General features: G+C 52.9%; 116 protein-coding genes, 3 tRNA genes and 1 pseudogene (3 of these 120 running past the window's edge). 77 read left to right on the forward strand and 43 right to left on the reverse strand.

Going from position 1 to position 112,876, the window contains the following annotated elements; genetic code table 11:
- Positions 1-775, reverse strand: partial view of an aspartate ammonia-lyase gene (gene aspA, locus ACLJRS_RS14695; RefSeq protein WP_000069440.1) — the 5' portion only. It extends 662 nt beyond the left edge of the window; the window shows 775 of its 1,437 coding nt (coding positions 1-775); it begins with the start codon at positions 773-775; the stop codon falls past the left edge of the window.
- Positions 776-1,115: 340 nt separating this feature from the next.
- On the opposite strand from aspA, the gene ACLJRS_RS14700 reads away from it, so the two are divergent.
- Positions 1,116-1,592 (forward strand): FxsA family protein, encoded by a 477-nt coding sequence (locus ACLJRS_RS14700; protein ID WP_001267291.1) that lies wholly within the window; start codon positions 1,116-1,118, stop codon positions 1,590-1,592.
- Positions 1,593-1,650: 58 nt separating this feature from the next.
- Here ACLJRS_RS14700 and yjeH read toward each other — a convergent pair whose 3' ends face one another.
- A complete protein-coding gene (gene yjeH / locus ACLJRS_RS14705; protein WP_001670701.1) occupies positions 1,651-2,892 on the reverse strand; it encodes an L-methionine/branched-chain amino acid transporter in 1,242 nt (413 codons plus the stop codon).
- Between the two features lie 275 nt (positions 2,893-3,167).
- On the opposite strand from yjeH, the gene ACLJRS_RS14710 reads away from it, so the two are divergent.
- The 3 genes from ACLJRS_RS14710 to ACLJRS_RS14720 all read left to right on the forward strand — a co-directional run bounded on the left by ACLJRS_RS14710 (position 3,168) and on the right by ACLJRS_RS14720 (position 5,755).
- Positions 3,168-3,461: a co-chaperone GroES gene (locus ACLJRS_RS14710; RefSeq protein ID WP_000027827.1), complete on the forward strand. Its 294-nt coding sequence runs from the start codon at positions 3,168-3,170 to the stop codon at positions 3,459-3,461.
- A gap of 43 nt (positions 3,462-3,504) precedes the next feature.
- Positions 3,505-5,151: a chaperonin GroEL gene (gene groL / locus ACLJRS_RS14715; RefSeq protein WP_000729126.1), complete on the forward strand. Its 1,647-nt coding sequence runs from the start codon at positions 3,505-3,507 to the stop codon at positions 5,149-5,151.
- Between the two features lie 250 nt (positions 5,152-5,401).
- Positions 5,402-5,755: a DUF4156 domain-containing protein gene (locus ACLJRS_RS14720; protein ID WP_000558210.1), complete on the forward strand. Its 354-nt coding sequence runs from the start codon at positions 5,402-5,404 to the stop codon at positions 5,753-5,755.
- 47 nt (positions 5,756-5,802) lie between these two features.
- Here the strand turns inward: ACLJRS_RS14720 and ACLJRS_RS14725 are convergent, their stop codons facing one another.
- Both ACLJRS_RS14725 and epmB read right to left on the reverse strand, forming a co-directional pair.
- Positions 5,803-6,660 (reverse strand): YjeJ family protein, encoded by an 858-nt coding sequence (locus tag ACLJRS_RS14725; protein ID WP_001229224.1) that lies wholly within the window; start codon positions 6,658-6,660, stop codon positions 5,803-5,805.
- 281 nt (positions 6,661-6,941) lie between these two features.
- Positions 6,942-7,970: an EF-P beta-lysylation protein EpmB gene (gene epmB / locus ACLJRS_RS14730; protein WP_000940482.1), complete on the reverse strand. Its 1,029-nt coding sequence runs from the start codon at positions 7,968-7,970 to the stop codon at positions 6,942-6,944.
- Positions 7,971-8,010: 40 nt separating this feature from the next.
- Here epmB and efp point away from each other — a divergent pair, with 40 nt between their 5' ends.
- From efp to ecnB, 3 genes are all read left to right on the forward strand, one after another.
- Positions 8,011-8,577 (forward strand): elongation factor P, encoded by a 567-nt coding sequence (efp, locus tag ACLJRS_RS14735; RefSeq protein ID WP_000257282.1) that lies wholly within the window; start codon positions 8,011-8,013, stop codon positions 8,575-8,577.
- A gap of 60 nt (positions 8,578-8,637) precedes the next feature.
- A complete protein-coding gene (locus tag ACLJRS_RS14740) occupies positions 8,638-8,772 on the forward strand; it encodes an entericidin A/B family lipoprotein (protein WP_001670700.1) in 135 nt (44 codons plus the stop codon).
- 107 nt (positions 8,773-8,879) lie between these two features.
- Complete coding sequence (ecnB, locus tag ACLJRS_RS14745) at positions 8,880-9,026, forward strand: lipoprotein toxin entericidin B (protein ID WP_000239598.1); 147 nt, start codon at positions 8,880-8,882, stop codon at positions 9,024-9,026.
- A 30-nt stretch (positions 9,027-9,056) separates the two neighbouring features.
- On the opposite strand, the gene ACLJRS_RS14750 is transcribed toward ecnB, so the two are convergent.
- The gene (locus ACLJRS_RS14750) at positions 9,057-9,644 is read right to left on the reverse strand and encodes a helix-turn-helix transcriptional regulator (protein ID WP_000912959.1); all 588 of its coding nucleotides are present in this window, start codon (positions 9,642-9,644) and stop codon (positions 9,057-9,059) included.
- Positions 9,645-9,900: 256 nt separating this feature from the next.
- Here ACLJRS_RS14750 and sugE point away from each other — a divergent pair, with 256 nt between their 5' ends.
- Complete coding sequence (gene sugE / locus ACLJRS_RS14755; RefSeq protein WP_000118469.1) at positions 9,901-10,218, forward strand: quaternary ammonium compound efflux SMR transporter SugE; 318 nt, start codon at positions 9,901-9,903, stop codon at positions 10,216-10,218.
- Positions 10,219-10,234: 16 nt separating this feature from the next.
- Here sugE and ACLJRS_RS14760 read toward each other — a convergent pair whose 3' ends face one another.
- The 5 genes from ACLJRS_RS14760 to frdA all read right to left on the reverse strand — a co-directional run bounded on the left by ACLJRS_RS14760 (position 10,235) and on the right by frdA (position 14,173).
- On the reverse strand, positions 10,235-10,768 hold the full coding sequence (locus ACLJRS_RS14760; protein ID WP_001238396.1) for a lipocalin family protein: 534 nt from the start codon (positions 10,766-10,768) through the stop codon (positions 10,235-10,237).
- Positions 10,769-10,879: 111 nt separating this feature from the next.
- Positions 10,880-11,239 (reverse strand): fumarate reductase subunit FrdD, encoded by a 360-nt coding sequence (gene frdD, locus ACLJRS_RS14765; protein WP_000609650.1) that lies wholly within the window; start codon positions 11,237-11,239, stop codon positions 10,880-10,882.
- A gap of 10 nt (positions 11,240-11,249) precedes the next feature.
- A complete protein-coding gene (frdC, locus tag ACLJRS_RS14770) occupies positions 11,250-11,645 on the reverse strand; it encodes a fumarate reductase subunit FrdC (RefSeq protein ID WP_000208749.1) in 396 nt (131 codons plus the stop codon).
- A 10-nt stretch (positions 11,646-11,655) separates the two neighbouring features.
- Complete coding sequence (gene frdB, locus ACLJRS_RS14775) at positions 11,656-12,390, reverse strand: fumarate reductase iron-sulfur protein (protein ID WP_000829509.1); 735 nt, start codon at positions 12,388-12,390, stop codon at positions 11,656-11,658.
- On the reverse strand, positions 12,383-14,173 hold the full coding sequence (gene frdA, locus ACLJRS_RS14780) for a fumarate reductase (quinol) flavoprotein subunit (RefSeq protein WP_001192958.1): 1,791 nt from the start codon (positions 14,171-14,173) through the stop codon (positions 12,383-12,385). The genes frdB and frdA overlap by 8 nt, the downstream gene beginning before the upstream one ends.
- A gap of 322 nt (positions 14,174-14,495) precedes the next feature.
- Between frdA and epmA the strand changes: the two genes are divergently transcribed.
- The 3 genes from epmA (at position 14,496) to ACLJRS_RS14795 (ending at position 17,567) form a co-directional block, all read left to right on the forward strand.
- Positions 14,496-15,473: an elongation factor P--(R)-beta-lysine ligase gene (gene epmA, locus ACLJRS_RS14785; protein ID WP_000004797.1), complete on the forward strand. Its 978-nt coding sequence runs from the start codon at positions 14,496-14,498 to the stop codon at positions 15,471-15,473.
- Positions 15,474-15,698: 225 nt separating this feature from the next.
- Positions 15,699-17,201 (forward strand): glutamate/gamma-aminobutyrate family transporter YjeM, encoded by a 1,503-nt coding sequence (yjeM, locus tag ACLJRS_RS14790; protein WP_000149876.1) that lies wholly within the window; start codon positions 15,699-15,701, stop codon positions 17,199-17,201.
- A gap of 51 nt (positions 17,202-17,252) precedes the next feature.
- Positions 17,253-17,567: a YjeO family protein gene (locus tag ACLJRS_RS14795; RefSeq protein ID WP_000074655.1), complete on the forward strand. Its 315-nt coding sequence runs from the start codon at positions 17,253-17,255 to the stop codon at positions 17,565-17,567.
- Between the two features lie 66 nt (positions 17,568-17,633).
- Here the strand turns inward: ACLJRS_RS14795 and mscM are convergent, their stop codons facing one another.
- From mscM to rsgA, 3 genes are all read right to left on the reverse strand, one after another.
- The gene (mscM, locus tag ACLJRS_RS14800; RefSeq protein WP_001236755.1) at positions 17,634-20,960 is read right to left on the reverse strand and encodes a miniconductance mechanosensitive channel MscM; all 3,327 of its coding nucleotides are present in this window, start codon (positions 20,958-20,960) and stop codon (positions 17,634-17,636) included.
- A gap of 18 nt (positions 20,961-20,978) precedes the next feature.
- A complete protein-coding gene (asd, locus tag ACLJRS_RS14805) occupies positions 20,979-21,947 on the reverse strand; it encodes an archaetidylserine decarboxylase (RefSeq protein ID WP_000934949.1) in 969 nt (322 codons plus the stop codon).
- 91 nt (positions 21,948-22,038) lie between these two features.
- The gene (rsgA, locus tag ACLJRS_RS14810) at positions 22,039-23,091 is read right to left on the reverse strand and encodes a small ribosomal subunit biogenesis GTPase RsgA (RefSeq protein WP_000041945.1); all 1,053 of its coding nucleotides are present in this window, start codon (positions 23,089-23,091) and stop codon (positions 22,039-22,041) included.
- A gap of 106 nt (positions 23,092-23,197) precedes the next feature.
- On the opposite strand from rsgA, the gene orn reads away from it, so the two are divergent.
- Complete coding sequence (gene orn / locus ACLJRS_RS14815) at positions 23,198-23,743, forward strand: oligoribonuclease (protein WP_001271546.1); 546 nt, start codon at positions 23,198-23,200, stop codon at positions 23,741-23,743.
- A 61-nt stretch (positions 23,744-23,804) separates the two neighbouring features.
- Here the strand turns inward: orn and ACLJRS_RS14820 are convergent, their stop codons facing one another.
- Entirely contained in the window at positions 23,805-24,545 is a 741-nt protein-coding gene (locus ACLJRS_RS14820; protein ID WP_000727897.1) for an arginine ABC transporter substrate-binding protein, read from the reverse strand.
- A gap of 275 nt (positions 24,546-24,820) precedes the next feature.
- Between ACLJRS_RS14820 and ACLJRS_RS14825 the strand changes: the two genes are divergently transcribed.
- The 3 genes from ACLJRS_RS14825 (at position 24,821) to ACLJRS_RS14835 (ending at position 25,360) form a co-directional block, all read left to right on the forward strand.
- Positions 24,821-24,896 (forward strand) — tRNA-Gly (locus ACLJRS_RS14825).
- A gap of 156 nt (positions 24,897-25,052) precedes the next feature.
- Positions 25,053-25,128, forward strand: a tRNA-Gly gene (locus ACLJRS_RS14830).
- Positions 25,129-25,284: 156 nt separating this feature from the next.
- Positions 25,285-25,360: transfer RNA gene (locus ACLJRS_RS14835), tRNA-Gly, on the forward strand.
- Between the two features lie 269 nt (positions 25,361-25,629).
- Here ACLJRS_RS14835 and queG read toward each other — a convergent pair.
- The gene (gene queG / locus ACLJRS_RS14840) at positions 25,630-26,769 is read right to left on the reverse strand and encodes a tRNA epoxyqueuosine(34) reductase QueG (RefSeq protein ID WP_001670426.1); all 1,140 of its coding nucleotides are present in this window, start codon (positions 26,767-26,769) and stop codon (positions 25,630-25,632) included.
- Here queG and nnr point away from each other — a divergent pair.
- The 22 genes from nnr to ACLJRS_RS14950 all read left to right on the forward strand — a co-directional run bounded on the left by nnr (position 26,768) and on the right by ACLJRS_RS14950 (position 49,640).
- On the forward strand, positions 26,768-28,315 hold the full coding sequence (gene nnr, locus ACLJRS_RS14845; protein ID WP_000968675.1) for a bifunctional ADP-dependent NAD(P)H-hydrate dehydratase/NAD(P)H-hydrate epimerase: 1,548 nt from the start codon (positions 26,768-26,770) through the stop codon (positions 28,313-28,315). The genes queG and nnr overlap by 2 nt on opposite strands.
- Positions 28,287-28,748, forward strand: a complete 462-nt coding sequence (gene tsaE, locus ACLJRS_RS14850; protein ID WP_000981984.1) for a tRNA (adenosine(37)-N6)-threonylcarbamoyltransferase complex ATPase subunit type 1 TsaE — start codon at positions 28,287-28,289, stop codon at positions 28,746-28,748. Before nnr ends, tsaE begins: the two co-directional genes overlap by 29 nt.
- 16 nt (positions 28,749-28,764) lie before the next feature.
- Positions 28,765-30,087, forward strand: coding sequence for an N-acetylmuramoyl-L-alanine amidase AmiB (gene amiB, locus ACLJRS_RS14855; protein WP_000640354.1), 1,323 nt, complete (start codon positions 28,765-28,767; stop codon positions 30,085-30,087).
- A gap of 9 nt (positions 30,088-30,096) precedes the next feature.
- Positions 30,097-31,953, forward strand: a complete 1,857-nt coding sequence (gene mutL / locus ACLJRS_RS14860; protein WP_001122554.1) for a DNA mismatch repair endonuclease MutL — start codon at positions 30,097-30,099, stop codon at positions 31,951-31,953.
- Positions 31,946-32,896 carry a tRNA (adenosine(37)-N6)-dimethylallyltransferase MiaA gene (gene miaA, locus ACLJRS_RS14865; protein WP_001000737.1) on the forward strand — a complete coding sequence of 317 codons (951 nt, stop codon included), beginning with the start codon at positions 31,946-31,948 and terminating at the stop codon, positions 32,894-32,896. The genes mutL and miaA overlap by 8 nt, the downstream gene beginning before the upstream one ends.
- A gap of 82 nt (positions 32,897-32,978) precedes the next feature.
- On the forward strand, positions 32,979-33,287 hold the full coding sequence (hfq, locus tag ACLJRS_RS14870) for an RNA chaperone Hfq (protein WP_001051875.1): 309 nt from the start codon (positions 32,979-32,981) through the stop codon (positions 33,285-33,287).
- 71 nt (positions 33,288-33,358) lie between these two features.
- Positions 33,359-34,639, forward strand: coding sequence for a ribosome rescue GTPase HflX (gene hflX, locus ACLJRS_RS14875; RefSeq protein WP_000460338.1), 1,281 nt, complete (start codon positions 33,359-33,361; stop codon positions 34,637-34,639).
- A gap of 214 nt (positions 34,640-34,853) precedes the next feature.
- Entirely contained in the window at positions 34,854-36,113 is a 1,260-nt protein-coding gene (gene hflK / locus ACLJRS_RS14880; protein WP_000312505.1) for an FtsH protease activity modulator HflK, read from the forward strand.
- A gap of 2 nt (positions 36,114-36,115) precedes the next feature.
- Positions 36,116-37,120, forward strand: a complete 1,005-nt coding sequence (hflC, locus tag ACLJRS_RS14885) for a protease modulator HflC (RefSeq protein WP_001232417.1) — start codon at positions 36,116-36,118, stop codon at positions 37,118-37,120.
- A gap of 78 nt (positions 37,121-37,198) precedes the next feature.
- Complete coding sequence (locus ACLJRS_RS14890) at positions 37,199-37,396, forward strand: DUF2065 domain-containing protein (protein ID WP_001089290.1); 198 nt, start codon at positions 37,199-37,201, stop codon at positions 37,394-37,396.
- A gap of 102 nt (positions 37,397-37,498) precedes the next feature.
- Positions 37,499-38,797 carry an adenylosuccinate synthase gene (gene purA, locus ACLJRS_RS14895; protein WP_000527960.1) on the forward strand — a complete coding sequence of 433 codons (1,299 nt, stop codon included), beginning with the start codon at positions 37,499-37,501 and terminating at the stop codon, positions 38,795-38,797.
- 206 nt (positions 38,798-39,003) lie between these two features.
- Positions 39,004-39,429: a nitric oxide-sensing transcriptional repressor NsrR gene (nsrR, locus tag ACLJRS_RS14900; RefSeq protein ID WP_001177632.1), complete on the forward strand. Its 426-nt coding sequence runs from the start codon at positions 39,004-39,006 to the stop codon at positions 39,427-39,429.
- A 37-nt stretch (positions 39,430-39,466) separates the two neighbouring features.
- Positions 39,467-41,905, forward strand: a complete 2,439-nt coding sequence (rnr, locus tag ACLJRS_RS14905) for a ribonuclease R (protein ID WP_000076358.1) — start codon at positions 39,467-39,469, stop codon at positions 41,903-41,905.
- 90 nt (positions 41,906-41,995) lie between these two features.
- Positions 41,996-42,727, forward strand: a complete 732-nt coding sequence (rlmB, locus tag ACLJRS_RS14910) for a 23S rRNA (guanosine(2251)-2'-O)-methyltransferase RlmB (RefSeq protein ID WP_001293274.1) — start codon at positions 41,996-41,998, stop codon at positions 42,725-42,727.
- Positions 42,728-42,859: 132 nt separating this feature from the next.
- Positions 42,860-43,264, forward strand: a complete 405-nt coding sequence (locus ACLJRS_RS14915) for a YjfI family protein (RefSeq protein ID WP_000312605.1) — start codon at positions 42,860-42,862, stop codon at positions 43,262-43,264.
- A gap of 14 nt (positions 43,265-43,278) precedes the next feature.
- Complete coding sequence (locus ACLJRS_RS14920) at positions 43,279-43,977, forward strand: PspA/IM30 family protein (protein ID WP_000511974.1); 699 nt, start codon at positions 43,279-43,281, stop codon at positions 43,975-43,977.
- Entirely contained in the window at positions 43,977-45,047 is a 1,071-nt protein-coding gene (locus tag ACLJRS_RS14925; protein ID WP_000899675.1) for a potassium channel family protein, read from the forward strand. The genes ACLJRS_RS14920 and ACLJRS_RS14925 overlap by 1 nt, the downstream gene beginning before the upstream one ends.
- Positions 45,020-45,703, forward strand: coding sequence for a YjfK family protein (locus tag ACLJRS_RS14930; RefSeq protein WP_000090290.1), 684 nt, complete (start codon positions 45,020-45,022; stop codon positions 45,701-45,703). The genes ACLJRS_RS14925 and ACLJRS_RS14930 overlap by 28 nt, the downstream gene beginning before the upstream one ends.
- Positions 45,704-45,720: 17 nt before the next feature.
- Complete coding sequence (locus ACLJRS_RS14935; protein ID WP_000547737.1) at positions 45,721-46,119, forward strand: DUF350 domain-containing protein; 399 nt, start codon at positions 45,721-45,723, stop codon at positions 46,117-46,119.
- Positions 46,120-46,128: 9 nt separating this feature from the next.
- Complete coding sequence (locus tag ACLJRS_RS14940; protein WP_001085593.1) at positions 46,129-46,767, forward strand: DUF1190 domain-containing protein; 639 nt, start codon at positions 46,129-46,131, stop codon at positions 46,765-46,767.
- Positions 46,768-46,769: 2 nt separating this feature from the next.
- Complete coding sequence (locus tag ACLJRS_RS14945; RefSeq protein WP_000943943.1) at positions 46,770-47,933, forward strand: glutathionylspermidine synthase family protein; 1,164 nt, start codon at positions 46,770-46,772, stop codon at positions 47,931-47,933.
- A gap of 84 nt (positions 47,934-48,017) precedes the next feature.
- Positions 48,018-49,640, forward strand: a complete 1,623-nt coding sequence (locus tag ACLJRS_RS14950; RefSeq protein ID WP_000118958.1) for an isovaleryl-CoA dehydrogenase — start codon at positions 48,018-48,020, stop codon at positions 49,638-49,640.
- Between the two features lie 44 nt (positions 49,641-49,684).
- On the opposite strand, the gene yjfN is transcribed toward ACLJRS_RS14950, so the two are convergent.
- Together yjfN and bsmA are read right to left on the reverse strand one after the other, a co-directional pair.
- Positions 49,685-49,960 (reverse strand): DUF1471 family protease activator YjfN, encoded by a 276-nt coding sequence (gene yjfN / locus ACLJRS_RS14955; RefSeq protein ID WP_001518964.1) that lies wholly within the window; start codon positions 49,958-49,960, stop codon positions 49,685-49,687.
- Between the two features lie 130 nt (positions 49,961-50,090).
- Complete coding sequence (gene bsmA, locus ACLJRS_RS14960; protein ID WP_000586834.1) at positions 50,091-50,420, reverse strand: biofilm peroxide resistance protein BsmA; 330 nt, start codon at positions 50,418-50,420, stop codon at positions 50,091-50,093.
- Between the two features lie 183 nt (positions 50,421-50,603).
- On the opposite strand from bsmA, the gene yjfP reads away from it, so the two are divergent.
- Positions 50,604-51,353 carry an esterase gene (gene yjfP, locus ACLJRS_RS14965; protein WP_000560306.1) on the forward strand — a complete coding sequence of 250 codons (750 nt, stop codon included), beginning with the start codon at positions 50,604-50,606 and terminating at the stop codon, positions 51,351-51,353.
- Here the strand turns inward: yjfP and ulaR are convergent.
- Both ulaR and ulaG read right to left on the reverse strand, forming a co-directional pair.
- Positions 51,350-52,105 (reverse strand): HTH-type transcriptional regulator UlaR, encoded by a 756-nt coding sequence (ulaR, locus tag ACLJRS_RS14970; protein WP_000133618.1) that lies wholly within the window; start codon positions 52,103-52,105, stop codon positions 51,350-51,352. The genes yjfP and ulaR overlap by 4 nt on opposite strands.
- A 104-nt stretch (positions 52,106-52,209) precedes the next feature.
- Complete coding sequence (ulaG, locus tag ACLJRS_RS14975) at positions 52,210-53,274, reverse strand: L-ascorbate 6-phosphate lactonase (protein ID WP_000049161.1); 1,065 nt, start codon at positions 53,272-53,274, stop codon at positions 52,210-52,212.
- A gap of 362 nt (positions 53,275-53,636) precedes the next feature.
- Between ulaG and ulaA the strand changes: the two genes are divergently transcribed.
- The 6 genes from ulaA to ACLJRS_RS15005 are packed head-to-tail and all read left to right on the forward strand — an operon-like array spanning position 53,637 to position 58,043.
- Positions 53,637-55,034, forward strand: coding sequence for a PTS ascorbate transporter subunit IIC (ulaA, locus tag ACLJRS_RS14980; protein ID WP_000404873.1), 1,398 nt, complete (start codon positions 53,637-53,639; stop codon positions 55,032-55,034).
- 15 nt (positions 55,035-55,049) lie between these two features.
- Entirely contained in the window at positions 55,050-55,355 is a 306-nt protein-coding gene (ulaB, locus tag ACLJRS_RS14985) for a PTS ascorbate transporter subunit IIB (RefSeq protein WP_000218358.1), read from the forward strand.
- A 9-nt stretch (positions 55,356-55,364) separates the two neighbouring features.
- A complete protein-coding gene (ulaC, locus tag ACLJRS_RS14990; protein ID WP_000776531.1) occupies positions 55,365-55,829 on the forward strand; it encodes a PTS ascorbate transporter subunit IIA in 465 nt (154 codons plus the stop codon).
- 13 nt (positions 55,830-55,842) lie between these two features.
- On the forward strand, positions 55,843-56,493 hold the full coding sequence (ulaD, locus tag ACLJRS_RS14995) for a 3-keto-L-gulonate-6-phosphate decarboxylase UlaD (RefSeq protein ID WP_000056761.1): 651 nt from the start codon (positions 55,843-55,845) through the stop codon (positions 56,491-56,493).
- A 9-nt stretch (positions 56,494-56,502) separates the two neighbouring features.
- Positions 56,503-57,357, forward strand: coding sequence for an L-ribulose-5-phosphate 3-epimerase (locus tag ACLJRS_RS15000; RefSeq protein WP_000949526.1), 855 nt, complete (start codon positions 56,503-56,505; stop codon positions 57,355-57,357).
- Positions 57,357-58,043, forward strand: a complete 687-nt coding sequence (locus tag ACLJRS_RS15005; RefSeq protein WP_001170761.1) for an L-ribulose-5-phosphate 4-epimerase — start codon at positions 57,357-57,359, stop codon at positions 58,041-58,043. Before ACLJRS_RS15000 ends, ACLJRS_RS15005 begins: the two co-directional genes overlap by 1 nt.
- A gap of 128 nt (positions 58,044-58,171) precedes the next feature.
- On the opposite strand, the gene yjfY is transcribed toward ACLJRS_RS15005, so the two are convergent.
- Entirely contained in the window at positions 58,172-58,447 is a 276-nt protein-coding gene (gene yjfY, locus ACLJRS_RS15010) for a DUF1471 family protein YjfY (RefSeq protein WP_001529484.1), read from the reverse strand.
- 193 nt (positions 58,448-58,640) lie between these two features.
- Between yjfY and ACLJRS_RS15015 the strand changes: the two genes are divergently transcribed.
- The 6 genes from ACLJRS_RS15015 to ACLJRS_RS15040 all read left to right on the forward strand — a co-directional run bounded on the left by ACLJRS_RS15015 (position 58,641) and on the right by ACLJRS_RS15040 (position 61,431).
- Positions 58,641-58,847: a hypothetical protein gene (locus ACLJRS_RS15015; RefSeq protein ID WP_001541376.1), complete on the forward strand. Its 207-nt coding sequence runs from the start codon at positions 58,641-58,643 to the stop codon at positions 58,845-58,847.
- A gap of 70 nt (positions 58,848-58,917) precedes the next feature.
- Positions 58,918-59,313 (forward strand): 30S ribosomal protein S6, encoded by a 396-nt coding sequence (gene rpsF, locus ACLJRS_RS15020; RefSeq protein ID WP_001216673.1) that lies wholly within the window; start codon positions 58,918-58,920, stop codon positions 59,311-59,313.
- Between the two features lie 6 nt (positions 59,314-59,319).
- On the forward strand, positions 59,320-59,634 hold the full coding sequence (gene priB, locus ACLJRS_RS15025) for a primosomal replication protein N (protein WP_001519453.1): 315 nt from the start codon (positions 59,320-59,322) through the stop codon (positions 59,632-59,634).
- Between the two features lie 4 nt (positions 59,635-59,638).
- A complete protein-coding gene (gene rpsR / locus ACLJRS_RS15030; RefSeq protein WP_000135199.1) occupies positions 59,639-59,866 on the forward strand; it encodes a 30S ribosomal protein S18 in 228 nt (75 codons plus the stop codon).
- Between the two features lie 41 nt (positions 59,867-59,907).
- On the forward strand, positions 59,908-60,357 hold the full coding sequence (gene rplI, locus ACLJRS_RS15035) for a 50S ribosomal protein L9 (RefSeq protein WP_001196059.1): 450 nt from the start codon (positions 59,908-59,910) through the stop codon (positions 60,355-60,357).
- Positions 60,358-60,504: 147 nt separating this feature from the next.
- Positions 60,505-61,431: a DMT family transporter gene (locus tag ACLJRS_RS15040; RefSeq protein WP_000381068.1), complete on the forward strand. Its 927-nt coding sequence runs from the start codon at positions 60,505-60,507 to the stop codon at positions 61,429-61,431.
- A 49-nt stretch (positions 61,432-61,480) separates the two neighbouring features.
- On the opposite strand, the gene ACLJRS_RS15045 is transcribed toward ACLJRS_RS15040, so the two are convergent.
- Positions 61,481-62,116 (reverse strand): OapA family protein, encoded by a 636-nt coding sequence (locus ACLJRS_RS15045; protein WP_001119448.1) that lies wholly within the window; start codon positions 62,114-62,116, stop codon positions 61,481-61,483.
- A 219-nt stretch (positions 62,117-62,335) separates the two neighbouring features.
- Between ACLJRS_RS15045 and fklB the strand changes: the two genes are divergently transcribed.
- The 4 genes from fklB (at position 62,336) to ACLJRS_RS15065 (ending at position 67,534) form a co-directional block, all read left to right on the forward strand.
- Positions 62,336-62,956, forward strand: coding sequence for an FKBP-type peptidyl-prolyl cis-trans isomerase (fklB, locus tag ACLJRS_RS15050; RefSeq protein ID WP_000235161.1), 621 nt, complete (start codon positions 62,336-62,338; stop codon positions 62,954-62,956).
- A gap of 294 nt (positions 62,957-63,250) precedes the next feature.
- The gene (gene cycA / locus ACLJRS_RS15055; RefSeq protein ID WP_000228321.1) at positions 63,251-64,654 is read left to right on the forward strand and encodes a D-serine/D-alanine/glycine transporter; all 1,404 of its coding nucleotides are present in this window, start codon (positions 63,251-63,253) and stop codon (positions 64,652-64,654) included.
- A gap of 337 nt (positions 64,655-64,991) precedes the next feature.
- Positions 64,992-66,131 (forward strand): DKNYY domain-containing protein, encoded by a 1,140-nt coding sequence (locus ACLJRS_RS15060; RefSeq protein WP_000155543.1) that lies wholly within the window; start codon positions 64,992-64,994, stop codon positions 66,129-66,131.
- 14 nt (positions 66,132-66,145) lie between these two features.
- Entirely contained in the window at positions 66,146-67,534 is a 1,389-nt protein-coding gene (locus ACLJRS_RS15065) for a hypothetical protein (RefSeq protein ID WP_000944337.1), read from the forward strand.
- A 66-nt stretch (positions 67,535-67,600) separates the two neighbouring features.
- Here ACLJRS_RS15065 and ytfE read toward each other — a convergent pair whose 3' ends face one another.
- The 3 genes from ytfE to ACLJRS_RS15080 form a co-directional block, all read right to left on the reverse strand.
- Positions 67,601-68,263, reverse strand: a complete 663-nt coding sequence (gene ytfE, locus ACLJRS_RS15070; protein WP_000331471.1) for an iron-sulfur cluster repair protein YtfE — start codon at positions 68,261-68,263, stop codon at positions 67,601-67,603.
- 102 nt (positions 68,264-68,365) lie between these two features.
- Complete coding sequence (locus ACLJRS_RS15075) at positions 68,366-69,331, reverse strand: DMT family transporter (RefSeq protein WP_000623290.1); 966 nt, start codon at positions 69,329-69,331, stop codon at positions 68,366-68,368.
- Positions 69,332-69,411: 80 nt separating this feature from the next.
- A complete protein-coding gene (locus ACLJRS_RS15080; protein ID WP_000560605.1) occupies positions 69,412-70,260 on the reverse strand; it encodes an SDR family oxidoreductase in 849 nt (282 codons plus the stop codon).
- An 87-nt stretch (positions 70,261-70,347) separates the two neighbouring features.
- Here ACLJRS_RS15080 and ACLJRS_RS15085 point away from each other — a divergent pair, with 87 nt between their 5' ends.
- Positions 70,348-70,734, forward strand: a complete 387-nt coding sequence (locus ACLJRS_RS15085; RefSeq protein ID WP_001201300.1) for a winged helix-turn-helix transcriptional regulator — start codon at positions 70,348-70,350, stop codon at positions 70,732-70,734.
- Positions 70,735-70,791: 57 nt separating this feature from the next.
- On the opposite strand, the gene ACLJRS_RS15090 is transcribed toward ACLJRS_RS15085, so the two are convergent.
- Positions 70,792-72,735: a bifunctional 2',3'-cyclic-nucleotide 2'-phosphodiesterase/3'-nucleotidase gene (locus tag ACLJRS_RS15090; protein WP_000589388.1), complete on the reverse strand. Its 1,944-nt coding sequence runs from the start codon at positions 72,733-72,735 to the stop codon at positions 70,792-70,794.
- Between the two features lie 267 nt (positions 72,736-73,002).
- Here ACLJRS_RS15090 and cysQ point away from each other — a divergent pair, with 267 nt between their 5' ends.
- Positions 73,003-73,743: a 3'(2'),5'-bisphosphate nucleotidase CysQ gene (cysQ, locus tag ACLJRS_RS15095; protein ID WP_000893399.1), complete on the forward strand. Its 741-nt coding sequence runs from the start codon at positions 73,003-73,005 to the stop codon at positions 73,741-73,743.
- Here cysQ and ACLJRS_RS15100 read toward each other — a convergent pair.
- Entirely contained in the window at positions 73,733-74,290 is a 558-nt protein-coding gene (locus ACLJRS_RS15100) for a YtfJ family protein (protein WP_000175301.1), read from the reverse strand. The genes cysQ and ACLJRS_RS15100 overlap by 11 nt on opposite strands.
- Before the next feature lie 326 nt (positions 74,291-74,616).
- Between ACLJRS_RS15100 and ACLJRS_RS15105 the strand changes: the two genes are divergently transcribed.
- The gene (locus tag ACLJRS_RS15105; RefSeq protein ID WP_000689229.1) at positions 74,617-74,823 is read left to right on the forward strand and encodes a DUF1107 domain-containing protein; all 207 of its coding nucleotides are present in this window, start codon (positions 74,617-74,619) and stop codon (positions 74,821-74,823) included.
- A gap of 83 nt (positions 74,824-74,906) precedes the next feature.
- Here ACLJRS_RS15105 and ACLJRS_RS15110 read toward each other — a convergent pair whose 3' ends face one another.
- A complete protein-coding gene (locus tag ACLJRS_RS15110; protein ID WP_000934974.1) occupies positions 74,907-76,250 on the reverse strand; it encodes a hemolysin family protein in 1,344 nt (447 codons plus the stop codon).
- 182 nt (positions 76,251-76,432) lie between these two features.
- Complete coding sequence (msrA, locus tag ACLJRS_RS15115; protein WP_000051472.1) at positions 76,433-77,071, reverse strand: peptide-methionine (S)-S-oxide reductase MsrA; 639 nt, start codon at positions 77,069-77,071, stop codon at positions 76,433-76,435.
- A 212-nt stretch (positions 77,072-77,283) separates the two neighbouring features.
- Here msrA and tamA point away from each other — a divergent pair, with 212 nt between their 5' ends.
- Genes tamA through ACLJRS_RS15130 form a run of 3 tightly spaced genes read left to right on the forward strand, consistent with a single transcriptional unit; the run spans position 77,284 to position 83,140 of the window.
- Entirely contained in the window at positions 77,284-79,017 is a 1,734-nt protein-coding gene (gene tamA / locus ACLJRS_RS15120; protein ID WP_001120230.1) for an autotransporter assembly complex protein TamA, read from the forward strand.
- Complete coding sequence (gene tamB, locus ACLJRS_RS15125; RefSeq protein ID WP_000060827.1) at positions 79,014-82,793, forward strand: autotransporter assembly complex protein TamB; 3,780 nt, start codon at positions 79,014-79,016, stop codon at positions 82,791-82,793. Before tamA ends, tamB begins: the two co-directional genes overlap by 4 nt.
- A 2-nt stretch (positions 82,794-82,795) precedes the next feature.
- A complete protein-coding gene (locus ACLJRS_RS15130) occupies positions 82,796-83,140 on the forward strand; it encodes a gamma-glutamylcyclotransferase (protein WP_001219167.1) in 345 nt (114 codons plus the stop codon).
- Between the two features lie 53 nt (positions 83,141-83,193).
- On the opposite strand, the gene ACLJRS_RS15135 is transcribed toward ACLJRS_RS15130, so the two are convergent.
- The 4 genes from ACLJRS_RS15135 to fbp all read right to left on the reverse strand — a co-directional run bounded on the left by ACLJRS_RS15135 (position 83,194) and on the right by fbp (position 87,727).
- Positions 83,194-84,402 (reverse strand): MFS transporter, encoded by a 1,209-nt coding sequence (locus tag ACLJRS_RS15135; protein WP_000203131.1) that lies wholly within the window; start codon positions 84,400-84,402, stop codon positions 83,194-83,196.
- Positions 84,399-85,562, reverse strand: a complete 1,164-nt coding sequence (locus tag ACLJRS_RS15140) for a metallo-dependent hydrolase (RefSeq protein WP_000977207.1) — start codon at positions 85,560-85,562, stop codon at positions 84,399-84,401. Before ACLJRS_RS15140 ends, ACLJRS_RS15135 begins: the two co-directional genes overlap by 4 nt.
- Positions 85,563-85,971: 409 nt before the next feature.
- Entirely contained in the window at positions 85,972-86,502 is a 531-nt protein-coding gene (ppa, locus tag ACLJRS_RS15145; RefSeq protein ID WP_000055079.1) for an inorganic diphosphatase, read from the reverse strand.
- Positions 86,503-86,728: 226 nt separating this feature from the next.
- Entirely contained in the window at positions 86,729-87,727 is a 999-nt protein-coding gene (fbp, locus tag ACLJRS_RS15150; protein WP_000853764.1) for a class 1 fructose-bisphosphatase, read from the reverse strand.
- Between the two features lie 174 nt (positions 87,728-87,901).
- Between fbp and mpl the strand changes: the two genes are divergently transcribed.
- A complete protein-coding gene (gene mpl / locus ACLJRS_RS15155; protein WP_001219830.1) occupies positions 87,902-89,275 on the forward strand; it encodes a UDP-N-acetylmuramate:L-alanyl-gamma-D-glutamyl-meso-diaminopimelate ligase in 1,374 nt (457 codons plus the stop codon).
- Positions 89,276-89,381: 106 nt separating this feature from the next.
- Here the strand turns inward: mpl and yjgA are convergent, their stop codons facing one another.
- The gene (gene yjgA, locus ACLJRS_RS15160; RefSeq protein WP_000166287.1) at positions 89,382-89,933 is read right to left on the reverse strand and encodes a ribosome biogenesis factor YjgA; all 552 of its coding nucleotides are present in this window, start codon (positions 89,931-89,933) and stop codon (positions 89,382-89,384) included.
- A 95-nt stretch (positions 89,934-90,028) separates the two neighbouring features.
- On the opposite strand from yjgA, the gene pmbA reads away from it, so the two are divergent.
- From pmbA to ACLJRS_RS15225, 13 genes are all read left to right on the forward strand, one after another.
- Positions 90,029-91,381, forward strand: coding sequence for a metalloprotease PmbA (pmbA, locus tag ACLJRS_RS15165; RefSeq protein WP_000852994.1), 1,353 nt, complete (start codon positions 90,029-90,031; stop codon positions 91,379-91,381).
- A 98-nt stretch (positions 91,382-91,479) separates the two neighbouring features.
- Positions 91,480-91,866, forward strand: a complete 387-nt coding sequence (gene cybC / locus ACLJRS_RS15170) for a cytochrome b562 (RefSeq protein ID WP_001232231.1) — start codon at positions 91,480-91,482, stop codon at positions 91,864-91,866.
- Positions 91,867-92,143: 277 nt separating this feature from the next.
- Positions 92,144-92,482 carry a glycine dehydrogenase gene (locus ACLJRS_RS15175; protein ID WP_001255103.1) on the forward strand — a complete coding sequence of 113 codons (339 nt, stop codon included), beginning with the start codon at positions 92,144-92,146 and terminating at the stop codon, positions 92,480-92,482.
- 10 nt (positions 92,483-92,492) lie between these two features.
- Positions 92,493-92,855, forward strand: coding sequence for an SFCGS family glycine-rich protein (locus ACLJRS_RS15180; protein ID WP_000435389.1), 363 nt, complete (start codon positions 92,493-92,495; stop codon positions 92,853-92,855).
- The gene (locus ACLJRS_RS15185; RefSeq protein WP_000975187.1) at positions 92,855-93,157 is read left to right on the forward strand and encodes a DUF4312 family protein; all 303 of its coding nucleotides are present in this window, start codon (positions 92,855-92,857) and stop codon (positions 93,155-93,157) included. The genes ACLJRS_RS15180 and ACLJRS_RS15185 overlap by 1 nt, the downstream gene beginning before the upstream one ends.
- Positions 93,158-93,179: 22 nt before the next feature.
- On the forward strand, positions 93,180-93,956 hold the full coding sequence (locus ACLJRS_RS15190) for a DUF4311 domain-containing protein (protein ID WP_000478578.1): 777 nt from the start codon (positions 93,180-93,182) through the stop codon (positions 93,954-93,956).
- An 11-nt stretch (positions 93,957-93,967) separates the two neighbouring features.
- Entirely contained in the window at positions 93,968-94,612 is a 645-nt protein-coding gene (locus tag ACLJRS_RS15195; protein WP_000392127.1) for a DUF4310 family protein, read from the forward strand.
- Positions 94,613-94,670: 58 nt separating this feature from the next.
- A complete protein-coding gene (locus tag ACLJRS_RS15200; protein WP_000459933.1) occupies positions 94,671-95,804 on the forward strand; it encodes an amidohydrolase/deacetylase family metallohydrolase in 1,134 nt (377 codons plus the stop codon).
- Entirely contained in the window at positions 95,788-96,906 is a 1,119-nt protein-coding gene (locus ACLJRS_RS15205; RefSeq protein WP_001139182.1) for a DgaE family pyridoxal phosphate-dependent ammonia lyase, read from the forward strand. Before ACLJRS_RS15200 ends, ACLJRS_RS15205 begins: the two co-directional genes overlap by 17 nt.
- The gene (dagF, locus tag ACLJRS_RS15210) at positions 96,903-97,643 is read left to right on the forward strand and encodes a 2-dehydro-3-deoxy-phosphogluconate aldolase (protein WP_000779247.1); all 741 of its coding nucleotides are present in this window, start codon (positions 96,903-96,905) and stop codon (positions 97,641-97,643) included. Before ACLJRS_RS15205 ends, dagF begins: the two co-directional genes overlap by 4 nt.
- 16 nt (positions 97,644-97,659) lie before the next feature.
- The gene (locus tag ACLJRS_RS15215; protein ID WP_001212131.1) at positions 97,660-99,573 is read left to right on the forward strand and encodes a BglG family transcription antiterminator; all 1,914 of its coding nucleotides are present in this window, start codon (positions 97,660-97,662) and stop codon (positions 99,571-99,573) included.
- A gap of 66 nt (positions 99,574-99,639) precedes the next feature.
- The gene (locus ACLJRS_RS15220; RefSeq protein WP_000212724.1) at positions 99,640-99,882 is read left to right on the forward strand and encodes a type II toxin-antitoxin system RelB/DinJ family antitoxin; all 243 of its coding nucleotides are present in this window, start codon (positions 99,640-99,642) and stop codon (positions 99,880-99,882) included.
- Positions 99,872-100,156, forward strand: coding sequence for a type II toxin-antitoxin system RelE family toxin (locus ACLJRS_RS15225; RefSeq protein WP_000220579.1), 285 nt, complete (start codon positions 99,872-99,874; stop codon positions 100,154-100,156). Before ACLJRS_RS15220 ends, ACLJRS_RS15225 begins: the two co-directional genes overlap by 11 nt.
- Before the next feature lie 3 nt (positions 100,157-100,159).
- Here ACLJRS_RS15225 and nrdG read toward each other — a convergent pair whose 3' ends face one another.
- The 5 genes from nrdG to treR all read right to left on the reverse strand — a co-directional run bounded on the left by nrdG (position 100,160) and on the right by treR (position 107,593).
- Complete coding sequence (gene nrdG / locus ACLJRS_RS15230; RefSeq protein WP_001009175.1) at positions 100,160-100,624, reverse strand: anaerobic ribonucleoside-triphosphate reductase-activating protein; 465 nt, start codon at positions 100,622-100,624, stop codon at positions 100,160-100,162.
- A gap of 216 nt (positions 100,625-100,840) precedes the next feature.
- Positions 100,841-102,979: an anaerobic ribonucleoside-triphosphate reductase gene (gene nrdD / locus ACLJRS_RS15235; RefSeq protein WP_000187821.1), complete on the reverse strand. Its 2,139-nt coding sequence runs from the start codon at positions 102,977-102,979 to the stop codon at positions 100,841-100,843.
- Between the two features lie 408 nt (positions 102,980-103,387).
- Entirely contained in the window at positions 103,388-105,040 is a 1,653-nt protein-coding gene (gene treC, locus ACLJRS_RS15240; RefSeq protein WP_410957838.1) for an alpha,alpha-phosphotrehalase, read from the reverse strand.
- Between the two features lie 49 nt (positions 105,041-105,089).
- Complete coding sequence (gene treB, locus ACLJRS_RS15245; protein ID WP_000048828.1) at positions 105,090-106,508, reverse strand: PTS trehalose transporter subunit IIBC; 1,419 nt, start codon at positions 106,506-106,508, stop codon at positions 105,090-105,092.
- Between the two features lie 137 nt (positions 106,509-106,645).
- Positions 106,646-107,593, reverse strand: a complete 948-nt coding sequence (gene treR / locus ACLJRS_RS15250) for a trehalose operon repressor TreR (RefSeq protein WP_001181297.1) — start codon at positions 107,591-107,593, stop codon at positions 106,646-106,648.
- A 189-nt stretch (positions 107,594-107,782) separates the two neighbouring features.
- Between treR and mgtL the strand changes: the two genes are divergently transcribed.
- Together mgtL and mgtA are read left to right on the forward strand one after the other, a co-directional pair.
- Positions 107,783-107,836: a mgtA regulatory leader peptide MgtL gene (gene mgtL / locus ACLJRS_RS15255; protein ID WP_099374030.1), complete on the forward strand. Its 54-nt coding sequence runs from the start codon at positions 107,783-107,785 to the stop codon at positions 107,834-107,836.
- Positions 107,837-107,976: 140 nt separating this feature from the next.
- Entirely contained in the window at positions 107,977-110,685 is a 2,709-nt protein-coding gene (mgtA, locus tag ACLJRS_RS15260; protein WP_000920863.1) for a magnesium-translocating P-type ATPase, read from the forward strand.
- Positions 110,686-110,773: 88 nt separating this feature from the next.
- Here the strand turns inward: mgtA and ridA are convergent, their stop codons facing one another.
- From ridA to pyrL, 4 genes are all read right to left on the reverse strand, one after another.
- Positions 110,774-111,160 carry a 2-iminobutanoate/2-iminopropanoate deaminase gene (gene ridA / locus ACLJRS_RS15265; RefSeq protein ID WP_000047544.1) on the reverse strand — a complete coding sequence of 129 codons (387 nt, stop codon included), beginning with the start codon at positions 111,158-111,160 and terminating at the stop codon, positions 110,774-110,776.
- Positions 111,161-111,236: 76 nt separating this feature from the next.
- Positions 111,237-111,698 (reverse strand): aspartate carbamoyltransferase regulatory subunit, encoded by a 462-nt coding sequence (gene pyrI, locus ACLJRS_RS15270; protein ID WP_000148570.1) that lies wholly within the window; start codon positions 111,696-111,698, stop codon positions 111,237-111,239.
- Between the two features lie 12 nt (positions 111,699-111,710).
- Positions 111,711-112,646: an aspartate carbamoyltransferase gene (gene pyrB, locus ACLJRS_RS15275; RefSeq protein ID WP_000013055.1), complete on the reverse strand. Its 936-nt coding sequence runs from the start codon at positions 112,644-112,646 to the stop codon at positions 111,711-111,713.
- A 35-nt stretch (positions 112,647-112,681) separates the two neighbouring features.
- Entirely contained in the window at positions 112,682-112,783 is a 102-nt protein-coding gene (gene pyrL, locus ACLJRS_RS15280) for a pyr operon leader peptide (protein WP_000249504.1), read from the reverse strand.
- Here pyrL and ACLJRS_RS15285 point away from each other — a divergent pair.
- A pseudogene (locus tag ACLJRS_RS15285) lies at positions 112,763-112,876 on the forward strand (hypothetical protein); it runs 28 nt beyond the window's last position. The gene pyrL and the pseudogene ACLJRS_RS15285 sit on opposite strands and share 21 nt — an antisense overlap.
- Positions 112,874-112,876 carry the final stretch of an arginine repressor gene (locus ACLJRS_RS15290; RefSeq protein WP_000666053.1) on the reverse strand. The gene runs 486 nt beyond the window's last position, so only the last 3 of its 489 coding nucleotides appear in the window; its start codon lies beyond the right edge, outside the window — the gene reads right to left on this strand; its stop codon occupies positions 112,874-112,876. The pseudogene ACLJRS_RS15285 and the gene ACLJRS_RS15290 overlap by 31 nt on opposite strands.

The following is a 112,876-nucleotide window of genomic DNA, read 5'->3' on the forward strand; positions in this document are numbered from 1 at the left end:
AACCAGTGACTTCAGCCAGTTTTTTCACCGCCAGCGGAGAGTATTCTTTCGGCGTGTTCAGACCAGTACCGATTGCCGTTGCGCCAAGGTTGACTTCCAGCAGCAGCTCAGCAGTACGCTCGATGCTTTTCACTTCTTCTTTCAGCAGGATGCTGAACGCACGGAATTCTTGACCAAGCGTCATCGGTACGGCGTCCTGCAACTGGGTACGACCCATTTTCAGGATGTCCTGGAATTCAACCGCTTTACGTTCGAAACCTTCACGCAACTGGTTGATGGCATCGATCAGTTTGACGATAGAGGCGTAAACCGCTACACGGAAGCCTGTCGGATAGGCATCGTTAGTGGATTGACATTTATTCACGTGGTCGTTCGGGTTCAGGTACTGATATTCACCTTTCTGATGACCCATCAGTTCCAGCCCGATGTTGGCCAGCACTTCGTTGGTATTCATGTTGACGGAAGTGCCCGCGCCGCCCTGATAGACATCTACCGGGAACTGGTCCATGCACTTACCGTTGTTAAGGACTTCATCACATGCGGCAATGATGGCGTTCGCCACACTCTTAGGAATGGTTTGCAGCTCTTTGTTGGCCAGCGCCGCCGCTTTTTTTACCATAACCATGCCACGCACAAATTCAGGGATGTCGCTGATTTTGTTATTGCTAATGTAGAAGTTTTCAATCGCTCTCAGAGTGTGAACACCATAGTAGGCTTCAGCTGGAACTTCCCTGGTACCCAACAGATCTTCTTCGATACGAATGTTGTTTGACATGTGAACCTTCTTTTTCAAGCTGCCAATGATTTTTACTTTAAAACACACAGGATATATGTGATTTCGAATGTTTTCTGACCGACGATTATCCCCTCCATCGGCCTGATAAACGAGATCATATGCTGGTTCAGAATTCCTACCGTAATCTGGATCACTTAAAGTGTGGGAATTTACCCCTTATTTATTATTTTGTGAAATAGGTCACCGCTTTAGTATTACTACCTAAAATAGGTGTACAAACCACTTGAAATTTTGCTACGCACCACCATATCGAATCGATGCGAATCGCAACCCCATTCAAATGGTCGTCGCAGACGGCCATGACTTACAGGAGAGTCCTTTGCGCTGGATACCCTTTTTAGCTGTCTTTCTCTATGTTTACATTGAGATTTCTATCTTTATCCAGGTCGCCCATGTGCTTGGCGTCCTGATGACGTTAATCCTGGTGATTTTTACGTCTGTTATCGGTATGTCGCTGGTACGTAACCAGGGTTTTAAAAACTTTTTGCTGATGCAACAAAAAATGGCGGCCGGTGAGAGCCCGGCGGCAGAAATGATTAAGAGTGTATCGCTGATCATCGCTGGCTTACTGCTCCTGTTGCCGGGATTTTTCACCGATTTTCTCGGCCTTCTCCTTTTGTTACCGCCAGTGCAAAAACATTTGACGCTGAAGTTGCTGCCGCATTTACGTTTTTCCCGGATGCCGGGCGGCGGGTTTAGCGCGGGTACTGGCGGTGGCGAAACATTTGACGGCGAGTATCAGCGTAAAGATGACGATCGCGATCGTATTGAACATAAAGACGATCGTCGGGATTAAAGGTAGAGATGCTGGCCGGATAAGTCGCGTGAGGCGTTATCCGGCCAACAGATACGTCTTACGCCATGCGTTTTCGCTTCGGTAAAAACAGCCATAATGCTGCCAGCATGATAATGGCATATAAGCTTTTCCACCCCAGCATTACCAGCAATAACAGGCACAGTAGACAACCCGTCACCGCCAGTGCATAGCAGCGCCCTTTCAATAGTCGACAGCCCGCCAGCATACAAAGCAGATAGAGCATAATAAAAATACCGTTAGCATAGACGATCAGCGCATTGAGGTTAATCTTCAGGGCGTAGACGACCAGGGAACTCACGCAACAACAGGCCAGAATAACGTTTAACGCGTGCAAGGGAAGGCGCCCGGGAGAGAGTTGAGCCAGATAGTGATCGGGCTGATATTGCATTTGCGTCCATATCAGACGCGCAAAACTCTGAGCATACACATTCAGGCTGGCAAAGCAGGTGAGATAACCAATAATGCAGGCTATCCACAACGCCTGGATACCGAAGAGATGAACAATAATAAGCGGTAGCGATGCTGTTGCCGCTATCTTGTCGCTATAGACGCCAAAATGCAGCACCACGGCGGTACAGGTCCAATAAATGGAGCCGGCCAGCATCAGGCCAATGATCAATGCGCGCGGAAAATCACGTTCAGGATTTTTAAATTCAGACGACAAATGCGTAAAAGCCTCAATTCCCACAAATCCCCAGAACATGATCGCCAGGGCGGTACACAGCCGGGAAAAGGTGATTTCGTTTGCGGCTGGGAAGGTGATATCTGCAGGTTTAATCGCGCCTTTCCACAGAATGGCGGCAATAAGCGCGATAATTAATCCAGCGATAATGGCTTGCAGGTTGGCGCTGGAGCTGGCGCCGCGCGATCCCATAAACCATAGTAAACCTAGAGTACCCAGCTCCCCAAATAAGAGCTGTTCGCTTTGCCAGCCAAACAGCGCCTGGCCGAAACCCACCGCAATATGCAAGGCTGCGGGAAAACTAACAGGAATGACTGATAAAAACAGCCAACTGATCACTCGTTGCAGACGCGGGCCAAATGCCATCCCGACAAAATGCGCTACGCCGCCAGCGTGTGGAAAGTGACGCCCCAGCACAGCAAAGACAATCGCAATAGGGAAAATCAAAATAATGAGCAGCGGCCATGCCCAAAGGCTGATGTCGCCTGCCGCCAGCGCAGCCAGCTCCGGAAGCGCAAAAACGCCAGTCCCTAATAATGATGTGGTTAACAAGATAACGCCCTGAACCAACCCAAGCTCTTTTTTTAGTTCATTCATCAGCTCATTATCCGGCGGCATTGTAACGTCAGGTGACGACAGACATTTTTAAGCGTATCACACACGCCTTTTCTTATAGCAGGATGTTCTAAACCTTGGGTAAACGTGAGATAAGTAGCGTTTTTACCGCTTTTTTCGCTCAGAAGAATTTTTTTTCATCTCCCCCCTTGAAGGGGCAAAACCCCATCCCCATCTCTCTGGTCACCAGCCGGGAAACCGTTTACGGGCCGGCGTCACCCATAACTGATAATGACTTTCTCAAAGGAGAGCTATCAATGAGTATTCGTCCGTTACATGATCGTGTGATCGTCAAACGTAAAGAAGTTGAGTCTAAATCTGCTGGCGGCATCGTACTGACCGGTTCCGCAGCGGGTAAATCAACTCGTGGCGAAATCATCGCTGTCGGTAAGGGTCGCATCCTGGACAACGGTACTGTACAGCCGCTGGACGTGAAAGTTGGCGACATCGTTATTTTTAACGATGGCTACGGTGTGAAATCTGAAAAGATCGACAATGAAGAAGTGTTGATCATGTCTGAAAGCGACATTCTGGCAATTGTTGAAGCGTAATCCGCGAACGACACTGAACATACGAATTTAAGGGAAAGAGAAAATGGCAGCTAAAGACGTAAAATTCGGTAACGACGCTCGTGTGAAAATGCTGCGCGGCGTAAACGTACTGGCAGATGCAGTGAAAGTAACCCTCGGTCCGAAAGGCCGTAACGTGGTTCTGGATAAATCTTTCGGTGCGCCGACTATCACTAAAGATGGTGTTTCCGTAGCGCGTGAAATCGAACTGGAAGACAAGTTTGAAAACATGGGCGCGCAGATGGTGAAAGAAGTTGCCTCTAAAGCGAACGACGCTGCAGGCGACGGCACCACCACCGCGACCGTACTGGCGCAGTCCATTATTACCGAAGGCCTGAAAGCCGTTGCTGCGGGCATGAACCCGATGGACCTGAAACGTGGTATCGACAAAGCGGTTGCTGCGGCGGTTGAAGAGCTGAAGGCGCTGTCCGTACCGTGCTCCGACTCTAAAGCGATTGCTCAGGTAGGTACTATCTCCGCTAACTCCGACGAAACCGTAGGTAAACTGATCGCGGAAGCGATGGATAAAGTCGGTAAAGAAGGCGTCATCACCGTTGAAGACGGTACCGGTCTGCAGGACGAACTGGACGTGGTTGAAGGTATGCAGTTTGACCGCGGCTACCTGTCTCCTTACTTCATCAACAAGCCGGAAACTGGCGCAGTAGAACTGGAAAGCCCGTTCATCCTGCTGGCTGATAAGAAAATCTCCAACATCCGCGAAATGCTGCCGGTTCTGGAAGCCGTTGCAAAAGCAGGCAAACCGCTGCTGATCATCGCTGAAGATGTTGAAGGCGAAGCGCTGGCTACCCTGGTGGTGAACACCATGCGTGGCATCGTGAAAGTGGCTGCGGTTAAGGCACCTGGCTTCGGCGATCGTCGTAAGGCGATGCTGCAGGATATCGCTACCCTGACCGGCGGTACCGTAATCTCTGAAGAGATCGGTATGGAGCTGGAAAAAGCAACCCTGGAAGACCTGGGTCAGGCGAAACGTGTTGTGATCAACAAAGACACCACCACCATCATCGATGGCGTGGGTGAAGAAGCTGCCATCCAGGGCCGTGTTGCTCAGATCCGTCAGCAGATTGAAGAAGCGACCTCCGACTACGATCGTGAAAAACTGCAGGAGCGCGTAGCGAAACTGGCAGGCGGCGTTGCGGTAATCAAAGTTGGCGCTGCGACCGAAGTTGAAATGAAAGAGAAGAAAGCCCGCGTTGAAGATGCCCTGCACGCGACCCGTGCTGCGGTAGAAGAAGGCGTGGTTGCTGGTGGTGGCGTTGCGCTGATCCGCGTTGCTTCTAAAATTGCTGACCTGAAAGGCCAGAACGAAGACCAGAACGTGGGTATCAAAGTTGCGCTGCGCGCAATGGAAGCTCCGCTGCGTCAGATCGTGCTGAACTGCGGCGAAGAGCCGTCTGTTGTCGCTAACACCGTTAAAGGCGGCGACGGTAACTACGGTTACAACGCAGCAACTGAAGAATACGGCAACATGATCGATATGGGTATCCTGGACCCAACCAAAGTTACCCGTTCTGCGCTGCAGTACGCTGCTTCTGTGGCTGGTCTGATGATCACTACCGAGTGCATGGTGACCGACCTGCCGAAAAGCGATGCTCCTGATTTAGGCGCTGCTGGCGGCATGGGTGGTATGGGTGGTATGGGCGGAATGATGTAATTGCCCACACCCTGCACCCTGCATCCTTCAGGCTGCAGATGCGTTGGCTAACCCCAGTCACTTACTTGAGTAAGTGACTGGGGATTAACAAACTGGCCGCCTTCCTGCAACCAGAATGATTTGGATGTTTATCTCCCAGAATTGAGAAACCCCCGGGCAGAAATGACCGGGGGTTTTTCTTTTAGTCATCTTTTTAGTATAAGATTCAGATACGGACAAAACGTCCAGCTCATTGATTATGGGGAATAACATGCACGTGAAATATTTAGCAGGGATCGTTGGCGCCGCGCTGCTGATGGCGGGTTGTAGCTCCAGCAACGAACTCACCGCTGCCGGCCAAAATGTACGCTTTGTCGAAGATAAGCCAGGCGCGGAATGCCAGCTTATTGGTACGGCAACTGGTAAACAGAGTAACTGGTTTTCAGGCCAGCACGGCGAAGAGGGTGGCTCAATGCGTGGCGCAGCGAACGATCTGCGTAATCAGGCGGCCGCGATGGGTGGAAACGTGCTGTATGGCGTAAGTAGTCCGTCACAGGGCATGTTGTCCAGTTTTGTCCCGACGGCCAGCGAGATGAACGGCCAGGTTTATAAATGTCCGAATTGATATGTCTGAATCGTAACGCCCTCTGAAAGATTCAGAGGGCGATATGGTTAGCGTTTTTCCTGCGATGACGCCATGCGTAGATTATGCAACGCGCGCATGCATTGATCTTGCGTCAGACGCGCTGCTTTACCGGTTCCAAGCGTTCTGACAAAAACCTTACACGGTTTTCCTTCCAGCTTTTTAAGACGCGGGCTGAAATTCAGCAAGCGGCGTGATATCGCTTCAGCTTCTTTAGAGCCTGACTGACTACGGGTCTTAATGATGGTGCCGCAATCATGCGATTGTCCTGCCTCATCCGTATAACGATAAACGAGCGCTAAATAATGCTTATACAGATTATGTTTCCAGTCAGGCTGGTTATAGGTATCGAATTCGATATTACCGTTTTCCAGGCAGTCAGCATCGTATAATGGTAAAAAGTCCAGCATTGAAGAAATACGCAATGCGAGCTCACGCATTTCGGCATTATTAATGGCGTGAATAATAGCCATCACCAGAACTTCAACCTGCCACTCACCGACCTGTAAATCAAGATGGCTACCATTGTGCAGCTTTAACGTAAAGGTTAATACTTTTTCTGTATTATCGCTCAACGCTAAAGATTCAACACGCTGATTAACATCGGCGTTTTCCAGCTCTTCACGGAGTATTGCCGGAATATTCTCATGCATTTTAAGCACATGACTGCTTTTAGCTTTCTGGCGTTTTTCCTGCTCTTGTTCCGGAAGCGAGTGTTGTAGATAAAGCCGGTGTTCAAGGCCGATCAACAAGTCTCGCAGCGCGAGCACAGGAAAGAAAAGCAGTGTTTCTTTATTTCTCAGTGACTTCACCTTAAGCGCCAGCGCGATAAACTTATCATTGTGACGAATAACGCCGGTATTTAGTCCCTTAATCGTTAAGGCCATGTCAATTCTCCACAAATATAAAATAATTAAATGTTTTACTGCAATGTATTTGATATATAAATTGTTTATGCCGTCCTATAAAAAGGAGAACCAGTATAATTCGAAAATGCAGTACACGCTAAGCGAGTCCTAAAACGGACTTTATTGAAAAGAGAGGACCGGAAAGGTGTATTTAACGAAGGTTAGTTTATCCTCGCCAGAGGGTGAGGAGAATCGCGGGGGAATCTCCTCGTAATATTGCGCGCTAATATTTTTCGTCGTCCCTGACGCGCCCGCGAGGATTAGCACTGCCGAAGCTGTAAATCCAGCGGTGTTTTGCTCGGTTCGCCGCCGATTTCACGCGCCAGTCTTGGCACCATATAGCCGGATACCAGCGTGAGCAGTTCGCGCATGATTTGCCGGGCTTCGTCATCGGTGACCATAAAATGCGCGGCGCCCTGCACTTTATCCAGCACATGCAGGTAATAGGGCATCACGCCAGCGTCAAATAGCGCGTTGCTCAGATTCGCCAGCGTTCGCGCGTTATCATTCACGCCACGCAGCAGGACGCTCTGGTTGAGAAGCGTGACGCCCACGTGGCGCAGTTTCTTCATCGCCAGGCAGAATGCCTCGTCCACTTCATTAGCGTGGTTGATATGGTTCACCAACAAAATTTGCAGACGTGACTGGTCAAAGCGGGCGACCAGTTCGTCAGTAATGCGTGCCGGGATGACGATAGGCAACCGACTGTGGATGCGTAGCCGCTTGACGTGCTTAATGGCTTCCAGTTGCGTGAGCAGCCAGTCCAGCTCATGATCTTTCGCCATCAGCGGATCGCCGCCGGAAAAGATGATCTCATCCAGTTCCGGGTGTGCGGCGATATACTCCAGCGCGACTGTCCAGTTGCGCTTATTGCCTTGATTCTCTGCATACGGGAAGTGACGACGGAAACAGTAGCGGCAATTTACCGCACATCCGCCTTTTACCAGCAATAGCGCCCGGTTTTGGTATTTATGCAATAATCCTGGCACCACGCTGTGTTGCTCTTCCAGCGGGTCGGTGGAGAAACCGGGGGCGACAATAAATTCATCCCGGGACGTCAGCACTTGACGTAAAAGAGGATCGTCAGGGTTGCCCTTCTCCATGCGCGCAATAAAAGCGCGCGGCACGCGGAGGGCAAACAAGCGCCTGGCGTCCTGTCCTGCCCGGAGGTTTTCATCAGCTTCAATCTGTAAAAGATGCAGCAGTTCGTCGGGATTGGTCACAACATCGGCAAGTTGCGCTAACCAATCTTCTCGCAATGGGGTATTTAGGGTTACAATATGCGCCATTTTGTGGCTTAGCTACCAGTTAACAATTTCAGAGGGCCTTATGGCGACTTACTATAGCAACGATTTTCGTTCCGGTCTTAAAATCATGTTGGATGGCGAACCTTATGCGGTTGAATCCAGTGAATTCGTGAAACCGGGTAAAGGCCAGGCGTTTGCCCGCGTTAAGCTGCGCCGTCTGCTGACCGGCACGCGCGTTGAGAAAACCTTCAAATCGACCGATTCCGCAGAAGGCGCGGACGTAGTCGATATGAACCTGACTTACCTGTACAACGACGGTGAGTTCTGGCATTTCATGAACAACGAAACCTTCGAACAGCTGTCTGCAGATGCCAAGGCTATCGGCGACAACGCAAAATGGCTGTTGGATCAGGCGGAATGCATCGTAACCCTGTGGAACGGTCAGCCTATCTCTGTCACTCCGCCGAACTTTGTTGAACTGGAAATTGTTGATACCGACCCAGGTCTGAAGGGCGATACCGCAGGTACTGGCGGCAAACCAGCCACGCTGTCGACTGGCGCAGTGGTTAAAGTTCCGCTGTTCGTGCAGATTGGCGAAGTGATCAAAGTCGATACCCGTTCCGGCGAATACGTATCCCGCGTAAAATAATTTACGTTATCGGGAAAAATGGTGCAGCGTATGCTGCGCCATCCTATTTTTCGCGCCTCAATGATGAAACGCTTTATCTGCCTTGTCGCACTGGTTCTTCTTACCGGCACATTATTAACGGCATGTAATACCGCCCGCGGCTTCGGCGAAGATATTCAGCATCTTGGCCACGCCATCTCCCGCGCAGCCAGCTAATCGCTTCTCGTCTTCCTAAAATTAGTCGATCGCCCGTCATTTTCTGGGATGTTGTCTATTATTAAGTTGCTATACACAAACAACATTGGCTAGAAAAGGAAGACATTATGGTTAAAAAGACAATTGCAGCGATCTTTTCTGTTTTGGTACTTTCCACTGTATTAACTGCTTGTAATACCACGCGCGGCGTGGGCGAGGACATCTCGGACGGTGGTAGTGCGATCTCTGGCGCTGCAACCAGAGCTCAGCAGTAATCATCAACGGTACGGCATGGCGTCGTACCGTTAATCGATTTTCTCCGGAAGCATAAGAAAGGGAGAATACCGATTATCCATATGAAGTTTCATACGGATATTACGCTTATAGGTGTAAACCGTTTTCCCGTGAATGCCAAGCGCATACGCAATCTCTTTATTGCTGGTGCCTTCCGTCCACATCGCGAGCACTTTTTCCTCCTGCGGAGAGAGCAATGGCGTGGCGCTTTCCGGCGCTTCCTGCAGTGGATGAGTATATAGCGCTCCTTTAATTCGTTGTGCAAGCTCATGTAAAGGCGTGTGTTTAGATAACACCGCATGACTGGCATATTGCGGTCTGTACGGCATATTCCCTGACTGTAATAATACTAACGGCGTCATCCTGCAGGCGGCAAAAAATGCATTGATAGGCTGCTCGGGTAAGGCATCGTTGAGAAAACCATATAAATCAGCGATAACCAGATGGGGCTTCCATTGCAGAATATGTTCTTTCGCCAGTATAAGGTTATTCATCCCGGATACCAGCAGTGAAGAACTGAGCACATCAGTGTGATTAAGCCAGGCCTCCATGCCCGTACGGGTAAAGTGGCATCGGTCTATCACTAAAATTTTCAACATAGTTTTTTGTACCCGGAAGTAGATAAAGCACTTTCTTTCCCAGAAGGCGTTCCATCATAGAGAACTCCTGTGGGCGCTAAATGCGAAAACTACGCGGCTTAAAAGGGCCAATTCCCGCCTTTAGACGGAAAAAAATAAAAAGGTTGAAATTCATTTTCTCTCAGGCAAGAATGGCTTTTCATCCGTATACGTTACAGGACGACCTGTAAACGCTATTCTCACCGGGGACGGCCCCATTAATTATCTGGAGCCTGCTATGTCCTGGATCATTCTATTAATCGCTGGTTTACTTGAAGTGGTATGGGCTGTCGGCCTGAAGTATACCCACGGTTTTTCTCGTCTGACCCCCAGTATTATCACCATTACGGCCATGGTTATCAGTATGGCGTTACTTTCCTGGGCAATGAAAACGCTGCCTGTTGGAACGGCGTACGCCATCTGGACCGGCATCGGCGCCGTTGGGGCGGCAATCACCGGTATCCTTCTGCTGGGCGAGTCTGCCTCACCGGCGCGTTTGCTCAGTCTTGGCTTGATCGTCGCGGGTATCATTGGGCTAAAACTCAGTGCGCATTAATTCGTCGCTGATATTGCTACGAACCTGATTGTTTTACCCAAATTAATTTATTGACGTCAAACCCCTCCCGGGTCGCGACGGCCAGCATTTGCTGTTTTATTTCCTCAGAAAGCGTTGGCGTGCGAGAGAGTATCCACAGATAGTCGCGATCCGGGCCGCACACCAGCGCATGACGGTATTCCCGGTCAAGCGCAATCACGTTATAGCCGCCGTAGAACGGGCCGAAAAAAGAGACCTTGAGCGCGGCGCGGTTTGGACTACCGGTAAAATACGCTTTGCCTTCTGTTTTTTGCCACATTTCCCGATCCGGGTTATAGCCTTTATTGATGACATTAATCCCGCCATCGTCACGCAGACTATAGGTGGCCGTGACTTGTTCCAGTCCACGTTCAAATCGATGATCGAGGCGTGCGATCTCATACCAGGTGCCGAGGTAACGTTTGGCATCAAAGTTATTTACCACGGTAACGCCTTTAGGCGGGGTAGGCGAACTACAGGCGACAACCAAAAATGCCGCAGTAACCGCAGCAACGACGGGCAGCAAGCGCATAGCGTTTTTCCTTCCAGTGTTTTTTCTAAGTGTAGAACCTGGCGGGAAAATGAGAGGCAGGAAAAGAAAAAACGCCCTCTTATCGGGTAGATAAGAGGGCGTCGTGGCAACTTAGAGAGTGATAACGCCAATCGCCGTCACAACGGTCAGGATTGCCGCCAGACCGTAGAAGACCCATTTGCCCGCAGGCACGTGGATTTTCAGGTCATGCATCGCGTGGTGCATACGGTGTAGGCCACACCATAGCGGCAGCACGATCATCAGGAACAGAAAAACGCGACCAATAAAGCTTTGGGCGAACGTCAGTACGCGCTCAAAACTCAGGGCATCGCCCGGAAATAGCCCCAGCGGCAGCATGATGCCAACCAGTAGCACGATCACCGGCGCGATGATCGCGCCCCACATACCGCCTGCGCCAAACAGTCCCCAGAATACGGGTTCATCAGAACGTTTTGGGTTTGGATTAATCATCCGGGACTCCTTACCAGAACAGGGCAACATACAGAATGACTACGGTGACTACCGCAGTGACCACCCAAAGCCCTTTGATGATTGGCTCTGGCCCCATTTTTTCGTCTTTTACAATGATATTGGCCGCCTTCGGCGCCAGTTCAAACCAGGTTTTGGTGTGCAGCAGCGCGGCCGCCAGGGTGATCAGGTTTAAGATCACTACCACCGGGTTTTGTAAAAAGCCGACGAATCCCATCCAGGATTCCGCGCCGTGTTTGAGCGCAAACAGACCGAAAATCAGTTCAATACTGAACCAGACTGCCGGCACCGCTGTGCCTTCGCGCAGCATATAAAAGCGATAAAACGGCAGTTTTTTCCACCAGGTGGACGTCATCGGCCGCACATAGGGTTTGCGTTTAGTCGTCATGTTGCACTCCTTAGCGTGGTTTCAGGGTGGCGATAAGAAAGTCTTTCGAGCTTTCCACTTTACCCTGCTGAATGGCCGCAGCCGGATCGACATGTTTTGGACAGACTTCGGAGCAGTAGCCCACGAAAGTACAGGTCCATACGCCGTTCGGACTGTTCAACTGCGCCATACGCTCCTTCTTACCGTGATCGCGGCTATCTTCGTTATAGCGATGCGCCAGCGTAATCGCAGCCGGTCCGATAAACTCAGGATTCAGACCGAACTGCGGGCACGCGGCGTAGCACAGACCACAGTTGATGCAACCGGAGAACTGGTGATACTTCGCCATTTGCGCCGGGGTTTGGACATTCGGCCCCTGATCTGGCGTGCGAGAGTTGCCAATAATGTACGGTTTAATCGCTTCCAGGCTTTCGATAAAGTGCGTCATATCGACAACCAGATCGCGCTCAATCGGGAAGTTCGCCAGCGCTTCCACCTTCATACCGTTGGTGTAATCGCGCAGGAAGGTTTTACACGCCAGTTTAGGGACGTTGTTGACCATCATGCCGCAAGAGCCGCAGATCGCCATACGGCAGGACCAGCGGTAGCTCAGGTCTGGCGACAGGTTATCTTTGATGTAGCCCAACGCGTCCAGTAGCGATGTTGTTTCATCATAAGGAACTTCATAGAAAGCACTGTGCGGCGCGGTATCGGTTTCCGGGTTATAGCGCACCACCTCAACTTTCAGGTTTTTCATCTCAGCCATTCGCCTTCTCCTTCTTATCGGCTGCTTCCGCTTCACCGCCGTAAACACGTTTGGCTGGCGGCAGGGTGGTGATTTTCACGTCGCTGTATTCCAGACGGGTCGTGCCATCAGCATCGCGGAAGGCGAGGGTGTGCTTGAGGAAGTTCACATCGTCGCGCTCGGTACAGCCTTCATCCAGACGCTGATGCGCGCCGCGGGACTCTTTACGCGCCAGCGCAGAGTGCGCCATACATTCCGCCACGTTCAGACCATGACCCAGTTCGATGGTATACAGCAGGTCAGTGTTGAACACGCTGGAGGTATCGGAGATACGTACGCGCTTGAAACGTTCCTGAAGCTCGGCCAGTTTATCAACGGTTTTCTGCATCAGTTCCGGGGTACGGTAAATACCGCAACCTTCTTCCATAGACAGACCCATCTCATCGCGGATCTTCGACCAGTTTTCGTTGCCTTCCTGGTTCACCAGATTTTTCAGACGTTGTTCAATATCGGCAACCTGGGCGTCGAGCGCGGCGCTATTTGCGGTGCCTGCCGTAGCAGCGCGTTCCATTGCTTGTTCGCCAGCCAGACGACCAAACACCACCAGTTCCGCCAGTGAGTTGGAACCGAGGCGGTTCGCGCCATGCAGGCCAACAGAGGAGCATTCGCCAACGGCAAACAGCCCTTTGACACGGCTTTCACAGTTCTGGTCGGTTTCAATGCCGCCCATGGTGTAGTGCGCGGTCGGACGTACTGGAATCGGTTCTTTAACCGGATCGACGCCGACATAGGCTTTCGCCAGTTCGCAAATGAACGGCAGACGTTCATGCAGTTTCTTCTCGCCGAGATGACGCAGGTCGAGGTGAACCACATCGCCGCGCGGCGTGGAGATGGTGTTGCCTTTACGCCATTCGTGCCAGAAAGCCTGGGATACTTTGTCGCGCGGCCCCAGTTCCATATATTTGTTTTTCGGCTCGCCCAGCGGCGTTTCGGGGCCCATGCCGTAGTCTTGCAGATAACGGTAGCCATTTTTATTGACCAGAATACCGCCTTCGCCGCGGCAACCTTCAGTCATCAGGATACCGGAACCTGGCAGGCCGGTCGGGTGATACTGAACGAATTCCATATCACGCAGCGGAACGCCATGGCTCAGCGCCATGCCCATCCCGTCGCCGGTGACGATGCCGCCGTTGGTGTTATAGCGGTATACGCGGCCTGCGCCGCCTGTCGCCATGACCACGGCGTTGGCACGGATTTGCACCAGCGTGCCTTCCATCATGTTCATTGCCACCAGGCCGCGCGCATGGTTGTCATCAACCAGAATATCCAGCACGAAATGTTCGTCAAAGCGCTGGATTTGTGGGAACTGCAGGGAAGTCTGGAACAGGGTATGCAGCATATGGAAGCCGGTTTTATCCGCGGCGAACCAGGTACGCTCGATTTTCATACCACCGAAGCGACGCACGTTAACGCTACCGTCCGGACGGCGGCTCCACGGGCAGCCCCATTGCTCCAGCTGCGTCATCTCAGTGGGACAATGGTGGACAAAGTAATCCACGACATCCTGCTCACACAGCCAGTCTCCGCCTGCTACCGTATCGTGAAAATGGTAGTCAAAGCTGTCATGATCCTGGGCGACAGCGGCTGAACCCCCTTCGGCAGCGACGGTGTGGCTGCGCATCGGGTACACTTTTGAGATCAGTGCGATTTTAGCATTGGGATTCGCCTGTGCGGCAGCAATTGCAGCACGTAATCCCGCGCCACCGGCGCCTATAATGGCAAGATCGGCTTGAAAGGTTTGCACGACATTCCTCCAGATTATTGTAATTTCACCCTCGCGCAGCCAGATAAAGCCTCTGGGTTCTGCGAAGTATGAATGCGTTTCCACTGCTCCTTTATGGGTACAACAGTATAGTCTCAGGGATGTGAGGGAAATTTGACGTGTTCGATTTTTTTAGCGTATCAGAGGGATGAATTATCATTGATTTTGATTAATTTAATTACTAAACCATCTGAAATCACTTTTTTTACCCTCCAGAAGGTGCCCGATACGCCTGCGCAAAATTTGTTTCGCCCGCGCGTTGCGAGTAGACTTCGTGACCTTGTCTTAAACTGGAGAAAGAATCATGAGCGAAACGGCAACCTGGCAGCCGAGCGCGTCCATCCCCAATTTATTAAAACGTGCGGCGATTATGGCGGAAATCCGTCGTTTCTTTGCCGATCGTGGAGTACTTGAGGTTGAGACGCCCTGCATGAGTCAGGCGACGGTCACAGACATTCATCTGTTCCCGTTCGAAACGCGTTTCGTCGGACCTGGCCATTCCCAGGGGATGAACCTCTATTTAATGACCAGTCCGGAATACCATATGAAACGCCTGCTGGCGGCAGGGTGCGGTCCGGTTTTCCAGCTATGCCGCAGTTTCCGTAATGAAGAGATGGGACGACATCATAATCCGGAATTCACCATGCTGGAGTGGTATCGCCCGCATTACGATATGTACCGCCTGATGAATGAAGTGGATGATTTGCTTCAGCAAGTGCTGGATTGTCAACCTGCGGAAAGTCTCTCCTATCAACAGGCGTTTCAGCGCCATCTGGAGATTGACCCGTTATCAGCAGATAAAACGCAACTGCGTGAGGCGGCGGCAAAGCTTGATTTAAGCAATATCGCCGATACGGAAGAAGACCGTGATACGTTGCTGCAACTGTTGTTCACGATGGGGGTTGAGCCGCATATAGGTAAAGAAAAGCCGACCTTTATTTATCACTTTCCGGCAAGTCAGGCATCGCTGGCACAAATCAGTACCGAGGATCATCGCGTCGCCGAGCGCTTTGAGGTGTACTACAAAGGTATTGAGCTGGCGAATGGTTTCCACGAACTGACGGACGCACGTGAGCAACAACAGCGCTTTGAACAGGACAATCGTAAGCGCGCCGCTCGCGGTCTGCCGCAGCAGCCGATTGACCAAAATCTGCTGGATGCTCTGGCCGCCGGTCTACCGGATTGTTCCGGCGTGGCGCTGGGTGTCGATCGTCTGGTGATGCTGGCACTGGGAGCAGAAAGCCTGGCGGACGTGATTGCTTTTACGGTCGATCGGGCGTAAATCTGAAATTCACTCTATCGCGAGATAAAATGGCGCAATAAGCGCCATTTTGTAGCATATTTTTTCAATTATCCTCTGTTTGCCACAACATAAGGCTGGAACTTTGATGCCATTTAGGTATCAATCCTGTGTTGATTTTTTTATCGCTGACCTTTGTAAAAAAGAAGGCGGCGTCAATCGGTGAGCGGCGTCTGGCAAACGCGCTCGAGAGTAAGGGATGGTTGAATGACCCACACGATAAAAAAGATGAGCCTTATTGGGCTTATCCTGATGATTTTTACTTCTGTTTTTGGTTTTGCGAATAGCCCGTCGGCGTTTTATTTAATGGGGTATAGCGCAATCCCATGGTATATATTTTCTGCCTTGCTGTTTTTTATTCCATTCGCCTTAATGATGGCTGAAATGGGTTCCGCTTATCGCAAAGAAGAGGGCGGGATCTATTCGTGGATGAATAATAGCGTGGGGCCACGTTACGCGTTTATTGGCACGTTTATGTGGTTTTCATCGTATGTCATATGGATGGTAAGTACGGCGGCAAAAATTTGGGTACCGTTTTCTACTTTTGTTTTTGGCGCCGATATGACGCAGCACTGGCGTATTGCGGGGCTTGAGCCTACGCAGGTTGTCGGGCTGCTCGCCGTTGGCTGGATGATTCTGGTGACGTGTGTCGCCGCCAGAGGGATCAATAAAATTGCGCGAATTACGGCGGTCGGAGGTATTGCCGTAATGTGTCTTAATTTAGTTTTATTGTTAGTGAGTGTCGCTATTTTGTTATTAAATGGTGGGCATTTTGCACAAGAAATTAATTTTACCTCGTCACCGAATCCGGGTTATCACTCCGGCCTGGCAATGTTGTCATTTGTGGTATTTGCTATTTTTGCTTACGGCGGTATTGAGGCTGTCGGCGGACTGGTGGATAAAACCGAAAAACCGGAAAAGAATTTTGCGAAAGGCATTGTCTTCGCGGCCATTGTGATTTCAATTGGTTATTCTTTGGCGATCTTTTTATGGGGCGTCAGTACTAACTGGCAACAGATATTAAGTAATAGCGCCGTTAACTTAGGGAATATCACCTACATTCTGATGTCGAGTTTAGGCACGACATTAGGTAACGCGTTAAACCTTTCTCCGGAAGCTGCGATGACGGTGGGCGTCTGGTTTGCGCGTATCACCGGCCTTTCTATGTTTCTGGCTTATACCGGCGCGTTTTTTACGTTGAGCTATTCACCGCTGAAAGCCATTATTCAGGGGACGCCAAAAGCGTTGTGGCCCGCGCCGATGACGACACTGAACGCTAACGGTATGCCGGCGACCGCTATGTGGCTACAGTGCGTGCTGGTGAGTCTGTTTATTTTGCTGGTCTCTTTTGGCGGTGACACCGCATCGGCGTTTTATAACAAACTCACTCTGATGGCGAACGTCTCAATGACCTTGCCATACCTGTTCCTTGCGCTGGCATTTCCCTTCTTTAAAGCGCGTCAGGATCTGGAGCGGCCATTTGTTCTCTTTAAAACCAAAGCCTCTACCCTGGTCGCGACGGGTGTTGTGGTGCTGGTGGTGACGTTTGCCAACGTCTTTACCATCATCCAGCCAGTGATTGAAGCTGGGGACTGGGACAGCGCCTTGTGGATGATCGGCGGCCCGATCTTCTTCTCGCTGCTGGCGATGGCGATTTATCAGAATTACAGCAGCCGCATGAGCGCCGATCCGGAGTGGGCGGCGGAGTAATCTTTGTCCGGATAGCGTTAGCTCATCGGCTTTATGAAAAGGATATTTATAATGAGTCCGAAAATGTTTGCATTGTGCGCTATCTGGATTTTACTGGCTATCCCACTCATCGCTGTATTTTCAGTCCTGGATAAAGAGTGGATGATTGGCGAGAGTGGGATAAACAACATTTGTGATGTGATGAGAACTGTCGAAAATGATGATTCCAGAGGTTTTGGCGCGATGATGACGCTGCCCCTGTTTTTCCCGTTTTTTTACGTTACTGTGTATAAGAAAATACGTAGTTGGTTTTTGTACTGTGTCGCGTTGGTGATATTTGCTTACTGGTCCTGGCAATTCTTCCTGCGCTATCAGTTTTGTGTGTGATCTATGCTAAAAGACCTGATAAGCCTATGTCATCGAGTCTTTTAGCGTCATCCGGCGCCATTGCGTTTACAAACTCCCCGCCGGGCGGCTGGTTTTACCCGCTGACGTTAACGTTCTCCCCGTTTGTTTACCGCCGAGGCTCTCCAGACGCATCTGGAACGGCGGGAACGGCATATCAATACCGTGTTCGCGGAAGCCAGCCAGAATCAATTGGTGGATCTCATGGCGTAATGGCATACGGTGTCCCATTTCCGCGGCATAGATACGCAGTTCGAAAATCTGAATACCCTGCTGGAGATCCACCAGAAAGATTTCAGGCGGCGGGTTATCAAGCACCAAAGAACAGCGCTGCGCCGCCGTCAGCAGAATTTGCGTCACCTCTTCGCTATTGGCATCCGCTGGCGCCGGGATGGTTAACACCACGCGCGTAACGGAGTCAGACAGCGACCAGTTGATAAACTGTTCGGTGATAAAGGCTTTATTCGGCACGATAATCTCTTTACGATCCCAGTCACTGATAGTGGTGGCGCGGGTATTGATTTTGGTCACGCTGCCGGTGAGATCGCGAATGGTCACCGTATCGCCGATACGAATCGGCTTTTCAAACAAAATAATCAGGCCGGAGATAAAGTTAGCGAAAATTTCTTGCAGGCCAAAACCAAGCCCAACGCCGAGCGCGGCCACCAGCCATTGTAGCTTCGACCACTCAATGCCGATCATCGAGAAACCGACCAGCCCGCCAATCAGCATTAACAGATATTTGGTGATGGTCGTGATGGCGTAACCGGTACCAGGCGTTAAATCGAGATGCTGTAATAACGCCAGTTCCAGCAGCGCAGGCAGATTACGCACCAACTGCGTGGTGATGATAAAGACCAGAATCGCAATGAGCACCGCCCCGAGGGTAATCGGCTCCAGACTTTCCACGCCTTGCACCGTAGAGGTGACATCCCACAGCGAAATATTCTCCAGGAAGCCGAATGCCGAGTGGATTTCCGACCACAGTACAATTACCGATAGTAGGGCGATAAGCATCAGAATTGAGCGAACCAGACGCAGCGACTGAGCGCTAATAGCGTCAAGATCGATTTCACTTTCATCGATGTCGACCGCGCCTTCCAGGCTGGAGGAGTGCGCCGGTTCTTCTTCGCCGCGCGCGCGCTGCGCCAGCATTTCCGCCCGACGATGTTTGGCGCGGTCAAAAGCCAGTCGGCGTCGTTGGATCAGCATCCAGCGGCGAATGACGTGATAGATGACCAGCAACAGGAACCAGATGGCGACCGAGGTTTCCAGTCTCGCCAGTAGCGCCTGCGCCGTGGCCAGATAACCCACCGCCGCCGCCAGAATCGCGATAAGCGGCGCGCCCATCAGCATATTCCACAGCAGGCTGTTGACCATGTTGTCGCCGTTGCCTTCTTTATCAAGATAGAGCGGGATGCCCGCTTTTTTCAGACTCAGCGTGACCAGCGCCAGCGCGCCGCATATCAGGATGAAGCAAAGGCGGCCCAACGAGCCGGAAAACTCCCGATCGTTAAGATTATCAAACATGATCACTGCCATGATGAGCGGCACGATCAGCCCAATGCTCATCAGGTAGTAGCGCATTGCTTTCGCTACCCGGTTTCGCGGCCAGCCGAAATGCGCCACAAACAGACCATTAGGGCGGGCAAACGCGGCGCAAATCATGACTACCCACAACAGCGGTACTGTCGCCGTCACGCCATCGCCGATGGCGACGGCCAGCGGATACGGCCAGGCTTCCTGTAGACCATAGCCGAGCGTCGCCCACAAGACCGGCAGCGGCGAGGCGACCAGAATCGACCAGAACACCGTTCGCAGCGTCAGCGAGAAGTGATCCTGAGTGACTTTCCCGACGCGCGAGGCCGAGCGCTCAAGGAACCGGTTGAAGTGTTGACGTGAATAGAGGCTAAACCCGACCAGCGCCAGCGCGCCGAATAACGGCAGTAGCGTCTCTTTGCTGGTCAGCATCATGATGCTGGCTTTACCTAACTGATTAAACGTATCTAATGAGATAAGCCGGCGTAAATCCTGAACCAAATCAACAGGCCAGGAGAGCGATAGCGGGCTAACGTCAGCGGTCCAGAACAGATAACGGTGGGTCGCTTCATTAACCTCTTTAAGCGCATCCTCCAGTTGGCTGTTGGAGACTTTCAGTTTGGTCAGCTCCAGGATCAGCGTATCGCCGCCCTGTAACAACGAGTTGAGCAGCTCGCGCTGAGTGCGAAGCTGGGCGTCAAGAATCTGGTTTTGCTCGGCGGTCAGCGGCTGTCCATTGGCCTGACGTATTTGCCGTAGCTGCGGCTGCTTATTGAGTAACTCTTCATAGCGCATTCGGTGAACGCGTAGCTGCGCCATTTCCGTATCAAGCTGCTGCGGCTTAGGCATCTCTGGCAGACGGGCGACCTGCGCGCGCAGCGCTTCGCCAAGCATGTTGGACACGCCAAGCCATTGCGACTGCTCCCGCAGCGTATTGAGCGCCTGACGCACCTGTAACGTTTGGCTGGTGGCCTGTCGCTGCTGCGAGGCGACCAGATCCATCCGCTGCGCTTGTTGATTGAGCGCCTGTGACAGCTCGCGGTTGACTTTAAATTGTTCGACGATGCCTTCCGGCAAACCGGCGCTGTTTTCCGCCAGCAGCTCAGTGCTTTCCAGCGCGCGTTCCGCTTCACGTTGGCGCAGGCTGTTGAGCTGATTGCGCAGCGCCTGAAGATACGCATCCAATTGCTGACTCTGTTTTTCCGCCAGCTCGGAACGCAGACGAGCCAGTTCCTGCCGGTTGTTGGCGGACAGTTGCGCCAACTCCAGTTCGTCGACTAACGCTTTTAGTTTGGCGGACTCCGCCTGCATACTGAGACTTTGCGCCTGGCTAAGCGCGGCACTTCCGCCTGCGGCGCCGAGCCGTCGCTCAATCTCATTAAGCTGGCGGCGGGCGTCGTTTTGCTGTTGGGGAAGCTGGCTGAGCGAGTCGGCGATCTCCCTGACGCGCTCCTGCTCCTGTTGCGCCTCGCGGGTTTTATCCAGTAGCTGGCTGCTAACCTGCAAGATCTCCTGATTTAACGCTTCGGTGGACATCTCTGGCGGTACGCTGCGAGGTTCATCGCGCAGATTATTCAACTGGGCGCGCAAGGTGGCGGATAGCTTAGGGAAATTATCAATAACGTGTTGATATTGTTTCGCGCGCTCAAGCGAGCCTTTTCGCTCTTCAAGCGCGTTTAACGCAGTCTGGAGCGCCTCAACGGCTTCCGGCTGAGCGGGCTTCGCCGCTTTTGCCTGCTCCAGTTCCTGCGTGATTTGTTTGGCGTCGGGGGCCGTTGCGGCGAAGGCCCCCGTGCTGAGGCACCAGGCCATCAGAAAAGCGATAATCAGGCGCACGTCAGCATTCTCTCTTGATTAGGTGTCGTCTTTTTTATTGTCAACCAGCGGGCTGGCGTCGTGTTCAGCTTTAATTTCTTCTGCCGGCAGCGGAGCAGGTTCCACCTCCGGCGCGACGAATGTTTCGGTCGACGTCGCCAGCGGTTGGCCAATTTTGGTAACGGACAGGCTTGCCAGCGACGCGATCAGATTCACTTTCCCCGGCGCAAATAAGTTGATAACCGTGGAACCCAGTTTAAAGCGCCCCATCTCCTGGCCTTTCAACAAGGCGACAGACCCTTCATGTTCGCCTTCTGGCCAGGTCCAGCGCTTGATGATGCCTTCGCGCGGCGGGGTAATGGTCCCCGCCCAGACGGTTTCGATACTGCCGACAATAGTTGCGCCGACCAGAATCTGCGCCATAGGGCCGAACTCGGTATCAAACAGACAGATAACGCGCTCGTTGCGGGCAAACAGGTTGGGGACGTTTTGCGCGGTCAGATGGTTAACGGAGAACAGATCGCCCGGTACGTAGATCATTTCACGCAGGATGCCGTTGCATGGCATATGCACGCGATGGTAGTCGCGAGGGGAGAGGTAAGTGGTCACAAACGTGCCGTTGCGGAACTTATCCGCCATCAGGTAGTTACCCGCCAGCAACGCTTCAAGGCTGTAATTATGGCCTTTGGCCTGCAAAATTTTATCTTCTTCGATACGACCCAACTGGCTTATCACGCCGTCGGCAGGCATCACCAGGATGTTAGGATCGGTATTGAGCGGACGCACGTCATCACGCAGCGGACGAACAAAGAAATCATTGAACGTACGATAGCTGGCGGTATCCGGTTTTTGCGCCTCGGTCATATCGACTTTGTAATACTTTACGAAGAGATCGATAACCAGTTTTGTCAGCCATCCTGCTCGTTTGCTTGCGCCCCAGCCCGCCAGGCGAGTGAGCCATAGTTTCGGCAGAATGTATTGTAGCGAAAGTTTAAATGAGTTTAACAAGGTAGCCTCCAGGCCATTGTTGTTCCTGAACCGGCAGTTATACCGGTATCCTGAAAAAAGGGGACGATTCTAACGACGCCTAGCGTATCTGTCAGTCGTCCGTATCAGAAAAGTTTTTACGCGTTTTTACCTGCGCCATACTTTCAAGAATTCGGTGATAATTTTCGAAACGGGTTTCCGCGATAGCGCCGTTCTCTACCGCTTCGCGAATGGCGCAGCCTGGATCGGCGTCATGCTTGCAGTCCCGGTATTTGCAATGTCCCAAATAGTCATGAAATTCGACAAAGCCCTGGGTGATTTGTTCCGGCTCCAGATGCCATAAGCCGAACTCGCGCACGCCGGGGGAATCAATGACATCGCCGCCATGCGGGAAATGATACAGACGAGCAGCGGTAGTGGTATGTTGACCCAGACCGGAGACATTCGACACATCGTTCGTCAGAATCTCGTTCTGTAAGCCGAGCAGAGCGTTTAGCAGACTGGATTTTCCGACGCCGGACTGCCCGGCAAAAATACTGATGCGACCGGTTAACGCCTCTTCCAGCGGTTTCAGACCATCCTGCGTATGACTGGAGACCATCAGTACGCGATAGCCGATATTGCGGTAGATATCCATCTGCTCATTAACGAAGTCCATACCTTCGTCGTCCAGCAGATCAATTTTGTTGAGTACGATAAGCGGCTCAACCTGTAGGGTTTCACAGCCGACCAGATAGCGATCGATGATATTCAGCGACAGCTCCGGCAAAATCGCGGAGACGATAACGATTTGGTCAATGTTGGCGGCAATAGGCTTCACGCCGTCGTAGAAGTCCGGGCGCGTCAATACCGAGGTGCGCTCATGCACCGCTTCAACGATGCCTTTTACGTTGACGCCCTCTGCGGCGGCTTTGCCCGGACGCCAGACGACGCGATCGCCCGTCACCAGCGAACGGATAGTGCGGCGGATATTGCAGCGGTGAACCTCGCCGTCAGCAGACTCCACATCGGCATGCATACCAAAACGGCTTATGACGATACCTTCTGCAGGCTCGCCAAACAGGTTGTCATCGTAGTCGGCTTTCTCCGCGGACGTTTTTAAACGACGCTGGTGATTGGCGTTCACACGGCGCTGCTGGCCTTTGGAGAGTTTATTTTTGCTCAATCGTACTGGCTCCTGGTCGCCCATAGTGGGCAAAACATCTATGATACACGCAATTGTAGATGAATATAGTCACAGTGAATGTGACCTCTGAAGGGTGGAAAATAGCATGAGTGCCGATGAAAACAACCTGATTTGGATCGATCTGGAGATGACAGGTCTGGACCCCGAGCGCGATCGCATTATTGAGATAGCCACGCTGGTAACGGATGCCAGCCTGAATATTCTGGCGGAAGGGCCGACGATTGCGGTACATCAATCCGATGCGCAACTGGCGTTAATGGATGACTGGAACGTGCGCACCCATACCGGCAGCGGCCTGGTAGATCGCGTTAAGGCAAGTACGATGGGCGAACGAGACGCTGAACTGGCGACGATTGAATTTCTGAAAACGTGGGTGCCTGCGGGTAAGTCGCCGATTTGCGGTAACAGCATCGGTCAGGATCGTCGTTTTCTGTTTAAATATATGCCGGAACTGGAGGCCTACTTCCACTATCGCTATCTGGATGTCAGTACGCTCAAGGAACTGGCGCGCCGCTGGAAGCCGGAGATTCTGGCCGGCTTTACCAAGCAGGGCACGCACCAGGCGATGGATGATATTCGCGAGTCGGTGGCGGAGCTGGCTTACTACCGCGAGCATTTCATTAAGCTGTGAGGCGTAACATGCCGGATGGCAACGCCAGAGCGTCTCATCCGGCAGCTCTCCCGCCACTGAATTACTGCGTAAACCATTTCTCCTGCATCTGCGCATATTCCGGCGACGCTTTCACCTTGTCGAGCGCGGCATTAATTTCTTGCAATAGCGCGTCGTTGCCTTTGCGTACCGCAATGCCTAACCCTTTTCCGTAGTAGTCAGGATCGCTGGCGCGTTCATCCATGATGGCGTAATCCGGATTGTTTTTTAGCCACTTACCAATCGCGGCGACATCGCCAAACACGCCCTCAAGACGGTTGTTTTTCAGATCGGTAAAGGCGTTTAGATAGCTGTCATAGGCGACAGGCGTGATAGCTTGTTGTTTATCCTGCAAATAGCGCTGATGCGTTGTACCGTTTTCCAGACCGACTTTTTTGCCTTTCAGATCGGCAAAAGTGTGATAAGCCCCTTTACGCGTGACGACTACCGCCGATAGACCTTCGTAATAGGGTTGGCTAAAGGAGACCTGCTGCTCACGTTTGGGCGTCATATCCATACCGGCGATCACCGCATCAAACTTTTTGAAGCGTAGGCTGGGGATCAGACTATCAAAGCTCTGGTTAGTGAATGAGCACTCCGCTTGCATCTCTTTGCAGACCGCGTTGGCGACATCAATATCGAAACCAACAATTTTATTATCGGCATCGACAAACTCATAGGGCGCATAGGTGGCGGAGGTGCCAAAATGTAATGTTCTGGCGGAAACGGAAGCGGCGTGAACGGAGAGGCTGGCTAACAGCATGACAATAAGTTTTTTTTTCATCTTGATCCCTGATATCAATTGGATGTTGTGGTCACCGTGCTATTCTTTTTTTGGCGCAGGGTGCTATTCTGATTCTGTGCCTTTAGGCGTGGCGTGAAAAGTTTTTTGTTGCATAGCGCACGCTTTGCTCGTTTTTTGTCTTGTTTGGTGATTTAATCAGCATTCAAACAAAAATCGCGAAAAAATGCGTTCAGGGGCTTGCAGCTAAATGGATTTCTCGTATAATGCGCCTCCCGTAACGACGCAGAAATGCGAATTACGACAGCAACAAATTTGCGGGAATAGCTCAGTTGGTAGAGCACGACCTTGCCAAGGTCGGGGTCGCGAGTTCGAGTCTCGTTTCCCGCTCCAAAATTTGAAAGTACTTGTTAAGTACAGACCACCAATCGCAGGATTTCGAATTGCGACAAGGCGGCAACTGAATGAGTCCTCAGGAGCTTACTGAAGTAAGTGATTGAGGCGAGTGAAGGCAGCCAACGCAGTAGCGGTTCGAAAGACGAAGATTATGCGGGAATAGCTCAGTTGGTAGAGCACGACCTTGCCAAGGTCGGGGTCGCGAGTTCGAGTCTCGTTTCCCGCTCCAAAATTTGAAAGTGCTTGTTAAGCACAGACCACCAATCGCAGGATTTCGAATTGCGACAAGGCGGCAACTGAATGAGTTCTCAGGAGCTTACTGAAGTAAGTGACTCAGGCGAGTGAAGGCAGCCAACGCAGTAGCGGTTCGAAAGACGAAGATTATGCGGGAATAGCTCAGTTGGTAGAGCACGACCTTGCCAAGGTCGGGGTCGCGAGTTCGAGTCTCGTTTCCCGCTCCAATTCTTATCTACAGTAAAATTATCCACAACGAATATCGCGTTGGGGCACGTTTTGTTCCGCTTTCGTCAGATCCTTGTAAACAGACTTATCCACAGGGCGGCCCATTACTCCTGGAATGCAAAAAATTATACCTGACGCGTAGAATTTCTATAATTTACTGAAAAATATAGAAAAAATAAGATTTCAAAACGTTAGCGTTATTGTCTGTTCCTTTTTTCCCTCTTGAATCGCAATGTGTTTTTATTTTTATACACAGCCTGTGAATAATTCACGCATCGCGCACCAGCCCTTTTTCAATCACCCTGACCAGACGCTGTTTTTTCGGTAGCTGCACTTCAATGATGCAGGCGTTGCGCTTTTCAATTTGTTGCGCAATCGCCCATTCGATATGCTCATCAAGAAGTGGATGCTCACCCTTGCGGCTTTCCAGCGCCGTAATGACGGCATTACTCCACGGCGCATTCCCCAGCGCGACGGCAACATTGCGCAGCCAGCGTAAATGGCCAATGCGCCGAATCGCAGAACCTTCAGTGACTTTCAGAAACTGCGCTTCGCTCCAGCTAAACAACTCAAGCAAATCTGGGTTATGCAGCGCCTTGCGTGGGCTAAAATCTGCTTCGTCGGTCAACTGAGAGTAACGATTCCACGGACAGATAAGCTGGCAGTCATCGCAGCCGTAAATACGGTTACCTATCAGTGGGCGAAATGCTTCCGGAATAGCGCCTTCCAGCTCAATGGTGAGATAAGAAATACAGCGCCGCGCGTCCACCGTATACGGTTCGACAATCGCCCCGGTCGGGCAAATGGTCATACAGGCGACGCATTTGCCGCAACCTTCCTCGACCGGCTGGTCGACCGGCAGCGGTAAATCAATCAGCAATTCCCCCAGGAAAAAGAATGAGCCCGCCTCCCGATTAAGGATAAGTGAGTGCTTACCCGTCCAGCCAAGTCCGGCTTTTTCCGCTAATGGGCGTTCAAGAATAGGCGCAGAGTCGACAAACGGTCTAAAATTCAGCGAACCGCAGTACTGCTGGATCTGCTCGCCCAGTTTTTTAAGGCGGCTGCGTAACAGCTTGTGATAATCACGCCCCAGCGCATATCGGCTAACGTAGCCCAGCGTGGGATCCTTCAACGTACTGGCAAACGCGGCGTTGGCGGGCAGATAGTTCATGCGCACGCTGATGACACGTAGCGTACCGGGTAAGAGTTCATGAGGCCGGGCGCGCATCATACCGTGGCGCGCCATCCATGCCATCTCGCCGTGGTATTGTTTGTCCAGCCACGCCTGCAGCGCAGGTTCGGATGCGCGCAGATCGGTATCAGTAATACCGACCTGCTGAAAGCCCAGCTCCAGCCCCCACTGCTTAATATTTTGTGCTAACTGATTGAGATCGAGGGGCTTTGACATGATGGACCATAACATGAAGAAAAACCCTGTAAGTATACCACACTCCATTTGGCCCGCCGATGACATCAAACGGCTGGAACGCGATGCGGCGGATGCCTTCGGACTCACACTCTATGAATTGATGCTGCGCGCTGGCGACGCGGCATTTCGGGTAGCCCGTGACAGTTATCCTGACACCCGACACTGGCTGGTGTTGTGTGGTCATGGCAACAACGGCGGCGATGGTTACGTCGTGGCGCGACTAGCGCAAGCGGCGGGCATTAGCGTAACGTTGCTGGCGCAGGAGAGCGACAAACCGTTACCTGAAGAAGCGGCGCAGGCGCGCGATGCCTGGCTGAATGCTGGCGGCATTATCCATGCTGCCGATATTATCTGGCCGGAAGCGACGGATCTGATTATCGACGCGCTGCTTGGCACCGGCATAGCCCAGGCGCCGCGCGACCCGGTAGCCGGTCTGATTGAACAGGCGAACGCTCATCCTGCGCCGGTTGTCGCCGTCGATATCCCGTCAGGTCTGCTGGCGCAAACGGGCGCCACGCCTGGCGCGGTGATAAGCGCCGCGCATACGGTCACGTTTATCGCCCTGAAACCAGGCCTGCTGACCGGCAAAGCGCGTGACGTTACCGGCATATTGCATTATGACGCGTTGGGACTGGAAGGCTGGCTGGCGAGCCAGACGCCGCCGCTCCGGCGTTTTGACGCGACGCAGTTGGGGCAATGGCTAACGCCGCGTCGACCGACCTCGCATAAGGGCGATCATGGTCGTCTGGCGATTATTGGAGGCGACCAGGGAACAGCGGGCGCAATTCGGATGGCTGGCGAGGCGGCGCTGCGTACGGGAGCTGGCTTGGTCAGAGTACTGACCCGCGGTGAAAACATCGCGCCGTTGCTGACGGCCCGCCCGGAACTGATGGTACATGAACTCACGCCTCAGTCGCTGGAAGAGAGCCTGACCTGGGCTGACGTTGTGGTGATCGGCCCGGGGCTTGGACAGCAGGAATGGGGCAAAAAAGCCTTACAGAAAGTAGAAAACGTCCGTAAACCTATGCTGTGGGATGCGGATGCGTTGAACCTACTGGCAATCAATCCTGATAAACGTCACAATCGCGTGATTACGCCGCATCCGGGAGAGGCGGCCCGCCTGTTAGGATGTTCTGTGGCAGAAATTGAAAGTGATCGCTTACTTTCAGCACAGCGTCTGGTAAAACGGTATGGAGGCGTGGTCGTGTTAAAAGGCGCAGGAACGATTATCGCCGCTGAACACCACCCTCTGGCTATCATTGACGCTGGTAATGCGGGGATGGCGAGCGGCGGGATGGGCGATGTCCTGTCCGGCATCATCGGCGCATTGCTCGGACAGAAGTTTACCCCGTATGATGCGGCATGTGTGGGATGTGTGGCTCACGGCGCGGCGGCGGACTTACTGGCAGCGCGTTATGGCGCTCGCGGCATGTTGGCGACCGATCTTTTTACTACGCTGCGGCGTATTGTTAACCCTGATGTGATTGACGTAAACCATGATGAATCGAGTAATTCCGCTACCTGACGAACAGGCGACGCTAGACCTGGGGCAACGGGTAGCCAACGCCTGCGATGGCGCGACCGTTATTTATCTGTATGGCGATTTAGGTGCCGGTAAAACGACGTTTAGCCGGGGATTTTTACAGGCGTTAGGCCATAACGGTAATGTAAAAAGCCCCACCTATACGCTGGTAGAGCCTTATGCGCTTGATAACATGATGGTGTATCACTTCGACTTATACCGTCTTGCGGACCCGGAGGAGCTGGAGTTTATGGGCATTCGCGATTATTTCGCCAACGACGCCATTTGTCTGGTGGAGTGGCCGCAACAAGGTAAAGGCGTTCTCCCCGACCCGGACGTCGAAATCCATATTGATTACCAGGCGCAGGGGCGTGAGGCTCGCGTAAGCGCGGTATCCTCATCGGGTCATTCGTTACTGGCGCGTTTAGCCGATTAGCTATAAAGGTGGCGGGATGATTTATCGCATCAAAAATGCCGTAATAGCAGCCTTAATCCTGCTGTGCGCGCAGGCGGGCGCCGCCAGTCTCTCTGATATTCAGGTGTCCAACGGCGAGCAGCAGGCGCGCATTACGCTGAGTTTTATCGGCGAGCCGGAATATGCTTACTCACAGGACGGTAAACGGACCGTGGCGCTGGATATCAGGCAGACCGGCGTGATTCAGGGGCTGCCGCTTCAGTTTAGCGGTAACAATCTGGTAAAAACGATCCGTGCCGGAACGCCGAAAGATGCGCAATCTTTACGGTTGCTTGTCGATCTGACGGAAAATGGTAAAACCGAGGCGGTGAAGCGGCAAAACGGCGGCAACTATACGGTCATTTTCACCATTAATGCCGATGTTCCGCCGCCGCCACCACCGCCTGTCGTCGCGAAACGGGTTGAAAGCGCGCCCCGTCCGACGGAGCCTGCCCGTAATCCGTTTAAATCTTCTGATGATCGCCTGACCGGCGTAACCAGCAGCAATACCGTTACGCGGCCTGCGGCGCGCGCGTCAGCAGGCGCTGGCGATAAAGTGGTGATTGCTATTGATGCCGGGCATGGAGGTCAGGACCCCGGCGCAATAGGCCCGGGCGGTACGCGCGAGAAAAATGTCACCATCGCCATCGCGCGTAAGTTACGCACATTGCTGAATAACGATCCGATGTTTAAAGGCGTGCTGACGCGTGACGGCGACTATTTTATTTCGGTGATGGGGCGGTCTGACGTGGCGCGTAAGCAAAACGCTAACTTCCTTGTCTCTATTCATGCGGATGCCGCGCCAAATCGCGACGCCACCGGCGCCTCCGTCTGGGTATTGTCCAATCGTCGTGCGAACAGCGAAATGGCAAACTGGCTTGAGCAGCATGAGAAGCAATCCGAACTGTTAGGCGGCGCTGGCGATGTGCTGGCGAACAGTCAGTCAGACCCTTATCTGAGCCAGGCGGTACTGGATTTGCAATTCGGTCATTCGCAGCGGGTAGGGTATGATGTGGCGACGAACGTGCTAAGCCAACTCGACGGCGTGGGGTCGCTGCATAAACGCCGCCCGGAACACGCTAGCCTGGGCGTGTTGCGTTCGCCGGATATCCCGTCCATTTTGGTGGAGACGGGCTTTATCAGTAATCACGGCGAAGAGCGATTGCTGGCGAGCGACCGCTATCAGCAGCAGATTGCTGACGCTATATACCGGGGGTTGCGTAAGTACTTTGCAGCGCATCCGATCCAGTCTGCGCCGCAGGGCGGCCCAGGCCAGACGGCCAGTACCAACCAGCCTGGCGCCATAACCGCCGCGAATTAAGGAGATTTCATGCCGATTCAGGTTCTGCCGCCGCAGCTTGCGAACCAAATCGCCGCTGGCGAAGTGGTGGAACGCCCTGCGTCGGTTGTTAAAGAGCTGGTAGAGAATAGTCTGGATGCAGGCGCCACCCGCGTTGATATCGACATCGAGCGTGGCGGCGCGAAGCTTATTCGTATTCGCGACAATGGCTGCGGCATTAAAAAAGAGGAGCTGGCGCTGGCGCTGGCCCGTCATGCCACCAGTAAAATCGCCTCGCTTGACGATCTGGAAGCGATTATCAGTCTGGGATTTCGCGGCGAAGCGCTGGCCAGTATCAGTTCGGTCTCGCGTTTGACGCTAACGTCGCGCACGGCGGAGCAGGCGGAAGCCTGGCAGGCGTATGCGGAAGGGCGCGACATGGACGTGACGGTAAAACCCGCCGCGCACCCGGTCGGCACCACCCTGGAAGTTCTGGATCTCTTTTATAATACGCCCGCCCGGCGCAAATTCATGCGTACCGAAAAAACGGAATTTAATCACATCGATGAGATCATCCGTCGTATTGCATTGGCCCGTTTTGACGTCACGCTTAACCTGTCGCACAACGGCAAATTGGTACGGCAGTATCGCGCTGTCGCAAAGGACGGGCAAAAAGAGCGCCGGTTAGGCGCCATCTGCGGCACGCCGTTTCTCGAACAGGCACTGGCGATCGAGTGGCAGCATGGCGATCTGACCCTGCGCGGCTGGGTCGCCGATCCGAATCACACCACCACGGCGTTAACGGAGATCCAGTACTGTTATGTGAATGGCCGCATGATGCGCGACCGCTTGATCAACCATGCCATTCGCCAGGCCTGTGAAGATAAACTGGGCGCGGACCAACAGCCTGCGTTTGTGTTGTATCTGGAGATTGACCCGCATCAGGTGGATGTCAATGTTCATCCCGCCAAGCACGAAGTGCGTTTTCATCAATCGCGGCTGGTGCACGACTTCATCTATCAAGGGGTGCTGAGCGTTCTACAACAGCAGACGGAAACGACGCTGCCGCTGGAGGAGATTGCGCCAGCGCCGCGGCATGTCCCGGAAAACCGTATCGCCGCCGGGCGCAACCATTTTGCTGTACCCGCCGAGCCAACTGCGGCGCGCGAGCCCGCGACACCGCGTTATTCCGGCGGCGCATCGGGCGGTAACGGCGGGCGTCAGTCCGCAGGTGGTTGGCCGCACGCGCAGCCAGGTTATCAGAAGCAGCAGGGCGAGGTTTATCGCGCGCTTTTACAGACGCCGACGACGAGCCCCGCGCCGGAGCCGGTTGCGCCTGCGCTTGACGGACATAGCCAGAGTTTCGGTCGCGTACTGACAATAGTCGGCGGTGACTGCGCGTTGCTGGAACACGCGGGGACTATCCAGCTCTTGTCGCTGCCGGTTGCGGAGCGTTGGCTGCGTCAGGCGCAGCTTACACCGGGTCAAAGCCCGGTTTGCGCGCAGCCGTTGCTGATTCCGCTGCGTTTAAAAGTGAGCGCCGATGAAAAAGACGCGCTGCAACAAGCCCAATCTTTATTGGGAGAATTGGGTATTGAATTTCAGTCAGATGCGCAGCATGTGACCATTCGGGCGGTGCCTTTACCCTTACGACAACAAAATTTACAAATCTTGATTCCTGAACTGATAGGCTACCTGGCGCAACAGACCACATTTGCAACGGTCAATATTGCACAATGGATAGCGCGTAATGTGCAGAGCGAACATCCGCAGTGGTCGATGGCGCAGGCCATATCGCTGCTGGCGGATGTTGAGCGGCTATGTCCGCAGCTGGTAAAAGCGCCGCCGGGTGGCCTGTTACAACCTGTTGATTTACATTCGGCGATGAACGCCCTGAAGCATGAATGATGTAAGCAAGGCGAGCCTGCCTAAGGCGATATTTTTGATGGGGCCGACGGCCTCCGGCAAAACGGCGCTGGCGATAGAACTGCGTAAAGTTTTGCCAGTAGAGTTGATAAGCGTTGATTCCGCCCTCATTTATCGGGGAATGGATATTGGCACGGCTAAGCCGAATGCCGATGAGCTGAAAGCGGCGCCGCATCGACTGCTGGATATACGCGACCCGTCGCAGGCGTATTCGGCGGCGGATTTTCGCCGCGACGCGTTAGAGCAAATGGCGGAGATCACCGCTGCGGGGCGTATCCCGCTGTTAGTGGGCGGTACCATGCTGTATTTTAAGGCATTGCTGGAAGGGTTATCGCCGCTGCCTTCAGCAGATCCGGAAGTCAGATCCCGGATAGAGCAGCAAGCAGCGGAGCTTGGATGGGAGGCGTTGCATCAGCAACTTCAGGAGATAGATCCGGTTGCCGCCGCGCGAATTCATCCAAATGATCCGCAAAGACTTTCCCGGGCACTGGAAGTTTTTTTCATTTCGGGTAAAACTTTAACGGAGCTAACGCAAACGTCAGGAGACGCGCTACCGTACCAGGTGCATCAGTTCGCTATCGCCCCGGCGAGCCGTGAACTGCTCCATCAGCGCATTGAACTGCGTTTTCATCAGATGTTGGCTTCAGGTTTTGAAGCAGAAGTCCGGGCGCTTTTTGCCCGAGGAGATTTGCATACGGACTTGCCTTCCATCCGTTGTGTGGGATACCGCCAGATGTGGTCATACATTGAGGGCGAAATCTCATATGATGAAATGGTTTATAGAGGTGTTTGCGCCACGAGACAGTTGGCGAAGCGCCAGATGACCTGGTTGCGCGGTTGGGAAGGGGTGCGCTGGCTTGACAGTGAGAATCCCGATCGGGCGCGAAAAGAAGTATTACAGGTTGTTGGTGCTATCGCAGACTGAATGTGTACAATTGAGACGTATCGTGCGCAATTTTTCAGAATCGAAAGGTTCAAAGTACAAATAAGCATATAAGGAAAAGAGAATGGCTAAGGGGCAATCTTTACAAGATCCGTTCCTGAACGCATTGCGTCGGGAACGTGTTCCAGTTTCTATTTATTTGGTGAATGGTATTAAGCTGCAAGGTCAAATCGAGTCCTTTGATCAGTTCGTGATCCTGTTGAAGAACACGGTCAGCCAGATGGTTTATAAGCACGCGATTTCTACTGTTGTCCCGTCTCGCCCGGTTTCCCATCACAGCAACAATGCCGGTGGCGGCGCCAGCAATAACTACCATCACGGTAGCAACGCGCAGGGTTCTACTGCGCAACAGGACAGCGAAGAGACTGAATAAGTTCACGCGCTGTTTATCCATGTCGGGGGCGTCGGATAATCGCCCCCGCTGGTTATTAAGAGGGTTTACGCTTGTTTGACCGTTATGATGCCGGTGAGCAGGCGGTACTGGTACACATCTATTTTTCGCAAGACAAAGATATGGAAGACCTCCAGGAGTTTGAATCTCTGGTCTCTTCCGCCGGTGTCGAAGCAATGCAGGTGATTACCGGTAGCCGTAAAGCACCGCACCCGAAGTACTTTGTAGGTGAAGGTAAGGCAGTTGAAATTGCGGAAGCCGTGAAAGCGACTGGCGCAGCGGTCGTATTGTTTGATCATGCATTGAGTCCAGCCCAGGAGCGAAACCTGGAGCGTTTGTGCGAGTGCCGGGTTATCGATCGCACCGGTCTTATCTTAGATATTTTTGCCCAACGTGCGCGTACCCATGAAGGTAAGTTGCAGGTTGAGCTGGCGCAGCTACGCCATCTGGCTACGCGTCTGGTGCGTGGCTGGACCCACCTTGAACGTCAGAAAGGCGGGATTGGTTTGCGCGGTCCGGGTGAAACCCAGCTCGAAACCGACCGTCGTTTACTGCGTAATCGCATTGTGCAGATTCAGTCGCGCCTGGAGAAAGTTGAGAAGCAACGTGAGCAGGGGCGGCAGTCGCGCATCAAGGCCGACGTTCCGACGGTATCGCTGGTGGGCTATACCAACGCCGGAAAATCCACCCTTTTTAATCAGATCACTGAAGCGCGGGTCTATGCGGCAGATCAGCTATTTGCGACGCTGGACCCCACATTACGTCGTATTGATGTAGCGGATGTCGGTGAAACCGTTCTGGCGGATACGGTAGGCTTTATCCGCCATTTACCGCACGATCTGGTGGCTGCCTTTAAAGCTACCCTGCAAGAGACGCGTCAGGCGACGCTGCTGCTGCATGTGGTCGATGCGGCGGATGTTCGTGTGCAGGAAAACATCGAGGCGGTAAACACCGTTCTCGAAGAGATTGACGCTCACGAAATCCCCACCTTAATGGTGATGAACAAAATCGATATGCTGGACGACTTTGAACCGCGTATCGACAGAGATGAAGAGAATAAACCCATCCGCGTTTGGCTTTCAGCGCAAAGCGGCGTGGGGATACCACAGCTTTTTCAGGCTTTGACGGAGCGTCTTTCCGGCGAGGTGGCGCAGCATACGCTGCGTTTGCCGCCGCAGGAAGGGCGTCTGAGAAGTCGGTTTTATCAGCTTCAGGCAATAGAAAAAGAGTGGATGGAGGAAGACGGTAGCGTCAGTCTGCAGGTACGAATGCCGATTGTCGACTGGCGTCGCCTCTGTAAACAAGAACCGGCGTTGATCGAATACGTGATCTAGACGCGAAGTCATTCAGGTCGTATTGAGGCGGTAGCTGAGAGAATCTCAGGAGCTCACAACTAAGTGACCTGGGGTAAAAAAGCCGCCACTCAAGACGCAGCCTGAAAGATGATGTCTGTAACGGCGGTTCGTCTGAAGCATGGAGTAATTTCGCCTTATCCTCTGAGGTCGAAAGACAACGGGGATCACCGCATAACAAATATGGAGCACAAACATGGCGTGGAATCAGCCCGGTAATAACGGACAGGACCGCGACCCGTGGGGAAGCAGCAAACCTGGCAGCAACTCTGGGGGAAATGGAAACAAAGGTGGCCGCGATCAGGGACCTCCCGATCTGGATGATATCTTCCGTAAGCTGAGTAAAAAACTCGGTGGTTTTGGGGGCGGTAAAGGCACCGGTTCCGGCGGCGGTAGCTCATCGCAAGGTCCGCGTCCGCAACTGGGAGGCCGTATTGTCGCCATCGCCGCGGCGGCAGTAGTCATTATCTGGGCGGCCAGCGGTTTTTATACCATTAAAGAAGCCGAGCGCGGCGTTGTGACGCGTTTTGGTAAATTCAGCCATCTGGTAGAGCCAGGTCTGAACTGGAAGCCGACATTTATTGACGACGTCACGCCGGTGAACGTCGAAGCGGTGCGCGAACTGGCGGCGTCAGGCGTGATGCTGACGTCTGATGAAAACGTCGTGCGCGTTGAAATGAACGTGCAATACCGCGTCACCGATCCGCAGAAATATCTGTTTAGCGTGACCAGCCCGGACGATAGCCTGCGTCAGGCCACCGACAGCGCGCTGCGTGGCGTCATTGGTAAATACACGATGGATCGCATCCTGACCGAAGGTCGTACCGTTATTCGTAGCGATACCCAACGCGAGCTGGAAGAGACTATCAAACCGTACAACATGGGGATTACCCTGCTGGACGTGAACTTCCAGGCTGCGCGTCCGCCGGAAGAGGTGAAAGCCGCCTTTGACGACGCGATTGCCGCACGTGAAAACGAGCAGCAGTACATTCGTGAAGCGGAAGCGTATACCAACGAAGTTCAGCCGCGCGCCAACGGTCAGGCGCAGCGTATTCTGGAAGAGGCACGCGCCTATAAAACCCAGACTATCCTGGAAGCGCAGGGTGAAGTCGCCCGGTTTGCGAAGATTTTGCCGGAATATAAAGCTGCGCCTCAGATTACACGCGAGCGTCTGTATATTGAAACGATGGAAAAAGTGCTGAGCCATACCCGTAAAGTACTGGTTAACGACAAGAGCGGTAATTTAATGGTGCTGCCGTTAGATCAGATGCTGAAAGGCGGGAATGCGCCGGCGGCAAAGAGCGACAATAGCGCCAGCAACCTGCTGCGCCTGCCGCCGTCCACAAAATCTAACGCCAGCGGAGCAAGTAACACGTCGTCCTCAAATCAGGGCGATATTATGGACCAACGCCGCGCGAATGCGCAGCGTAACGACTACCAGCGTCAGGGGGAATAACGATGCGTAAGTCAGTTATTGCGATTATCATCATCGTGCTGGTAGTGCTCTACATGTCCGTCTTTGTGGTCAAAGAGGGCGAGCGCGGCATTACGCTGCGTTTTGGTAAAGTTCTGCGTGACGATGAGAACAAACCGCTGGTTTACGCGCCGGGTCTGCACTTTAAGATCCCGTTTATTGAATCAGTGAAAATGCTTGATGCGCGTATCCAGACGATGGATAACCAGGCCGATCGCTTTGTGACTAAAGAGAAGAAAGACCTGATTGTCGACTCCTACATCAAATGGCGTATCAGCGACTTTAGCCGTTACTATCTGGCGACCGGCGGCGGCGATATTTCGCAAGCCGAAGTGCTGTTAAAACGTAAATTCTCGGACCGTTTGCGTTCTGAGATTGGTCGCCTGGACGTAAAAGACATCGTGACCGATTCTCGTGGTCGCCTGACTCTGGAAGTGCGCGACGCGCTGAACTCCGGTTCAGCCGGTACCGATGATGAAGTAGCGACCCCGGCGGCGGATGATGCGATTGCCGAAGCGGCGGAACGCGTCACGGCGGAAACCAAAGGTAAAGTACCGGTCATCAACCCGAACAGTATGGCGGCGTTGGGTATCGAAGTGGTCGATGTGCGTATTAAGCAAATCAACCTGCCGACCGAGGTTTCTGAGGCGATTTACAACCGTATGCGCGCCGAGCGTGAAGCGGTCGCGCGTCGTCATCGCTCACAAGGTCAGGAAGAAGCGGAAAAACTGCGTGCGGCTGCTGACTATGAGGTGACGAAAACTCTGGCGGAAGCCGAGCGCCAGGGGCGTATCATGCGTGGTGAAGGTGATGCTGAAGCCGCGAAGCTGTTTGCCGACGCGTTCAGTCAGGACCCTGATTTCTACGCGTTCATTCGTAGTCTGCGCGCTTACGAGAAGAGCTTCGAAGGTAATCAGGACGTGATGGTACTGAGCCCGGACAGCGATTTCTTCCGCTACATGAAGACACCGAGTTCGACGACACGCTAAAATAGCGTCAGCGGTTTTAGACCAGCAAAACCACCGCATCCAAAGGATGCCGGTGGTTTTCTTTTATAAGGGCGATAAATGAATTCAACAATCTGGTTGGCGCTTGCTCTGGTATTAGTCCTCGAAGGGCTGGGACCGATGCTGTATCCCGGCGCATGGAAAAAAATGGTTTCGGCACTGGCGCAACTGCCGGAAAATGTTTTACGTCGTTTTGGCGGCGGACTTGTGGTCGCGGGAGTTGTGGTCTACTACATGTTGAGGAAAACGATTGGCTGAGCAAAAAGTGGTCGGATTTGCCGCAGATTGAGTGCAAAAAGTGCTGTATATCTGAAAAAGCGATGGTAGAATCCATTTTTAAGCAAACGGTGATTTTGAAAAATGGGTAACAACGTCGTCGTACTGGGCACCCAATGGGGTGACGAAGGTAAAGGAAAGATCGTCGATCTTCTGACTGAACGGGCTAAATATGTTGTACGCTACCAGGGCGGTCACAACGCAGGCCATACTCTCGTAATCAACGGTGAAAAAACCGTTCTCCATCTTATTCCATCAGGTATTCTTCGCGAGAATGTAACCAGCATCATCGGTAACGGTGTTGTGCTGTCTCCGGCCGCGCTGATGAAAGAGATGAAAGAACTGGAAGACCGTGGCATCCCCGTTCGTGAGCGTCTGCTGCTGTCTGAAGCCTGTCCGCTGATCCTTGATTATCACGTTGCGCTGGATAACGCGCGTGAGAAAGCGCGTGGCGCGAAAGCGATCGGCACCACCGGTCGTGGAATCGGGCCTGCTTATGAAGATAAAGTGGCACGTCGCGGTCTGCGTGTTGGTGACCTTTTCGACAAAGAAACCTTCGCTGAAAAACTGAAAGAAGTGATGGAATATCACAACTTCCAGTTGGTTAACTACTACAAAGCTGAAGCGGTTGATTACCAGAAAGTTCTGGATGATACGATGGCTGTTGCCGACATCCTGACTTCTATGGTTGTTGACGTTTCGGACCTGCTCGACCAGGCGCGTCAGCGTGGCGATTTCGTCATGTTTGAAGGTGCGCAGGGTACCCTGCTGGATATCGACCACGGTACTTATCCGTACGTAACTTCTTCTAACACCACTGCAGGTGGCGTGGCGACCGGTTCCGGCCTGGGCCCGCGTTATGTTGATTACGTTCTGGGTATCCTCAAGGCTTACTCCACTCGTGTAGGTGCAGGTCCGTTCCCGACCGAACTGTTTGATGAAACCGGCGAGTTCCTCTGCAAGCAGGGTAACGAATACGGCGCCACTACCGGCCGTCGTCGTCGTACCGGCTGGCTGGACACCGTTGCCGTTCGTCGTGCGGTACAGCTGAACTCCCTGTCTGGCTTCTGCCTGACCAAACTGGACGTGCTGGATGGCCTGAAAGAGGTGAAACTCTGCGTGGCTTACCGTATGCCGGATGGTCGCGAAGTGACTACCACTCCGCTGGCAGCTGACGACTGGAAAGGTGTAGAGCCGATTTACGAAACCATGCCGGGCTGGTCTGAATCCACCTTCGGCGTGAAAGATCGTAGCGGCCTGCCGCAGGCGGCGCTGAACTACATCAAACGTATCGAAGAACTGACCGGCGTGCCGATTGATATTATTTCTACCGGCCCCGATCGTACTGAGACGATGATTCTGCGCGACCCGTTCGACGCGTAAATCTGGTACGCCTGGCAGATATTTTGCTTGCCGGGCTAACAGTGTGATACATTGCTGTGTCGGGTAAGCCATTACGCTATCCGACACAGTGTTAAATCCTCGCTTTTTTCCTTCCCCGAACTGAAATAAATTAGCGACACAGCTTGTGGCTGGTTTATCATCAATATAAATGTATTTTTCCCGTTTTCCCTTTTCCTGAGGTTGATGTGCAGTTAACGAGTTTCACCGATTACGGCTTACGTGCGCTAATCTATATGGCGTCGTTACCAGATGGACGAATGACCAGCATTTCTGAGGTGACAGAAGTCTACGGCGTGTCCCGTAATCATATGGTCAAAATTATCAATCAGCTTAGCCGGGCGGGCTTTGTCACCGCCGTTCGGGGAAAAAATGGCGGTATCCGCCTGGGTAAACCGGCTAATACTATTTGTATTGGCGATGTGGTGCGTGAGCTGGAACCCTTATCACTGGTCAACTGTAGCAGCGAATTTTGCCACATCACCCCTGCCTGTCGTCTGAAACAGGCGCTTTCTAAGGCCGTGCAGAGTTTTCTCAAGGAGCTGGATAACTACACGCTTGCCGATTTGGTTGAAGAGAATCAACCGCTTTATAAATTATTACTGGTGGAGTGAAGTAAACTTCATTAGAGATGACAATGGAGGAACCTCAATGTCACAAGATCCTTTCCAGGAACGCGAAGCAGAAAAATACGCGAATCCTATCCCGAGCCGGGAATTTATCCTCGAACATTTAACGAAACGTGAAAAACCGGCCAGTCGCGAAGAACTGGCCGTAGAACTGAATATTGAAGGCGAAGAGCAGCTTGAAGCCTTGCGTCGCCGCCTGCGCGCGATGGAGCGCGATGGACAACTGGTCTTTACTCGCCGCCAGTGCTATGCGCTGCCGGAACGCCTCGACCTGCTGAAAGGCACCGTGATCGGTCATCGTGATGGTTACGGTTTCTTACGTGTCGAAGGCCGCAAAGACGATCTGTATCTTTCCAGCGAGCAGATGAAAACCTGTATTCATGGCGATCAGGTGCTGGCGCAGCCGCTGGGCGCCGATCGTAAAGGTCGCCGCGAAGCGCGTATCGTCCGTGTACTGGTACCGAAAACCAGTCAGATAGTCGGGCGTTATTTCACCGATGCGGGCGTCGGCTTTGTGGTGCCGGACGACAGCCGTCTCAGCTTCGACATTCTTATCCCGCCAGAAGACGTCATGGGCGCGCGGATGGGGTTCGTGGTCGTGGTTGAACTGACCCAACGTCCAACTCGCCGTACTAAAGCGGTAGGGAAAATCGTCGAAGTGCTGGGCGACAATATGGGCACCGGTATGGCGGTTGATATGGCGCTGCGTACCCATGAAATACCTTACATCTGGCCGCAGGCGGTAGAGCAGCAGGTCGCCGGGCTGAAAGAAGAGGTGCCGGAAGAGGCGAAAGTCGGTCGTGTCGATCTGCGCGATTTGCCGCTGGTCACTATTGATGGCGAAGATGCCCGTGACTTTGACGACGCGGTTTACTGTGAGAAAAAACGCGGCGGCGGCTGGCGTTTGTGGGTCGCTATTGCTGACGTGAGCTATTATGTACGGCCGCCAACGCCGCTGGATCGCGAGGCGCGCAATCGCGGCACGTCGGTTTACTTCCCGTCACAGGTTGTCCCAATGTTGCCGGAGGTGCTCTCCAACGGTCTGTGTTCGCTAAACCCGCAGGTTGACAGGCTGTGTATGGTCTGTGAAATGACCATCTCGGCGAAAGGTCGGCTGACCGGCTACAAATTCTATGAAGCGGTGATGAGCTCCCATGCGCGTCTGACCTATACCAAAGTCTGGCATATGCTGCAGGGCGATCAGGATCTGCGTGAACAATATGCGCCGCTGGTGAAGCATATTGAAGAGCTGCACAACCTCTACAAAGTGCTGGATAAAGCGCGTGAAGAGCGCGGGGGGATCTCGTTTGAGAGCGAAGAGGCGAAGTTTATCTTTAACGCCGAACGTCGCATTGAGCGTATCGAACAGACCCAGCGTAATGACGCGCATAAGCTTATCGAAGAGTGCATGATCATGGCGAATATATCGGCGGCGCGCTTTGTCGAAAAAGCTAAAGAGCCGGCGCTATTCCGTATTCATGATAAGCCCACCACCGAAGCGATCACCTCATTCCGTTCCGTACTGGCGGAGCTGGGGTTGGAGCTGCCGGGCGGAAATAAACCGGAACCGCGCGATTATGCCGAACTGCTTGAATCGATTGCCGACCGGCCGGACGCCGAAATGCTGCAAACTATGCTGCTGCGTTCAATGAAGCAGGCGATTTACGATCCGGAAAACCGCGGGCACTTTGGCCTGGCGTTGCAGTCTTATGCGCACTTTACCTCGCCGATTCGCCGCTATCCGGATCTTTCTTTGCACCGCGCCATTAAGTACCTGCTGGCGAAAGAGCAAGGGAACAAGGGCAACACCACAGAAACGGGCGGTTATCACTACTCGATGGAAGAGATGTTGCAGCTCGGCCAGCACTGTTCGATGGCGGAACGCCGCGCTGATGAAGCGACGCGTGATGTCTCCGACTGGCTGAAATGTGACTTTATGCTGGATCAGGTAGGCAACGTCTTTAAGGGCGTGATTGCCAGCGTCACCGGTTTCGGCTTCTTTGTCCGTCTTGATGAACTGTTTATCGATGGGCTGGTACACGTTTCCTCACTGGATAACGATTACTATCGCTTCGATCAGGTAGGGCAACGTCTGATTGGCGAATCCGGCGGGCAGACATATCGCCTGGGCGACCGGGTCGAGGTACGCGTCGAAGCGGTGAATATGGACGAACGGAAAATTGACTTTAGCTTGATTTCCAGCGAGCGCGCACCGCGTAACGTCGGCAAAACGGCGCGTGAAAAAGCGAAAAAAGGTGAAAGTAAAAACGCCGGTAAACGTCGTCAGGTAGGTAAAAAAGTTAACTTCGAGCCTGATAGCGCCTTCCGCGGCGAGAAAAAAGCGAAGCCGAAAGCAGCGAAAAAAGACGCGAGAAAAGCAAAAAAGCCATCGGCTAAAACGCAGAAAATAGCCGCAGCGACCAAAGCGAAGCGTGCGGTGAAGAAAAAAGCGGCAGAGTGAGCAATACCCTCTTCAAACAGAAGAGGGTGAATTATCTGTAGGCCGGGCAAGCGTAGCGCCCCCGGCAAAACGTAAACAATGAGTACATTAATGAGCGAAATGATTTACGGCATCCACGCAGTGCAGGCCCTGCTGGAGCGCGCCCCTGAACGTTTTCAGGAAGTCTTTATTTTAAAAGGCCGTGAAGATAAACGTCTGTTGCCGCTGATTCACGCCCTTGAGTCCCAGGGCGTGGTTATCCAGCTGGCAAACCGCCAATATCTCGACGAGAAAAGCGACGGTGCCGTGCATCAGGGCATTATCGCTCGTGTGAAACCAGGCCGGCAGTATCAGGAAAACGATCTGCCGGATCTGATCGCATTACACGATCGCCCTTTTTTGTTGATCCTCGATGGCGTCACCGATCCGCATAATCTTGGCGCCTGTCTGCGCAGCGCCGATGCCGCTGGCGTACATGCGGTAATCGTGCCGAAAGACCGCTCCGCGCAACTTAACGCGACGGCGAAGAAAGTCGCCTGCGGCGCAGCGGAAAGCGTGCCGTTGATCCGCGTCACCAACCTGGCGCGCACGATGCGCATGTTGCAGGAAGAGAATATCTGGATTGTCGGGACGGCGGGCGAGGCTGACCATACGCTGTATCAGAGCAAAATGCCTGGCCGCATGGCGCTGGTCATGGGCGCAGAAGGTGAAGGTATGCGTCGTCTGACCCGTGAGCACTGCGATGAGCTGATCAGCATTCCTATGGCTGGTAGCGTGTCGTCGCTGAATGTCTCTGTGGCGACCGGGATTTGTCTGTTTGAAGCCGTTCGCCAGCGAACCTGACGCTAATAGTATTTTTTAAGAAAATAACCATCCATAATCGGATGGTTTTTTTTTATCTTTGGCTGGTAATATAAAAAGCAAAACCTACCCTGTAACTCCCTTTATTTATAAAAAAGAGATAGAGATAATAATATGGCATGGACTCCACGGACGCTGGCGGATGCGTTAAACAACATCGCCGAATTAGATATTGATATAGAAAATAATGAGTCTTCATTAATAATAAAAATGAATGATTATGGCGATTTACCACTGGCGGTTTTATTTACCTCGCAACAAATAGTTATCGAGACTTATATCTGTCCGGTAAATACGATTAGAGATACCGCGGAATTTAATCTTTTCTTACTGAGAAATCAGAAGGTTTTACCGCTGTCTTCGGTCGGTATTACTCAGGTAAAACAGGAGGAATATTATGTCGCTTTTGGCGCGCTGTCGTTAAATTCGTCGCTTGCCGACGTGACGCTGGAAATCACCACGCTTGTAGAAAATGCGTTGGATATCGCTGAAATAACACAAGTCTATTCACAGGAATAATACAGGCGGCTTACATGGGAATTTTAAAAAGTTTGTTCACGTTAGGTAAATCATTCGTTGCTCAGGCAGAAGACGCCATTGATGAAGCGCAGGGTGTACGTATGCTGGAGCAGCATATTCGCGACGCAAAAGCCGAGCTGGATAAAGCGGGTAAATCCAGAGTGGATTTATTGGCGCGGGTGAAGTTAAGCCATGACAAGCTGAATGATTTACGTGAGCGTAAAGCCAGCCTTGAAACACGGGCGTTGGCGGCAATGAGTAAGAATGTCGACGCCGCTTTACTCAACGAAGTGGCGGAAGAAATAGCCCGTCTGGAAAATGCCATTCTTGCCGAAGAACAGGTGCTGACTAATCTGGAAGCCTCTCGCGATGCGGTGGAGAAGGCCGTAACGGCGACAGGCCAGCGGATTGCGCAGTTTGAGCAGCAACTTGAAGTGGTTAAGGCGACAGAAGCCATGCAGCGCGCGCAGCAGGCGGTGACGACCTCGACCGTCGGAGCCGCGTCGAATGTGTCTACGGCGGCGGAGTCGCTTAAACGTTTACAAACGCGTCAGGCTGAACGCCAGGCCCGGCTGGATGCCGCCGCGCAGCTGGAAAAAGTCGCCGATGGACGCGACCTGGATGAAAAACTGGCGCAGGCGGGTATTGGCGCAACCAATAAAAGCAATGCTCAGGATGTGTTGGCGCGTTTACAGCGTCAACAAGGCGAATAATGCTCTTTACGTGGATTGTCAAAACCTGCCAGCGTCATTTGTCCAGACTGACCTGGCCCGCTTTGCTGGGCCTGTTTATCGGGCAGTATCTGCTTTGTTATCTGGTGCTGCGCCTGTTGCGCGAAAGCGCGTTGGTGAGCCAGTTAAGCGATTTTATCTATTACTGCTCGGTGGTGGGTTCCACATTAGGTTTTGGCGATCTTAGCCCGCAGACGGCGCCAGGACGTCTGTTCACCGCGCTGTGGCAAATTCCGGTTAGCGTCGGGTTGTTCGGCGCGTTAATGGGAAAAGTGATTGCGCAGGTACAGGGAATGTTAGCGAAAGGAATAACGGGCATGGGCGATTATCGCCATTTACACCATCATATGCTGGTGATTGGCTGGCGGGGTCATCAAACCGAAAAGATGATCTCATTGCTGCTATATGACAAGCGGCGTGCCTTTGAACGGGTTCTGCTGTGCGAACTGGAAGATATTCAGCATCCGCTGCCGGGTAATAACTGGGTGGATTTTATCCGCATCAGCAACTTTAACGATCCGCAGGAACACCAGCGCATGGGGCTGGAGCAGTGCCAGAGCGTGATTATTTTCGCTCGTACCGATGAGCAGACCTTCACGGCGGCGCTCTCGCTGGCAGACTATGTACCCGCGCAGTGCCATATTGTGGTTTATCTGGAAGACGAGCGTTATGCCGGATTACTGGAAACCCACTGCCCGCGCATGGAGATAGTCCGTAACCTTTCCGCTGAACAACTTTCCCGTTCCATTCAGGACCCAGGATCATCGCAATCTGTCGCTTCCATTATGAATCCGATGCTGGGCGATACCGGATTCGCGCTGCCTGTCCCGGCTTCTGTCGCGCCTATGCGATACGGCGCGCTAATGCGTTATATGAAGCTTCATCATGACGCGACGGTGCTGGGGATCAGTCACTGCAAGAATGGTCGTGGTATGGAATTGAATCCGGTGATTTCAACTGAAGTCAGAGGCGGTATGTGGCTACATCTGGTCGGTAATAATCGCATTCTGGCTGAAGAGGTCGCATGGCAAGAGATAGAGGTTCCCCTATGATGCAATTTTTTCAGCGTTTGCTCGGTAAAACAAGCGCGCCAGCGCCGATTCGCGGACCATTAGGATTACATCTTAACGCCGGTTTCACGCTGGATACGCTGGCATTTCGGCTACTGGAGTCGTCGTTGCTGGTGGCGCTACCGGGTGAAAAATACACTGTCGCGGCAGCGAGTCGCATAGATTTAGGCGGCGGCAGTCAGATTTTTCGCTACTACACCTCTGGCGATGAGTTTCTACAAATTAACACCACTGGCGGCACGGATGTTGACGACATTGATGACATCAAACTTTTTGTATATGAGGAAAGTTTCGGTATTAACGAGGAACGTCACTGGCGTTCAGCCATTGCGCCAGCGGCAATAGGGCCGATGACGCTCAACTGGCAAGAACGGCGCTGGCAGCGCTTTTTTAACCATGAAGAGCCGGGCAATATTGAACCTGTCTACATGCTGGAAAAGGTTGAAAATCAGCAGGCAGAGAAATGGGACGTTCACAATTTTACGATGGGCTTCCAGCGCCAGGTGACGGATGACGCCTGGGAGTATCTTCTATTGAACGGGGAAGAATCATTTAATGAGCGCGGTGAGCCTGAATGGGTGTTTTCACGCGCCCTCGGCGTGGATATCCCGCTCACTTCACTGACGGTTATTGGTTAAGCACATACAGGGAAATTATGCATATACTGGACGCATTACTGGCTTTCTGCGCCTATTTTTTTATTGGCGCGGCAATGGTCATTGTATTTCTTTTTATTTACTCAAAGATAACGCCGCATAATGAATGGCAGCTGATAAAAAATAACAATACTGCGGCATCGCTGGCCTTTAGCGGTACGTTGCTGGGCTATGTCATCCCCTTATCCAGCGCGGCGATAAACTCGGTCAGTATCCCGGACTATTTTGCCTGGGGCGGCATTGCGCTGGTGATTCAACTGCTGATTTATGGTTGCGTAAGGTTATACATGCCTACGCTGAGCGAAAAAATTATTCATCACAACGTGGCGGCGGGGCTATTTATGGGAACCGCAGCGCTGGCTGGCGGTATTTTTAACGCTGCCTGTATGACATGGTAACGGAAGATCATGGCAAAAAAACGAAAATCCAGAAGCACATCCGGCGTAGGCCATTCGGCAATAAGACGAATAGCCGAACCGGTCAATCCCTTTGAGCGGCAACGAAATCGCTACACGCCAAAATGCCTGACGCTGGCGATTATGGGTGGAGCGGCCTTTTTTCTCCTGAAAGGGTGCGGTGATGGCGGCAATAGTGACAACGACGGCGATGGGACGTTTTACGCCACGGTGAACGACTGTATTGACGATGGCAATAGCGCCAGCGTTTGCGCTGACGGCTGGAATAATGCGAAAACAGAATTTTACGCTAATGTGCCTAAGCAATTGACGCAGGAGCGCTGTCAGACGCAGTTTGGCGATTGCTACTTTGATATTACCGAGCGGAGCTGGGTTCCGGTATTAAGCGGCTTTTTACTCAGCCGCGCGATTCGTCAGAACCGTGACGAACAATACATCTATAGCAGCGGCGGTTCATCCTACGTCTCCCGTCCCGTCTGGCGCACCACATCCGGCGACTATGCGTGGCGCAGCGGCACAGGGAAAAGCGATACCGTGACCAGCCCTGGTTATATCACACGGAAAGCGTCCACCGTCTCCCGCGGCGGCTATGGCCGTTCTTCCAGCGCCCGCGGGCACTGGGGAGGCTAACCATGCTACGACATAACGTACCGGTACGCCGGGATCTGGATAAGATCGCATGCGATCACGGTTTTGACTTTCATGTTATCGATAACGAAATTTACTGGGATGAAAGCCGGGCCTACCGTTTTACATTACGGCAAATTGAAGAACAGATCGAAAAACCGACCGCAGAGCTTCATCAGATGTGTCTGGAGATTGTCGAGCGGGCCGTCCGGGATGAGCAGATCATGCAGCAGCTGGCGATCCCGCCATTGTACTGGGATGTCATCGCCGAAAGTTGGCGCAGCCGCGATCCTTCGCTTTACGGGCGGATGGATTTCGTCTGGTGCGGCAAAGATCCGGTTAAATTGCTGGAATACAATGCGGATACGCCGACGTCGCTCTATGAGTCCTCCTACTTTCAATGGCTATGGCTGGAGGATGCTCGTCGTAGCGGCGCCATCCCGCGTGATGCCGATCAATACAACGCGATACAGGAGCGGCTGATCGCCCGCTTCAGCGAGCTGTACAGTCGGGAACCGCTCTACTTTTGCTGTTGTGAAGATACCGACGAAGATCGCACGACGGTGCTGTACCTTCAGGATTGCGCGCAGCAGGCGGGCCAGGAAACGCGATTTATCTATATTGAAGAACTGGGGCTTGGCGTAGGCGGCGTGCTGACCGATCTGGACGATAACGTGATTCGCCGCGCCTTTAAGCTCTACCCGCTGGAGTGGATGATGCGCGACGACAACGGCCCGCTGTTGCGAAAACGTCGTGAGCAATGGATTGAGCCATTGTGGAAAAGTATTCTGAGTAACAAAGGGCTGTTGCCGTTATTGTGGCGCTTTTTCCCTGGCCATCCGAATCTGCTGCCGGCCTGGTTTGAGGGCGAAAAATCGCTCGCAGCGCCAGGTGAAAGCAGCGTGCGGAAGCCGCTTTATTCACGTGAAGGCGGCAACGTCACGATTTTCGACGAGCGGCAAAATGTTATCGATCATGCCGACGGCGACTACGCTGACGAGCCGATGATTTACCAGGCGTTTCAGCCTTTGCCGCGCTTTGGCGATAGCTATACGCTGATTGGCAGTTGGATCATTGACGATGAAGCCTCCGGGATGGGGATTCGCGAGGACAATACGCTAATTACCAAAGACACTTCCCGTTTCGTCCCACATTATATTGCCGGTTAATCATACTTTTGTGATCTTGCTCCGGCGTCAATGGCGCAGTCATGACCATACTTGACTTCAGCGCCATTGAAGGAGGGAGACACCATGTCCTGGCAAACACATACCGTTTTTAATCAACCAGCTCTGCTCAATAACAGTAACTTATTCCTGTCTGATGGCGCGCTGTGTGAAGCGGTTTCCCGGGAAGGCGCGGGATGGGATAGCGATCTTCTCGCCAGCATTGGCCAACAACTGGGAACGGCGGAATCACTGGAACTGGGGCGTCTGGCGAACGCGCATCCTCCTGAGTTGCTACGTTACGATCCCCAGGGACAGCGTCTGGATGACGTTCGCTTTCATCCCGCCTGGCACCTGTTGATGCAGGGGCTTTGCGCTAATCGGGTACATAACCTGGCCTGGGAGGAGGAGGCAAGGGCGGGAAGTTTTGTCGCCCGGGCGGCGCGTTTTGTATTACATGCTCAGGTAGAAGCGGGAACACTCTGTCCTGTCACGATGACCTTTGCCGCGACACCGTTGCTATTGCAGATGCTTCCCGCCACTTTCCATGACTGGCTGGCGCCGCTGCGCAGCGATCGCTACGATTCGCATTTGCTGCCGGGCGGGCAAAAGCGGGGTCTGCTCATCGGCATGGGAATGACGGAAAAGCAGGGCGGATCTGACGTACTCAGTAATACGACCCACGCGGAGCGGCTGGCGGATGATTCATATCGGCTGGTGGGACATAAATGGTTTTTCTCTGTGCCGCAAAGTGATGCGCACCTCGTGTTGGCGCAGGCAAAAGGAGGACTATCCTGTTTCTTTGTGCCGCGTTTCCTGCCAGACGGGCAACGGAACTCTGTTCGTCTTGAACGCCTGAAAGATAAACTCGGTAATCGATCTAATGCCAGCGCCGAAGTCGAGTTTCAGGATGCCGTCGGCTGGCGGCTGGGAGAAGAGGGCGAAGGGATTCGGCATGTCTTAAAGATGGGCGGTATGACGCGTCTTGACTGCGCGCTCGGGAGTCATGGCTTAATGCGGCGCGCATTTTCAGTCGCCATTTACCATGCTCATCAGCGTCAGGCTTTTGGTAAGCCGCTGATCGAACAACCGTTGATGCGACAAACCTTAAGTCGTATGGCGCTATGCCTGGAAGGGCAGACAGCGCTTTTGTTTCGGCTGGCGCGCGCCTGGGAGCAACGTCGCGAGGCGAAAGAGGCATTATGGGCGCGATTATTCACGCCAGCGGCGAAATTCGCCATCTGTAAGCAGGGAATCCCTTTTGTGGCTGAGGCGATGGAGGTTCTCGGCGGGATGGGGTATTGCGAAGAGAGCGAACTCCCGCGCCTGTACCGTGAAATGCCGGTGAACAGTATCTGGGAAGGTTCCGGCAATATCATGTGTCTGGATGTACTGCGGGTGCTGACAAAACAACACGGCGTCTATGACGTATTGAGTGAAGCTTTTGCGGAAGTCAAAGGTCAGGATCGCCATTACGACCGCGCGGTACGTCAGCTACAGCAACGTTTACGCAAACCGGACGAAGCAATGGGCAGAGAGATTACGCAGCAGCTTTTCTTGCTGGGGTGCGGAGCGGAAATGCTGCGTCATGCCTCGCCGCCGCTGGCGCAAGCGTGGTGTCAGATGATGCTGGATACACGCGGCGAAATGCCGCTGCCTGCCCAGGTGCAAAATGATTTACTGTTAAGGGCGACCGGGGGACTGCGGTAACGTTTGGCCTGTAGTACATGCCATCCGGCGCGAGCCACGCGGCATCAGGCATAGAGTATCGCCTGTACGCGCCAGTTATCCGACTGTTGTTCTTCATACATTTGAATAATTCTGTACCAGGACGCACCCTGTTCATCGGCTTTCAGGGCGATAATCCGCTCCACATCCTGTGGGTTTCCTGCAACATTACTGACCGAGATCAGGCCGATTTCATTCAGACCCGTTACGCAGTCAGCACTGGCGAATTCGGCAGACTGTGCCGTCGTACTCACCAGTCCGGCAGAAAGCAGCAGTGAGGATAAGGCAAGTTCTTGTTTCATCGTCAGCTCCTTATTACATACCCCGCATTTAACAGGACGCTCCATCACGGTAAACCTGTTTGTTTATTGTGCACAGGTAAACGCATAGGGGCGCAAAGCAATGTAAAACTGACTAAAAATCAATCTACTGTTATTGACGATACAAAATGGCTTGTGAATACCACTGGCCGGTTACAACCGTTTCATCAACCATTAAGATAACGTAATAATCGGCTTTCGCAGCGACGGCTTTCGCTCTGATTTCATCTATTGCATCATCCGGGGAGCCCCGAACCAGCGCGCTTACGATCCCCATCCGCTGTAGTCCTTGCGTTTGATCGCGACGGATTTCCTGCGGGTGATCGGCGACAGGCGGCGCAGGTTGCGGCGTACCCTGCAGCACGCTACACGCGCTTAATAACAGCGCTGCTATCAATGAAGCAAACCGACGCATAACTCTATCTCGTTTCCTGATAATCATAGTGTAATGCCTTATTGATTTCCCTTTAGGGGGAATGTTCCCGAAGTGTTACCTGTCACGCGATTTTCGAATGAAAACGTTGCGAAAGCGTAACCCAGTTCTCAAACATTATGAATTATTGCGCTATCCATAAACTTGCGTTAAGTATTTCTCCGTGGCATACCGGATAAAAAGGAGAGAATAATGATAGCGATTGAAACACGACAATTAGCCGGAGGCGTCGTACTACATGCCTTCCCGGAAGGGAAACGCGCCGTGCCGCTTCCCTGTGTGGTGTTCTATCATGGCTTCACCTCCTCCAGCCTGGTTTATAGTTATTTTGCCGTTGCCCTGGCACAGGCAGGATTCCGGGTAGTCATGCCGGATGCGCCGGAGCATGGCGCTCGCTTCGGCGGCGACTCACAGGGACGGATACACCGATTCTGGCAGATTCTGCACCAAAACATGCAGGAATTTACGACGTTACGTGCGGCGATTCAGGAGGAAAACTGGCTACTTGACGGGCGGTTGGCGGTGGGCGGCGCATCCATGGGCGGTATGACGGCGCTGGGCATTATGACGCGTCACCGTGAGGTAAAATGCGGGGCCAGTTTAATGGGGTCGGGCTATTTTACCGGGCTCGCCCGGACGCTTTTCCCGCCGTTATCCCCGCAGAACCCGGCACAGCAGGCGGAATTCGACAATATCATCGCGCCGCTACGTGAATGGGAAGTCACACACCAGTTAGAGCGACTGGCCGACAGGCCGCTTCTGTTGTGGCATGGTCAGGAGGATGACGTGGTGCCTGCTATCGAAACCTTCCGGCTCCAGCAGGCACTCGCCGGGGCGAAGCTGGATAAGCATGTGACCTGTTTATGGGCCGCAGGCGTGCGGCATCGCATTACGCCAGAAGCGTTGTCGGCGACGGTAGCGTTTTTCCGACAGCATCTTTAAACGCGGAGTATGCTTACACCCTGGGCTTCAAGCTGTTGCAAAACCTGCGGATTGGCATTTTTGCCGGTAATCAGCATAGCGATCTGATCGGCGCGGCTGAACAGCATTCCCGCGCGCTCGCCAATTTTACTGCTATCGACCAGCGCGACCAGTTTCCCGACGACGCTGAGCATTTTTTGTTCCGCCATGGCGGTTAGCATATCGGTCTTGTACAGGCCATCCGCGGTTAAGCCCTTTCCGCTGGTAAACATCCAGTGGCCAGCATAGAGACTGTTTTCACTTCCCTGCGGGCTCAGGGTAATCGACTGGCTTTTATTATACTGACCACCCATGATAATCACGCTGTCATGCTCTTGATCGATCAGATAATTCGCCAGCGGCAGATAGTTGGTAATGATCTGTACCGGTTTCCCGCACATTTCACGCCCCAGCAGGAAAGCGGTGGAGCCGCAGTTAATCACTACGCTTTCACCCGGGTTTACCAGCTGCGACGCCGCTTTCGCGATGCGTACTTTTTCATCGTGGTTTTGCGCCTGGTGCAGATTCATCGGCGTCCAGCGGGGCCGCTGTTGGGTAATGGCCTCTGCGCCGTTGCGCACTTTTTTAAGTTTCCCGCTTTCGTCGAGCTTGTTGATGTCGCGGCGCGCTGTCGCCGGGGAGATCCCCAGACGCTCAATCACGTTTTCGACGGTAACAAAGCCCAACTGTGCCAGCATATCCAGCAGTATTTGATGTCTTTGTGCTTCAGTCATGAGCTATTCCGATACAAATTGATTTGAAAAGATGATATTTGAAATAGCCTGGAAATACTAAAGTAAATGGAAAAAATGCCGGGTAATCCCGGCATGATATCGACTCACAGGAAGGATTTGAACGGTAGATCGGGTTCAATGGTAAAGCAATCGTCAAACCCACGCGGATAGTGGTATTCGAAATTGTCTTTATCCAGCGGCCAGGTAAACTTGCCGCCAACCTGCCAGATAAACGGTTTAAAACCATACTTCAGGCGATCTTTCTTCATTTCCCATAGCACGCGGATCTCTTGCGGATCGGCCTGGAAGTTCGACCAGATATCGTGATGGAACGGGATCACCACTTTGGTATTCAGCGATTCCGCCATGCGTAAAATATCCGCGCTGGTCATTTTGTCCGTAATACCGCGCGGGTTTTCACCGTAAGAACCGAGCGCGACATCAATTTGATGTTCGTTGCCGTGTTTCGCGTAATAGTTGGAATAGTGAGAATCGCCGCTGTGATAGAGATTGCCGCCCGGCGTTTTAAACAGATAGTTAACCGCGCGTACATCCATGCCGTCCGGCAGTACGCCAGCGGCTTTCTGATCGGCGGGCAGGGTGATTAATGCGGTGCGGTCAAAGGCATCAAGCGCGTGAATTTCAATATCTTTCACTTTTACGACATCGCCCGGTTTTACCACGATGCAGCGTTCTTTCGGCACGCCCCAGCCAACCCATAAATCTACGCAGGTCTGCGGGCCGATAAACGGAACATCATCGGCGCAATTCTGCATTACGGCAGCCGCGACATTGACATCAATGTGATCGTTATGGTCGTGGGTCGCCAGGACGGCGTCAATCTGACGGATAGCGAAAGGATCGAGAACAAACGGCGTGGTGCGCAGGTTAGGCTGTAATTTTTTGACGCCAGCCATACGCTGCATCTGGTGGCCGGTTTTCATCAACGGATTACCGTGGCTCTGTTTACCGGTACCGCACCAGAAATCGACGCATACGTTAGTGCCGCCTTCAGATTTTAGCCAGATACCGGTACAGCCCAGCCACCACATGGCGAACGTACCCGGCGCGACCTGCTCTTGCTCAATCTCTTCGTTCAGCCAGCTTCCCCACTCCGGAAACGTGCTCAGAATCCATGATTCACGCGTGATGCTTTGTACTTTACTCATCGCATTTACCTTCATGTTTGTTCAAAATAATTCAAAACGTGATTTGTTTTGATTAATCCTGACACTATTTTCTCAAGAAGGCAATGGGCTATTTTTTGACTTTTGGGTAGGGGATAACGCAGTCAGGAGAAGATTTAATCTTGTCTGGCGTCATGTGAATGTTGGCATCTTTATGATTTTACTTATTTTAATGAAAAAATGAGTTACCTATAAGTAAACCATGTATTAAGTGTGCTAATTATTTGCGCGCTACGTCACATTTAATCAAATTTAATCTTGTTGTGATTACTTTTGAAAATTAAAGTGAAGGGACATTATCCTGAGCGCCTGTGACTCAGCAACCTTATCTGCCGGAGATCGTTATGGAGATCCTCTACAACATCTTTACCATTTTTTTTAATCAGGTAATGACCAATGCCCCGCTATTACTGGGTATTGTGACCTGCCTGGGCTATATCCTGTTGCGCAAAAGCGTCAGCGTGATCATCAAAGGGACGATCAAAACCATCATTGGCTTCATGCTGCTACAGGCCGGGTCCGGCATTCTGACCAGCACCTTTAAACCGGTGGTGGCGAAAATGTCTGAGGTTTACGGTATCAACGGCGCGATTTCCGATACCTATGCTTCGATGATGGCAACGATCGAACGGATGGGCGATGCGTATAGTTGGGTAGGCTACGCGGTGTTGCTCGCGCTGGCGCTGAATATTTGTTACGTCTTATTGCGACGCATTACCGGTATTCGCACCATCATGTTGACCGGGCACATCATGTTCCAGCAGGCGGGGCTGATTGCGGTCTCTTTCTATATCTTCGGCTATTCCATGTGGACCACCATTATCTGCACGGCGATACTGGTTTCCCTGTACTGGGGCATCACTTCCAACATGATGTATAAGCCCACCCAGGAAGTGACGGACGGCTGCGGTTTCTCCATCGGTCACCAGCAGCAGTTTGCTTCCTGGATTGCCTATAAAGTCGCGCCGTTCCTGGGCAAAAAAGAGGAAAGCGTTGAAGACCTCAAACTGCCGGGCTGGCTGAACATTTTCCATGACAACATCGTCTCCACGGCGATTGTAATGACCATCTTCTTTGGTGCCATTCTGCTCTCTTTTGGTATCGATACCGTACAGGCGATGGCGGGTAAAACCCACTGGACAATCTATATCCTGCAAACCGGTTTCTCCTTTGCGGTGGCGATCTTCATCATCACCCAGGGCGTGCGTATGTTTGTCGCCGAGCTCTCTGAGGCCTTTAACGGTATCTCCCAGCGTCTGATTCCGGGCGCAGTACTGGCGATTGACTGCGCCGCTATTTATAGCTTCGCGCCTAACGCGGTGGTCTGGGGCTTTATGTGGGGCACCATCGGCCAGCTGATTGCGGTTGGCATCCTGGTTGCCTGCGGCTCCTCGATCCTGATTATTCCTGGCTTTATCCCGATGTTCTTCTCTAACGCCACTATCGGCGTGTTCGCTAACCACTTCGGCGGCTGGCGTGCGGCGCTGAAGATTTGTCTGGTGATGGGGATGATCGAAATCTTTGGTTGCGTCTGGGCGGTGAAACTCACGGGGATGAGCGCCTGGATGGGTATGGCGGACTGGTCGATTCTGGCACCGCCGATGATGCAGGGCTTCTTCTCCCTCGGTATCGCCTTTATGGCCGTCATCATTGTAATTGCACTGGCTTATATGTTCTTCGCTGGCCGCGCACTGCGCGCAGAAGAAGATGCAGAAAAACAACTGGCAGAACAGTCTGCTTAATAAGGAGTTTTGATTATGACCGTACGTATTCTGGCTGTGTGTGGCAACGGACAGGGCAGTTCCATGATCATGAAAATGAAAGTGGACCAGTTTTTAACCCAATCAAACATTGACCACACGGTAAACAGCTGCGCGGTTGGCGAGTACAAAAGCGAGTTGAGCGGCGCGGATATCATCATCGCTTCTACCCATATTGCAGGCGAAATCAGCGTGACGGGCAACAAATATGTGGTTGGCGTGCGCAACATGCTGTCGCCTGCGGATTTTGGCCCGAAACTGCTGGAAGTGATCAAAGAACATTTCCCGCAAGACGTGAAGTAAGGATGCAACATGAAATTACGTGATTCACTGGCGGAGAATAATTCTATCCGCCTGCAGGCTGAAGCGAATACCTGGCAGGAAGCCGTCAAGATCGGCGTCGATTTACTGGTGGCTGCCGACGTGGTGGAGCCGCGCTATTACCAGGCCATTCTCGATGGCGTTGAGCAGTTTGGCCCCTATTTTGTGATTGCCCCCGGCCTGGCGATGCCGCATGGCCGCCCGGAAGAAGGGGTGAAGAAAACCGGTTTTTCTCTGGTGACGCTGAAAAAGCCGCTGGAGTTCAACCACGAAGATAACGACCCGGTCGATATTCTGATCACCATGGCGGCGGTTGATGCCAACACTCACCAGGAAGTGGGCATCATGCAGATCGTCAACCTGTTTGAAGACGAAGCTAATTTTGACCGTTTACGCGCCTGCCGTACCGCGCAGGAAGTCCTGGATCTCATTGACCGCACCAACGCGGCAGCTTAAGAAGGAATTGAAAATGTCATTACCAATGTTGCAGGTCGCGCTGGACAACCAGACTATGGATAGCGCCTATGAAACCACTCGCCTGATTGCCGAAGAAGTCGACATTATCGAAGTGGGCACCATTCTGTGCGTGGGCGAAGGCGTGCGTGCGGTTCGCGACCTGAAAGCGCTTTACCCGCACAAAATCGTGCTGGCGGACGCCAAAATTGCCGATGCCGGTAAAATCCTCTCCCGTATGTGTTTCGAAGCCAACGCGGACTGGGTGACCGTGATTTGCTGTGCGGATATCAACACCGCAAAAGGCGCGCTGGATGTGGCGAAAGAGTTCAACGGCGACGTGCAGATCGAACTGACCGGTTACTGGACCTGGGAACAGGCGCAGCAGTGGCGTGATGCGGGTATTCAGCAAGTGGTTTATCACCGCAGCCGTGACGCGCAGGCGGCAGGCGTGGCGTGGGGCGAGGCGGATATTACCGCGATTAAGCGGCTGTCCGATATGGGCTTTAAAGTGACCGTGACCGGCGGACTGGCGCTGGAAGACCTGCCGCTGTTCAAAGGCATTCCGATCCATGTCTTTATCGCGGGGCGCAGCATTCGCGATGCCGAATCGCCGGTAGAAGCCGCACGGCAGTTCAAACGCTCCATTGCCCAACTGTGGGGCTAAGGAGAGGCTATGCTGTCGAAACAAATTCCGCTCGGCATCTATGAAAAAGCGCTCCCTGCCGGGGAGTGCTGGCTGGAGCGCCTGCGGCTGGCGAAAACGCTGGGTTTTGACTTCGTTGAAATGTCGGTGGACGAGACCGACGCCCGACTGGCGCGGCTCGACTGGAGTCGCGAGCAGCGCCTGGCGCTGGTGAGCGCGGTTGCTGAAACCGGCGTGCGTGTGCCGTCCATGTGTCTGAGCGCGCATCGTCGTTTTCCGCTCGGTAGCGAAGATGACGCGATACGGGCGCAGGGGCTGGAGATTATGCGTAAAGCGATTCAGTTTGCGCAGGACGTCGGGATTCGCGTCATTCAACTGGCGGGGTACGACGTTTACTATCAGCAGGCCAACGACGAAACGCGTTGCCGCTTCCGCGATGGGTTAAAAGAGAGCGTTGATATGGCCAGCCGCGCCCAGGTGACGCTGGCGATGGAGATCATGGACTACCCGCTGATGAATTCCATCAGTAAAGCGCTGGGCTATGCTCACTACCTCAATAACCCGTGGTTCCAGCTCTATCCAGATATCGGCAATCTGTCTGCCTGGGATAACGACGTACAGATGGAGCTACAGGCGGGAATCGGGCATATCGTCGCGGTACACGTCAAAGATACTAAACCCGGCGTGTTCAAAAATGTGCCGTTTGGCGAAGGCGTGGTGGATTTCGAGAGTTGTTTTGCAACGCTCAAACAGAGTGGCTATTGCGGGCCCTATCTGATTGAGATGTGGAGCGAAACAGCAGAGAACCCGGCGGCAGAGGTAGCGAAAGCGCGTGACTGGGTGAAAGCGCGCATGGCCAGCGCCGGTCTGGTGGAGGCAGCCTAATGCAAAAGCTCAAGCAGCAGGTATTTGACGCTAACATGGATTTGCCCCGTTATGGACTGGTGACGTTTACCTGGGGCAACGTCAGCGCTATCGATCGCGAACGCGGATTGATGGTGATTAAGCCAAGCGGTGTCGCCTATGAAACCATGAAGGTAGATGACATGGTGGTGGTGGATATGGATGGCAAAGTGGTGGAGGGACGTTATCGTCCTTCTTCCGATACCGCTACCCATCTGGCGCTGTATCAACGCTATCCGTCGCTTGGCGGCGTCGTTCATACCCACTCCACCCACGCCACGGCATGGGCGCAAGCGGGGATGGCTATTCCGGCGCTCGGTACCACGCACGCGGACTATTTCTTTGGCGATATTCCTTGTACCAGAGCGTTAAGCGAAGAAGAAGTGCAGGGCGAGTACGAGCTGAACACCGGTAAGGTGATCATCGAAACGCTGGGCGAGGTGGAACCGCTGCATACGCCAGGTATTGTCGTGTATCAACATGGGCCGTTCGCCTGGGGGAAAGATGCGCACGATGCGGTACATAACGCGGTCGTCATGGAGGAAGTGGCGCGAATGGCGTGGATTGCGCGCGGTATTAACCCTGGCCTCAACCCCATCGACGATTATCTGATGAACAAGCACTTCATGCGTAAGCATGGCCCGAATGCGTATTACGGGCAGAAGTGAAGTATGAGCTCCGGAATGTGAATATTATCGGGATGTCACAGGTCTAATTCCGGAGCCATCTTTCCGCGAAAAAAGCCCCCTGCTCAGGGGGCAAATCAACTATGGCTTTTTCGTTGGTTTTCCTGATGCTAGCGATAAATATTCGCGCTGGCGTGTATATTGCCGTTGCTACCCGGTTCCCGGATAAGTATGACGTGATAATACATTGCGTTTCGCACGTCGGCCTCTTCATTCAGCGCCAGATTGGCTTCACTTTCCGTGGCGAAGTTGTGGTTGATGTAGATCACGCCTAAGCTGCGCACATCATCCATATTTCTGGCCTGATGATTATTTAACTCGATGGCTGCCGTTGCCGTTATGCCAGGCAAAAGCGCAGCCAGAAATAACATTATCCGGGCTCGCATAGAGTACCTCCTCAGCAGCGCGGTCTGGTTGGCGATATCCCCCTTTAGTGAATCGCTTCTGGTTTAATTTTAACCATAACCCGCCGCAGAGATGGCGACCTTTTCTGATGCTGTTGTTCAAAAAATTATCGCATTGTCGCTTTTTACCTGATTAACAACCCATTGATGTATGCCGCCATGTTTAAGAAATCCTGTGTGGCAAAAAAGTGCGCTGACCACAGTGTCAATTTCTCTGCCGCAACAGGCTGTTTATAGTGGCATGCGATATGAAGTTAATATCTCAGCAGCAAAATGCGACGGGACAGGCGTTACGTTCGGCACGATAAATAATTGTACAATCACCTTGAGTTTGCCCGCAGGCGCCAGTATTATAACGCGTCATTTTTCAGCCGACCTTTAACACGTTCCTTGCCTCCATGGGCTGCGGCTGACCCAGACAGGAGGCTGAATAATCCGTAAGGAGCAATTCGATGCGTCATTACGAAATCGTTTTTATGGTCCATCCTGACCAGAGCGAACAGGTTCCGGGCATGATCGAGCGTTACTCTGCTGCCATCACTGGCGCAGAAGGCAAGATCCACCGTCTGGAAGACTGGGGCCGCCGTCAGCTGGCTTACCCGATCAACAAACTGCACAAAGCGCACTACGTTCTGATGAACGTTGAAGCGCCGCAGGAAGTGATCGATGAGCTGGAAACTACCTTCCGCTTCAACGATGCCGTTATCCGCAGCATGGTTATGCGTACTAAGCACGCTGTTACCGAAGCTTCTCCGATGGTTAAAGCGAAAGACGAGCGCCGTGAGCGTCGCGATGATTTCGCTAACGAAACCGCAGATGATGCTGAAGCTGGGGATTCTGAAGAGTAATTTCTGATGACCAACCGTCTGGCGTTGTCCGGCACCGTGTGCAGGGCCCCCCTTCGAAAGGTCAGTCCATCAGGAATTCCGCATTGCCAGTTCGTGCTTGAGCATCGTTCTGTGCAAGAGGAAGCCGGCTTTCACCGGCAGGCGTGGTGCCAAATGCCCGTTATTGTTAGCGGACACGAAAACCAGGCCATTACTCACAGTATAACGGTCGGCAGCCGCATAACCGTTCAGGGGTTTATTTCTTGCCACAAGGCAAAGAACGGTCTGAGCAAAATGGTTCTGCATGCCGAGCAGATTGAATTGATAGATTCTGGAGACTAGCCATATGGCACGTTATTTCCGTCGTCGCAAGTTCTGCCGTTTCACCGCGGAAGGCGTTCAAGAGATCGACTATAAAGATATCGCTACGCTGAAAAACTACATCACCGAAAGCGGTAAGATTGTCCCAAGCCGTATCACCGGTACCCGTGCAAAATACCAGCGTCAGCTGGCTCGCGCTATCAAACGCGCTCGCTACCTGTCTCTGCTGCCGTACACTGATCGCCATCAGTAATCGGTCACGGTCCATTAATACGACTTTGAGAGGATAAGGTAATGCAAGTTATTCTGCTTGATAAAGTAGCAAACCTGGGTAGCCTGGGTGATCAGGTTAACGTTAAAGCGGGCTATGCTCGTAACTTCCTGGTACCAAAGGGTAAAGCTGTTCCGGCTACCAAGAAAAACGTTGAATACTTCGAAGCACGTCGCGCTGAACTGGAAGCTAAACTGGCTGACGTTCTGGCTGCTGCAAATGCACGCGCAGAGAAAATCAACGCCCTGGAAACCGTTACTATCGCGTCTAAAGCAGGCGACGAAGGTAAACTGTTCGGTTCCATCGGTACTCGCGACATCGCTGACGCTGTGACTGCAGCTGGCGTTGACGTGGCTAAGAGCGAAGTTCGTCTGCCGAACGGCGTTCTGCGTACCACTGGCGAACACGAAGTGAACTTCCAGGTTCACAGCGAAGTATTCGCAAAAGTTATCATCAACGTGGTTGCTGAGTAATCAGGCATTCTCGTTTTTGCTAGCAACGAAACGTCGGCCCAGCGCCGACGTTTTGCTTTTTTAACCCCATCGCTTTTCGACTGGCTATCTCCCCCTCTTTTCGCGATAATCAAAAATAAAACATTATTTTAATTTCTTGGTGAAAGAATGGATACCCAACGCCAGGCCTCCCCGTTTGCCCGCAAAAACGTCGTTTATGTGTGTGCCGCATTTTGTTGCCTGCTATGGGGCAGCGCTTATCCAGCCATCAAAAGCGGTTATGACCTCTTTCAGATAGCCACCGACGATATCCCTTCTAAAATTGTTTTTGCTGGTTATCGTTTTTTGTTTGCGGGTGGGTTGCTGCTACTGTTCGCGCTGCTTCAGCGTAAACCGATTGGTCGGTTTCGTCCGCGCCAGTTTGCTCAGTTAACGTTACTGGGGCTGACTCAGACGTCGCTGCAATATCTCTTTTTCTATATCGGCCTTGCGTTCACCTCCGGCGTGAAAGGCTCAATCATGAACGCGACAGGCACATTCTTCAGCGTATTGCTGGCGCACTTTATTTATCAGAACGACCGATTGAGCTACAACAAAACGCTCGGCTGTATTCTGGGCTTTGCGGGCGTCATGGCGGTGAACGTCAGCAACGGCCTGGATTTCAGCTTTAATCTGCCGGGAGAAGGCTCCGTGGTGCTGGCGGCGTTTATTCTTTCTGCGGCCACATTGTATGGCAAACGTCTCTCGCAGACGGTCGATCCGATGGTCATGACTGGCTATCAATTGGGGATTGGCGGTCTGGTACTGGTCATTGGCGGTTACGTTTTTGGCGGTACGCTGACGATACATGGCTTCTCGTCGGTGGCGATTTTAGTCTACCTGACGTTACTCTCGTCGGTCGCTTTTGCGCTATGGAGCATTTTACTCAAATATAACCGTGTGGGGATGATTGCGCCGTTTAACTTTCTGATCCCGGTTTCCGGCGCGGCTCTTTCGGCTATTTTTCTCGGCGAGAATATATTGGAGTGGAAATACATGATTGCGCTGGTGCTGGTATGTTCGGGGATTTGGTGGGTGAATAAGGTGAAGCGGTAATGCTTCACCTGAACGAATAGGGTACAGGCGGGATAAGGCGTAGCCGGCGTTACTGTGCGCGAATAAAACTGCCGTCAGGCTGACGCGTAAACAGCACCTGTTGACCGTTATCGCCATCTATCGTTAAACCTGTCACCACCCCGCTGGCATTCTGGCGAATTTTAATCATTTGACCATTTTTGAGATTACTCAGCGGTTTGCCAGCGCCTTCTACCTGCGCCATTGCATAAACGTCTGTCGGGGGCAGCCCGTGGTCACGGAACAGTTGCGCCAGAGTTTTACCAGACTCTACCCGGTACGAGCGCCACTGTTGACCGATGCCGCTATCCTGCTGGAAAGGCTGCGTCTGCGGCTGGTTTTGTTCTTCCGGCTGGCCTTCCTGGATAGGTTCCGGCGCAACGGGCGCCACCTGATCCGGATCGTTTTGCGGCGCGACCAGCTGCGCCTGAAGCTGGGCCTCCGTCGGCGGCTGTGATTGCGATTGCAGATCCAATTGCGCTTCCCGCGTAACGACAGGCGAGTCGCTGGTCTCGCTGGCGGGCAGCAGGAAACCGATCACCAGCACGATAGCGGCAATGATAATGCCACGACGATGCATAGGCGGCAGCGGCTCCATGATGCGAAAATTATCCGGCGCGTGCCAGATTTTCGCCAGGGTTGGTTTTAATTCAAAGCGCCCGGGCATGGTTTACCTCCTGCTCCGCATCTCGTTCCTTAATCATAGAGTATAGATGGCTAACGCTATGATACTGGTAGTGCTATCCGCTTTCGTGACATCAATACGGATAATCTATTGTTTCTTTTTCCCTGCGATTTGTCATCCTCCCTGAGACAAAGTTTTACCAGAAGAAGCGTGGCTGTTATGCTGCCCGCTACTTTTTTGATATCCGATGAAGGAAAAATAATGGCCACCCCGACTTTTGACACTATTGAAGCGCAAGCGAGCTACGGCATTGGTTTGCAGGTAGGGCAGCAGCTCAGCGAATCCGGTCTTGAAGGGCTGTTGCCTGAAGCGCTGGTTGCAGGCATTGCTGATGCGCTGGAAGGTAAACACCCGGCGGTTCCTGTTGATGTGGTGCATCGTGCGCTGCGTGAAATTCATGAGCGTGCGGACGCGGTGCGTCGTGAGCGTTTCAAAGCGATGGCGGCCGAAGGCGTGAAATACCTGGAAGAAAACCGCGAAAAAGACGGTGTGAACAGTACTGAATCTGGTTTACAGTTCCGCGTTCTGACGCAGGGCGAAGGCGCGATTCCGGCGCGTACCGACCGCGTACGCGTGCATTACACCGGTAAGCTTATTGATGGCACCGTATTTGACAGCTCCGTCGCGCGCGGCGAACCGGCTGAATTCCCGGTAAATGGCGTGATCGCTGGCTGGATTGAAGCGCTGACTCTGATGCCGGTAGGTTCCAAATGGGAACTGACTATCCCACAGGAGCTGGCCTATGGCGAGCGTGGGGCCGGGGCATCTATTCCGCCATTCAGCACCCTGGTGTTTGAGGTGGAACTGCTGGAAATTCTGTAAGCGCCCCGGGTTTGCCGGATGACGGCGTAAACGCCTTATCCGGCAACCTGACTTCAGTAGATGCCAATATTTTATTTTGCAAATGGCGTCGTTACGTGTATTTTTGTGAGCTAATTCGCATTATCAAAGTGATATAACACTCATTTTAAACATAAAATTAACATTGTATTTGAATCTTAGTATTCATCCCGCCGATTCTTACCTAATATCGATGAGTCCTGATAACAGGATCGTCGTATCATAGACCAAAGGCCGTAGAGCCCGCACAACACAGACAGGTACAGGAAGAAAAACATGGTAGATCAGGTAAAAGTCGCAGCCGACGAACAGGCTCCGGCTGAACAGTCGCTACGGCGCAATCTTACAAACCGTCATATACAGCTTATCGCTATTGGCGGCGCTATTGGTACCGGTCTGTTTATGGGATCGGGTAAAACGATCAGTCTCGCCGGACCGTCGATCATTTTTGTGTATATGATCATCGGTTTTATGCTTTTTTTCGTGATGCGCGCCATGGGGGAATTGCTGCTCTCGAATCTGGAATATAAATCGTTTAGCGATTTTGCTTCCGACCTGCTTGGCCCCTGGGCGGGATATTTCACCGGCTGGACGTACTGGTTTTGCTGGGTGGTGACCGGTATGGCTGACGTGGTGGCGATTACCGCCTACGCGCAGTTCTGGTTTCCCGGCCTTTCCGATTGGGTCGCCTCGCTGGCGGTAGTGATCCTGCTGCTAAGCCTCAACCTCGCCACCGTTAAAATGTTTGGGGAAATGGAATTTTGGTTTGCTATGGTCAAAATCGTCGCCATCGTGGCGTTGATTGTGGTCGGGCTGGTGATGATTGCGATGCACTTTAAATCGCCGACCGGCGTTGAAGCGTCTTTCGCGCATCTGTGGAATGACGGCGGCTGGTTCCCGAAAGGTATTAGCGGGTTCTTTGCCGGTTTCCAGATTGCGGTATTCGCCTTCGTGGGCATTGAGCTGGTCGGTACTACCGCCGCAGAAACTAAAGATCCGGAAAAATCGCTGCCGCGCGCGATTAACTCAATACCGATCCGTATCATCATGTTCTACGTCTTTGCGCTGATTGTCATTATGTCGGTGACGCCGTGGAGTTCCGTGGTGCCGGATAAGAGCCCGTTCGTTGAGCTGTTTGTACTGGTGGGTCTGCCTGCCGCCGCGAGCGTGATCAACTTTGTTGTGCTGACCTCGGCGGCGTCTTCCGCCAACAGCGGCGTCTTCTCGACCAGCCGTATGCTGTTTGGCCTGGCGCAAGAAGGCGTGGCGCCAAAAGCGTTCGCTAAGCTATCGAAACGCGCGGTACCGGCGAAAGGCCTGACCTTCTCCTGTATCTGCCTGCTGGGCGGGGTGGTTATGCTGATGGTCAACCCGAGCGTGATTGGCGCATTCACCATGATCACTACGGTTTCGGCTATCCTGTTTATGTTTGTCTGGACCATCATTCTGTGTTCATACCTGGTGTACCGCAAAAAGCGTCCCCACCTGCATGAAAAATCCATCTATAAGATGCCGCTCGGTAAGCTGATGTGCTGGGTCTGCATGGCGTTCTTTGCGTTCGTGCTGGTATTACTGACGCTGGAAGACGATACGCGCCAGGCGCTGATCGTGACGCCGCTGTGGTTTATCGCGTTGGGTCTGGGCTGGCTGTTCCTGCGTAAGAACAAACTGGCTAAATGACGGATTTATCCCTCTCGCTTAGGCGAGGGGGTATGCGCATAACGTACCCGCCGGGGCGCTTTCTTCATTTTTACGCCCCATTTTGTCGCTTCCCGCTCCTTAACGAGCTATTTTTCTCGCCACATTTGATAGCGTATGGAGATGAAAAGCTCAGGAAATGAGTGTTTGTCCGCTGATGCAATGACGCGAAAAACGTTTCTTCAGGAAGGGCAGCTGTAAATTGCAGGCTGACGGTAAGTGCCGCCTTGATGAATTCCTATAATGGCGGCTCGCGCTGGATAATACGTTGAAAAAGTGGTTTAAGTAACAAATTAATCTCCTATTTCAAACTGTAATTATGACCATTCGACGCTGGATTTTAAGCGCTACGCTTTTGCTGCTGCCTGTTCCTGCGTTCGCAGATTTTCAGTATCAGCAGGATAAGGACGGCGTTTTTTATACCGCCGACGACGAACCGCAAATTCTCTCCCGACTGCCTGACGTTAGCTATTCGCATTTACGGCGTATTGCCGATTTATCTCACCCGCAAGACCCTCGCCCGTTAATAGAAATCAATCCCGACAGCCATAACTGCGACGACAATCATATTTGTCAGCACGCTTATCTCAGCGATGGGCGCTTTATCCTGTGGGCAGGCAAAATCGTCCAGAATACCGGGGATGAGCCTGCCGTTGATGTTGCCAGCTTTCAGTCTTTTGGCGCCTTTGCCGCCGATAAACACGGTCTCTATTTTGATGGTAAACGTCGTGATAGCAATGCGGGTGAAAAACGTGTGGATATGGCGACTCTGGCAGAGACGAAAATCTGGAATCTGCTGCGGGATAAAAATAATCTCTATTATGAAGGCCGCTGGCTGGGGCGGGCCGATGGGTTTCGCGTGTTGAGGCTGGATTCCACTTCGGCAAGGGAGTTTATTGTGACGACGGCGCAACGGGTGATTGTGAACGGCATACCCATTACCGCTGATGCTAATACGTTTCAAATCATTCGCTGGATGCCTGGCGAGGTACTAATTTATCGTGATAAAACCGGTAAGCATGACTATGAGATTGATAATTCCAGTCGGTACTGCGGCTATTTTAATATTGGCCTGCGTGAGGTGACATGGCTGAAACATGAGGCAACCAACGCCGGGAGCAGTTGTAAAGTGGAAACCCTGCCGGGTGTCGATCCGGAGTATTTTTTTCGTCTGAACGGGAACACCGGTTGGTATAAGGATCGTATTTATCAGGTGAGCACGAATGCGTTGGGCGAGGGGGTACTGCGCATTTTTACGTCGCAGGAAAAACTTCCGGCGCTGAAAATAGATAGAGTTACCTATAATTACTACCATCTGGCTTTGTCCGCGGATGGGCAATTATATCGCCAGATCTCACGTGATCAATGGCAGCGCTATAACCCGATATTAACAGAGTGGACGACGGTATCACCAGCGCCCACTGACGTTATCTCTTTGCTTCCCTCTGATTACCACTAGCGCAGGATGGCGCAATGTTGAGAATAAAACAGTTCTGTTTATCGATTTTATTAATGCTGGCACCAGTGTTAGCTCTGGCCTGTTCCGGCATTCCATATGCTTTGTTTCACTATCAGCCGTGGGGGCAGGGAACGAAATATGTAGTTGAAGAAGATTATGATTATGGTATTAATTTTAAAGATATTGAAATTCGAGAGGTAAAATTTAGTCAACTACGGCACGTTCCTGACCGCATTGTTAATGAATATAATGACCGTGGAAAAATGAGTAATGATTTTGTTCATGTCGCCGCTTTTTCATCGCTAATAAAAAATGATTTCTGGCAGTTTTATTGGCTAACCGACGGCCAGCATATTTTATGGGCTGGGAAAATCGTACAAAATCCACCGGGTAAGCCGCCAGTGGATGCAGCGACTTTTCGGGCGTATGGACGCTTTGCCGCTGATAAAGATAGTCTTTACTTCGACGGCGAGCGCACAGATGATAATCATGGTGAAAAAAGGGTCGATATAGATTCGTTGCAGCAGGTCGGCGGCAACATCAAATTAAACGACTCCGGCGATGTGCTTAAAGACAGGCGCAACCTCTACTTTCAGGGACGCTGGCTGGCTAGTGCGCAGGGATATTCCATCCTGGGCGTTAAATCCTGGGAGCAGCGTAATATTCTGTTTTCGCCGACCAGCTGCGATACTACATCTAATCCTGGCCCGTGGGACACTATTCTACGTACCGCCACGCAGGTTTTTATTAATGGTGTGGCAATTGATGCCGATCCGAACTCTTTTCATGTTGTGCGCTGGGTCGCTGGCGTGCAGTTACTCTATCGCGACAAAGCAGGCGTAAAACGCTATTACTTCGGCAAAGACTGTCTCAATACGTTTAATGTACAGCGGGATAAGGTGACATGGATGACGCGAGAGGCATCGCGCCGAGGCGATGACTGCCGAATAGCGACTATTCCCAATGTTGATCCAGAATATTTCCATCCCATTCATTACAATTGGACGGTAGCACAGTACAAAGATCTATTGTACCAGGTGAAGTATGTCTCTCCGGTCGACAGGGTATTAACCATCACCCGCTTGCCTGATCCGCAGGTACAGCTGAAAGCTGGCGCTAATTTGGTGGGTAAACAGATCTATTTTATCGGCGATGGGGGCGTGCAGATTATCGACCCTATTGGACCATTGGTGTGGTTTAAAAATCCCGATGGTTCATTTTCTGATGTTTTTGCTCATGACGATCGTTATCTCTATTTCTTCGGTGATACGCTGGTGGATAGCGGGCAACGGCGTAACGTAACGCGGACGCTGGATACTGCGCATATCGACAAGAGCGGTTATTATCTGGTCACTGAGGAGGGGAAATATGAGGTTATTAATAATGCATTCACCTCTCGCTAAAAAGCGTTAGTCGATTCAGAATAAACGATCCTGTCTATACGTTCAGGATCGTTTATTGGCGGTGGATTATTCCCCGGCCAGCGCGCGTGGGAACAGCACGTTATTCTCCAGGCTGATGTGCTCCATCAGATCATCAATCATCTCATTAATGCCGTTATACATCGCTTTCCAGGTGGTGCAGGCTTCTGGCGGCGGCGTTACATTTTGGGTGACGTGTTTGATGACGTCTACCAGCTCTCCCGCCTCGTCATGCTCGCTTTCCATTACGCTTATCGGGCCCGTTGCCTGGCGACCCATACCCTGTTTGATCATGGGGAACAGGATCTGTTCTTCTTTCATCATATGGCTGGAAAGCTCTTCATGCAGCGCGGTGAGATATTTTGTCAGGCCGCGTGGGACGTTTGGCTTATCCGCGTGAACGCGTTCCACTTTGGTTGCCTGCAGGATAAGCTCCGGCAGTTGTTCGCGGTGTCGATCATGATAGCGCACAACGATATGGTCAATAATGTCCGCCAGCGGAACGGCGCGCCAGTCTTTTTCGATGGGCTGTTCAGCCAATTGCGCCAGTTGCGCTTCAATGATGTCAATATCGACGTCGTGACGCGCGGCGGCGCGTGCCAGCGTCTGTTTTCCACCGCAGCAGTAATCCATATCGTACTGGCGAAACAGCGCCGATGCGCGGGGAATAGAGAGCGCCAGTTCGCCTAAAGGTTGATCGCGATAAGCCATAGCCGTTACCTCATTTGCAATAATATAAGTTGTATTTTAAATACATCTTTAAGGCGAGGCTATAACTCTTTCGGGGTGCGTATAATTTAAGCGAGTATGAAATTAGCGTTCCGTGACCGGAACGACGGTCGCTTTTTCCGGTTTCGCTCTCACGGCAATGACCACGCCCGCCACCAGGAGCGCAATGCCGCTTAACGTCAGGAATGGCGGGATTTCCTGGCGCAGAATGAAGGTATAGAGCAGTCCCGCCAACGTCTCAAAAACAATCAGCGGCCCTAAAATAACGGTTGGCAATTTTTGGCTGGCGATATTCCAGCACAGCGCGCCCACCCAGGAACACAGCACTGCGATGGCGATCATCAGACCGATAAACAGCGCGGGATGCGGGCCAAAGGGCAGGGTAAACAACGGTTTCTGGATACTCAGCCACAGACAGACCGCCGCATAGCCGATTAACGAGACCGGCAGCGTAACCAGCGCCTGCGCCGTTGCCCACATCATGGGATGTTTGTCGGGATTTTCCCGCAGCCAGCGGGCGTTGCGCAGCGCATACCATGCCCAGCACGCTACGGAAATCAGCGCCAGCACAATGCCTGAACCATAGCGCCAGCCGCTAACATCGGATAATCCCTGACTAAGTTCAGCAATATTGACGCACAGCAGGCCAAAACCGATAAGCGCCAGCGCGGGCGCTAAACGCCGCCAGGATAATCTGCCGTCTCGTTGGCTATAGAGAACGTTAGCGAAAAGTGGAATGACGACCGGCAATGTCCCGATGATCATCGTCGACACCGGCGCGCCGGTTCGCTGAATAGCGCTGGCGAGGCAGGCGTAATAGATTACATTGCCCATCAAAGTCAGCGACAGGGCGGTGGACCAGTCTTTGCGCGTCAACTGGCGTAACCGCGTGCGGCCTAACCAGGCAATCGGCAGGGCAATCAGCCCCAGCGCCAGATAGCGTCCCATTGACTGTAAGAGGGCCGGGTAATCTGGCACGATTAACGGGCCGACGAAAATCAATCCCCACATTAGCCCTGCCAGCAGGGCGTATAGCACGCCGCTAATCATCAGATTCTCCTCATAAACCGTTCCGTCATTATCAGAGAAGGTCTATGAGGATGCCACATAAATTAACTAAATTTTAACACTTACAGTACGGAGCGAAGGCTTTCTGTGAGCGTCGTCGTCGGGCGACCGATGAGTTTACGCAGCGTATGGCTGTCATCAAACAGGCCGCCTTTCGCCGCGCCAGCGTCAGAATTGGCCAACATATCCGCCAGTCCGTCAGGCAGGCCTGCGCCTTTCAGCGCGGCGGCAAAATCGACTTCGCTCAGGTTCTGGTAGACGATTTTTTTTCCGCTCTGATGAGTAAGTTCATCCGCCAACTGGCTTAATGTCCAGGCGCCATCACCCGCCAGCTCGTAGACATTCCCGGCGTGACCCTCTTCACGGATGACGCGCGCGGCGGCGGCGGCATAGTCAGCGCGCATTGCGGAGGCGATTTTCCCTTCTCCCGCCGCGCCAATAAAGACGCCATGTTTCAGCGCGGCAGGGACGCTCGCCAGGTAGTTTTCCGTATACCAGCCGTTACGTAATAGCGTGTGAGGAATACCTGACTCAGCCAGCATCTTTTCCGTTTCAATATGTTCATCGGCGAGTGCCAGCGGCGATTTATCCGCATGTAGCAGGCTGGTATAGGCGATGAATTTCACCTTCGCGGCAATGGCGGCCTGAATAACGTTGCGGTGCTGCGCGGTGCGTTGTCCCACTTCGCTGGATGATATAAGCAGCAGTTTATCAACGCCCTGTAAGGCGGTGGTCAGCGCGGCTTCGTTAGCGTAATCCGCCTGGCGAACGGCAATCCCGCGCTGACTGAGCGGGGCGGCTTTTTTCGGGTTACGGACGATCGCGATGAGGTGACCGGCGGGCGTCGTTTTTAGCAGGTTTTCAATAACGTGTTGGCCCAGTTGGCCTGTTGCGCCAGTGATAGCAATCATGGTGAACTCCTCAGTGTTGGTCTTGTGTTTTATTACGCTACCACCTAAACTTACTTTTAGTAAGTACGTACAAAAAGGTAAGTATCAATGCGCGCTCATACTCTTTCCCGGCAGTTGCGTGAAGGCAATCTCTTTGCTGAACGGTGCCCGTCCCGTGAGGTGTTAAAACATGTCACCAGTCGCTGGGGCGTACTGATTCTGGTCGCGTTACGCGACGGTACACACCGTTTTAGCGACCTGCGCCGCAAGATGGGAGGCGTGAGTGAAAAGATGCTGGCGCAGTCGTTACAGGCGCTTGAACAGGACGGATTTCTCAACCGGGTGTCATATCCAGTTGTTCCGCCGCATGTGGAGTACAGCCTGACGCCGCTTGGCGAGCAGGTGAGTGATAAAGTCGCCGCGCTGGCGGACTGGATAGAACTGAATTTGCCCCAGGTATTGGCGCAGCGGGACCGTTTATCAGATGACGGCTAGCGCTTTATTCGGCCTGCCAGTCAGGCCGAATAAACGCAGCGCCATACGGGACACACGTTACTTGCTTAAATCCACCTGATAAATGGCAAAACCAATATCATCGACGGCAACCTTCTTCATCGGATACTGCCCTTTCGCTTTAATGAAGGCAGCGGCTTTATCGCCTGGCGATGTTTCAAAGCGGATATCCAGCGCCGTATCGCTGTGGATTGGCGCCAGACGCCAGTTATTATCCGCCGCCGGATGGATTTCGCCCGCGCGTTTTGACTCTGCGCCAATCCATGCCGCCAGCACGGCGCGATTTTCATCCGGAGACGCAAAGGCGATATGGCTGTCGCCCGTGCCGGCAAACTTGCCGCCGTAAGCGCGATAGTTATTCGTGGCGACCAGGAACGTAGCGTTCGGGTCGACAGGCTTACCGTTAAAGGTCAGGTTTTTAATACGTTCCGCCTGCTGATTCACCATCTGGCATTCGCCATCATAGCGGGCGGGCTGTGACACATCGATTTGATAATTCACGCCGTCAATGACATCGAAATTATAGGTGCGAAAGCCATCCCAATTGATCAACGATTGCGGTTTGTTGCTGTGAATATCAATCTGATTAAATTGTCCGGCAGAACATTCCAGCCACTCTTTTACCTCCTTGCCGCTGGCTTTCACCACCACCAGCGTATTCGGATAGAGATAAAGATCCGCGGCGTTACGGAAGGTCAACTGGCCTTTTTCCACTTCGACAAAACTGGCAGGATCGTTCTTACGCCCGCCAACTTTAAACGGCGCGGCGGCGGAGAGCACCGGCAGTTTCGCCAGATCCGGATCGCCCTGAATAAAGTGTTCCACATACGCTTTTTGCGCATTATTCACCACCTGTACGGTAGGATCGTCCTGCACCAGAGCAAGATAACTGTACATATTATCGGCGGATTTACCGATGGGCTTGCTGACAAACCCGCGGGTGGCGTCGTGATCGGCTTTCAGAATACCGACCAGCTTACTGTCTTCCGCCGCCAGCGACTTTTTAGCGGCGGCGTCGTAAATAGGCCGCGCTTCCGCTTTCGCCTGCGTAACCTGCCATTTGCCGCTGTCGTTATTGAGCACCAGATCGACCACTCCCAGATGGTCGCCCCACATGCCTGGCATTACCGCAGGAATGCCGTTAAGCGTACCTTTGGCGATATCCGCGCCTTTGATGTCGGCAAAATCTTTACCGGGGAAGACAGCATGGGCGTGGCCAAACATAATCGCGTCGACGCCGGGAACTTCGCTGAGGTAATAAACCGAGTTTTCCGCCATGCTGTGGTACGGATCGGCAGAAAGGCCTGAGTGAGCAATGACTACCACGATATCAGCGCCTTTCTCGCGCATTTCGGGCACATATTTCCGGGCGGTTTCCGTAATGTCATTGACGGTAACTTTGCCGCTCAGATTCGCTTTATCCCAAATCATGATTTGCGGCGGAACAAAGCCGATATAGCCGATTTTCAGAGTTTGCGGGTGGCCGTCTTTATCAATAACGCTCGTCTCTTTAATCAGATAAGGCGTAAAGAGCGGCTTTTGGGTTTTAACGTCGATAATATTGGCGTTAACATAAGGGAATTTCGCGCCGGCCAGCGCGTTATGCAGATAGTCCAGACCATAATTAAACTCATGGTTGCCGAGGTTTCCAACCGCGTAATCCAGAGTGTTGAGCGCTTTATAGACCGGGTGAACATCACCGTCTTTGAGCCCTTTTGCCGCCATATAATCGCCCAGAGGGCTCCCCTGAATCAGGTCGCCGTTATCCACCAGCACGCTGTTTTTGACTTCATTTCGGGCGGCATGAATCAAACTTGCGGTACGTACCAATCCGAATTTTTCGGTTGCGGTATCCTTGTAATAATCGAAATCCATCATGTTGCTATGTAAATCAGTAGTTTCCATGATACGGAGATCGACGGTGGCCGCATTCACGCTGGCGGCGATCAGCGTAGCCAGAAGCGTTGCACTAAACTTAATCATCAGAGGCACCTTTTAAGAACGCAATAGAAAAGCCGGATAGTGAAAAATAGCGATGATAAACAGTGAAACCCGATATCGTTCCGACCGTCGCCAGAAGAAGGCGAAACTGCCCCATCCGGCCGATTTTTTGCGAGTGTTCACAGAAGGGTGAATCATGCCATGAAAGGTATTATCAAAACCGCAGACGGTATCACAGTTGGCGGAACCCTTAACGATCGGGTATAAGTAAAACAACGAGTTAACGCCCCTGTCATAAAGAGGTGGAGAATGTTAGAACAAGTATGCCAGCTTGCACGGAACGCGGGCGATGCCATTATGCAGGTTTATGATGGAGCCAAACCGATGGAGTACGCCCGCAAGCAGGACGATTCTCCAGTCACTGCGGCGGATATCGCCGCACATACCGTGATTCTCGAAGGGTTACGCACGCTCACGCCGGATATTCCGGTGCTTTCAGAAGAAGATCCGCCCGCCTGGGAAGTGCGCCAGCACTGGCAGCGCTACTGGCTGGTCGATCCGCTCGACGGCACCAAAGAGTTCATCAAGCGCAATGGCGAATTCACGGTCAATATTGCGCTGATTGAGCAGGGCAAGCCGGTGTTGGGCGTTGTCTATGCGCCGGTGCTGAAAGTGATGTACTACGCGGCGGAAGGTAAGGCCTGGAAAGAGGAGTGCGGGGTGCGTAAGCAGATTCAGGTGCGGGATGCCCGCCCGCCGCTGGTGGTGATTAGCCGTTCGCATACGGATGATGAACTCACCGAATATCTCCAACAGCTTGGCGAACATCAGACCACCTCTATTGGTTCCTCGCTGAAATTCTGTCTTGTGGCGGAAGGCCAGGCGCAGCTTTACCCCAGATTTGGGCCGACCAGCGTCTGGGACACTGGCGCAGGTCATGCCATTGCCGTTGCAGCCGGGGCGCACGTTCACGACTGGCAGGGAAAAACGCTGGACTATACCCCTCGTGAATCGTTCCTTAACCCCGGCTTCCGGGTGACTATTTACTGAGGAGCTTATGCAGCAGGTCGACCACCTGCTGTACCTCTTGCTGGGTTAACGCGCCATCTTTCACCCATTGAACCCGACCGTCTTTGTCAAGCACGATGACGGCGGACCCCTCTTCTTTTAATTGCCAGGCGTTACGCGCCACGCCATTGCTGTCGACAATAAATTGCGACCACGGGTAGAGCTTTTTATTACTTTCTATACTGCTACGCACGAACATACCGGAGCCTGGGATCGCATCATCGGTGTTCACAATTGTGGTCGTCTGGTATCTGTCATGCGGGAGCTTGGCTGATTTAATCGCTTCAATCAGCGTGGCGTTTTTTTCCTTCGCTGACGTTCGACCCGCAATGTGCAGCAGGACGCGCACTTTTCCCGCCAGCTGCGCGCTATTCCAGTTTTTATAACTAAACTCATCTTTATTCAACGTCAGTTCGCCACGATCGGCAATGCCTACCGGCGGCACCCGTTGGTTATCTTCAAGGTTATGCGCACAAGCCATTATGGGGAGTAGCAGACACGACATCGCCAGAATTTTACGTAGGGTCATGGTCATTCCTTCTTTATTTTTTTGCAGGTGATCCGACCACTTTGGGCCGACAGTTAATCATATGTGCGATTGATGCTTTTTCCCGCAAAGGGGATGCCAGTTTGCGGGCGGGCGCACACTTCCTGTGAAAAATGAAGGCATATACTGAGAAAAATGAGCTGATGTTTAGATAATTCTGAATAACTGTAATCAAAAGGTAAATATACTTATGCACACTGGAAACGACGTAGATATGGTCTATAGTCATATGGCATTAAAATTTGCGCCTTAAAACTGTTGGGCCGATTGTGGCACCGCAAGGGCGTAATACTCTGCAGGAGACAACAATGAAAATTTTCCAACGCTACAACCCGCTACAGGTGGCGAAGTACGTGAAGATCCTGTTCCGTGGACGGTTATATATCAAGGATGTTGGCGCTTTTGAGTTCGATAAGGGTAAGATTCTTATCCCAAAAGTGAGAGACAAGCAGCACTTGTCTGTGATGTCTGAAGTTAACCGTCAGGTTATGCGTCTGCAAACTGAGATGGCGTAACCAAAAGTGCTATGCAGTAGGTTAAAAAAGTAAAAAAAACGGCTCCTGAATCAGGAGCCGTTGATGTTTCTGGCAAACGGATTTCAGGCCGCGCTGTCTTCTTTACCTTGCGCATCGGGCAGTTTCGGCGCCGGTACGTTGCTTTTATTGTCGAGGCGCGTCACCAGCAACTGATCGATACGGTAGTTGTCGATATCCACCACTTCAAATTTGTAGCCGGAAAACTTCACCGAATCAGTGCGTTTTGGGATCTTGCGCAGCATAAACATCATAAAGCCGCCAATGGTTTCATAGTTGCCGGATTGCGGAAACTCATCGATATCCAGCACGCGCATCACGTCGTCAATCGGCGTGCCGCCGTCAACCAGCCAGGAATTTTCATCGCGCGCCACAATTTGCTCTTCCAGTCCCTGGCCGACCAGGTCACCCATTAGCGTGGTCATCACATCGTTCAGCGTAATGATACCGACGACCAGCGCGTATTCATTCATAATGACCGCGAAATCTTCGCCCGCCGTTTTGAAACTTTCCAGCGCCTCAGAAAGGGTCAGCGTATCCGGCACAATCAAGGTATTGCGAATTTGCACCCCGCTATTCAGCGCCATACTTTGGTTAGCCAGCACGCGATTCAGCAGATCTTTGGAGTCTACATAGCCGATGATGTGGTCGATATCTTCATTACACACCAAAAATTTTGAGTGCGGATGTTCGGCGACCTTTTTCTTCAGGCTTTGTTCGTCTTCGTGCAGATCAAACCAGATGATACTTTCGCGCGACGTCATAGAAGACGGTACGGTGCGAGATTCAAGTTCAAACACATTTTCAATTAGTTCGTGCTCTTGCTTGCGCAAGACGCCCGCCAGCGCGCCGGCTTCCACCACTGCGTAAATATCATCAGAAGTAATGTCGTCTTTCCGCACCATTGGAATTTTGAACAGGCGGAAGATGTTGTTTGCCATGCCGTTAAACAGCCACACCAGCGGGCGAAAAACGAACAGGCAGAAGCGCATCGGGTTGATGATACGCAAAGCCACAGCTTCTGGCGCAATCATACCGATGCGTTTCGGGGTTAAATCCGCGAACAGGATAAACAGCCCCGTCACCAGCGAGAAAGAGAGAATAAAGCTCAGCTGCTCGGAGAGTTCTGGCGACATATAGTGCGAGAAGAGGGCGGAAAAGGCGGGCGAAAATGCCGCATCGCCGACGATACCGCCAAGAATAGCGACGGCGTTCAGGCCAATTTGCACAACGGTGAAAAACATGCCGGGATTTTCCTGCATTTTCAATACGCGTTGTGCGTTGATACTGCCTTCATCAGCTAATAACTTAAGTTTAATCTTACGTGATGCGGCAAGCGAGATCTCGGAGATGGAGAAGAACGCACTTACAGCGATCAGGCAGAATATAATGAATATACTGTTTAACATATCTTATCCGGCGAAACGCCAGATCCTCGGAAGGGAAGTTTATAAATCCGTGTGGTAACGTTTAATGAAAACCGGCTCGTAGCAGTGAGCCGATAAGTTCAGGGCTAGTATAGCGTAAGCTACTGTAAAGTCGCCAGAGGGTTCATTTTCAACTCCGACAAGTTCCCCCTACGCCTGCGTCGTCACGCGTCAGGCGGCAGGCAAACGCCGATCCCGCCAATCCCGCAGTAACCGTATGGATTTTTGTGCAGATACTGTTGGTGTTCATCCTCGGCGTAGTAAAACGGCGTCGCATGGGCGATTTCCGTGGTAATAGGGCGATGGTCTCCGGCGGCGGTCATTGCCGACTGAAAGCGCTCGCGACTGGCGTGAGCGGCGGCATTCTGTTCCGGCGTTAAGGGATAAATCGCAGAACGGTATTGCGTACCGTGATCGTTACCCTGTTGCATCCCCTGCGTCGGATCGTGATTTTCCCAGAAGGTCTGTAAAAGCTGCTCATAACTGATAACGGCAGGATCGTACACTATCCGTACCGCTTCGGCATGGCCGGTCTGCCCGGAGCAGACTTCCCGGTAGGTTGGATTAGGCGTGTAACCGCCTGCATACCCTGCCGCGGTGCTATATACGCCGGGCAATTGCCAGAATAAACGTTCTACGCCCCAGAAACAGCCCATAGCGAAGTAGGCGATCTCCATCCCGGCAGGGACATTGGTCATAGAGTGTTCATTTACCGCATGCAGAGTGGCGATCGGCATCGGGGTGTTGCGTCCTGGTAACGCATCTGCTTGAGTAACCAGATGTTTTTTATCAAATAAACTCATGAGCTATTCTCCCGAAAGCGTTAATTGGCGTTAAGGTTGTAACGAGACGCATCTTTGCACACAATAACAACATTAATGTATCTGGATTTAACCATAAGAAATATTTGGGCAGTCGTCTGCTTTTCAATCGAAATTGTTGATTTTATGTTAAGCCGCGGAGCGGTAGTGTGATTTTTTCCAGGGGTGGGAATAGGGGATATTCAGGAGAAAATGTGCCACATATCCGTCAGTTATGTTGGGTTAGCTTACTGTGCCTGAGCAGTTCTGCGGTAGCCGCAAATGTTCGTCTGAAAGTCGAAGGGCTATCCGGAGAGCTGGAAAAAAACGTTCGCGCACAGCTCTCTACGATTCAGAGCGATGAGGTGACGCCGGATCGGCGCTTTCGCGCCCGAGTTGATGATGCGATTCGCGAAGGGCTTAAAGCGTTAGGCTATTACGAACCCACTATCAAATTCGACTTGCTTCCACCGCCTGCGAAAGGACGGCAGGTATTAATCGCCAGGGTTACGCCCGGCCAGCCGGTGTTGATTGGCGGTACAGAAGTCATTTTACGCGGCGGCGCGCGTACGGACAAAGATTATCTGGCCTTACTGAAAACGCGTCCGGCAATCGGCACGGTGCTCAACCAGGGGGACTATGACAATTTTAAAAAGTCGTTAACCAGCGTGTCGCTACGCAAAGGCTATTTCGACAGCGAATTCATTAAAAGTCAGTTGGGAATTGCTCTGGGCCGTCATCAGGCGTTTTGGGATATTGATTATGATAGCGGTGAGCGCTATCGCTTCGGGCCTGTCACCTTCGAAGGTTCGCAGATTCGTGATGAATATTTACAAAATCTGTTGCCGTTTAAAGAGGGTGATGAGTACGAATCGAAAGATTTGGCGGAACTAAACCGCCGACTTTCCGCTACCGGATGGTTTAATTCTGTCGTGGTGGCGCCGGAATTTGAGAAATCGCGTAAAACAAAAATTCTGCCGTTAAAAGGCGTGGTATCGCCGCGAACCGAAAACACGATTGAAACCGGGGTGGGGTACTCCACCGACGTCGGGCCGCGCGTGAAAGCGTCGTGGAAAAAACCGTGGATGAACTCTTACGGTCATAGCCTGACCACCAGCACCAGTATTTCTGCGCCGGAACAGGTGCTGGATTTTAGTTATAAAATGCCGCTGCTGAAAAACCCGCTGGAGCAATACTATCTGGTCCAGGGCGGTTTTAAACGTACCGATTTGAATGATACGGAGCAGGACTCGACCACGCTTGCCGTGTCGCGTTACTGGGACCTTTCCAGCGGTTGGCAGCGGGCGATTAACCTGCGCTGGAGTTTCGACCACTTTACCCAGGGGAACGTCACCAACACCACCATGCTGTTCTACCCGGGCGTGATGATCAGTCGAACCCGCTCGCGAGGGGGGCTGATGCCAACCTGGGGCGATTCGCAGCGCTACTCGGTAGACTATTCGAATACGGCCTGGGGCTCCGACGTGGATTTCTCCGTGCTGCAGGCGCAAAACGTCTGGATTCGGACTTTGTACGATCGCCACCGTTTTGTGATGCGCGCCAATTTGGGCTGGATAGAAACCGGTGATTTCGACAAAGTTCCGCCGGATTTACGTTTCTTCGCCGGGGGCGACCGCAGTATTCGCGGCTATAAATACAAATCTATTTCGCCTAAAGATAGCGACGGCAATCTTAAAGGCGCCTCAAAACTGGCAACCGGATCGCTGGAGTACCAGTATAACGTCACCGGCAAATGGTGGGGGGCAGTGTTTGTCGATAGCGGCGAGGCGGTGAGTGATATTCGCCGTAGCGATTTCAAAACCGGGACCGGGGTCGGCGTGCGCTGGGCGTCGCCGGTTGGGCCTATCAAACTCGATTTTGCCGTACCGGTCGGCGACAAAGACGAACACGGTTTACAGTTTTATATCGGTCTGGGGCCTGAATTATGAGTTTATGGAAGAAAATAAGCCTCGGCGTGTTGATTTTCATTGTGGTGTTACTGGCGAGCGTTGCGTTTCTGGTCGGGACGACGACGGGGCTGCATCTGGTATTCAGTGCGGCGAACCGCTGGGTGCCGGGGCTGGAGATTGGGCAGGTCACCGGCGGCTGGCGGGACTTATCGTTAAAAAATATCCGCTATGAGCAGCCGGGCGTTGCGGTAAATGCGGGCGAAATTCATCTGGCCGTCGGGCTTGATTGCCTGTGGCGCAGTAGCCTGTGCGTCAATGATCTGGCGCTAAAAGACATTAATGTCGCTATCGACAGCAAAAAAATGCCGCCTTCCGAACCGGCGCAAGAAGAGGAAGAAAGCGGACCGCTGAACCTCTCCACGCCCTGGCCCATCACGCTGTCGCGCGTGGCGTTGAATAACATCAATATCAAGATTGATGACACTACCGTTTCGGTGCTGGATTTTACCTCCGGGCTGGCATGGCAGGAGAAAAACCTGACCCTGAAACCGACGCGGCTTCAGGGATTGCTGATCGCGCTGCCGAAGGTCGCTGACGTGGCGCAGGAAGAGGTGGTTGAACCCAAAATCGAGAAACCTCAACCGGATGAAAAGCCGCTTGGCGAAACGCTAAAAGATCTGTTTGCAAAACCAGTAATGCCGGAGATGACCGATGTTCACCTGCCGCTCAATCTGAATATCGAGTCATTTCGCGGCGAGCAGCTACGCATCACCGGCGATACCGATCTGACGGTGCGCACGATGCTGCTTAAAGTCAGCAGTATCGACGGTAATATGAAGCTGGATACTCTGGATATCGACGCCAACCAGGGCACGGTGAAAGCCTCCGGTACGGCGCAGCTCGCCAATAACTGGCCGGTTGATATTACGCTCAACAGTACGCTGAATATCGATCCGCTAAAGGGTGAAAAGATAAAACTCAAGGTCGGCGGCGCGTTACGCGAACAACTGGAGGTCGGGGTGAACCTTTCCGGGCCGATGGATGTCGCGCTTCGCGCCCAGACGCGGCTGGCGGAGGCCGGTTTACCGCTCAATCTTGAAGTCGTCAGCCAACGCATTGCCTGGCCATTGACGGGTGATACCCAGTTTCAGGCTGACGATCTGAAGCTCAAACTGAGCGGTAAGATGACCGACTATACGTTGTCGATGCGAACCACCGTGAAAGGACAAGATATTCCGCCGGCGACCATCACGCTGGATGCCAAAGGGAATGAGCGGCAGATTAATCTCGATAAACTTACCATCGCCGCTCTGGAGGGAAAAACCGAACTGAAAGCGCTGGTGGACTGGCAGCAGGCGATTAGCTGGCGTGGCGAACTGACGCTGAATGGCATCAATACCGCTAAAGAGATCCCGGACTGGCCCGCGAAGCTTAACGGCGTCATGAAAACCAAAGGCAGCCTCTACGGCGGCACCTGGCAGATGGATGTTCCGGAGCTCAAGCTGACCGGCAATGTGAAGCAGAACAGCGTTAACGTCAACGGGACGCTAAAGGGCAACAGCTACATGCAGTGGACGATCCCGGGGCTGCACCTTGCGCTGGGCCCAAACAGCGCCGATATAAAAGGCGAGCTTGGTGTTAAGGAGCTGAATCTTGACGCCGCCATCGATGCGCCAGGGCTGGATAATGCGCTGCCAGGGCTGGGGGGCATGGCAAAAGGAATTGTTAAAGTCCGCGGTACGGTAGAAGCGCCGCAGCTGTTGGCGGATATCACCGCCCGCGGCTTGCGCTGGCAGGAGCTTTCTGTCGCCCAGGCGCGCATCGAGGGCGATATTAAATCCACCGATCAGATAGCGGGCCATCTCAACGTTCGCGTAGAGCGGATTTCGCAGCCCGACGTTAACATCAATCTGGTGACGCTTGACGCCAAAGGCAGCGAGAAGCAGCATCAGCTACAGCTCCGTGTTCAGGGAGAACCGGTATCCGGTCAACTCTCCCTGACAGGCAGTTTTGATCGCGAGGCGGCGCGCTGGAAAGGGACGTTAAGCGACACCCGTTTCCAGACGCCAGTGGGGCCATGGTCGTTGACCCGCGCGATTGCGCTGGACTACCGTAATAAAGAACAGAAAATTAGTATCGGGCCGCATTGTTGGCTGAACCCGAACGCCGAGCTGTGCATCCCGCAAACCATTGATGCGGGCGCCGCAGGACGGGCGGTGGTCAATCTCAACCGCTTTGATCTGGCGATGCTGAAGCCATTTATGCCTGATACCACTCAGGCCAGCGGGATCTTTAGCGGGAAAGCGGACGTGTCGTGGGACACCACCCAGGAGGGATTGCCGCAGGGGAAGGTCACGCTTTCCGGTCGTAATGTGAAGGTCACGCAGACCGTCAATGACGCGCCATTACCGGTCGCGTTTGAGACGCTGAACCTCAGCGCCGATCTGCACAATAATCGCGCCGAGCTGGGATGGCTGATTCGCCTGACGAACAATGGTCAATTCGATGGCCAGGTGCAGGTAACCGATCCTCAGGGGCGGCGCAATCTCGGCGGTAACGTCAACATGCGCAATCTCAATCTGGCGATGGTCAACCCTGTCTTTTCGCGCGGCGAAAAAGCGGCGGGAATGTTAAACGCCAGGCTACGTCTGGGCGGCGATGTACAAAGCCCGCAGTTGTTTGGTCAGTTGCAGCTTAGCGCGCTGGATATTGACGGTAATTTTATGCCGTTTGAGATGCAGCCGAGCCAGCTCACCATGAACTTTAGCGGGACGCGTTCGACGCTCGCCGGTATCGTGCGAACACAACAAGGGCAAATTAACCTGAACGGCAACGCCGACTGGAGTCAGATTGACAACTGGCGCGCGCGGGTGACGGCGAAAGGCAGCCGGGTGCGGATTACCGTTCCGCCGATGGTGCGCCTGGATGTCTCGCCGGATGTGGTCTTTGACGCGACGCCTTCGCTGTTCACGTTGGATGGGCGTGTGGACGTTCCGTGGGCGCGAATTGTGGTGCACGACCTGCCAGAGAGTGCGGTTGGCGTCTCCAGCGATGTGGTTATGCTCAACAATGACCTGCAACCAGAAACGCCGCAGACAGCGTCTATTCCCATCAACAGTAATCTGACGGTCCACGTCGGCAACAACGTGCGTATCGACGCCTTCGGGCTTAAAGCGCGTTTGACCGGCGATTTGAAAGTCGCGCAGGATAAGCAGGGGCTGGGGTTGAATGGTCAAATCAATATTCCTGACGGCCGATTCCGCGCCTACGGCCAGGACCTGCTTGTCCGTAAAGGCGAGCTGCTGTTCTCCGGCCCGCCGGATCAGCCGCTGCTCAATATCGAAGCGATCCGTAACCCTGACGCCACCGAAGACGATGTCATTGCGGGCGTGCGCGTCACAGGCACTGCTGATGAACCCAAAGCGGAAATCTTCTCCGATCCGGCGATGCCGCAGGCTGAAGCGCTTTCTTATCTGCTGCGTGGGCAGGGGTTGGACAGCAATCAGAGTGATAGCGCAGCAATGACCTCCATGCTTATTGGTCTGGGGGTTGCGCAAAGTGGTCAGGTTGTGGGTAAAATCGGAGAGACATTCGGTGTAAGTAATCTGGCGCTGGACACGCAAGGGGTGGGCGATTCGTCCCAGGTTGTGGTCAGCGGCTATGTACTGCCGGGTCTACAGGTGAAGTATGGTGTAGGGATATTTGACTCTCTGGCGACGCTCACGTTACGTTATCGCCTGATGCCTAAGCTATATCTGGAAGCAGTGTCTGGCGTAGATCAGGCACTTGATTTGCTCTATCAGTTTGAGTTTTAGCAATGCGAATATTTGTCTATGGCAGTTTACGACAGAAACAAGGCAACAGTCACTGGATGACCAATGCCCAATTGCTTGGCGATTACCGTATCGATAACTACCAGTTGTATAGTCTGGGCCACTATCCAGGCGCAGTTCCGGGAAACGGAGCGGTATACGGTGAAGTTTATCGAATTGATAACGCCACGCTGGCCGAACTTGATGCTTTGCGCACCAGGGGCGGTGAATACGCACGCCAGTTAATCCAGACGCCTTACGGCAGCGCATGGATGTATGTATATCAACGTCCTGTTGATGGGTTAACTCTGATTGAAAGCGGTGACTGGTTAGACAGAAACCAGCCCTGAACTGAACACGCCACCCTCGGGTGGCGTTGTTTTTTACATTCTGGCTGATGGCGTTAACGCCGGGCATGGTGAGCTCTTATTCTGCCGTAAATCAATAATGACGCGCCGCCCAGGATAACAATGCATCCGAGAACCATAAATCCCTGCATATAGCTGCCGGTTGTCCGGTAAAAATAGCCGACCATTAGGCCTGCCAGCGTACCGCCGCCGCCGGCGCCGATGCCATTAATAATACCGGAGGCTGGGCCAATCGCATGGGGTTTAACGTTCGACTGGATAATCGACCAGATATTGGGGGTAAAGCTGGCGGCGTAATAGCCCATCGCCAGGGTAATGAGCGTGATTTTAAAGCCCGGCGCATCGACAAATGGCAGGAGAAATAACATCACGCCGGGGATTAGTAGGCCCAGTGAAGCAATAAGTACACGCTTTTGTGTCTTATCACTGATCCATGAGATAGGGATTGCCAGTATAACCGCAGTCAGATAAGGCAGAGAACTGACCAATGCTTTACTGAATCCGGTATAGCCGAGAGAATTGACAACCATGGGGATCCATAACGTAATTCCCCAGAACAACATCCCTTGAGTGATGTAGGTAAAAATAAGAAGTAGGAAGGGGGTTCCGCCCAGCGATTCCAGGGTAAGTTTAGTTTTCTCTGTTGGCGCCGGCGCACGATAATAAGGCGCTTCTTCCTGTTTTTTCAGCATTGTTATATAAAGTGGAACCACAACAACAATGCCGATCACACCAGTGATAATAAAAACATTTCGCCAACCGAAGGCAGCATCCAGCGGGGACAAAATCATAAATCCCAGGCCTAATGCCAGGAACTGTCCATAATACTGGATAATACTGTTCGCCTGCGTCCGTTCTTTGTCTGAAAACCAGTCGCTGGCGAAGCGGGACTGCTGCGGCCAATAAATGCCTTCGGTAATGCCAAGCACCAGCCGACAAATCAAAATAACGTACACTGACGAGGTAAATCCGACAAAAACGGTCGCAATCGACCAGATTAGCACCATCAGAATGACTATTTTTTTCGGATCGTATCGCTGGGTAAATACGCCGCCAAAAATATTTGAAAAGGCATAGCCAATAAGAAATATGGTTAATACAATGCTGGCCGTTGCGCCATCAATATTCAGGTCGTGTGTAATCGTAGGTAACGTAACGGAAAGATTAGAACGGTCAAGATAAGCAACAAAAAGGCCGAACATTAATGTCGCGCCGATCCGTAGCCATTTTTGCATTGAGGTCATTTTTCAACTCCGTTTGGCCGCGCGCCAAAATCAATTTGACGAAATAATATCTCACCGGATTTTATGGTCATTTGTGGTACCAGCACATGCGTCCCCGTGAGCGTTTCACCATGAATATCGGCAAATTCAACATGCCTGTTTTTTAATTTAAAGATGGCGATATCGGCAAATGCCCCAGGGGCCAGCGTACCAATTTCTGCTGCCATGCCCAATAAAACTGCTGGGGTATGGGTACAGGCGTTAATGACATCGGTAAGCGCGACGCCGAGTGCTAAGTATTTCGATAAAATCCATGGTAAGGCGTAAACAGGCCAGGCGAGTTTAGTGATGGTTGAGAGATCGCTACTGATGATATCCGGAAGAAAGCCATTGGCGATGGCCCGGCGTGCCGTGTTCATTGAAAAATGGCTGCGACCATTGGCGGCATCAAATATAACGCCTCTTTCCCTTGCCTGACGGACTTCGGCTAAGACAGCGCCTTCATCAGTAAGAATGGTGCTACCTTTGCCGTGAAACGCATGAGCGATAATATCGCCGCGGCGTAGCAAGGAGACAAGTTCTTTCATGGGAACGACGGGATGGGTCGAGTGTATTGCCACGGGGCACCTTAAATCGTTGGCAATACGAAGGGATTCAGTCAGCGGTTTTAAGCCATATTCAGCAATGTCCTCAGTCTGAACCTTGAGTTTTAATCCCTGAAGAACGTTGCGATACTGACGAAACAGCGCGTGGATCTTATTTTCATCAATATTGTCAGGATCATAATTTTCTTGTGACCAGGTTTGGCCCGGCGGCGACACGGTCAGAAACGCTTTGATTCGAACTTTGCTGGCGCAAATCACCGTTCGGTAGAAGGCATCAAAGTTTGCCGTACCGGCAGAACCTGCATCCACGACGGTGGTAACGCCATTCGGCGGCATGTACATATCAGGCCTGACGCCGCCTTCCGTCGCGTCATAAAAAACATGCGCGTGATAATCGATAAGACCGGGAGTGACGATCATACCGTCGGCATGGATAATCCGGGTCTCCGAAGTTACAGGATATTTATCGGCATCAACGATAATATCGTTAATGATGCGTAAATTGTTAATCTCATTAATATTACGAGCGGGATCGATGATATGTCCACCGGTAATTAATATATCATTTTTCATCATAATCTCTTAAAATAGTAAATAATTATGGCAGCCCTTAAAAATATATTAAAAAGTGTGTTTTGAGCGGATATTATGTTGGATTAAAAATACGGTTATTGGTATGGAAAGCTTAGGATACCTTATTAAAAAGGTAATCGGGCTTATGCACTAAATAAGAATTTAACGCTTGCTAATATTTAGGGCGTAAGTCCAGAGGAGTCTGCGGGCATTCACAAAACAATTATTATCTTAAGCTTTTTAGAGAAACCGTGAGCGTATTCAACCCTTTTTAATAAAAAATAAGGTAAAGTATTATTCATTCCGTGAATGTTAAACTAATAATGATAAAAATTGTGCTCTATTCATTAGCCAATAAAAAGGCCCTCATTACTATGAGAGCCTTTATCTTGACGATTATGTAAAAGCGAACTTATTTCTTCGCTGCGCGCTCGAAGGAGGCAACGATTTCCGCTTTAGCCGCTTCGGCGTTGTCCCAACCGTCAACTTTCACCCATTTGCCTTTTTCGAGATCTTTATAATGCTCGAAGAAATGAGTGATCTGCGCTTTCAGCAGTTCCGGCAGATCGTTCACATCTTTAATGTGATCGTACTCTTTGCTCAGTTTGGTGTGCGGTACGGCAACCAGTTTCGCATCTTCACCGGATTCGTCGGTCATTTTCAGTACGCCAACCGGACGGCAACGGATTACGGCGCCTGGCTGCAGTGGGTACGGCGTCGGGACCAGAACGTCTACCGGGTCGCCGTCCAGAGACAGGGTATGGTTGATGTAACCGTAGTTGCACGGATAGAACATCGCGGTGGACATGAAGCGGTCAACGAACAGCGCGCCGCTCTCTTTGTCAACTTCGTATTTGATCGGATCTGCGTTAGCCGGGATCTCGATAACGACGTAGATATCTTCCGGCAGTTCTTTACCCGCCGGGACGTTGAGTAAGCTCATGTCTGTTTCCTTTGAATTTATGACAAACAAGTGGCGAGTATTATAGCCAACTCACGCCGAAAGTCTTCGCTTGTTTTCGTTTCCGCCTCATCTGGCGCGTCGTTGCGGAGCATAAACGACAAAGGTTAAGAACCGGAAAAATCACGGGCCTGATAAGGCAACGCCGCCATCGAACATGTTATTGCCCAATGGCGGCTTCATGCGTTATTCCGCATGGTGGTAAAGATTACGCGTCCGGGTATTCGCGGATAAAGCGTTCCACATCGTCAACCATATGGCGGTTGCCGACGAAGAACGAGCGGCGCTGGTGAAGGCTTTCCGGAATGATATCCAGAATACGTTCTTTACCATCGCTTGCTTTGCCGCCGGCCTGTTCCGCGAGGAACGCCATCGGGTTGCATTCATACAGCAGACGTAGTTTTCCCTGCGGGTGGCTGGCGGTGCTGGGGTAGAGATAGATGCCGCCTTTCAGCAGGTTGCGGTGGAAATCGGCCACCAGAGAGCCAATGTAACGTGAGGTATAAGGGCGACTTGTTGAACTATCCTCTTCCTGGCAGAATTTGATGTACTTCTTCACGCCATTCGGGAATTTAATGTAGTTGCCTTCGTTAATGGAGTAGGTTTTACCCTTTTCCGGGAAACGCATACGTTCCTGGCACAGACAGAACACGCCTAACGACGGATCGTAGGTGAAAGCGTGTACGCCGCAGCCGGTGGTGTAAACCAGCATGGTGGACGAGCCATACACGACATATCCCGCAGCGACCTGTTTGTTGCCGGGTTGCAGGAAATCTTCTTCGGTGACCGGCGTGCCGACGGGCGTCACGCGGCGATAAATCGAGAAAATCGTACCGACAGAGACGTTAACGTCGATGTTAGAAGAGCCATCCAGAGGGTCCATCAGCACCACATATTTCGCGTGTTCGCAGCCTTCAAAGACGACAATTTCGTCCTCTTCTTCCGATGCGATGCCCGCTACAATATCGCGCGCTTTTAGTGCAGCTTTCAGTTTCTCGTTCGCGAACAGATCGAGTTTCTGCTGAACCTCGCCCTGTACGTTCTCAGCACCGCTGGCACCCAGGATATCGACCAGACCGGCCTTGTTGATATCGCGGTGGATGATCTTGGCGCCCAATTTTATTGCCGACAGCAAAGCAGTGAGCTCACCGGTAGCCTGAGAGAACTCGTGCTGCTTTTCGACAATAAATTCACCTAACGTTTTCATAACACTTTCCCTGCAATTGATTGGAGTAAAGCGACCGTAACAATCTTAACAAACATTTCAGATGATGCGCTCAGGTGAATCGCGCCAGCAAAGTACAGATTTACCTGAAATGCGTTTCTCACTTGCCAGACATGTGCGTAAAATGGCTCGCAGATAAAAAAAGGATAGTGACGTATGCGCATTCATATTTTGGGAATTTGTGGCACTTTCATGGGGGGGCTGGCGATGCTGGCTCGCTCGCTTGGTCATGAAGTAACGGGTTCGGACGCCAATGTGTATCCGCCGATGAGTACCTTACTTGAGAAGCAAGGCATTGATCTGATCCAGGGTTATGACGCCAGCCAGCTCGATCCGCAGCCGGATCTGGTGATTATCGGCAATGCGATGACGCGCGGGAATCCGTGCGTGGAAGCGGTGCTGGAAAAAAACATTCCCTTTATGTCTGGTCCACAGTGGCTGCACGACTTTGTGTTGCGCGACCGCTGGGTACTGGCGGTCGCCGGTACCCACGGCAAAACCACGACCGCAGGCATGGCGACCTGGATACTGGAAGCGTGCGGGTACAAACCGGGCTTCGTGATCGGCGGCGTACCGGGCAACTTTGAGGTTTCCGCGCGCCTGGGCGAGAGCCCGTTCTTTGTTATCGAAGCGGATGAGTACGACTGCGCATTCTTTGATAAACGTTCTAAATTTGTGCATTACTGCCCGCGGACGCTGATCCTCAACAACCTTGAGTTTGATCATGCCGACATCTTCGACGATCTGAAAGCGATCCAGAAGCAGTTCCACCATCTGGTGCGCATCGTGCCGGGGCAGGGGCGCATCATCTGGCCGGAAAACGACATCAACCTGAAACAGACCATGGCGCTGGGCTGCTGGAGCGAGCAGGAGCTGGTGGGCGAGCAGGGACACTGGCAGGCGAAGAAGCTGACTACGGATGCTTCCGAGTGGGAAGTGTGGCTGGACGGCGAAAAAGTCGGCGATGTGAAATGGGGCCTGGTCGGCGAACATAACATGCACAACGGGCTGATGGCGATTGCCGCCGCGCGCCACGTGGGCGTCGCGCCCGCAGAAGCGGCCAGTGCGCTGGGGTCATTTATTAACGCCCGCCGCCGTCTGGAGCTACGCGGTGAAGCGAACGGCGTGACGGTGTATGACGATTTTGCTCACCATCCGACGGCAATTCTGGCCACGCTGGCGGCGTTGCGCGGTAAAGTGGGCGGCACCGCGCGCATTATCGCAGTGCTGGAGCCGCGTTCTAACACGATGAAGATGGGGTTATGCAAGGATGACCTGGCGCCGTCGTTAGGGCGTGCGGATGAAGTGTTCCTGCTGCAGCCGCCGCATATTCCGTGGCAAGTGGCGGAAGTCGCCGAAGCCTGCGTACAGCCTGCTCACTGGAGTGGAGATGTCGATACGCTGGCGGACATGGTGGTGAAAACCGCACAGCCTGGCGATCACATCCTGGTGATGAGCAACGGCGGTTTCGGCGGCATCCATCAGAAATTGCTGGATGGGCTGGCGAAAAAAGCACTGGTTGTGGAGTAAAAAATGCCCGGTGGCGCTGCGCTTACCGGGCCTACAATACGTACATTCCCGTAGGCCGGATAAGGCGCCAGCGCCGCCATCCGGCAGACGCTATCAACGTGTAAAATTACCCTTCGTTTTCCGCCAGCTCGCGCAGATACTGGAAAATCTGACGCGCTGATTTCGGCGGTTTGTTGCCTTCTTTCTCTTTCTTCGCATTGCGGATCAATGAACGAAGCTGTTGACGATCGGCGTGCGGCCACAGGGTCAGTACTTCGGCTACCGCGTCATCGCCTTCGACGATCAGACGATCGCGCAGATGCTCAAGCTTGTGAAACAGCACCACCTGCTGATTATGGCGGTTTTTCAGCTTGTCCAGCGCCTGGCGAATAGGTTCAACGTCGCGTTGGCGCAGCATTTTTCCGATAAGCTGCAACTGGCGGCGGCGTCCTTCCATTTTGATACGCTGGGCCAGTTCAATGGCGTCGCGCAGATCGGCGTCCAGCGGGATCTTATCCAGCGCGTTTTTCCCCAGATCCACCAGTTCCGCGCCCAGGCGTTTTAATTCCTCGGCATCGCGTTTAATTTCACTTTTACTGACCCAGATAATTTCATCGTCTTCGTCTTCGATGTCATCACCGGGAACGTCGTCGAGCCAGTCTTCGGGCTGCTTTGTCATGTCAGGCTCCTTAAAAAAAGAGGCTAATGTTACCAGTTAAGATGCGCACTGAAAAACGGTTCTCTGTTAGACTTCAGAGAAACTCTCTCTACATTATGGCATTTGCAATGAAAGTAATCTCACAAGTTGAAGCGCAGCGTAAGATTCTGGAAGAAGCAGTTTCGACAGCGCTGGAGTTAGCCTCAGGCAAATCGGATGGGGCGGAAGTCGCCGTCAGCAAGACCACCGGCATTAGCGTCAGCACCCGTTATGGTGAAGTAGAGAATGTCGAATTTAATAGCGACGGCGCGCTGGGCATTACGGTGTATCACCAGAACCGCAAAGGCAGCGCCTCTTCGACGGATTTAAGTCCGCAGGCGATTGCCCGTACCGTGCAGGCCGCGCTGGATATCGCGCGTTACACGTCGCCGGACCCGTGCGCAGGCGTGGCGGACAAAGAACTGCTGGCGTTTGACGCGCCGGATCTGGACTTGTTCCACCCGGCAGAGGTTACGCCAGACGAAGCCATTGAACTGGCCGCGCGTGCGGAGCAGGCTTCTCTAAAGGCGGATAAACGCATCACCAATACCGAAGGCGGTAGTTTTAACAGCCATTACGGCATTAAAGTGTTCGGCAACAGCCACGGCATGTTGCAGGGATATTGCTCCACGCGCCATTCGCTCTCAAGCTGCGTTATCGCTGAAGAGAACGGTGATATGGAGCGTGATTACGCTTACACCATCGGTCGGGCAATGGCGGATCTGCAAGCGCCGGAATGGGTCGGGGCCGAGTGTGCGCGCCGCACCTTATCCCGCCTGTCGCCGCGCAAGCTCTCCACTATGAAAGCGCCGGTCATTTTCGCCAATGAAGTGGCGACAGGGCTATTTGGTCATCTGGTCGGGGCGATTGCCGGCGGCGCGGTATACCGTAAATCCACTTTTCTGCTCGACTCGCTGGGCAAACAAATTCTGCCGGAATGGTTAACCATCGAAGAACACCCGCATCTGCTAAAAGGGCTGGCGTCTTCACCGTTCGATAGCGAAGGCGTGCGTACGGAGCGCCGGGATATTGTGAAGGATGGCGTACTGACGCAATGGTTGCTGACCAACTATTCCGCCCGCAAACTGGGGCTGAAAAGTACCGGTCATGCCGGCGGCATTCATAACTGGCGTATCGCCGGGCAGGGGCTGAACTTTGAGCAATTGCTAAAAGAGATGGGCACCGGCCTGGTGGTGACGGAACTGATGGGCCAGGGCGTCAGCGGTATTACCGGCGACTACTCCCGCGGCGCTGCGGGATTCTGGGTTGAAAATGGTGAAATCCAGTACCCGGTAAGTGAAATTACCATTGCCGGTAATTTAAAAGAGATGTGGCGTAATATTGTCACCGTAGGCGATGATATTGAAACGCGCAGTAATATACAGTGTGGTTCGGTATTGTTACCGGAGATGAAAATCGCCGGACAATAATACCCGTCATACTTCAGGCTGCAGGCGCGTTGGCTGCCTGCAACCCGAATTATTCAGGGTATTACACTTATCGTTAATAATAAAAAAGGAAGTGAGCAATGCGTAAAAGCCTGTTAGCTATTCTTGCTGTGTCATCGCTGGTATTCGGTTCGGCTGTTTTTGCTGCCGATCTTGAAGATAATATGGATATTCTCAATGATAACCTGAAAGTTGTTGAGAAAACGGATAGTGCCCCTGAACTGAAAGCGGCATTAACCAAAATGCGCGCGGCCGCGCTGGATGCTCAAAAAGCTACGCCGCCAAAGCTGGAAGATAAAGCGCCGGATAGCCCGGAAATGAAGGATTTTCGTCACGGTTTTGACATTCTGGTCGGCCAAATTGATGGCGCGCTGAAGCTGGCGAACGAAGGTAACGTTAAAGAAGCGAAAGCGGCGGCGGAAGCGCTAAAAACCACCCGCAATACATATCATAAGAAGTATCGTTAATTTTTGTGGGATGGCGGCTTCGCTTTATCCGCAGGTCGCCATCCGGCAAACTGTAATACCCATCACACTTTCTCACTTTATACGACAACGTCATTGTTTTGCCATTTCCTCTTTATGCCGCGATAGATCTCACACTTTCCCAGCGATAATTCATTAATGCCGCCTTTTCTGTGGCGCAGATCACCTATCCCACTCGCGTTTCCACTTCGAGGTGGAAAATAACTCGCTACAAACTTTTAACCCTTACCGCTAGTTTTATCTCATTGCCATTAACGGGGTGAGACGCGTGGATAACGGAGCAGTAAAACACGATGCCGGTGAGCGAATTAACGAACTGGCTGAACAGGTGTTAACGCAGGTGGATGGCCTGCTGGGGCGGCATCACATTGTCCCCAATGCGGTACAGACGCAAATGCTGACCTCGCACGTTCGCGCGATGGCGCACCGGTCAATTACCGGCGAGCCTTTACCGGAAGTCGATGCCAGCTTGTTTGATGAAATCTCAGCCGAATCAATGGCGCTCGCCCGCGAAATCGTGGCGGCGTTTGGCAACCTTCCTGACGAAGAAGCCTGGCTATTATCGGTACATTTTGAAGTCGCGAAAGACAACCTCTAAGGAGCAAAAAATGGAACAGATTACCGTCGTGATTGGCGATCGCCTGGGTAAAGGCCAGAAAGTGGCGGCAGGCGTGGAAAAAGCGGGCGGTCGCGCGGTCGTCGTGCCGGGCGTCGCGGCAGACATGAAGCTGGGCGATGTGATGAAAGCGGAAAACGCCACCTTCGGCATTTCATTTTGCGGCAGCGGCGGCGCGGGCGCTATCACCGCGCAAAACAAGCATGGCTACAAAGCCAAATATGGGATGCGGTCAGTAGATGAAGGCGTCACCGCTATCAATGAGGGCTGCAACGTGTTGGGTTTCGGCTTTATGGATAAAGAAGAGCTCGGCGAGCGCCTGGTGCAGGCGTGGCAAAAGAAATACGGCGCCTGATGATGAAAGAGCAATTCACCACCACGGTGAGAGTAAAAGGCAAGGGCGACGCCAAAGCACGCGCCTTTGCCGATGCGCTGAACCATGTTCAGTCGGCGGTGATGAGAGAGTCGCCGTATATCTTACTGCGTATTGAGCCACAGGATGTGCGGATTGTTCAGGCGCATGAGTCGGTGCGTAAAGAGGCCTTTCTGTTTTTCTTTTTGCGCCGGGAACGACGCACTTACAGCGTGGAGCTGGATGTGACCGTCAACGTGACCGCCATCAATCTCGACAGGGTGGATTTCGTCGCGAAACGCTGATTTTTATTAAAAAGGCATAGTTATGTTCCTGATAATACTAATTAAATCGCTCATTATCGGCGCGCTGGTCGGCGTAGGGGTGGGCGCTGGGGCTGCACGCATGTTTCACGCGCCAACCACGCAGGGGATGGGCGCGTTCCGTACGTTGGGCGAACTCAACTCTTGTGAAGGCGACCCGGCATCTCACTTCTCCTTTGGGCTGGGTTTCTTCTTTAACGCCTGGGCGTCGTCTGTGGCGGCCGGATCGTTCACCCAGGATGTCGATCACCGCATCATCCCTAACTGGGGCGCGGCGGCGCTAATGATCAAAAACCGTAACGTCGGCGAGACGCTGCACGACCCGAAAAAAATGGCGATCGCCTGCGCCGTCATCGGCATGATCGTCGTGACGTTCCTTAACCTGACCGCCTCATCCGTGCCAGAAGCGCTACAGGTGACGGCGGTTAAGGTGCTGGTACCGGCGGCAAACCTGCTGGTCAACATCGTCATGCCTGTGATCTTCTGGTTAGCGGCGATCGACGCTGGTAAAAAATCGGGCTTCTGGGCCACCGTTTTCGGCGGCGCGGCGCAGCTCATCATGGGGAACGCCGTACCGGGGCTGGTACTGGGTATTTTGATCGGTAAAGGCGTAGAAGAGAGCGGCTGGAACCATGTTACCAAAGTGATGATGGTCGCCATCGTTTTGCTGTTTGTGTTGAGCGGCTTCTTCCGCGGCTTCGACATGAAAATGATCGAGTCTTTCAACATGACGGTACCGAACTGGCTTGAACTGATCCACAACTCGCTCAGCGGCAAATAACGGAGGCCACAATGGAAGAGAATAAAGGTTTTTGGTATGCCGACTGGTCGTTCCCGATCTTTGTTGGCCTGCTCTCCTCCGGCGTTTTCGCCGGGACGCATATGTACTATCTGTACGGCATCGGCGCATTTAACGAAGTCGCTTTTGTGGCGATGTTGAAAGCGGGGATGGATACCGGCGTCTACGGCGCGGTCGCCGCTTTCGGCGCCAGCTTTTTATTTGCCCGCATTATCGAAGGTTCGCTGGTCGGAATTCTGGATATCGGCGGGGCAATTCAGACCGGCGTGGGCTTAGGGGTTCCGGCGTTACTGCTGGGGGCTGGCTTTGTCTTCCCGGTGGCGAACTTTATCGCTTCGCTGATAACCGGTCTGGTGATTGGCCTGGCGATTGGCTACATCATTATTCTGGCGCGTAAGTTCACCATTAATCAGAGCGACTCCACGTACGGGGCGGACGTCATGATGGGGGCCGGTAACACTTCAGGCCGTTTTCTGGGGCCGTTGATTATCCTCAGCGCCATGACGGCATCGATTCCCATTGGTCTGGGCTCTCTGGTGGGCGCGCTGCTGTTTTATATCTGGCAGAAGCCGATTACCGGCGGCGCGATTTTAGGCGCGATGATCCTCGGTTCCATCTTCCCGATTGCGATTAGCTAACTGTTGATTTGTAGGCCGGATAAGGCGGTTGCGCCGCCATCCGGCAAAGGAGAGAGCGATGTTTGATTTACTCCTGCGCCATGCGCGTCTGGTCGATGACACGCTGACTAATATTGCCCTGCAAGATGGCAAAATCGCGGCGTTGGGTGACGTTGATGGTCCGGCGCTGAAAACCATTGACCTGCGCGGCGAGTGTTACGTTAGCGCGGGTTGGATTGATTCTCACGTTCACTGCTACCCAAAATCGCCGATTTATCACGACGAACCGGACAGCGTGGGTATTGCCACTGGCGTTACCACAGTGGTGGATGCCGGTAGCACTGGCGCAGACGACATTGATGATTTCTATGCTCTGACGCGTCAGGCGACCACCGACGTTTATGCGCTGCTGAATGTTTCATGCGTCGGGCTTATTGCCCAAAACGAGCTGGCTAACATGGCCAATATTGACGCCGATGCGGTCCGGCAGGCGGTAAAACGCCATCCGGATTTTATCGTCGGCCTCAAGGCGCGGATGAGCAGCAGCGTGGTAGGCGTTAACGGCATCACGCCGCTGGAACGCGCTAAAGCCATGCAGCAAGAAAACGGCAACCTGCCGCTGATGGTACATATTGGAAATAACCCGCCGGATCTGGACGAAATCGCGGAGCGTCTGACGGCGGGCGATATCATTACCCATTGTTACAACGGTAAGCCGAACCGTATTCTTCGGCCTGACGGCGAGCTGCGCGCCTCGGTGACACGAGCGCTGGCGCGCGGCGTGCGTCTGGACGTTGGACATGGTACCGCCAGCCTGAGCTTTGCAGTGGCGAAACGCGCTATTAGCCTGGGGATTTTACCGCATACCATCAGTTCCGATATCTACTGCCGTAACCGCATCAATGGCCCGGTGCATTCGCTGGCTAATGTGATGTCGAAATTCCTCGCCATCGGCATGTCGCTGCCGCAGGTCATTGCGTGCGTGACGGCCAATGCCGCCGATAGCCTGAGTCTGAAAACCAAAGGGCGTCTTCAGCCAGGTCTGGATGCTGACCTGACCCTCTTTACGCTTAAACGCCAGCCCGCCGTGTTGGTAGACGCGGAAAACGACAGCTTACAGGCTGAAGAATTGCTGACGCCGCTTGCCGCGATACGCGCAGGCAAGGGCTATATGACCGAACAAGGGAGCGCGGAACATGCCTTCGATTTTTGAGAAGTATCAATTAAAACAGGTGATTAACGCCTCCGGACGTATGACGGCGCTCGGCGTCTCTACGCCGCGCCCGGAAGTGATAGACGCGGCGATGGCCGGAATGAATCAGTATTTCGAGATGAAAGATCTGGTGAATAAAACCGGCGAGTACATTGCGAAATTGCTGGAGGTGGAAGGGGCGACGGTAGTCTCCTGCGCCAGTGCGGGTCTTGCCCAGTCGGTTGCCGCGGTACTGGTTCAGGACAGCGACTGGCTGCTGGAAAACCTGCACGTTACACCGATTGAAAATAACGAAATCGTCCTGCCAAAGGGCCACAACGTCAACTTTGGCGCGCCGGTGGGAACGATGGTGGCGCTGGGCGGCGGCAAACTGGTGGAAGCCGGTTACGCCAACGAATGTTCCGCCGCGCAGTTGGCGGCGGCCATTACGCCGCGCACGGCGGCTATTCTGTATATCAAATCTCACCACTGCGTGCAGAAAAGTATGCTCAGCGTGGAGCAGGCTGCGGTGGTGGCGCGCACGCATAATCTCCCGCTGATTGTGGACGCGGCGGCGGAAGAAGATTTGCAGTGCTACTACCGCGTGGGCGCAGATCTCGTTATCTATAGCGGCGCAAAAGCGATTGAAGGGCCGACCAGCGGGCTGGTGATTGGCAAAACACAGTATGTTGAGTGGGTAAAACGTCAGTCAGCGGGCATTGGCCGGGCGATGAAGGTCGGCAAAGAGGGAATTGTTGGCCTGACCTGCGCCATTGAATTGTACCTGCGGGCGCAAAAAGAGAGCGGCGCGGAGATGGTAGAAAAAATGGCGCCCTTTATCGACACGTTGAACACGTTTAACGGCGTCAGCGCCCGCGTGGTGTGGGACAGCGCCGGACGCGACATCGCGCGCACGGAAATTAAGTTTGATGAAGCCGTTACCGGCATCGCCACAGGCGAACTGGTCGACGCGCTGAAGCAAGGAGAATACGCGATTTACTTTCGCGGATACAAAGCCAACGAAGGGATTATTGAAGCGGATGTCCGCAGCGTCGATCGCGCGCAGTTAGCGATTGTGGCGCGTCGTATTGGCGAGGTGATTAATCAGGAGAAACAAGCATGAAACTGACCCCTAACTTTTACCGCGATCGCGTTTGCCTGAACGTACTGGCCGGTTCGAAAGATAACGCCCGGGAAATCTACGCGGCGGCGGAAGGTCATGTGCTGGTTGGCGTGCTCTCCAAAGACTATCCGGATGTGGCAAGCGCAGTCGCGGATATGCGTGAATATGCGGCGCTTATCGACAATGCGCTCTCCGTGGGGCTGGGGGCAGGCGATCCTAACCAGTCGGCGATGGTGAGCGAAATCTCGCGTCAGGTACAGCCGCAGCATGTCAACCAGGTGTTTACCGGCGTAGGGGCCAGCCGGGCGCTGCTGGGGCAAAATGAGACGGTGGTGAACGGTCTTGTCTCGCCGACCGGCACGCCGGGGCTGGTGAAAATTTCCACCGGCCCGCTAAGCAGCCGCGCGCCGGAGGGCATCGTACCCATAGAAACGGCGATTGCGCTACTCAAAGACATGGGCGGCAGCTCCGTTAAATACTTTCCGATGGGAGGGCTCACCTGTCGCGACGAGTATAAAGCGGTGGCTGAGGCCTGCGCCCGCCATGATTTCTGGCTGGAACCGACGGGCGGCATCGATCTGAAAAACTTCGCCGAGATTCTGCACATCGCCCTTGATGCAGGTGTAAGCAAAATCATTCCTCACATTTATAGTTCGATTATTGATAAGGTGAGCGGCAACACCCGTGCGGACGATGTGCGTCAGTTACTCGCTATCGTCCGGTCGCGTGTCGGCTAATCATGAGGAGAGAGACGTGCGATTCCCCAACCAACGTTTAGCGCAGCTATTTGCGATGCTGCAAAACGAGACGCTGCCGCAGGACGAGCTGGCGCAGCGGTTGTCGGTCTCCACGCGTACCGTTCGGGCGGATATCGCCGCGCTGAACATGTTGCTGACGCCGCATGGCGCGCAATTTACTCTCAGCCGCGGCAACGGGTATCAGCTCAAAATTGATGATCCGGCACGTTATCAATCCCTGCAAACGCAGCAATCTCCCGCCCTGGCGCGCGGTCCGCGCACCAGCCAGGAGCGGATACACTACTTGCTGGCGCGTTTTTTAACCTCCGCCTTCTCGCTGAAGCTGGAGGATTTGGCAGATGAATGGTTTGTCAGCCGTGCGACGCTGCAGAACGACATGGCGGACGTGCGCGAGCATTTGCTGCGTTATCATCTGACGCTGGAAACGCGTCCGCGTCATGGCATGAAATTGTTTGGCGGAGAGATGGCGATTCGCGCCTGTCTGACCGACCTTTTATGGACGCTGGCGCAGCAGGAGCCCTCCCATCCGTTAATTGTTAGTACCACGCTGAACACCGAGGTGTCTCAACGGCTGCAGTCTCTTTTGCCGGATATTTTCTCTCATTGTCAAATCCGCCTGACCGATGAGGGCGAGCTGTTTCTGCGTTTATACTGCGCGGTGGCGGTACGGCGTATTCGCGAGGGGTATCCGTTATCGGAATGCGTGGCGGAGGAGGTCGATGAAAAGGTGCGCCATGCGGCGCATGAGATTGCGGAGCTACTACAACAGCTGGCCGACAAGCCGCTGTCGGAGCCGGAAGTAAGCTGGCTGAAGGTGCATATTGCCGCCCGCCAGGTACAGGAAATTGCCCCCAGCGCCATTAATGCCGATGATGAAGAGGCGCTGGTGCGCTATATCCTCAATTTTATTAATACCCAGTACAACTATAACCTGTTGAATGATAAACAGCTCCACGCGGACTTGCTGACCCACATCAAAACGATGATCACCCGCGTGCGCTACCAGATCATGATCCCCAACCCACTACTGGAAAATATTAAGCAGCACTATCCGATGGCGTGGGATATGACGTTGGCGGCGATATCGAGTTGGGGAAAATACACGCCGTATACCATTAGCGAAAACGAAATCGGTTTTCTGGTGCTGCATATTGGCGTTGGGCTGGAACGTAGTTACAACATTGGCTACCAGCGGCAGCCGCAGGTACTGTTGGTGTGCGATGCTGGTAATGCGATGGTGCGGATGATTGAAGCGGTACTGGCGCGGAAATACCCGCAGATTGAGATTGCCCGCACTCTGACGCTACGCGACTATGAGGCGCGGGACAGTATTGTGGAGGATTTTGTGATTTCCACGGCGCGGATCGGCGAAAAAGATAAACCGGTCATCATGATCGCCCCCTTTCCTACCGACTATCAATTGGAGCAGATCGGTAAGCTGGTGCTGGTGGACAGAACCCGTCCGTGGATGCTGGATAAATATTTCGATGCCTCGCATTTTCGCATCGTGGAGGGGGAAATAGATCAACAGACGCTGTTTAAAACGCTGTGCGATCAGTTGCATGAGGAAGGCTTTGTTGATGCGGCGTTTCTCGATTCGGTTATTGAACGTGAAGCTATCGTCAGTACGTTATTAGGCGACGGGATTGCCTTGCCGCACGCGCTGGGGCTGCTGGCGAAGAAAACGGTGGTTTATACGGTGCTCGCGCCACAGGGGATTGCCTGGGGTGATGAAACGGCGCACGTTATTTTTTTACTCGCCATCAGCAAAAGTGAATATGAAGAGGCGATGGCCATCTACGATATTTTCGTCACTTTCCTGCGCGAACGCGCCATGACGCGCCTCTGCGCATGTCAGAATTTTACGCAATTTAAAACGGTCGCGATGGAGTGCGTGAGTCGTTTTTGAGAGGCGTTATCCAGAATTCGATGTAATGCTAAACTGCATTACACATTCGATTTTACTGGAGGCATAATGGCCACGCTGAACGTCCGTCTGGATGACAAACTCAAAAATGAGGCTTATGCCGTGCTGGAAAAACTGAACATTACTCCAACGGAAGCCGTGCGATTACTGTTCCAGTACGTCGCGGAAACGGGGCGCATGCCAGTGAAAACCGTCACTCTTAGCGACAGTGAAGATGCATTGATTCAGACAGTTCGGGAGAGGCTGTCTAGTCCGCAAAAGGGAATCAAGGTTAGTCTGGATGACTTATGAACTGGAATTCGACCCGAGGGCCTTAAAAGAGTGGCATAAGCTGGGCGATACGGTGAAGGCTCAGCTTAAGAAAAAGTTGGCTGATGTGCTATTGAACCCCAGAATCGACTCTGCCCGTTTAAACGGTCTTCCTGACTGCTATAAAATTAAGCTTAAATCGTCCGGTTATCGTCTGGTGTACCAGGTTCGGGATGACGTTGTGATTGTGTTTGTTGTCGCGGTCGGCAAGCGAGAACATTCAGCCGTCTATCACGATACAAACAAACGGCTTTAGCGATCAACGCAAATGATGCACTACCTGGTTGCTGCTACCGCGCCAGATAAGCGCCGGGTCTTTCAGATCCTGCACAAATTTGCCATCGACCAGCACGTTGATGAGATCGACCACCTGCATCTGTGCGGCGCTGAGTTCATCGAGCTTGTAGCCAGTCCACACCCAGATATCTTTCCCCGGGCACTCCGCGTGGATGCGTTGTACCAGTGCCAGGATATCCGGTACGTTTTGCGGATGCAGCGGATCGCCGCCCGACAGCGAGATCCCCTGACGGTGAATGCGCGTGTCGTTCAGATCGGCAATGATCTTATCTTCCATCTCTTTGGTAAACGGCTGGCCGGAATTGAGCCGCCAGGTGCTTTTGTTATAGCAGCCAGGGCATTCGTGCACGCACCCTGACACAAACAGGGTGCAGCGGGTGCCGGGGCCGTTAACGATATCGACGGGGTAGTATTGATGAAAGTTCATGTTTCCTCGTTGCATTTGGCGCTGTAGCGGCGTTGGCCGCTCTCACTTACCCAGGTCACTTACTTATGTAAGCTCCCTGGGATTCGTTCGTTTGCCGCCTTGCTACAACACCAACTGCTTAGAGGAAACTCATGAAATTGGAACTATAGCCAGCGGTTGTAGGCCGGATAAGGTGTTTACACCGCCATCCGGCATTTACGCATTGCAAACGGAGGATTAACCGATCTGCCCATTGCCTAAATGCTTCACGCGGCGCTTCACTTCTTCTTGTTTGCCGGCGTTAAACGGACGTGCGTCCGGGCTGCCTAAATAACCGCACACGCGACGGGTAACCGAGACGCGCGCGGCATCGTGGTTGCCGCATTTCGGGCAGGTGAAACCTTTACTGGTACATTCGAACTCGCCGGTAAAGCCGCACTCGTAGCATTCATCGATCGGCGTGTTGGTGCCGTAATACGGTACATGCTGATAGCTGTAATCCCAGACATCTTCCAGCGCTTTCAGGTTGTGCTGAATGTTCGGGTATTCGCCGTAGCAAATGAAACCCCCGTTCGCCAGCGGCGGATACGGCGCTTCGAAATCGATTTTGTCGTACGGGTTAACCTTCTTCTCCACGTCGAGGTGGAAGCTGTTGGTGTAGTAACCTTTATCGGTTACGCCCGGCACCACGCCGAACTCGGCGGTATCCAGACGGCAGAAGCGGTCACAGAGGTTTTCACTTGGCGTGCTGTACAGACTAAAGCCGTAGCCGGTCTCTTCTTTCCACTGATCCACGGCCTGGCGCAGACGCTCCACAATCGCGATGCCTTTAGCGCGAAGTTGCTCGCTGTCGTACAGGTGTTCGCCGCCGAACAGCGCGTTAATGGTTTCATGGATACCAATGTAGCCCAGAGAGATGGACGCACGACCATTTTTAAAGATTTCAGACACGTCGTCGTCCGCTTTCAGCCGCACGCCGCAGGCGCCTTCCATATACAGGATAGGCGCGACGCGGGCTTTCACGCCTTCAAGGCGGGCGATACGGGTCATCAGCGCCTTCCGCGCCAGCGCCAGACGTTCATCCAGCAGTTTCCAGAATGCGGTTTCGTCGCCTTTTGCTTCCAGCGCGATGCGCGGCAGGTTAAGGCTAATCACGCCCAGGTTGTTACGCCCGTCGTGGATCTGCTCGCCGTTTTCGTTCTCCCACACGCCGAGGAAGCTGCGGCAGCCCATTGGCGTTTTGAACGAACCGGTGACTTTGACCACCTGATCGTAGTTGAGAATGTCCGGATACATGCGCTTGCTCGCGCACTCCAGCGCCAGTTGTTTAATGTCGTAGTTCGGATCGCCAAACTTGTGGTTCAAACCATCGCGGATAGCGAAGACCAGTTTCGGGAACACGGCGGTTTTGCGATTTTTACCCAGACCGGCGATACGGTTACGCAAAATAGACGCCTGGATCAGACGCGACTCCCAACTGGTGCCGAGGCCAAAACCAAAGGTCACGAAAGGCGTCTGGCCGTTAGCGGTGTGCAGCGTGTTAACTTCGTATTCCAGCGACTGGAAGGCGTCGTAGCACTCTTTTTCGGTGCGAGAACGCGCATACCCTTCGGCATCCGGGATCTGCCACTCATCGGCGGTTTTGCGGTGCTTGTTATAGCTTTCGGTGACAAACGGCGCCAGCACTTCGTCGATACGGTTAATGGTGGTGCCGCCATAAATATGGCTGGCGACCTGCGCGATAATCTGCGCGGTAACGGCAGTGGCGGTAGAGATAGATTTTGGCGGTTCGATCTCGGCGTTACCCATCTTAAAGCCCTGGGTCAACATGCCTTTCAGGTCGATCAACATACAGTTGAACATCGGGAAGAACGGCGAATAGTCGAGATCGTGATAGTGGATATCGCCGCGCTCATGCGCTTGTACTACGTCACGCGGCAACAGGTGCTGGCGGGCATAGTGTTTGGCGACAATCCCGGCCAGCAAATCGCGCTGGGTGGGAATGACTTTACTGTCTTTGTTGGCGTTTTCATTGAGCAACGCGGAGTTAGTTTGCTCTACCAGGCCGCGAATTTCCTGGTTCAGACGACCACGCTTTTCACGCTGAATGTCGCGATCGTGACGGTATTCGATGTAGGCGCGGGCAAGCTGTTTGTACGGGCCGGACATCAGTTGGTTTTCAACCGCAGTTTGGATCTCGTTAATATCCACCTGACTGCGTGCGTTCATTTGGCTGCTAACGACTTCTGCGACGGTGGCACAGTAATCTGCGTCATCGACTCCCGCTGCTTTAGCTGCACGTAGAATGGCTTCCTTAATGCGCTCTGATTTGAATGGCACTTTACAGCCATCTCGTTTCATCACATGCGGTGTCATGATCACTCCATATTTGTAAGAACAGGTTATCCACAGAGGCCGGGGAAGCCATAACAGGTTTATTCATCTCTTTTCCAACGACTTCCCGCAATCCTGACCCAGGTTATCCACAATTCACCTTGTGTCGAGTGAACGGATGTTGTAGCAATTGTAGTCAATTAATACAACATATTGGGTCGGCGTGCATTTTAAAGTCTATATGTAGTGATTTGCATCAAGGATGTTTGCAATTTTATTGATGTAGAACAAGGTAAAAATCAGAGCGTACAGATGGCGGGCGCTGTAGCGTTTGTAAAAGATAGCAAGAAAAATCTGATTAATTATTCAACAAAAACAGACAGTAACCTGGAGCAACGCCACAGCCCGTGTCAATAGGTTTGTGGCGTTTATCCGTATAAGGACGTCGCGTTAGCGTTGTAACCACCAGATGGCTTCAAATGGGCGGAGCGTCATCGCGGCTGGCTGGCTGGTGACCTCGCCATAATTGTGCAGTAGCGCCTGCCACTGTCCTTTGATATGCGGTGGATGCCACTCCTGACACTGGTTACTCAGATTGGCGACAACCAGCAGGATTTGCCCCTGCCACTGGCGGCGATAACACCATACTGATGGGCTATCCGGGAGGAGATCCTGATAATCGCCCCAGATCAGTACAGGCTGGGTTTTACGTAGCGCAATCAGCTTTTGATAGGTGTAAAACACCGAGTTTTCATCGCGTAATGCTGCCGCGACGTTAACCTCCGCATAGTTATCGCACAGGTTTATCCACGGCTCGCCCTGGGTGAAACCGGCGTTTTTACCGTTGTCCCACTGCATCGGCGTGCGGCTGTTGTCGCGGGATTTACTGGCCAGGATAGCCAGCAGTTCGTCGGGGTCGCGCCCGGCGGCGCGTAGCGCGGCAAACATATTATGACTTTCCACGTCGCGATAATCGGTGATGCGGGTAAAGTGTGGGTTGGTCATGCCGATTTCTTCTCCCTGATAGATATAAGGCGTCCCTTGCATACCGTGCAGCGCCATCGCCAACATTTTCGCGGCTGGAACCCGGTATTCACCCTCGTCGCCAAAGCGGGAAACGATGCGCGGCTGATCGTGATTACACCAGAATAACGCGTTCCAGGCGACGTTATGCATCCCCTGTTGCCAGTGGTGGAACAACGCTTTCAGCGCCACATAATCAGGTTTTGCCAGCGTCCACTTTTCGCCATTGGGGTAATCCACCTTCAGATGATGAAAATTGAAGGTCATCGAGAGTTCGTCGCCGCTAAGCGCGGCATATTGCTGGCAGTTTTCCAGCGTGGTAGAGGACATTTCGCCTACCGTCATCAGATTACGCGGCGTAAAAACGTCACGGTTCATTTCGCGTAAAAACGTATGCGCGCGCGGCCCGTCGGTATAAAAGCGGCGTCCGTCGCCCGTCGGATCGTCAGGAAAATTCTGATCTTTGGCGATCAGGTTCACCACGTCCAGACGCAGGCCATCCACGCCGCGATCGGCCCAGAATTCGCAGACCTTTTTCAGCTCGGCGCGCACGGCGGGGTTTTCCCAGTTCAGGTCGGCCTGTTCAGGCGCGAAAAGGTGTAAATAATATTGTTCGCTCTGGCTATGCCAGCGCCAGGCGCTGCCGCCAAATTTGGATTGCCAGTTATTCGGGCAGACATCCGGCGTGCCATCGCGCCAGATATAAAACTGACGGTATGGACTCTCTTTGTTCAGCGCTTCGCGAAACCAGGCGTGCTGGGTAGAAGTATGGTTAAACACCATATCCAGGATGATACGAATACCGCGTGCTTTCGCCTGCGCGACCAGCTCGTCAAAATCATCCAGCGTGCCGTAGGTCGGGTCGATAGCCGTATAATTTGCAACGTCATAACCGTTATCCACCTGCGGCGAGATATAAAACGGCGTGAGCCAGATGGCATCTACGCCGAGTCGCTGTAGATAGTCAAGGCGCTGCGTGACGCCGCGTAAATCGCCGGTGCCGCTGCCGGTCGTGTCCTGAAAACTTTTCGGGTAGATCTGATAAATAACGCCGTTTTGCCACCAGAGGGGAATAGTCATTGTTGTTTCCTGCAAGTGCGTTGGGACGCAACTGCGCCCCGAAGAAGTATTAGACAATTTGTAATGTGCCCTGACGATGCTTACGCTGATAGATAAAGGTGGTCAGAATCACCGGGATCACGATCGCGATAACCATCGCCATGCCGTACACCTGCCAGTAGCGCGGCGGTATAGACAGGATGCCCGGCAGGCCGCCCACGCCGATACCGTTGGCGATGACGCCGTTCAGACCGCAGAGCAGTCCCGCCAGACCTGAGCCGATCATCGCGCACAGCATTGGAAAACGATACTTCAGGTTGATACCGTACATCGCCGGTTCGGTTACCCCAAGGTAAGCGGAAATGGCGGCAGGAACGGAGATCTCGCGTTCATTGTGTTTACGGCTGGAGATGATGATGCCCACCACGGCGGAGGCCTGCGCGATATTCGACAGCGCAATCAGCGGCCAGACTGGCGTACCGCCCATGCTCTGGATCATCTGCATATCGATAGCGAGCGTTGTCTGGTGGACACCGGTAATGACCAGCGGGGCATACAGGAAGCCGAACAGCGCCGCGCCTATCGGGGCGAAACTGCCGGTCATCAGATAACGTACCGCAAAGGCCACGCCGTCGCCGATCATACGACCAAAGGGGCCGATAAAGGTGTGGGCGAGAAAGACGGCCAGTATCAACGAACACACCGGGACGACGACCAGGTAGAGATAATCCGGCACGATGCGTTTCAACCGCGTTTCAATAAACCCAAGCGCCAGCCCTGCCAGTAGCGCCGGGATAACCTGCGCCTGGTAGCCCACTTTCTCAATGCTAAATAAGCCGAAGTTCCAGACGTCCGGCGTTTGCTGGCCCAGCAGATACGCATTCATCAACTGCGGCGACACCAGTGTCACGCCGAGCACGATACCAAGAATCGGCGTGCCGCCCATTTTTTTCACCGCCGACCAGCAGATCCCCACCGGCAGATAGAAAAAGATCGCTTCGCCGATCAACCATAAAAAATCATAAAGCGTTTTTAGCGCCGGATGCATCTGCGCCAGCGTTTGGCCGTTGCTCATCGGCACATCGCCGATCACGTTACGAAAGCCTAAGATCAAACCGCCGCTGATCAACGCCGGTAGTAGCGGAAAGAAGATCTCCGCGAAGTGGGAAATTAACTGCTCATGCCACTTCATGTTCTGGCGAGCGGCTTTTTTGGCCTGCTCTTTATCAGCATACGCTTTGCCGGTGGTCTCCAGCAGCGCGTTATAGTAATCGCCGACTTCGGTGCCGATCACCACCTGAAACTGCCCGGCGTTGGTGAAACAGCCTTTAACCATCGGTAATTGTTCGATCTCTTTTGGCCTGGCGTTCGCGGGCTGGTGGAGCACAAAGCGCAGGCGAGTAATGCAGTGGCTCACCGTGGCGATGTTGTCGCGCCCGCCGACCAGGTCAATCAGCCGGTCGATATCGGCTTGTTTTACTTTGCTCATCGTAAAGCCTCATGGCAGAGGAGATATGTTATGGGTTGGCGCAAGAGTAGCTCTTCAACGTTGGTTTAAAAATGGGAACGTTCCCGAAACGCAGCGACGATCACAAATTACTCGTGGTATTCCGTTTAATTAGTCACTCAGGCGAGGGTAGAAGGAATGACGATCCGGCGCGGATCGCAGCGGCCATTGATCTGTTCGATCAGCTGCGAAGCCGCCTGTCGTCCGGCTTCAGCATAGCCAGGATCGACAGTGACGATCTCCGGGTGCAGGAATTTTATCAGCGGCGTGTTCCCGACGCTTGCCAGTTGCAGCGTCTCAATACGTTGCTCCTGTAAATACTTACTGGCGCCCAACGCCAGCGTATCGGTGGCGCAGACTAACGCGGTGGTATCCGGCATGATGACGCTTGCCGTATGCTCATAGCCCTGCTTCATGGCAAGACCGGGCAGGGCGGCGACGGGATGAAGTTTATGTTTTTTGCAAAACGCCAGGTATGCGTCATGCCGACGTTTGCCGGTGGTAATATCGCTATGGGGAACGCCCAGAAAGCTAATGTTGCGGTGTCCCTGCTCATACAGCCGCTGCATAAGGATATGAATCGCGCCCTCGTCGTCGTAACAGACGGAGGCAAAACCTTGCGCATCTCTTGCCAGCAGCACCAGCGAGGCTTTCCAGGGGGCGATCAACTCTTCTGTGATGCCGGTAAAGCCAAACAGCACCACGCCATCAATGTTACGTCGTCTGAGCATGCCCAGATGTTCCATTACCAGCGTCGGCGAGAACTGACTTTCCATCATAATAGGGTCGTAGCCCTGTTCGTAAAACGCAGGCAGCATGGTCTGAACCGCGAGGTTTTCAGACAACGAATCAAGGCGAGTGACGATAATAGCGACCACTTTATCGCTTTGTCCCCGCATCGCACGGGCGGAGCGGGACGGGGAGAAACCGTGTTGATTCATCACCGCTTCGACACGCTCGCGGGTACGTTCGCTTACGCCGCTTTCATTGTTAAGCACGCGGGAAACGGTTGATTTCCCTACGCCGCTCAGGCGGGCGATGTCTTTGATAGTAAGCCGGTTTTGCATCCTGTTTTCCCGTGGCGTGACGCTGATGGTGATAAAAAGAGTAACTTTACTCAAGCGAAGGGCAATGGGCAAAGTCTGGTTTATCGTTGGTTTAATTACGTAACGGTATGATACCGCCATAATTGCCACAAAACTTATGGATTTATGCGTATAATCCGCGGCGCAAATTATTTACTTACCGGAGGCGACATGGACCCTGAACCCACCCCTCTCCCGCGATGGAGAATTTTCCTTTTCCGGTAAGCCTGCCTCTGCTGTCTTACCGGTGTGTAAGACAGTGACACAATAACGTCCCTGTTTTTATTTAAAAATTGCTCATCGGGCAAGGCTTTGCCGCGCCTGAAGAATTTTCTGCGCCTGACTTCGGCGCGGAGGGATTACCTATGCTAAAAACCATTACCCGCCAGCTTTTTGCCCGGCTTAATCGCCATTTGCCTTATCGTCTGGTTCACCGCGATCCGCTGCCCGGCGCGCAGACCGCGGTAAATGCGACTATCCCGCCTTCGCTGAGCGAGCGCTGTCTGAAAGTCGCGGCAATGGAGCAGGAGACTCTCTGGCGCGTTTTTGATACGCACCCGGAGGGATTAAACGCCGCCGAAGTGACGCGCGCGCGTGAAAAGCATGGCGAAAACCGTCTTCCGGCACAGAAACCCTCGCCGTGGTGGGTGCATCTGTGGGTATGTTATCGCAATCCTTTCAACATCTTACTCACGATTCTTGGCGGCATTTCTTATGCCACGGAGGATCTTTTTGCCGCAGGCGTTATCGCCCTGATGGTCGGTATCTCAACGCTGCTGAATTTTGTGCAGGAAGCGCGCTCGACAAAAGCGGCGGACGCGCTAAAAGCGATGGTGAGCAATACCGCTACCGTACTGCGGGTTATTAATGAAAATGGCGAAAACGCCTGGCTGGAATTACCCATCGATCAACTGGTGCCCGGCGATATTATTAAGCTGGCGGCGGGGGATATGATCCCGGCGGATTTACGGATTATCCAGGCGCGCGATCTGTTTGTCGCCCAGGCGTCGCTGACCGGCGAATCTCTGCCGGTTGAGAAAGTCGCCGCGACGCGTGAGCCCCGGCAAAATAACCCGCTTGAGTGCGACACGCTGTGCTTTATGGGGACGAACGTCGTGAGCGGAACGGCGCAGGCCGTGGTGATGGCGACCGGCGCCGACACCTGGTTTGGTCAATTGGCGGGGCGCGTGTCGGAACAAGATAACGAGCAGAACGCTTTCCAGAAAGGAATTAGCCGCGTCAGTATGTTGCTGATCCGCTTTATGCTGGTCATGGCGCCGGTAGTACTGATTATTAATGGTTACACGAAAGGTGACTGGTGGGAAGCGGCGCTATTTGCGCTCTCGGTCGCGGTAGGGCTCACCCCGGAAATGTTGCCGATGATCGTCACCTCCACCCTCGCGCGCGGGGCGGTGAAGCTTTCGAAACAGAAAGTTATCGTGAAGCACCTTGACGCGATTCAGAACTTCGGCGCGATGGATATTCTGTGCACCGATAAAACCGGCACTCTGACGCAGGATAAAATTGTGCTGGAGAATCATACGGATATCTCTGGTAAGCCCAGCGAGCATGTACTGCATTGCGCCTGGCTGAACAGCCATTATCAGACCGGTCTAAAAAATTTACTGGATACGGCGGTCCTGGAGGGAGTAGACGAAACCGCCGCGCGTCAGCTCTCCGGACGCTGGCAGAAAATCGATGAGATTCCGTTTGATTTTGAGCGTCGCCGGATGTCGGTGGTGGTCGCCGAAGATTCGAGCGTGCATCAACTGGTCTGCAAAGGCGCGTTACAGGAGATCCTGAACGTGTGTACTCAGGTGCGCCACAACGGCGATATTGTGCCGCTGGACGACAATATGCTGCGCCGGGTGAAACGCGTTACCGACACGCTGAACCGTCAGGGGCTACGCGTGGTCGCCGTCGCGACCAAATACCTGCCTGCGCGTGAGGGCGATTACCAGCGTATCGATGAATCTGACCTGATCCTGGAAGGGTATATTGCTTTTCTCGATCCGCCGAAAGAGACCACCGCGCCGGCGCTGAAAGCGCTGAAGGCGAGCGGAATTACGGTGAAAATTCTCACCGGCGACAGCGAGCTGGTAGCGGCAAAAGTTTGCCATGAGGTTGGGCTGGATGTGGGCGATGTCGTTATTGGCAGTGATATTGAAGGGTTAAGCGACGACGCGCTGGCGGCGCTGGCCGCCCGTACGACGTTGTTTGCGCGTCTGACGCCGATGCATAAAGAGCGCATCGTCACTTTGCTCAAACGCGAGGGGCATGTGGTCGGTTTTATGGGCGACGGGATTAATGATGCCCCGGCGTTGCGGGCGGCGGATATTGGTATCTCGGTAGATGGCGCGGTGGACATCGCCCGTGAAGCCGCCGATATTATTCTGCTGGAAAAGAGCCTGATGGTGCTGGAAGAAGGCGTCATTGAAGGTCGTCGTACTTTTTCTAATATGTTGAAATATATCAAGATGACGGCCAGCTCAAATTTCGGTAACGTGTTTAGCGTACTGGTGGCGAGCGCCTTTTTGCCGTTCCTGCCAATGCTGCCGCTGCACTTGCTGATTCAAAACCTGCTGTACGATGTATCCCAGGTGGCGATTCCGTTTGATAATGTCGATGAAGAACAAATTCAAAAGCCACAGCGCTGGAATCCGGCGGATTTGGGGCGCTTTATGGTCTTTTTCGGTCCGATCAGCTCCATTTTCGACATTTTGACCTTTTGTCTGATGTGGTGGGTATTTCATGCGAATACGCCAGAAACGCAAACTTTGTTCCAGTCCGGCTGGTTTGTGGTGGGATTACTGTCGCAAACGCTGATTGTGCATATGATCCGTACCCGCCGTCTGCCGTTTATTCAAAGTCGCGCTGCATGGCCGCTGATGGCGATGACATTGTTGGTGATGGTGGTGGGAGTCTCGTTGCCGTTTTCGCCGCTGGCGTCTTACCTGCAGTTGCAGGCGCTGCCGTTAAGCTATTTCCCGTGGCTGATTGCTATTCTGGCGGGCTATATGACGTTAACCCAGTTAGTGAAAGGGTTTTACAGCCGACGTTATGGCTGGCAGTAAGCGTCGAAGTATTGTGCATTATCGGCCTGGATGGCATACCAGGCCGAATAAGCGATAGCGCCATCCGGCCACTATCTATAAACGAGCGTTAGCGACGAACAGCGATCGCTTCAATCTCAATTTTCACGTCTTTCGGCAGACGGGCAACTTCCACGCAGGAACGCGCCGGGAAGGTGGCGTTGTGCTCGGTGAAGAAGGCTTCGTAAGTGGCGTTGACGGTCGCGAAATCGTTCAGGTCTTTCACGAATACGGTCGTTTTCACAATGTCGCCTACTTTCAGGCCAGCGGCTTCCACGATAGCTTTAACGTTTTCCAGCGACTGACGTGCCTGAGCGGATACGTCTTCCGCTACGGCACCGGTTTTCGGATCGACCGGGATCTGACCGGAAGTGATTACCATGCTACCCAGGTCAACGCCCTGTACGTATGGGCCGATTGCTGCTGGTGCATTTTCCGTCGCAATAGTTTTGCTCATGATTTCTCCTGAATTACAGCGGTAATAGAATGTCCCCGCTCATTATAGGGAGCCAGGATCTCATAACCAACCCAAATTAGTTGGCCAGCACCACATAATGCGAAAACTCTTTTTCACAGTATTTGCATTTGAGGGCGATATCATTGGCGCGTTTTTTCACTGCAAAGCTGGAGGATACTGGTTCCGCGTGGCTGATGCAGTTGCTGTTCGGGCAAACCAGCACATTATTAATACGCTCTGGCAGGCTGGGGCGTGATTTCCCGACTACGTCGTAGTTGTCGATGCGGTTAACGGTGGCCTGCGGCGCGTACAGAGCAAGTTGGTTAACCTGCTCTTCGGTGAGAAAGGTGTTTTCTATTTTGATTAAGTCTTTACGCCCCATCTCGCCAGACGGGAGATTCAGACCGATAGTGATTCGCTGATCGGTCTCGGTCAATTTAAACAGACTCAGCAGTTTAAAGCCTACCTGCGCAGGGATATGGTCAATCACGGTGCCGCATTTAATGGCTTCAACCTGCAGTTTGTTATCGTGTGTCATCGTTTTTCTCCCTTACAGACTCAGTTCGCTATTCAGTACTAACGCCAGTAACGCCTGGCGAGCGAAAATACCGTTGCCCGCCTGTTGGAAGTACCAGGCGTGTGGCGTTTTATCCACATCCGTGGTGATTTCATCAATCCGCGGCAGCGGGTGCAGCACTTTCATATTTTCACGCGCGCCGTTCAGGTCGCTGGCGCGCAGAACAAACTGCGCCTTCACATTGGCGTACTCCGACGGGTCGAGACGCTCTTTCTGTACGCGAGTCATATAGAGGATGTCGACGTCGGCCATGACCTCTTCAATAGAACCATGCAGGCTCCAGGCCATCCCTTTTTCATCAAGCATATCCAGAATGTACTGCGGCATCGCCAGCGCGTCCGGCGCGATAAAATAAAAACGGTTGCCGCTAAATTTCGCCAGCGCCTGGGTTAGCGAATGCACGGTGCGGCCATATTTCAGATCGCCGACCATCGCGATATGCAGGTTATCCAGACGGCCCTGCGTTTCCTGGATGGTGAACAGATCCAACAGGGTCTGCGTCGGATGCTGGTTCGAACCGTCGCCCGCATTGAGCACCGGCACCTGACCGGAAAACTCCGTCGCCAGACGTGCCGCGCCTTCTTGCGGATGGCGCATCACAATCGCGTCCACGTAAGTGCTAATCACTGAGATCGTGTCGGCTAACGTTTCTCCTTTTTTCCCCAGCGACGTGTTGGCGCTGTCGGAGAAGCCCACTACGCTGGCGCCCAGGCGATGCATTGAGGTTTCAAACGACAGGCGGGTACGCGTGGAGGCTTCGAAAAAGCAGCTGGCGATCACTTTATGTTTCAATAGCTCCGGCTGCGGGTTGGCTTTTAATTTCGCCGCCGTGGCCAGTACCAGATTAAGATCGTCGCGGCTGAGGTCGTTTATGGAAATGATATGTTTTTGATATAGCGGGTTAGCCATGTTTATCTCCTGACGCCTGGGCAAAAAAAAGCCCCTCAATTGAGGGGCTTGGTATTGGTTTTCAACGGAAAGAAAAACGGCAGGCCTGCGTCTTTTTTCAGACGCGGTAAGACAGAATGTCGTACACACTGAACCATGCTTCCTCCCGGCAAATTGTCCGCGATTATACTCAGCTCTGTTTTGGGATCAAGCGAATTAATGCATGATTTACTTATCGCAAACGGTTCTTA

The organism is Salmonella sp. SAL00670 (genome assembly GCF_046552235.1).
Classification (GTDB): Bacteria; Pseudomonadota; Gammaproteobacteria; order Enterobacterales; family Enterobacteriaceae; genus Salmonella; species Salmonella enterica.

What these genes read in the sequence shown, in the direction of transcription:
- yjeH (WP_001670701.1), bottom strand. Translation starts at nt 2,892, where the DNA reads ATGAATGAACTAAAAAAAGAGCTTGGGTTGGTTCAGGGCGTTATCTTG.
- ACLJRS_RS14710 (WP_000027827.1), top strand. Translation starts at nt 3,168, where the DNA reads ATGAGTATTCGTCCGTTACATGATCGTGTGATCGTCAAACGTAAAGAA.
- groL (WP_000729126.1), top strand. Translation starts at nt 3,505, where the DNA reads ATGGCAGCTAAAGACGTAAAATTCGGTAACGACGCTCGTGTGAAAATG.
- ACLJRS_RS14720 (WP_000558210.1), top strand. Translation starts at nt 5,402, where the DNA reads ATGCACGTGAAATATTTAGCAGGGATCGTTGGCGCCGCGCTGCTGATG.
- ACLJRS_RS14725 (WP_001229224.1), bottom strand. Translation starts at nt 6,660, where the DNA reads ATGGCCTTAACGATTAAGGGACTAAATACCGGCGTTATTCGTCACAAT.
- epmB (WP_000940482.1), bottom strand. Translation starts at nt 7,970, where the DNA reads ATGGCGCATATTGTAACCCTAAATACCCCATTGCGAGAAGATTGGTTA.
- efp (WP_000257282.1), top strand. Translation starts at nt 8,011, where the DNA reads ATGGCGACTTACTATAGCAACGATTTTCGTTCCGGTCTTAAAATCATG.
- ACLJRS_RS14740 (WP_001670700.1), top strand. Translation starts at nt 8,638, where the DNA reads ATGATGAAACGCTTTATCTGCCTTGTCGCACTGGTTCTTCTTACCGGC.
- ecnB (WP_000239598.1), top strand. Translation starts at nt 8,880, where the DNA reads ATGGTTAAAAAGACAATTGCAGCGATCTTTTCTGTTTTGGTACTTTCC.
- ACLJRS_RS14750 (WP_000912959.1), bottom strand. Translation starts at nt 9,644, where the DNA reads ATGTTGAAAATTTTAGTGATAGACCGATGCCACTTTACCCGTACGGGC.
- sugE (WP_000118469.1), top strand. Translation starts at nt 9,901, where the DNA reads ATGTCCTGGATCATTCTATTAATCGCTGGTTTACTTGAAGTGGTATGG.
- ACLJRS_RS14760 (WP_001238396.1), bottom strand. Translation starts at nt 10,768, where the DNA reads ATGCGCTTGCTGCCCGTCGTTGCTGCGGTTACTGCGGCATTTTTGGTT.
- frdD (WP_000609650.1), bottom strand. Translation starts at nt 11,239, where the DNA reads ATGATTAATCCAAACCCAAAACGTTCTGATGAACCCGTATTCTGGGGA.
- frdC (WP_000208749.1), bottom strand. Translation starts at nt 11,645, where the DNA reads ATGACGACTAAACGCAAACCCTATGTGCGGCCGATGACGTCCACCTGG.
- frdB (WP_000829509.1), bottom strand. Translation starts at nt 12,390, where the DNA reads ATGGCTGAGATGAAAAACCTGAAAGTTGAGGTGGTGCGCTATAACCCG.
- epmA (WP_000004797.1), top strand. Translation starts at nt 14,496, where the DNA reads ATGAGCGAAACGGCAACCTGGCAGCCGAGCGCGTCCATCCCCAATTTA.
- yjeM (WP_000149876.1), top strand. Translation starts at nt 15,699, where the DNA reads ATGACCCACACGATAAAAAAGATGAGCCTTATTGGGCTTATCCTGATG.
- ACLJRS_RS14795 (WP_000074655.1), top strand. Translation starts at nt 17,253, where the DNA reads ATGAGTCCGAAAATGTTTGCATTGTGCGCTATCTGGATTTTACTGGCT.
- orn (WP_001271546.1), top strand. Translation starts at nt 23,198, where the DNA reads ATGAGTGCCGATGAAAACAACCTGATTTGGATCGATCTGGAGATGACA.
- ACLJRS_RS14820 (WP_000727897.1), bottom strand. Translation starts at nt 24,545, where the DNA reads ATGAAAAAAAAACTTATTGTCATGCTGTTAGCCAGCCTCTCCGTTCAC.
- nnr (WP_000968675.1), top strand. Translation starts at nt 26,768, where the DNA reads ATGATGGACCATAACATGAAGAAAAACCCTGTAAGTATACCACACTCC.
- queG (WP_001670426.1), bottom strand. Translation starts at nt 26,769, where the DNA reads ATGTCAAAGCCCCTCGATCTCAATCAGTTAGCACAAAATATTAAGCAG.
- tsaE (WP_000981984.1), top strand. Translation starts at nt 28,287, where the DNA reads ATGATGAATCGAGTAATTCCGCTACCTGACGAACAGGCGACGCTAGAC.
- amiB (WP_000640354.1), top strand. Translation starts at nt 28,765, where the DNA reads ATGATTTATCGCATCAAAAATGCCGTAATAGCAGCCTTAATCCTGCTG.
- mutL (WP_001122554.1), top strand. Translation starts at nt 30,097, where the DNA reads ATGCCGATTCAGGTTCTGCCGCCGCAGCTTGCGAACCAAATCGCCGCT.
- miaA (WP_001000737.1), top strand. Translation starts at nt 31,946, where the DNA reads ATGAATGATGTAAGCAAGGCGAGCCTGCCTAAGGCGATATTTTTGATG.
- hfq (WP_001051875.1), top strand. Translation starts at nt 32,979, where the DNA reads ATGGCTAAGGGGCAATCTTTACAAGATCCGTTCCTGAACGCATTGCGT.
- hflK (WP_000312505.1), top strand. Translation starts at nt 34,854, where the DNA reads ATGGCGTGGAATCAGCCCGGTAATAACGGACAGGACCGCGACCCGTGG.
- hflC (WP_001232417.1), top strand. Translation starts at nt 36,116, where the DNA reads ATGCGTAAGTCAGTTATTGCGATTATCATCATCGTGCTGGTAGTGCTC.
- ACLJRS_RS14890 (WP_001089290.1), top strand. Translation starts at nt 37,199, where the DNA reads ATGAATTCAACAATCTGGTTGGCGCTTGCTCTGGTATTAGTCCTCGAA.
- purA (WP_000527960.1), top strand. Translation starts at nt 37,499, where the DNA reads ATGGGTAACAACGTCGTCGTACTGGGCACCCAATGGGGTGACGAAGGT.
- rnr (WP_000076358.1), top strand. Translation starts at nt 39,467, where the DNA reads ATGTCACAAGATCCTTTCCAGGAACGCGAAGCAGAAAAATACGCGAAT.
- rlmB (WP_001293274.1), top strand. Translation starts at nt 41,996, where the DNA reads ATGAGCGAAATGATTTACGGCATCCACGCAGTGCAGGCCCTGCTGGAG.
- ACLJRS_RS14915 (WP_000312605.1), top strand. Translation starts at nt 42,860, where the DNA reads ATGGCATGGACTCCACGGACGCTGGCGGATGCGTTAAACAACATCGCC.
- ACLJRS_RS14920 (WP_000511974.1), top strand. Translation starts at nt 43,279, where the DNA reads ATGGGAATTTTAAAAAGTTTGTTCACGTTAGGTAAATCATTCGTTGCT.
- ACLJRS_RS14925 (WP_000899675.1), top strand. Translation starts at nt 43,977, where the DNA reads ATGCTCTTTACGTGGATTGTCAAAACCTGCCAGCGTCATTTGTCCAGA.
- ACLJRS_RS14930 (WP_000090290.1), top strand. Translation starts at nt 45,020, where the DNA reads ATGGCAAGAGATAGAGGTTCCCCTATGATGCAATTTTTTCAGCGTTTG.
- ACLJRS_RS14935 (WP_000547737.1), top strand. Translation starts at nt 45,721, where the DNA reads ATGCATATACTGGACGCATTACTGGCTTTCTGCGCCTATTTTTTTATT.
- ACLJRS_RS14940 (WP_001085593.1), top strand. Translation starts at nt 46,129, where the DNA reads ATGGCAAAAAAACGAAAATCCAGAAGCACATCCGGCGTAGGCCATTCG.
- ACLJRS_RS14945 (WP_000943943.1), top strand. Translation starts at nt 46,770, where the DNA reads ATGCTACGACATAACGTACCGGTACGCCGGGATCTGGATAAGATCGCA.
- ACLJRS_RS14950 (WP_000118958.1), top strand. Translation starts at nt 48,018, where the DNA reads ATGTCCTGGCAAACACATACCGTTTTTAATCAACCAGCTCTGCTCAAT.
- yjfN (WP_001518964.1), bottom strand. Translation starts at nt 49,960, where the DNA reads ATGAAACAAGAACTTGCCTTATCCTCACTGCTGCTTTCTGCCGGACTG.
- bsmA (WP_000586834.1), bottom strand. Translation starts at nt 50,420, where the DNA reads ATGATTATCAGGAAACGAGATAGAGTTATGCGTCGGTTTGCTTCATTG.
- yjfP (WP_000560306.1), top strand. Translation starts at nt 50,604, where the DNA reads ATGATAGCGATTGAAACACGACAATTAGCCGGAGGCGTCGTACTACAT.
- ulaR (WP_000133618.1), bottom strand. Translation starts at nt 52,105, where the DNA reads ATGACTGAAGCACAAAGACATCAAATACTGCTGGATATGCTGGCACAG.
- ulaG (WP_000049161.1), bottom strand. Translation starts at nt 53,274, where the DNA reads ATGAGTAAAGTACAAAGCATCACGCGTGAATCATGGATTCTGAGCACG.
- ulaA (WP_000404873.1), top strand. Translation starts at nt 53,637, where the DNA reads ATGGAGATCCTCTACAACATCTTTACCATTTTTTTTAATCAGGTAATG.
- ulaB (WP_000218358.1), top strand. Translation starts at nt 55,050, where the DNA reads ATGACCGTACGTATTCTGGCTGTGTGTGGCAACGGACAGGGCAGTTCC.
- ulaC (WP_000776531.1), top strand. Translation starts at nt 55,365, where the DNA reads ATGAAATTACGTGATTCACTGGCGGAGAATAATTCTATCCGCCTGCAG.
- ulaD (WP_000056761.1), top strand. Translation starts at nt 55,843, where the DNA reads ATGTCATTACCAATGTTGCAGGTCGCGCTGGACAACCAGACTATGGAT.
- ACLJRS_RS15000 (WP_000949526.1), top strand. Translation starts at nt 56,503, where the DNA reads ATGCTGTCGAAACAAATTCCGCTCGGCATCTATGAAAAAGCGCTCCCT.
- ACLJRS_RS15005 (WP_001170761.1), top strand. Translation starts at nt 57,357, where the DNA reads ATGCAAAAGCTCAAGCAGCAGGTATTTGACGCTAACATGGATTTGCCC.
- yjfY (WP_001529484.1), bottom strand. Translation starts at nt 58,447, where the DNA reads ATGCGAGCCCGGATAATGTTATTTCTGGCTGCGCTTTTGCCTGGCATA.
- rpsF (WP_001216673.1), top strand. Translation starts at nt 58,918, where the DNA reads ATGCGTCATTACGAAATCGTTTTTATGGTCCATCCTGACCAGAGCGAA.
- priB (WP_001519453.1), top strand. Translation starts at nt 59,320, where the DNA reads ATGACCAACCGTCTGGCGTTGTCCGGCACCGTGTGCAGGGCCCCCCTT.
- rpsR (WP_000135199.1), top strand. Translation starts at nt 59,639, where the DNA reads ATGGCACGTTATTTCCGTCGTCGCAAGTTCTGCCGTTTCACCGCGGAA.
- rplI (WP_001196059.1), top strand. Translation starts at nt 59,908, where the DNA reads ATGCAAGTTATTCTGCTTGATAAAGTAGCAAACCTGGGTAGCCTGGGT.
- ACLJRS_RS15040 (WP_000381068.1), top strand. Translation starts at nt 60,505, where the DNA reads ATGGATACCCAACGCCAGGCCTCCCCGTTTGCCCGCAAAAACGTCGTT.
- ACLJRS_RS15045 (WP_001119448.1), bottom strand. Translation starts at nt 62,116, where the DNA reads ATGCCCGGGCGCTTTGAATTAAAACCAACCCTGGCGAAAATCTGGCAC.
- fklB (WP_000235161.1), top strand. Translation starts at nt 62,336, where the DNA reads ATGGCCACCCCGACTTTTGACACTATTGAAGCGCAAGCGAGCTACGGC.
- cycA (WP_000228321.1), top strand. Translation starts at nt 63,251, where the DNA reads ATGGTAGATCAGGTAAAAGTCGCAGCCGACGAACAGGCTCCGGCTGAA.
- ACLJRS_RS15060 (WP_000155543.1), top strand. Translation starts at nt 64,992, where the DNA reads ATGACCATTCGACGCTGGATTTTAAGCGCTACGCTTTTGCTGCTGCCT.
- ACLJRS_RS15065 (WP_000944337.1), top strand. Translation starts at nt 66,146, where the DNA reads ATGTTGAGAATAAAACAGTTCTGTTTATCGATTTTATTAATGCTGGCA.
- ytfE (WP_000331471.1), bottom strand. Translation starts at nt 68,263, where the DNA reads ATGGCTTATCGCGATCAACCTTTAGGCGAACTGGCGCTCTCTATTCCC.
- ACLJRS_RS15075 (WP_000623290.1), bottom strand. Translation starts at nt 69,331, where the DNA reads ATGATTAGCGGCGTGCTATACGCCCTGCTGGCAGGGCTAATGTGGGGA.
- ACLJRS_RS15080 (WP_000560605.1), bottom strand. Translation starts at nt 70,260, where the DNA reads ATGATTGCTATCACTGGCGCAACAGGCCAACTGGGCCAACACGTTATT.
- ACLJRS_RS15085 (WP_001201300.1), top strand. Translation starts at nt 70,348, where the DNA reads ATGCGCGCTCATACTCTTTCCCGGCAGTTGCGTGAAGGCAATCTCTTT.
- ACLJRS_RS15090 (WP_000589388.1), bottom strand. Translation starts at nt 72,735, where the DNA reads ATGATTAAGTTTAGTGCAACGCTTCTGGCTACGCTGATCGCCGCCAGC.
- cysQ (WP_000893399.1), top strand. Translation starts at nt 73,003, where the DNA reads ATGTTAGAACAAGTATGCCAGCTTGCACGGAACGCGGGCGATGCCATT.
- ACLJRS_RS15100 (WP_000175301.1), bottom strand. Translation starts at nt 74,290, where the DNA reads ATGACCCTACGTAAAATTCTGGCGATGTCGTGTCTGCTACTCCCCATA.
- ACLJRS_RS15105 (WP_000689229.1), top strand. Translation starts at nt 74,617, where the DNA reads ATGAAAATTTTCCAACGCTACAACCCGCTACAGGTGGCGAAGTACGTG.
- ACLJRS_RS15110 (WP_000934974.1), bottom strand. Translation starts at nt 76,250, where the DNA reads ATGTTAAACAGTATATTCATTATATTCTGCCTGATCGCTGTAAGTGCG.
- msrA (WP_000051472.1), bottom strand. Translation starts at nt 77,071, where the DNA reads ATGAGTTTATTTGATAAAAAACATCTGGTTACTCAAGCAGATGCGTTA.
- tamB (WP_000060827.1), top strand. Translation starts at nt 79,014, where the DNA reads ATGAGTTTATGGAAGAAAATAAGCCTCGGCGTGTTGATTTTCATTGTG.
- ACLJRS_RS15130 (WP_001219167.1), top strand. Translation starts at nt 82,796, where the DNA reads ATGCGAATATTTGTCTATGGCAGTTTACGACAGAAACAAGGCAACAGT.
- ACLJRS_RS15135 (WP_000203131.1), bottom strand. Translation starts at nt 84,402, where the DNA reads ATGACCTCAATGCAAAAATGGCTACGGATCGGCGCGACATTAATGTTC.
- ACLJRS_RS15140 (WP_000977207.1), bottom strand. Translation starts at nt 85,562, where the DNA reads ATGATGAAAAATGATATATTAATTACCGGTGGACATATCATCGATCCC.
- ppa (WP_000055079.1), bottom strand. Translation starts at nt 86,502, where the DNA reads ATGAGCTTACTCAACGTCCCGGCGGGTAAAGAACTGCCGGAAGATATC.
- fbp (WP_000853764.1), bottom strand. Translation starts at nt 87,727, where the DNA reads ATGAAAACGTTAGGTGAATTTATTGTCGAAAAGCAGCACGAGTTCTCT.
- mpl (WP_001219830.1), top strand. Translation starts at nt 87,902, where the DNA reads ATGCGCATTCATATTTTGGGAATTTGTGGCACTTTCATGGGGGGGCTG.
- yjgA (WP_000166287.1), bottom strand. Translation starts at nt 89,933, where the DNA reads ATGACAAAGCAGCCCGAAGACTGGCTCGACGACGTTCCCGGTGATGAC.
- pmbA (WP_000852994.1), top strand. Translation starts at nt 90,029, where the DNA reads ATGGCATTTGCAATGAAAGTAATCTCACAAGTTGAAGCGCAGCGTAAG.
- cybC (WP_001232231.1), top strand. Translation starts at nt 91,480, where the DNA reads ATGCGTAAAAGCCTGTTAGCTATTCTTGCTGTGTCATCGCTGGTATTC.
- ACLJRS_RS15180 (WP_000435389.1), top strand. Translation starts at nt 92,493, where the DNA reads ATGGAACAGATTACCGTCGTGATTGGCGATCGCCTGGGTAAAGGCCAG.
- ACLJRS_RS15185 (WP_000975187.1), top strand. Translation starts at nt 92,855, where the DNA reads ATGATGAAAGAGCAATTCACCACCACGGTGAGAGTAAAAGGCAAGGGC.
- ACLJRS_RS15190 (WP_000478578.1), top strand. Translation starts at nt 93,180, where the DNA reads ATGTTCCTGATAATACTAATTAAATCGCTCATTATCGGCGCGCTGGTC.
- ACLJRS_RS15195 (WP_000392127.1), top strand. Translation starts at nt 93,968, where the DNA reads ATGGAAGAGAATAAAGGTTTTTGGTATGCCGACTGGTCGTTCCCGATC.
- ACLJRS_RS15200 (WP_000459933.1), top strand. Translation starts at nt 94,671, where the DNA reads ATGTTTGATTTACTCCTGCGCCATGCGCGTCTGGTCGATGACACGCTG.
- ACLJRS_RS15205 (WP_001139182.1), top strand. Translation starts at nt 95,788, where the DNA reads ATGCCTTCGATTTTTGAGAAGTATCAATTAAAACAGGTGATTAACGCC.
- dagF (WP_000779247.1), top strand. Translation starts at nt 96,903, where the DNA reads ATGAAACTGACCCCTAACTTTTACCGCGATCGCGTTTGCCTGAACGTA.
- ACLJRS_RS15220 (WP_000212724.1), top strand. Translation starts at nt 99,640, where the DNA reads ATGGCCACGCTGAACGTCCGTCTGGATGACAAACTCAAAAATGAGGCT.
- ACLJRS_RS15225 (WP_000220579.1), top strand. Translation starts at nt 99,872, where the DNA reads ATGACTTATGAACTGGAATTCGACCCGAGGGCCTTAAAAGAGTGGCAT.
- nrdG (WP_001009175.1), bottom strand. Translation starts at nt 100,624, where the DNA reads ATGAACTTTCATCAATACTACCCCGTCGATATCGTTAACGGCCCCGGC.
- nrdD (WP_000187821.1), bottom strand. Translation starts at nt 102,979, where the DNA reads ATGACACCGCATGTGATGAAACGAGATGGCTGTAAAGTGCCATTCAAA.
- treC (WP_410957838.1), bottom strand. Translation starts at nt 105,040, where the DNA reads ATGACTATTCCCCTCTGGTGGCAAAACGGCGTTATTTATCAGATCTAC.
- treB (WP_000048828.1), bottom strand. Translation starts at nt 106,508, where the DNA reads ATGAGCAAAGTAAAACAAGCCGATATCGACCGGCTGATTGACCTGGTC.
- treR (WP_001181297.1), bottom strand. Translation starts at nt 107,593, where the DNA reads ATGCAAAACCGGCTTACTATCAAAGACATCGCCCGCCTGAGCGGCGTA.
- mgtA (WP_000920863.1), top strand. Translation starts at nt 107,977, where the DNA reads ATGCTAAAAACCATTACCCGCCAGCTTTTTGCCCGGCTTAATCGCCAT.
- ridA (WP_000047544.1), bottom strand. Translation starts at nt 111,160, where the DNA reads ATGAGCAAAACTATTGCGACGGAAAATGCACCAGCAGCAATCGGCCCA.
- pyrI (WP_000148570.1), bottom strand. Translation starts at nt 111,698, where the DNA reads ATGACACACGATAACAAACTGCAGGTTGAAGCCATTAAATGCGGCACC.
- pyrB (WP_000013055.1), bottom strand. Translation starts at nt 112,646, where the DNA reads ATGGCTAACCCGCTATATCAAAAACATATCATTTCCATAAACGACCTC.
- pyrL (WP_000249504.1), bottom strand. Translation starts at nt 112,783, where the DNA reads ATGGTTCAGTGTGTACGACATTCTGTCTTACCGCGTCTGAAAAAAGAC.